Source organism: Paenibacillus sp. 01T442 (assembly GCF_056398345.1).
The window spans coordinates 115,343-230,685 of sequence record NZ_JBFTPF010000003.1 but is presented as its reverse complement, the minus strand read 5'-3'; the positions used below and the strand labels follow the sequence as shown (position 1 = coordinate 230,685).

102 protein-coding genes, 2 pseudogenes and 1 other annotated feature (2 of these 105 running past the window's edge) are annotated in these 115,343 nt (G+C 46.3%); of the genes and pseudogenes, 70 read left to right on the top strand and 34 right to left on the bottom strand.

The annotated features are described in order from the left end of the window. The 3 genes from purU to ppnP all read left to right on the top strand — a co-directional run. Window positions 1-847, top strand: the 3' portion of a protein-coding gene (gene purU, locus AC1DLM_RS05150; RefSeq protein WP_477569318.1) for a formyltetrahydrofolate deformylase. It extends 53 nt beyond the left edge of the window; 847 of the gene's 900 nt are visible here — the last part of the coding sequence; its start codon lies beyond the left edge, outside the window; it ends in the stop codon at window positions 845-847. Between the two features lie 296 nt (window positions 848-1,143). Further along, a complete protein-coding gene (gene tkt / locus AC1DLM_RS05145) occupies window positions 1,144-3,165 on the top strand; it encodes a transketolase (RefSeq protein ID WP_477569317.1) in 2,022 nt (673 codons plus the stop codon). A 78-nt stretch (window positions 3,166-3,243) separates the two neighbouring features. Next, window positions 3,244-3,561 carry a pyrimidine/purine nucleoside phosphorylase gene (gene ppnP, locus AC1DLM_RS05140; RefSeq protein WP_056609015.1) on the top strand — a complete coding sequence of 106 codons (318 nt, stop codon included), beginning with the start codon at window positions 3,244-3,246 and terminating at the stop codon, window positions 3,559-3,561. Window positions 3,562-3,642: 81 nt separating this feature from the next. Here the strand turns inward: ppnP and AC1DLM_RS05135 are convergent, their stop codons facing one another. The 3 genes from AC1DLM_RS05135 to AC1DLM_RS05125 form a co-directional block, all read right to left on the bottom strand. Further along, on the bottom strand, window positions 3,643-3,960 hold the full coding sequence (locus AC1DLM_RS05135; protein ID WP_477569316.1) for a hypothetical protein: 318 nt from the start codon (window positions 3,958-3,960) through the stop codon (window positions 3,643-3,645). Between the two features lie 31 nt (window positions 3,961-3,991). Continuing rightward, the gene (locus AC1DLM_RS05130; RefSeq protein WP_477569315.1) at window positions 3,992-4,534 is read right to left on the bottom strand and encodes an ImmA/IrrE family metallo-endopeptidase; all 543 of its coding nucleotides are present in this window, start codon (window positions 4,532-4,534) and stop codon (window positions 3,992-3,994) included. Between the two features lie 186 nt (window positions 4,535-4,720). Next, entirely contained in the window at window positions 4,721-5,125 is a 405-nt protein-coding gene (locus AC1DLM_RS05125) for a helix-turn-helix domain-containing protein (protein WP_477569314.1), read from the bottom strand. 165 nt (window positions 5,126-5,290) lie between these two features. Here AC1DLM_RS05125 and AC1DLM_RS05120 point away from each other — a divergent pair, with 165 nt between their 5' ends. From AC1DLM_RS05120 to AC1DLM_RS05080, 9 genes and pseudogenes are all read left to right on the top strand, one after another. Beyond that, window positions 5,291-5,710: an ArpU family phage packaging/lysis transcriptional regulator gene (locus tag AC1DLM_RS05120; protein ID WP_441988843.1), complete on the top strand. Its 420-nt coding sequence runs from the start codon at window positions 5,291-5,293 to the stop codon at window positions 5,708-5,710. Between the two features lie 200 nt (window positions 5,711-5,910). After that, window positions 5,911-6,309 carry a phage holin family protein gene (locus AC1DLM_RS05115; protein WP_477569313.1) on the top strand — a complete coding sequence of 133 codons (399 nt, stop codon included), beginning with the start codon at window positions 5,911-5,913 and terminating at the stop codon, window positions 6,307-6,309. Window positions 6,310-6,577: 268 nt separating this feature from the next. After that, window positions 6,578-7,690 (top strand): annotated as a pseudogene (locus tag AC1DLM_RS05110) (glycoside hydrolase family 28 protein); the annotation flags it as partial. A gap of 276 nt (window positions 7,691-7,966) precedes the next feature. Then, window positions 7,967-9,523: a glycoside hydrolase family 43 protein gene (locus AC1DLM_RS05105; protein WP_477569361.1), complete on the top strand. Its 1,557-nt coding sequence runs from the start codon at window positions 7,967-7,969 to the stop codon at window positions 9,521-9,523. A gap of 70 nt (window positions 9,524-9,593) precedes the next feature. Further along, window positions 9,594-11,912, top strand: coding sequence for a helix-turn-helix domain-containing protein (locus AC1DLM_RS05100; protein WP_477569312.1), 2,319 nt, complete (start codon window positions 9,594-9,596; stop codon window positions 11,910-11,912). Window positions 11,913-12,253: 341 nt separating this feature from the next. Next, complete coding sequence (locus tag AC1DLM_RS05095) at window positions 12,254-13,147, top strand: ABC transporter permease (RefSeq protein WP_236288661.1); 894 nt, start codon at window positions 12,254-12,256, stop codon at window positions 13,145-13,147. Window positions 13,148-13,177: 30 nt separating this feature from the next. Next, on the top strand, window positions 13,178-14,050 hold the full coding sequence (locus AC1DLM_RS05090; RefSeq protein WP_236288319.1) for a carbohydrate ABC transporter permease: 873 nt from the start codon (window positions 13,178-13,180) through the stop codon (window positions 14,048-14,050). A gap of 64 nt (window positions 14,051-14,114) precedes the next feature. Then, the gene (locus AC1DLM_RS05085; protein WP_477569311.1) at window positions 14,115-15,689 is read left to right on the top strand and encodes a glycoside hydrolase family 43 protein; all 1,575 of its coding nucleotides are present in this window, start codon (window positions 14,115-14,117) and stop codon (window positions 15,687-15,689) included. Between the two features lie 68 nt (window positions 15,690-15,757). After that, window positions 15,758-17,278, top strand: a complete 1,521-nt coding sequence (locus AC1DLM_RS05080) for a type 2 periplasmic-binding domain-containing protein (protein ID WP_441988847.1) — start codon at window positions 15,758-15,760, stop codon at window positions 17,276-17,278. Window positions 17,279-17,370: 92 nt separating this feature from the next. Here AC1DLM_RS05080 and AC1DLM_RS05075 read toward each other — a convergent pair whose 3' ends face one another. Then, on the bottom strand, window positions 17,371-18,657 hold the full coding sequence (locus tag AC1DLM_RS05075) for an NAD(P)-binding domain-containing protein (RefSeq protein ID WP_477569310.1): 1,287 nt from the start codon (window positions 18,655-18,657) through the stop codon (window positions 17,371-17,373). Window positions 18,658-18,781: 124 nt separating this feature from the next. Here AC1DLM_RS05075 and AC1DLM_RS05070 point away from each other — a divergent pair, with 124 nt between their 5' ends. The 4 genes from AC1DLM_RS05070 to AC1DLM_RS05055 all read left to right on the top strand — a co-directional run bounded on the left by AC1DLM_RS05070 (window position 18,782) and on the right by AC1DLM_RS05055 (window position 22,007). After that, window positions 18,782-20,137, top strand: coding sequence for a glucose-6-phosphate isomerase (locus AC1DLM_RS05070; RefSeq protein ID WP_056609606.1), 1,356 nt, complete (start codon window positions 18,782-18,784; stop codon window positions 20,135-20,137). A gap of 165 nt (window positions 20,138-20,302) precedes the next feature. Next, complete coding sequence (locus AC1DLM_RS05065) at window positions 20,303-20,944, top strand: YigZ family protein (protein ID WP_056609032.1); 642 nt, start codon at window positions 20,303-20,305, stop codon at window positions 20,942-20,944. A 58-nt stretch (window positions 20,945-21,002) separates the two neighbouring features. Continuing rightward, the gene (locus tag AC1DLM_RS05060) at window positions 21,003-21,659 is read left to right on the top strand and encodes a TetR/AcrR family transcriptional regulator (RefSeq protein WP_477569309.1); all 657 of its coding nucleotides are present in this window, start codon (window positions 21,003-21,005) and stop codon (window positions 21,657-21,659) included. Window positions 21,660-21,773: 114 nt separating this feature from the next. Continuing rightward, window positions 21,774-22,007, top strand: coding sequence for a DUF1128 domain-containing protein (locus tag AC1DLM_RS05055; RefSeq protein ID WP_376769501.1), 234 nt, complete (start codon window positions 21,774-21,776; stop codon window positions 22,005-22,007). Between the two features lie 1,169 nt (window positions 22,008-23,176). On the opposite strand, the gene AC1DLM_RS05050 is transcribed toward AC1DLM_RS05055, so the two are convergent. Further along, window positions 23,177-23,716 carry a GNAT family N-acetyltransferase gene (locus AC1DLM_RS05050; protein WP_477569308.1) on the bottom strand — a complete coding sequence of 180 codons (540 nt, stop codon included), beginning with the start codon at window positions 23,714-23,716 and terminating at the stop codon, window positions 23,177-23,179. Window positions 23,717-23,882: 166 nt separating this feature from the next. Between AC1DLM_RS05050 and AC1DLM_RS05045 the strand changes: the two genes are divergently transcribed. From AC1DLM_RS05045 to AC1DLM_RS05030, 4 genes are all read left to right on the top strand, one after another. Continuing rightward, window positions 23,883-25,433, top strand: a complete 1,551-nt coding sequence (locus AC1DLM_RS05045; protein WP_477569307.1) for an FAD-dependent oxidoreductase — start codon at window positions 23,883-23,885, stop codon at window positions 25,431-25,433. A gap of 103 nt (window positions 25,434-25,536) precedes the next feature. Then, window positions 25,537-25,866: a hypothetical protein gene (locus AC1DLM_RS05040; RefSeq protein ID WP_441988853.1), complete on the top strand. Its 330-nt coding sequence runs from the start codon at window positions 25,537-25,539 to the stop codon at window positions 25,864-25,866. Between the two features lie 179 nt (window positions 25,867-26,045). Beyond that, the gene (locus AC1DLM_RS05035; RefSeq protein ID WP_056609042.1) at window positions 26,046-26,288 is read left to right on the top strand and encodes a spore germination protein; all 243 of its coding nucleotides are present in this window, start codon (window positions 26,046-26,048) and stop codon (window positions 26,286-26,288) included. A gap of 21 nt (window positions 26,289-26,309) precedes the next feature. Next, window positions 26,310-26,570, top strand: coding sequence for a hypothetical protein (locus AC1DLM_RS05030; protein WP_441988854.1), 261 nt, complete (start codon window positions 26,310-26,312; stop codon window positions 26,568-26,570). 23 nt (window positions 26,571-26,593) lie between these two features. Here the strand turns inward: AC1DLM_RS05030 and AC1DLM_RS05025 are convergent, their stop codons facing one another. The 8 genes from AC1DLM_RS05025 to AC1DLM_RS04990 all read right to left on the bottom strand — a co-directional run bounded on the left by AC1DLM_RS05025 (window position 26,594) and on the right by AC1DLM_RS04990 (window position 30,414). Continuing rightward, window positions 26,594-26,944: a hypothetical protein gene (locus tag AC1DLM_RS05025; protein ID WP_477569306.1), complete on the bottom strand. Its 351-nt coding sequence runs from the start codon at window positions 26,942-26,944 to the stop codon at window positions 26,594-26,596. 17 nt (window positions 26,945-26,961) lie between these two features. After that, window positions 26,962-27,459, bottom strand: a complete 498-nt coding sequence (locus AC1DLM_RS05020; RefSeq protein ID WP_477569305.1) for a hypothetical protein — start codon at window positions 27,457-27,459, stop codon at window positions 26,962-26,964. A gap of 8 nt (window positions 27,460-27,467) precedes the next feature. After that, window positions 27,468-27,686, bottom strand: coding sequence for a hypothetical protein (locus AC1DLM_RS05015; protein ID WP_477569304.1), 219 nt, complete (start codon window positions 27,684-27,686; stop codon window positions 27,468-27,470). 150 nt (window positions 27,687-27,836) lie between these two features. Then, complete coding sequence (locus AC1DLM_RS05010) at window positions 27,837-28,280, bottom strand: Hsp20/alpha crystallin family protein (protein ID WP_477569303.1); 444 nt, start codon at window positions 28,278-28,280, stop codon at window positions 27,837-27,839. A gap of 109 nt (window positions 28,281-28,389) precedes the next feature. Next, window positions 28,390-28,683, bottom strand: a complete 294-nt coding sequence (locus AC1DLM_RS05005) for a small, acid-soluble spore protein, alpha/beta type (RefSeq protein ID WP_477569302.1) — start codon at window positions 28,681-28,683, stop codon at window positions 28,390-28,392. A gap of 35 nt (window positions 28,684-28,718) precedes the next feature. Then, the gene (locus AC1DLM_RS05000; RefSeq protein ID WP_477569301.1) at window positions 28,719-29,156 is read right to left on the bottom strand and encodes a GtrA family protein; all 438 of its coding nucleotides are present in this window, start codon (window positions 29,154-29,156) and stop codon (window positions 28,719-28,721) included. A 5-nt stretch (window positions 29,157-29,161) separates the two neighbouring features. Further along, window positions 29,162-30,172 carry a glycosyltransferase family 2 protein gene (locus tag AC1DLM_RS04995; RefSeq protein ID WP_441988861.1) on the bottom strand — a complete coding sequence of 337 codons (1,011 nt, stop codon included), beginning with the start codon at window positions 30,170-30,172 and terminating at the stop codon, window positions 29,162-29,164. A 131-nt stretch (window positions 30,173-30,303) separates the two neighbouring features. Next, complete coding sequence (locus tag AC1DLM_RS04990) at window positions 30,304-30,414, bottom strand: MYXO-CTERM sorting domain-containing protein (RefSeq protein WP_200962405.1); 111 nt, start codon at window positions 30,412-30,414, stop codon at window positions 30,304-30,306. A gap of 155 nt (window positions 30,415-30,569) precedes the next feature. Here AC1DLM_RS04990 and AC1DLM_RS04985 point away from each other — a divergent pair, with 155 nt between their 5' ends. Continuing rightward, the gene (locus AC1DLM_RS04985) at window positions 30,570-31,355 is read left to right on the top strand and encodes an AraC family transcriptional regulator (RefSeq protein ID WP_441988862.1); all 786 of its coding nucleotides are present in this window, start codon (window positions 30,570-30,572) and stop codon (window positions 31,353-31,355) included. 557 nt (window positions 31,356-31,912) lie between these two features. On the opposite strand, the gene AC1DLM_RS04980 is transcribed toward AC1DLM_RS04985, so the two are convergent. Continuing rightward, window positions 31,913-32,518 carry a DUF2087 domain-containing protein gene (locus tag AC1DLM_RS04980; RefSeq protein WP_441988863.1) on the bottom strand — a complete coding sequence of 202 codons (606 nt, stop codon included), beginning with the start codon at window positions 32,516-32,518 and terminating at the stop codon, window positions 31,913-31,915. Window positions 32,519-32,666: 148 nt separating this feature from the next. On the opposite strand from AC1DLM_RS04980, the gene AC1DLM_RS04975 reads away from it, so the two are divergent. From AC1DLM_RS04975 to AC1DLM_RS04940, 8 genes and pseudogenes are all read left to right on the top strand, one after another. Beyond that, window positions 32,667-33,308, top strand: coding sequence for a futalosine hydrolase (locus AC1DLM_RS04975; RefSeq protein ID WP_441988864.1), 642 nt, complete (start codon window positions 32,667-32,669; stop codon window positions 33,306-33,308). A 1-nt stretch (window position 33,309) separates the two neighbouring features. Beyond that, on the top strand, window positions 33,310-34,152 hold the full coding sequence (locus AC1DLM_RS04970) for a 1,4-dihydroxy-6-naphthoate synthase (RefSeq protein ID WP_477569300.1): 843 nt from the start codon (window positions 33,310-33,312) through the stop codon (window positions 34,150-34,152). A 219-nt stretch (window positions 34,153-34,371) separates the two neighbouring features. Beyond that, window positions 34,372-36,129: a sensor histidine kinase gene (locus AC1DLM_RS04965; RefSeq protein WP_477569299.1), complete on the top strand. Its 1,758-nt coding sequence runs from the start codon at window positions 34,372-34,374 to the stop codon at window positions 36,127-36,129. A 3-nt stretch (window positions 36,130-36,132) separates the two neighbouring features. Beyond that, window positions 36,133-36,873, top strand: a complete 741-nt coding sequence (locus tag AC1DLM_RS04960; RefSeq protein WP_477569298.1) for a response regulator transcription factor — start codon at window positions 36,133-36,135, stop codon at window positions 36,871-36,873. A gap of 160 nt (window positions 36,874-37,033) precedes the next feature. After that, window positions 37,034-38,353 carry an ABC transporter substrate-binding protein gene (locus AC1DLM_RS04955; protein ID WP_477569297.1) on the top strand — a complete coding sequence of 440 codons (1,320 nt, stop codon included), beginning with the start codon at window positions 37,034-37,036 and terminating at the stop codon, window positions 38,351-38,353. A 180-nt stretch (window positions 38,354-38,533) separates the two neighbouring features. Beyond that, the gene (locus AC1DLM_RS04950; RefSeq protein ID WP_477569296.1) at window positions 38,534-39,490 is read left to right on the top strand and encodes a carbohydrate ABC transporter permease; all 957 of its coding nucleotides are present in this window, start codon (window positions 38,534-38,536) and stop codon (window positions 39,488-39,490) included. After that, a pseudogene (locus tag AC1DLM_RS04945) lies at window positions 39,480-40,277 on the top strand (carbohydrate ABC transporter permease); the annotation flags it as partial. The gene AC1DLM_RS04950 and the pseudogene AC1DLM_RS04945, both read left to right, overlap by 11 nt. Window positions 40,278-40,361: 84 nt before the next feature. Further along, window positions 40,362-44,060 carry an Ig-like domain-containing protein gene (locus AC1DLM_RS04940; RefSeq protein ID WP_477569295.1) on the top strand — a complete coding sequence of 1,233 codons (3,699 nt, stop codon included), beginning with the start codon at window positions 40,362-40,364 and terminating at the stop codon, window positions 44,058-44,060. Window positions 44,061-44,194: 134 nt separating this feature from the next. Here the strand turns inward: AC1DLM_RS04940 and AC1DLM_RS04935 are convergent, their stop codons facing one another. The 3 genes from AC1DLM_RS04935 to AC1DLM_RS04925 all read right to left on the bottom strand — a co-directional run bounded on the left by AC1DLM_RS04935 (window position 44,195) and on the right by AC1DLM_RS04925 (window position 47,325). Continuing rightward, on the bottom strand, window positions 44,195-45,151 hold the full coding sequence (locus AC1DLM_RS04935; protein ID WP_441988871.1) for a D-2-hydroxyacid dehydrogenase: 957 nt from the start codon (window positions 45,149-45,151) through the stop codon (window positions 44,195-44,197). Window positions 45,152-45,199: 48 nt separating this feature from the next. Beyond that, window positions 45,200-46,210: an RluA family pseudouridine synthase gene (locus tag AC1DLM_RS04930; RefSeq protein ID WP_477569294.1), complete on the bottom strand. Its 1,011-nt coding sequence runs from the start codon at window positions 46,208-46,210 to the stop codon at window positions 45,200-45,202. An 89-nt stretch (window positions 46,211-46,299) separates the two neighbouring features. Then, window positions 46,300-47,325, bottom strand: a complete 1,026-nt coding sequence (locus tag AC1DLM_RS04925) for a LacI family DNA-binding transcriptional regulator (protein WP_477569293.1) — start codon at window positions 47,323-47,325, stop codon at window positions 46,300-46,302. A 156-nt stretch (window positions 47,326-47,481) separates the two neighbouring features. Here AC1DLM_RS04925 and AC1DLM_RS04920 point away from each other — a divergent pair, with 156 nt between their 5' ends. The 5 genes from AC1DLM_RS04920 (at window position 47,482) to AC1DLM_RS04900 (ending at window position 53,496) form a co-directional block, all read left to right on the top strand. Next, complete coding sequence (locus tag AC1DLM_RS04920; protein ID WP_477569292.1) at window positions 47,482-48,825, top strand: FAD-dependent oxidoreductase; 1,344 nt, start codon at window positions 47,482-47,484, stop codon at window positions 48,823-48,825. Window positions 48,826-49,143: 318 nt separating this feature from the next. Then, on the top strand, window positions 49,144-49,368 hold the full coding sequence (locus AC1DLM_RS04915; protein ID WP_477569291.1) for a hypothetical protein: 225 nt from the start codon (window positions 49,144-49,146) through the stop codon (window positions 49,366-49,368). A gap of 160 nt (window positions 49,369-49,528) precedes the next feature. Beyond that, on the top strand, window positions 49,529-51,292 hold the full coding sequence (locus AC1DLM_RS04910; RefSeq protein WP_441988876.1) for a B12-binding domain-containing radical SAM protein: 1,764 nt from the start codon (window positions 49,529-49,531) through the stop codon (window positions 51,290-51,292). A 122-nt stretch (window positions 51,293-51,414) separates the two neighbouring features. Then, window positions 51,415-51,840, top strand: a complete 426-nt coding sequence (locus tag AC1DLM_RS04905) for a pyridoxamine 5'-phosphate oxidase family protein (RefSeq protein WP_441988877.1) — start codon at window positions 51,415-51,417, stop codon at window positions 51,838-51,840. Between the two features lie 153 nt (window positions 51,841-51,993). Continuing rightward, complete coding sequence (locus tag AC1DLM_RS04900) at window positions 51,994-53,496, top strand: IMP dehydrogenase (RefSeq protein WP_477569290.1); 1,503 nt, start codon at window positions 51,994-51,996, stop codon at window positions 53,494-53,496. Window positions 53,497-53,579: 83 nt separating this feature from the next. Here the strand turns inward: AC1DLM_RS04900 and AC1DLM_RS04895 are convergent, their stop codons facing one another. From AC1DLM_RS04895 to mnmL, 3 genes are all read right to left on the bottom strand, one after another. Further along, on the bottom strand, window positions 53,580-54,545 hold the full coding sequence (locus tag AC1DLM_RS04895; RefSeq protein ID WP_441988879.1) for a type I phosphomannose isomerase catalytic subunit: 966 nt from the start codon (window positions 54,543-54,545) through the stop codon (window positions 53,580-53,582). Window positions 54,546-54,617: 72 nt separating this feature from the next. Then, a complete protein-coding gene (mnmM, locus tag AC1DLM_RS04890; RefSeq protein WP_441988880.1) occupies window positions 54,618-55,190 on the bottom strand; it encodes a tRNA 5-(aminomethyl)-2-thiouridylate-methyltransferase MnmM in 573 nt (190 codons plus the stop codon). 181 nt (window positions 55,191-55,371) lie between these two features. After that, the gene (gene mnmL, locus AC1DLM_RS04885; RefSeq protein ID WP_477569289.1) at window positions 55,372-56,352 is read right to left on the bottom strand and encodes a tRNA modification radical SAM protein MnmL/YtqA; all 981 of its coding nucleotides are present in this window, start codon (window positions 56,350-56,352) and stop codon (window positions 55,372-55,374) included. A 170-nt stretch (window positions 56,353-56,522) separates the two neighbouring features. Between mnmL and AC1DLM_RS04880 the strand changes: the two genes are divergently transcribed. Both AC1DLM_RS04880 and trmB read left to right on the top strand, forming a co-directional pair. Then, entirely contained in the window at window positions 56,523-57,170 is a 648-nt protein-coding gene (locus AC1DLM_RS04880; protein ID WP_477569288.1) for a WGxxGxxG family protein, read from the top strand. Between the two features lie 147 nt (window positions 57,171-57,317). Beyond that, window positions 57,318-58,082, top strand: coding sequence for a tRNA (guanosine(46)-N7)-methyltransferase TrmB (gene trmB / locus AC1DLM_RS04875; protein ID WP_171631203.1), 765 nt, complete (start codon window positions 57,318-57,320; stop codon window positions 58,080-58,082). Window positions 58,083-58,140: 58 nt separating this feature from the next. On the opposite strand, the gene AC1DLM_RS04870 is transcribed toward trmB, so the two are convergent. Beyond that, window positions 58,141-59,268 carry an MGDG synthase family glycosyltransferase gene (locus AC1DLM_RS04870; RefSeq protein ID WP_477569287.1) on the bottom strand — a complete coding sequence of 376 codons (1,128 nt, stop codon included), beginning with the start codon at window positions 59,266-59,268 and terminating at the stop codon, window positions 58,141-58,143. Window positions 59,269-59,271: 3 nt separating this feature from the next. After that, complete coding sequence (locus AC1DLM_RS04865) at window positions 59,272-59,802, bottom strand: phosphatase PAP2 family protein (protein WP_441988884.1); 531 nt, start codon at window positions 59,800-59,802, stop codon at window positions 59,272-59,274. Window positions 59,803-60,492: 690 nt separating this feature from the next. Here AC1DLM_RS04865 and AC1DLM_RS04860 point away from each other — a divergent pair. The 4 genes from AC1DLM_RS04860 (at window position 60,493) to rplT (ending at window position 63,106) form a co-directional block, all read left to right on the top strand. Next, complete coding sequence (locus tag AC1DLM_RS04860; RefSeq protein ID WP_477569286.1) at window positions 60,493-61,728, top strand: glycosyltransferase family 2 protein; 1,236 nt, start codon at window positions 60,493-60,495, stop codon at window positions 61,726-61,728. Window positions 61,729-61,757: 29 nt separating this feature from the next. Next, window positions 61,758-61,902, top strand: a sequence feature (ribosomal protein L20 leader region). A 52-nt stretch (window positions 61,903-61,954) separates the two neighbouring features. Continuing rightward, window positions 61,955-62,455: a translation initiation factor IF-3 gene (infC, locus tag AC1DLM_RS04855; protein ID WP_056609101.1), complete on the top strand. Its 501-nt coding sequence runs from the start codon at window positions 61,955-61,957 to the stop codon at window positions 62,453-62,455. Between the two features lie 31 nt (window positions 62,456-62,486). After that, window positions 62,487-62,690, top strand: a complete 204-nt coding sequence (gene rpmI, locus AC1DLM_RS04850) for a 50S ribosomal protein L35 (protein ID WP_028553997.1) — start codon at window positions 62,487-62,489, stop codon at window positions 62,688-62,690. Window positions 62,691-62,746: 56 nt separating this feature from the next. After that, the gene (gene rplT, locus AC1DLM_RS04845; RefSeq protein WP_028553998.1) at window positions 62,747-63,106 is read left to right on the top strand and encodes a 50S ribosomal protein L20; all 360 of its coding nucleotides are present in this window, start codon (window positions 62,747-62,749) and stop codon (window positions 63,104-63,106) included. A 63-nt stretch (window positions 63,107-63,169) separates the two neighbouring features. Here the strand turns inward: rplT and AC1DLM_RS04840 are convergent, their stop codons facing one another. Genes AC1DLM_RS04840 through AC1DLM_RS04830 form a run of 3 tightly spaced genes read right to left on the bottom strand, consistent with a single transcriptional unit; the run spans window position 63,170 to window position 67,091 of the window. After that, on the bottom strand, window positions 63,170-64,276 hold the full coding sequence (locus AC1DLM_RS04840) for a GerAB/ArcD/ProY family transporter (protein WP_441988886.1): 1,107 nt from the start codon (window positions 64,274-64,276) through the stop codon (window positions 63,170-63,172). A gap of 25 nt (window positions 64,277-64,301) precedes the next feature. Next, the gene (locus tag AC1DLM_RS04835) at window positions 64,302-65,522 is read right to left on the bottom strand and encodes a Ger(x)C family spore germination protein (RefSeq protein WP_441988887.1); all 1,221 of its coding nucleotides are present in this window, start codon (window positions 65,520-65,522) and stop codon (window positions 64,302-64,304) included. 42 nt (window positions 65,523-65,564) lie between these two features. Further along, window positions 65,565-67,091 carry a spore germination protein gene (locus AC1DLM_RS04830; protein ID WP_477569285.1) on the bottom strand — a complete coding sequence of 509 codons (1,527 nt, stop codon included), beginning with the start codon at window positions 67,089-67,091 and terminating at the stop codon, window positions 65,565-65,567. Window positions 67,092-67,611: 520 nt separating this feature from the next. Between AC1DLM_RS04830 and ilvB the strand changes: the two genes are divergently transcribed. The 14 genes from ilvB to AC1DLM_RS04760 all read left to right on the top strand — a co-directional run bounded on the left by ilvB (window position 67,612) and on the right by AC1DLM_RS04760 (window position 83,855). Beyond that, on the top strand, window positions 67,612-69,357 hold the full coding sequence (gene ilvB / locus AC1DLM_RS04825; RefSeq protein ID WP_477569284.1) for a biosynthetic-type acetolactate synthase large subunit: 1,746 nt from the start codon (window positions 67,612-67,614) through the stop codon (window positions 69,355-69,357). After that, window positions 69,354-69,842: an acetolactate synthase small subunit gene (ilvN, locus tag AC1DLM_RS04820; RefSeq protein WP_171631212.1), complete on the top strand. Its 489-nt coding sequence runs from the start codon at window positions 69,354-69,356 to the stop codon at window positions 69,840-69,842. The genes ilvB and ilvN overlap by 4 nt, the downstream gene beginning before the upstream one ends. A 145-nt stretch (window positions 69,843-69,987) precedes the next feature. Beyond that, window positions 69,988-70,980 carry a ketol-acid reductoisomerase gene (gene ilvC, locus AC1DLM_RS04815; protein WP_056609110.1) on the top strand — a complete coding sequence of 331 codons (993 nt, stop codon included), beginning with the start codon at window positions 69,988-69,990 and terminating at the stop codon, window positions 70,978-70,980. A gap of 161 nt (window positions 70,981-71,141) precedes the next feature. Next, window positions 71,142-72,689 carry a 2-isopropylmalate synthase gene (locus tag AC1DLM_RS04810; RefSeq protein ID WP_441988890.1) on the top strand — a complete coding sequence of 516 codons (1,548 nt, stop codon included), beginning with the start codon at window positions 71,142-71,144 and terminating at the stop codon, window positions 72,687-72,689. 95 nt (window positions 72,690-72,784) lie between these two features. Continuing rightward, entirely contained in the window at window positions 72,785-73,981 is a 1,197-nt protein-coding gene (locus tag AC1DLM_RS04805) for an aminotransferase-like domain-containing protein (RefSeq protein WP_441988891.1), read from the top strand. 455 nt (window positions 73,982-74,436) lie between these two features. Beyond that, window positions 74,437-75,264: a VanW family protein gene (locus AC1DLM_RS04800; RefSeq protein WP_477569283.1), complete on the top strand. Its 828-nt coding sequence runs from the start codon at window positions 74,437-74,439 to the stop codon at window positions 75,262-75,264. Window positions 75,265-75,508: 244 nt separating this feature from the next. Further along, a complete protein-coding gene (locus AC1DLM_RS04795) occupies window positions 75,509-76,996 on the top strand; it encodes a spore germination protein (RefSeq protein WP_477569360.1) in 1,488 nt (495 codons plus the stop codon). Next, the gene (locus AC1DLM_RS04790) at window positions 76,993-78,093 is read left to right on the top strand and encodes a GerAB/ArcD/ProY family transporter (protein ID WP_477569282.1); all 1,101 of its coding nucleotides are present in this window, start codon (window positions 76,993-76,995) and stop codon (window positions 78,091-78,093) included. Before AC1DLM_RS04795 ends, AC1DLM_RS04790 begins: the two co-directional genes overlap by 4 nt. Then, on the top strand, window positions 78,090-79,208 hold the full coding sequence (locus tag AC1DLM_RS04785) for a Ger(x)C family spore germination protein (RefSeq protein WP_477569281.1): 1,119 nt from the start codon (window positions 78,090-78,092) through the stop codon (window positions 79,206-79,208). The genes AC1DLM_RS04790 and AC1DLM_RS04785 overlap by 4 nt, the downstream gene beginning before the upstream one ends. Before the next feature lie 31 nt (window positions 79,209-79,239). Continuing rightward, window positions 79,240-80,340, top strand: a complete 1,101-nt coding sequence (locus tag AC1DLM_RS04780; RefSeq protein ID WP_441988895.1) for a GerAB/ArcD/ProY family transporter — start codon at window positions 79,240-79,242, stop codon at window positions 80,338-80,340. Beyond that, on the top strand, window positions 80,337-81,458 hold the full coding sequence (locus AC1DLM_RS04775; protein WP_441988896.1) for a Ger(x)C family spore germination protein: 1,122 nt from the start codon (window positions 80,337-80,339) through the stop codon (window positions 81,456-81,458). Before AC1DLM_RS04780 ends, AC1DLM_RS04775 begins: the two co-directional genes overlap by 4 nt. A gap of 149 nt (window positions 81,459-81,607) precedes the next feature. Beyond that, complete coding sequence (gene leuB / locus AC1DLM_RS04770; protein ID WP_028554011.1) at window positions 81,608-82,687, top strand: 3-isopropylmalate dehydrogenase; 1,080 nt, start codon at window positions 81,608-81,610, stop codon at window positions 82,685-82,687. A 231-nt stretch (window positions 82,688-82,918) separates the two neighbouring features. Next, a complete protein-coding gene (locus AC1DLM_RS04765; protein ID WP_028554012.1) occupies window positions 82,919-83,467 on the top strand; it encodes a peroxiredoxin in 549 nt (182 codons plus the stop codon). A gap of 79 nt (window positions 83,468-83,546) precedes the next feature. Then, a complete protein-coding gene (locus AC1DLM_RS04760; protein WP_441988898.1) occupies window positions 83,547-83,855 on the top strand; it encodes a glycine cleavage system protein H in 309 nt (102 codons plus the stop codon). Here AC1DLM_RS04760 and AC1DLM_RS04755 read toward each other — a convergent pair. The 5 genes from AC1DLM_RS04755 to AC1DLM_RS04735 form a co-directional block, all read right to left on the bottom strand. Beyond that, window positions 83,852-84,154, bottom strand: a complete 303-nt coding sequence (locus tag AC1DLM_RS04755) for a hypothetical protein (RefSeq protein ID WP_441988899.1) — start codon at window positions 84,152-84,154, stop codon at window positions 83,852-83,854. The genes AC1DLM_RS04760 and AC1DLM_RS04755 overlap by 4 nt on opposite strands. 299 nt (window positions 84,155-84,453) lie before the next feature. Beyond that, window positions 84,454-86,415, bottom strand: coding sequence for a glycoside hydrolase family 15 protein (locus AC1DLM_RS04750; RefSeq protein ID WP_441988900.1), 1,962 nt, complete (start codon window positions 86,413-86,415; stop codon window positions 84,454-84,456). Window positions 86,416-86,594: 179 nt separating this feature from the next. Continuing rightward, a complete protein-coding gene (locus AC1DLM_RS04745) occupies window positions 86,595-89,615 on the bottom strand; it encodes a 1,4-alpha-glucan branching protein domain-containing protein (RefSeq protein ID WP_477569280.1) in 3,021 nt (1,006 codons plus the stop codon). Beyond that, window positions 89,612-90,178 carry a DUF4912 domain-containing protein gene (locus tag AC1DLM_RS04740; RefSeq protein WP_477569279.1) on the bottom strand — a complete coding sequence of 189 codons (567 nt, stop codon included), beginning with the start codon at window positions 90,176-90,178 and terminating at the stop codon, window positions 89,612-89,614. Before AC1DLM_RS04740 ends, AC1DLM_RS04745 begins: the two co-directional genes overlap by 4 nt. A gap of 175 nt (window positions 90,179-90,353) precedes the next feature. Then, a complete protein-coding gene (locus AC1DLM_RS04735) occupies window positions 90,354-90,566 on the bottom strand; it encodes a hypothetical protein (protein ID WP_312886319.1) in 213 nt (70 codons plus the stop codon). 192 nt (window positions 90,567-90,758) lie between these two features. Between AC1DLM_RS04735 and AC1DLM_RS04730 the strand changes: the two genes are divergently transcribed. After that, window positions 90,759-91,181, top strand: a complete 423-nt coding sequence (locus AC1DLM_RS04730) for a hypothetical protein (protein WP_171633026.1) — start codon at window positions 90,759-90,761, stop codon at window positions 91,179-91,181. Window positions 91,182-91,268: 87 nt separating this feature from the next. On the opposite strand, the gene AC1DLM_RS04725 is transcribed toward AC1DLM_RS04730, so the two are convergent. After that, on the bottom strand, window positions 91,269-92,042 hold the full coding sequence (locus tag AC1DLM_RS04725; RefSeq protein WP_171633028.1) for a LytR/AlgR family response regulator transcription factor: 774 nt from the start codon (window positions 92,040-92,042) through the stop codon (window positions 91,269-91,271). Between the two features lie 190 nt (window positions 92,043-92,232). Between AC1DLM_RS04725 and AC1DLM_RS04720 the strand changes: the two genes are divergently transcribed. Next, complete coding sequence (locus AC1DLM_RS04720; RefSeq protein WP_477569278.1) at window positions 92,233-92,862, top strand: hypothetical protein; 630 nt, start codon at window positions 92,233-92,235, stop codon at window positions 92,860-92,862. Here the strand turns inward: AC1DLM_RS04720 and AC1DLM_RS04715 are convergent. After that, window positions 92,833-93,474: a helix-turn-helix domain-containing protein gene (locus tag AC1DLM_RS04715; RefSeq protein ID WP_171633031.1), complete on the bottom strand. Its 642-nt coding sequence runs from the start codon at window positions 93,472-93,474 to the stop codon at window positions 92,833-92,835. The genes AC1DLM_RS04720 and AC1DLM_RS04715 overlap by 30 nt on opposite strands. 252 nt (window positions 93,475-93,726) lie before the next feature. Between AC1DLM_RS04715 and sigI the strand changes: the two genes are divergently transcribed. The 5 genes from sigI (at window position 93,727) to AC1DLM_RS04690 (ending at window position 99,007) form a co-directional block, all read left to right on the top strand. Continuing rightward, window positions 93,727-94,515 (top strand): RNA polymerase sigma factor SigI, encoded by a 789-nt coding sequence (gene sigI, locus AC1DLM_RS04710; RefSeq protein WP_171633033.1) that lies wholly within the window; start codon window positions 93,727-93,729, stop codon window positions 94,513-94,515. A gap of 19 nt (window positions 94,516-94,534) precedes the next feature. Next, window positions 94,535-95,917 (top strand): anti-sigma-I factor RsgI family protein, encoded by a 1,383-nt coding sequence (locus AC1DLM_RS04705; RefSeq protein WP_477569277.1) that lies wholly within the window; start codon window positions 94,535-94,537, stop codon window positions 95,915-95,917. After that, the gene (locus AC1DLM_RS04700) at window positions 95,914-96,093 is read left to right on the top strand and encodes a hypothetical protein (protein ID WP_477569276.1); all 180 of its coding nucleotides are present in this window, start codon (window positions 95,914-95,916) and stop codon (window positions 96,091-96,093) included. The genes AC1DLM_RS04705 and AC1DLM_RS04700 overlap by 4 nt, the downstream gene beginning before the upstream one ends. A 13-nt stretch (window positions 96,094-96,106) precedes the next feature. Continuing rightward, entirely contained in the window at window positions 96,107-97,120 is a 1,014-nt protein-coding gene (locus tag AC1DLM_RS04695) for an aldo/keto reductase (RefSeq protein WP_477569275.1), read from the top strand. Between the two features lie 381 nt (window positions 97,121-97,501). Continuing rightward, the gene (locus AC1DLM_RS04690; protein ID WP_477569274.1) at window positions 97,502-99,007 is read left to right on the top strand and encodes a leucyl aminopeptidase; all 1,506 of its coding nucleotides are present in this window, start codon (window positions 97,502-97,504) and stop codon (window positions 99,005-99,007) included. Window positions 99,008-99,109: 102 nt separating this feature from the next. On the opposite strand, the gene AC1DLM_RS04685 is transcribed toward AC1DLM_RS04690, so the two are convergent. Further along, window positions 99,110-99,664, bottom strand: a complete 555-nt coding sequence (locus AC1DLM_RS04685; RefSeq protein ID WP_477569273.1) for a hypothetical protein — start codon at window positions 99,662-99,664, stop codon at window positions 99,110-99,112. A 129-nt stretch (window positions 99,665-99,793) separates the two neighbouring features. Between AC1DLM_RS04685 and AC1DLM_RS04680 the strand changes: the two genes are divergently transcribed. Both AC1DLM_RS04680 and AC1DLM_RS04675 read left to right on the top strand, forming a co-directional pair. Then, window positions 99,794-101,071, top strand: coding sequence for an MFS transporter (locus AC1DLM_RS04680; RefSeq protein WP_477569272.1), 1,278 nt, complete (start codon window positions 99,794-99,796; stop codon window positions 101,069-101,071). A gap of 1 nt (window position 101,072) precedes the next feature. Further along, entirely contained in the window at window positions 101,073-101,996 is a 924-nt protein-coding gene (locus tag AC1DLM_RS04675) for a Gfo/Idh/MocA family protein (RefSeq protein ID WP_477569271.1), read from the top strand. 127 nt (window positions 101,997-102,123) lie between these two features. Here AC1DLM_RS04675 and AC1DLM_RS04670 read toward each other — a convergent pair whose 3' ends face one another. Beyond that, window positions 102,124-102,987 carry a helix-turn-helix transcriptional regulator gene (locus AC1DLM_RS04670; protein ID WP_477569270.1) on the bottom strand — a complete coding sequence of 288 codons (864 nt, stop codon included), beginning with the start codon at window positions 102,985-102,987 and terminating at the stop codon, window positions 102,124-102,126. A gap of 218 nt (window positions 102,988-103,205) precedes the next feature. On the opposite strand from AC1DLM_RS04670, the gene AC1DLM_RS04665 reads away from it, so the two are divergent. From AC1DLM_RS04665 to AC1DLM_RS04635, 7 genes are all read left to right on the top strand, one after another. Beyond that, on the top strand, window positions 103,206-104,243 hold the full coding sequence (locus AC1DLM_RS04665; protein WP_477569269.1) for a glycoside hydrolase family 88/105 protein: 1,038 nt from the start codon (window positions 103,206-103,208) through the stop codon (window positions 104,241-104,243). A 33-nt stretch (window positions 104,244-104,276) separates the two neighbouring features. Next, window positions 104,277-105,221, top strand: coding sequence for an ABC transporter permease (locus AC1DLM_RS04660; protein ID WP_477569268.1), 945 nt, complete (start codon window positions 104,277-104,279; stop codon window positions 105,219-105,221). 12 nt (window positions 105,222-105,233) lie between these two features. After that, on the top strand, window positions 105,234-106,115 hold the full coding sequence (locus AC1DLM_RS04655) for a carbohydrate ABC transporter permease (protein WP_441988915.1): 882 nt from the start codon (window positions 105,234-105,236) through the stop codon (window positions 106,113-106,115). Between the two features lie 54 nt (window positions 106,116-106,169). Further along, a complete protein-coding gene (locus AC1DLM_RS04650; protein WP_477569267.1) occupies window positions 106,170-107,774 on the top strand; it encodes an extracellular solute-binding protein in 1,605 nt (534 codons plus the stop codon). Window positions 107,775-107,839: 65 nt separating this feature from the next. Further along, entirely contained in the window at window positions 107,840-109,612 is a 1,773-nt protein-coding gene (locus AC1DLM_RS04645) for a hypothetical protein (RefSeq protein WP_477569266.1), read from the top strand. 72 nt (window positions 109,613-109,684) lie between these two features. Further along, the gene (locus AC1DLM_RS04640; RefSeq protein ID WP_477569265.1) at window positions 109,685-113,254 is read left to right on the top strand and encodes a hypothetical protein; all 3,570 of its coding nucleotides are present in this window, start codon (window positions 109,685-109,687) and stop codon (window positions 113,252-113,254) included. A 12-nt stretch (window positions 113,255-113,266) separates the two neighbouring features. Next, window positions 113,267-115,343, top strand: the 5' portion of a protein-coding gene (locus AC1DLM_RS04635; protein WP_477569264.1) for an S-layer homology domain-containing protein. It continues 1,085 nt past the right edge of the window; only the first 2,077 of its 3,162 coding nucleotides appear in the window; the start codon lies at window positions 113,267-113,269; the stop codon falls past the right edge of the window.

Genomic DNA, 115,343 nt, shown 5'->3' with positions numbered 1-115,343 from the left:
TAGAGCAAGAATGCTAATTTCTTGCCCGGATCAGCCGGGTATTGTAGCAGCCGTATCGCAATTTCTATTTGAATATGGTGCGAATATTGTGCAATCGGATCAGTACACGATGGATCCAGAGGGCGGCATGTTTTTCATCCGAATTGAATTCGATTTAATGGAATTGGCGAGTCGCGTAGAGACATTAAGAGCGAATTTCTCCACGCTTGCTGAGAAGTTCTCGATGGACTGGAGCCTTTCCCTAGCAAGTCAGAAGAAGCGGATTGCGATCTTCGTTTCGAAGGAAGACCATGCCTTGCTCGAACTATTATGGCATTGGCGTGCGGGAGATCTCAAAGCAGATATTGCGATGGTAATCTCTAACCACAATGATATGCGTTCTCTGGTTGAGCCTTTCGGGATTCCATTTCATCACATTCCCGTTACCGCGGCAACCAAAGCAGAGGCGGAACAGCGCCAGCTTGAGGTTATTGGCGATAGCGTGGATGCAATTGTGCTTGCACGCTACATGCAGATCGTTTCACCATCGTTTATCCAAAATTACGCAAATCGCATCATCAATATTCACCACTCCTTCTTGCCTGCTTTTGTAGGCGGTAAGCCTTACGCGCAAGCGCATAACCGCGGAGTCAAGATTATTGGTGCGACAGCGCATTATGTGACGGACGAGCTAGACGCCGGACCCATTATTGAGCAGGACGTTCAGCGTGTGAGCCACCGCGATAATGTCGATGATTTGAAAAGAATTGGTCGTCACATCGAACGAATCGTTCTTGCACGCGCGGTAGCGTGGCATGTGGAGGATCGGATTATCGTTCACAATAATAAAACGGTTGTTTTTAACTAGTGTAAAGCAGGTTGTACCCAGTTATGGGTACAGCCTATTTATATACCACATAAGAATTTAATAAATTCCTGTTTACAGGGAATTAAAAATTCTTATTGGCGATAAAAACCACCACTAAACGCGGTCGCTCATCATCGAACTACTTCGATCGAAGTTTTTCTCATAGGTGAGATTTTAACGGGTTATTGTGGCAAAGCCTTAAAGCAAATGGTACAATAATGCAAGCGAGTAAAGTCACTTGTATGTACAAGTTAATTGGCTGATGAAAATACAGAAATGATGGAGGTAAATATCGAATGACAGCATCAAACAAAACAATTGAACAATTAGCCGTCGACACGATCCGTACTCTTGGTATCGACGCGGTTGAGAAAGCCAAATCAGGCCACCCAGGTATGGTAATGGGAGCTGCGCCAATGGCTTACGTGCTGTGGAAACAGCATATGAAACACAATCCTTCGAATCCTAAATGGGTAAACCGTGACCGTTTCGTTCTATCTGCAGGACACGGATCCATGCTTCTATACAGCTTGCTTCACCTATGTGGCTATGATCTGCCAATGGAAGAGATCAAGAACTTCCGCCAATGGGGAAGCAAAACCCCTGGTCACCCAGAGTACGGTCACACAGCAGGTGTTGATGCAACGACGGGTCCACTTGGACAAGGCGTTGGTATGGCTGTCGGTATGGCGATGGCTGAAGCTCACTTGAGAGAAACTTACAACAAAGAGAACTTCCCAGTTATCGATCACTACACGTATGCAATTTGCGGCGATGGCGATATGATGGAGGGGGTGTCCTCTGAAGCAGTTTCCCTTGCAGCTCATTTGAAATTGGGTAAATTGATCATGATGTACGATTCCAACGATATTTCGCTTGATGGCGAATTGAATATGGCATTCTCTGAAAACGTGCAAGCACGTTTCGAAGCTTACGGCTGGCAAGTTATTCGCGTTGAAGAGCAGAATGACCTTGCTGCGATCTCCAAGGCGATTGCTGAAGCGAAAGCTGATACAACTCGTCCTACGTTGATTGAAGTGAAAACGACAATCGGCTTCGGTTCCCCGAACAAAGGTGGTAAAGGTGGTCACGTTGGACCTCACGGTTCACCACTTGGCGGCGACGAAGTGAAATTGACGAAACAAGCGTATGGCTGGCCGGAAGAGCCGGACTTCTATGTTCCGGACGAAGTTCGCGCACACTACGCAGAAATTCAAAAAGAAGGTACGGCTGCTGAGCAAGCTTGGACAAACCTCTTGAACGATTACGTTAAAGCTTATCCAGAGCTTGGTAACCAATTCAACGCTGCTGTGAATGGCGAATTGCCAGTTGGCTGGGATGCTGAATTACCTGCTTACACAACAGAAGACAAGCCAATGGCTACACGTGTTGCTTCCGGTAATGCGATCAATGCTGTTGCAGGCAAATTGCCGCAATTGATTGGTGGTTCCGCGGATCTAGCGAGCTCCAACAACACGATGATCAAAGGCGAATCCAACTACAGCGCTAGCAACTATGCTGGTCGCAACGTTTGGTTCGGTGTTCGTGAGTTTGGTATGGGTACAGCAATGAACGGTATGGCACTTCACGGTGGGGTAAAAGTGTACGGAGCTACTTTCTTCGTATTCTCCGACTACTTGCGTGCTTCCATCCGTCTTGCAGCTTTGATGCAATTGCCAGTGATCTACGTACTTACGCATGATAGTATCGCTGTTGGTGAAGATGGACCGACGCATGAGCCAATCGAGCAATTGCCGGCACTTCGCGTAATTCCGGGTATCACCGTAATTCGTCCTGCTGATGGTAACGAGACATCCGAAGCTTGGCGTTATGCTATCGCTGAGTCCAAAGGTCCAGTTGCGCTTGTCTTGACGCGTCAAAACTTGCCGATCCTTCCAGGTACGGTTGAAGGAGCAAAAGCGAACCTGCGCAAAGGCGGATACGTAGTATCCGACGCAGCAAACGGTCAACCAGATGCACAAATCCTGGCAACAGGTTCTGAAGTACAACTCGCTGTCGCGGCGCAAAAATTGCTGCAAGCTGAAGGCATCAACGTTCGAGTAGTTAGCCTACCGAGCTTGGAATTGTTCGAAAAACAATCCAAAGAATACAAAGATTCCGTTATCTTGCCAGGCGTGAAGAAACGTCTTGCTGTTGAGATGGCGTACCCACTTGGCTGGGAGCGTTATACAGGCGACGAGGGTTCAATCCTTGGCATCTCCACATTCGGAGCATCCGCGCCAGGGGATACGGTTCTTAGAGAATACGGATTCTCGCCTGAGAACGTAGCAGCACGCGTGAAAGCATTGTTAGGTTAATATAATGGCAGGGGCTCAGCTCGTCTGAGCCTCGGCTTGTACGTATTCATAGCCATTTTAGAGGGGGAACTATTAACCATGTCTAGCTTTGAAAATGTAACCGTACTTACGAAAGCCAATGTTTATTTCGATGGAAAAGTAACAAGCCGCACTGTGCAATTCGCAGACGGCACGAAGAAAACACTAGGCATCCTGCTTCCAGGTGAATATGAATTCGGAACAGATGTGAAAGAAATCATGGAGATCCAAGCTGGTGAGCTGAACGTATTGCTTCCAGGCAGCACAGAGTGGATTACAATCAGTGGTCAAGGTGAGTTCACTGTGCCAGCTAACGCGAAATTCAAGCTCGAAGTGAAAACAGTGAGCGACTATATCTGTTCTTATATCGCTGAGTAATCACGCGGCGAGTCGAACGCTTGTAAAGCCAAAAACCATACATCCATTGAACATATAGTTCAATGGATGTATGGTTTTTTTTCATTTGGAAGACCAGCTATAAAAAGAGCGAACTTCCATCTGCAGCACCTCTTCGATGTCGGACATGCGAATCCATAATTGCTCGATCGAAGGGTGCACATCGAGTAGGAGCGTATGTCGTTGCTTTATTCGAGCGAGGCTAATCCCAAAAGACGCAGGACGTGCAGGATTGACGATGAGATCCTCAAGCAGCACGGTGATGCCGGCTTCTAAATCGAGGATTTCTTCGAAATGAAGCTGCTGAAATGGAGCGCTTATCGGAATATAAAGAGTGGTTTTACTAAAATCAAGTTCGTTAGGACGAAAACGCAACGCCATGAGGAAGGGCTGTATACGCTCTTCATGAAAGTCATAAAAGACGGCTAGTTTGACGATCAGCCATTCCTCCTTTGCGCTTTAACTGCTCGAGTTTGTTCATGATCTCGCGGGTTGCATCAGACCAGTTGTCTGGGCTGTATGTGCTCAATTGATTTTGTGTAAATTGCTGATATTCATGATCCAGTATCCCTTGCAGGACGCGCCGCTGGATTTGTTCAATCCGTTCATTGGCAAGTCGATAGGTCACCTGAAATTCATCAGAAAGAAAGGCGACCATTTCATTCTTTTGTTCAGGCAGCGATAGTTTCTTCAGCATGGACATAGGAATAGCCGCGTAGAGCTGAAACGCAGATGCATCCTGCTCTTGCCAATCGACGTAGCGATCAGGCATCACCATCTGGTTGCCGGAATGGCGAAGCACATGACAAAGCTCATGGAGGAAGTCTTCCCATTGTTCTTTGACGGATAATCGGCGGTCAACATTGATGCTGAATAGTCCATCTTTTTCGATGGCCATACTGTTCATATCCATCGTGTAAACCCAAATATGCAGCTTAGCAGCCAAGTTCGTCACGCTGAGCTGAGCTGGTGATACGATGCCAAGTTGACTATATAAAGCCTCTACCCACTGTTCAAGGGAGGTCGTTTGGTAATGAGTGAACAGGTGAAAACACCTCGCTTTAAGAATGTATGTTCGGTTATTTGTGGTAAAGAAAAGCCCGTTAGGGCTTAGCTTTACATTATTAGAAGAATACCTAGATTACTGCTGGCTGTCAGGTGTTCGGTTCTGCTGCTGCTCCTTGATGAAGTTCCAGAAACGGAGCATCTCATCGCGGCGCTCTTTGGGAGCGTTTTTAAAGTCTTTAAAAAATAAGCTGACATCAGGGTCATCGACTTCATCAGGAGCAGCCGCAGAAAGTCCGTCGAGTGACTCTTCTTCCGTCGGAGCAAAGCCTGCGAGCAGAAGCAGCTCGTCCTTTTCAGCTATACGAAGCGCATCAGCTAAGGAGATAACCGTTTCCCGCGAGGGATTGAAGCGGTTATTTTCTATGGAGTTAATGAACGAATAACTAACACCGGACMGTTCGCCAAGTTCTCTTAGGGAAAAATTGTTCATCTTCCGCAGATCTCGAATTCGGATGCCGAATTGCACCATATCTTTCATCGTTTGATCACCTGGTTCTATTGTAAATGGTGAGCGGTGCAAAAAACAAGGGGAGATCACCAAAAAGTTTTGAATATCAAAACTTTTTGTGTTGAAATTTTAAACAAGACAACGTATGATGTGTTTAGAATTTCAAAACAACAAATTTTAGGAGATGATTGAGGGATGGTAAAACATATTTTGAATATAGAGAAAGAACAGATGGATCGCCGAGCAACACGCAAAAGGGTGGAAAGTGTACTTGAAGCCGTACGTATGTATCGAGCAATGGGCTGCTTGCGGAGAGAAAATGGAGCTGTTTCGAACAGGAATGAGTTGTTCAAAGTGGCGGAGCAGGGGGCTATCTACCCTATGAGTTCAGAGGAAAACTTGCTAGGTGAGTGCGGTGAAGTTGAGCAAGCGATCTCTCGACTGGACGAGCAGGAGCAGGAAATTATTCGGGAGCGGTATCTAAAAAAGGACAAGACGTTTGACTTTCTGCTGTTTCATGAGCTTAATTTGAGCGAGCGTACCTATCATCGGATAAAGGCCAGAGCCATTGAAAAATTGGCGTACATGTTGCGACTGGAAGTGAAGGTGCAATAAGGTCTACCAGAATTGGCAATTTTTTGGCAATTCGCTCCGATTATGGCATGGTAAGATCGTTGTGTAGCCAAGCAAGGGAGGCGATGGTGCTAAGCAGATGTATAAGAAACCGTTCCGGCGGAGGCGTAAGGAGTGAAGATTTGTTTTGAAAAGGAAAAAATGTTTTGAATTTCAAAACACCAAAAAGAAAGGAGCAACATATGAACCAAATCGCATTTGATCTGATTTCAGACATACTCCGTGCCATTGGGAGGTACACTTTCGGCGGGTGGTGCGAGCTTACAGGCCTCTTCCTAATGGTGATACTAGTCGAGTACATCACAGGTATTGCTGTCTCAATGAAAGAGCAAAAGGGCCATATCAGTCAAGTTGGCTTTTGGAGACTTGCGCGCAAAGGGCTGATGCTGCTTGTCATTATGCTAGCGCATCGCCTGGATATCCTCATGGACATTGACCTGATGATGACAGGGGCGATTTATTTTTACTTGGCTAATGAGTTGATATCTATCACTGAAAATTACGGACGTTTGGGTCTACCACTTCCGCTCATTGTAAAGCAATTGATTCAAATTTTGCGAAGCAAGGGGGAAGGGCTATGAGAGTCCAGATGATGTTAAAGGGGATAGTACTATGAGAAGGGGAGTCTTTTTTTATTTCAGGATAATGTCGAAACCGCCATATGCAGCATATAACCAATGTGCAGGAAACAACTTCTTTCTACATCTGCGCTGCACTGGAAACTCGGGAGCCCATATACAGCAAGCGATTAAAGTTCATTTGGCAAATTGGTTGTCTGGAGTGCATAGCTGATCAGACACTTTTCCTTAATAATAAGATAAACAATATTAGGTAAGGAGAGCGTACAACATGAAAGAGAAAGTTCAATCCGTGATAGTACCTGAATTTTCGAATAGACACTATGTGATTACTGCGTTTGGAGCCGTGGGGGATGGAGTCCACTCCAACACAGCAGCGATCAACAAGGCGATTGAGGCTTGTGCAGCATCGGGAGGAGGAACAGTTGTCATCCCGCGCGGGATTTGGTTAACAGGTCCCATTCAACTGCAAAGCCGAGTTCGGCTGCATACGGATGAAGGGGCGCTAGTTACGTTCAGCCGAAAATGGGAGGAGTATCCCCTCATTCTGAGTAACTACGAAGGCTTGAAAGCGGTGCGGGCTATGCCGGCCCTGTATGGGGAGCAGCTGCAGCAAGTGGCGATTACAKGGACAGGCATTTTCGACGGTTCAGGTGATGCGTGGCGGCCAGTTAGGAAGCATGAAATGACCCAGCAGGTATGGAACGATATCGTGCAAACTGGCGGTGTAGTCGACGACAAGGACACGTGGTGGCCAACCGAAGAAGCGATGATCGGGAGAAAGTACACGGAAGCGCTTCAGACTGAAGGGAATTACGAAATTGATCAGTATGAGCCCTATAAGGTTTACTTGCGCCCTGTCCTGCTAGGGTTAACGGCCTGCACAGAGGTCCTAGTGGAGGGACCCACCTTTCAAAATTCAGGCAGCTGGTGTTTGCACCCACGTCTATGCGAGCATGTGACGATTCGCAACGTCAAGGTGCGGAATCCATGGTATTCCGTCAATGGAGACGGGCTGGACCTTGAATCATGCCGATTCGCGAACATTCATGATTGTATGTTTGATGTAGGAGATGATGCGATTTGCCTGAAATCCGGTAAAAACTTACAAGGACGCGAGGTGGCTGCGCCTACGGAGTATGTCTCCATCCGAAACTGTACCGTGTATCACGGACATGGTGGATTTACGGTGGGGAGTGAAATGTCAGGTGATATCCGTCATGTTAATGTCTCAGATTGTACGTTCATAGGCACAGACAACGGACTTCGTTTCAAGAGCACGAGAGGTCGCGGCGGCATCGTCGAACATATCCAGATTGCAAATATTCAAATGAAGGATATCATTCACAGTGCGATTGTTTTTGATATGTATTATGAAATCAAGCAGGATGAGGTGGATAGGGTCGAGGTCACAGATGAAACACCTTGTTTCCGTCATATTTCGATTAAGGATACGGTAAGTGAGGGCTCGTCCAAGGGCGTTTTCATCCGAGGGCTACCGGAAATGCCGATTCACGATCTGCATTTTGAGCGGGTAACCGTTGCCGCAGAGACAGGTATCGTCTGTATCGATGCGCAAAATGTTCTATTTCAGGACGTTCATATCACACCGAAATCAGGTGACGTGCTGACGCAAAAGAATTGCAGTCATATCCGACTTATGGATCGTCATCCGAGGCCAGTCTGGTTTGCTGATTTAGGGGATGGTCAATTCCGCAACCCCATCCTTTACGCCGATTATTCGGATCCAGATGTCGTGCGTGTCGGGGAAGATTTCTATATGACAGCTTCAAGCTTTAACAGCTCCCCTGGCTTGCCCATTCTTCATTCGAAGGATTTGGTGAACTGGACCGTAATCGCCTATGCGATTGACCGTCTTCCCGATAGTTATGAAGCGGTGCGCCATGGGGAAGGTGTGTGGGCTCCGAGCATTCGGTATCACGACGGCAAGTTTTGGATATTTTTCAGCGCACCGGATGAGGGGATTTATATGACAACCGCCGAGAATGCGGTAGGTCCTTGGTCGCCTCTGCATATGGTTAAAGAGGTGAAAGGCTGGATAGATCCATGTCCATTATGGGACGAAGATGGCAAGGCCTACCTGGTTCATGCTTTTGCAAAGAGTCGTACGGGCATTAAGAGTATGCTGAAAATTTGCCCCATGCGTCCTGATGGAACAGCACTTCTAGGCGATGGTGAGATTATATTTGACGGTACGGAGCATCACCCAACGATTGAAGGCCCTAAGTTATATAAGCGTAATGGCTATTACTATATCTTTGCCCCTGCAGGCGGTGTGCCGATTGGTTGGCAGACGATTCTACGTTCCAAACAGATTATGGGCCCTTATGAGGATAAGATAGTTCTGCATCAAGGGGATTCTCCGATCAACGGGCCTCATCAAGGCGGATTTGTTGAACTGGATTCAGGTGAGGCTTGGTTTCTTCATTTTCAGGATCGCGAAGCATACGGAAGAATTGTGCATCTACAGCCAATGTGCTGGGAGAAGGATTGGCCAGTTATGGGCATAGATACGAACGACGATGGCATTGGCGAGCCTGTTCTTATCCACGCTAAGCCTAACGTAGGCAGAGACTATCCACTTGCAGTGCCGGAAACCAGCGACGAATTCGATGATCCATCCTTAGGTCTGCAATGGCAATGGCAAGCAAACTATCGAAGTGAATGGTGTTCACTCACAGTGAATCCAGGGAGCCTACGCCTCTACGCCCAACGGCTCCCTGAGCACGCAGCAACGCTATATGAGGCTCCGAATGTGCTCTGTCAGAAGTTTCCTGCGCCTGTATTTGCAGCTACAGCCAAGGTTTCCTTCCAGTACATCGATGAACAAAATCTGGCGGGATTAACTGTTTTTGGGCATTCGTACCGTTACACAGCGTTGCAAAAAACGGATACAGGGTTTAAGCTAGTTTTTGGTGAAGGCAGCGGGAATAAGGAATCCTCTAGTGAAGAGATGACAGAAAGTGTAGCTGTACCGCATGGCGTTCACGAGATCTGTTTGCGTGTGGACGTAGAATTAGAGGCATCCTGCACGTTTAGCTATAGTTGGGATGGGGCGAATTACTTGCCAATTGGCAGGGGTTTCGAAGCTGTCCCCGGCGGTTGGGTAGGTGCCAAGCTTGGATTATTTTGTCTTACCAAAGGTGAAGCTGCAAGCCAAGGGTATGTGGATATCGACTGGTTTCATGTGGTGTAACTAAGACTGGTGGAGGCGTCGAGGATTCCGCATGCTGGTCTTCAATACTTAGGAAGGGAATCGTGCTGGCATGCAAAAATACTTACTTCGATTACTCGGTTTCACTCTTATCCTCGGTGCGCTTCCAACAGTCATCATTGGTATTGCTTCTTACTATATTGCCACACAAGATATCGAAGAAAAGGTTAATGAGGGTAACCTGCAGCTATTGCAGCAAACGCAAATGCGTGTAGAACAAACCTTAAGATCGATGGAATTATCCGCCCTACAGTTCGTCAATTCCTCACTCGTTAAAGGGAGTATGAATGAATCATTGACTGGTGAAGACTTCATACAAGTTCGAGAACTAATGACAGGATTATATAATATGCAGTCCAAAGCCGTCGTTAAGCAAGCCTATCTCATGAATATTGAGAAAGATTGGGCGGTTTCTTTGAATGGGCTGAAGCTAGCAGACAGTATGGACAATAAGAAGGAATTTCTAGCCTATGCGAAGCAACCAGAAAGTATTTTTTGGAATACAAGGGATATAGGGAGTGTTAATACGGCACTTGAGAGTGATACGACATCGGAACTTACTTCTGCCCCTAGCGAAACTATCAGTCTCGTGTACAAAATCCCGCTTGCTCCAAAGACAAATACACCTAAGGGACTGCTCGTCGTACAAATATCGACCTCTGAAATCCATGGCGGGTTGACAGCCAAAAACACACTAGGAAAAAATTATGTCCTAGATAAAACKGGGATGGCTTTCCTATCAACAGCTAGTGACAAAGAAGCTAACAGTGAAATTAATCATATCATTCAGGATCGTGTGAGCAATCAACTGCAAAAGCAAGGCTTTTTCAAAGCGAAAATCGGTGATAAGAACATGGGAGTATCGTATCTTTCCTCTGGGAACAATAGCTGGACCTTTGTAAATGTTGTTTCGATCGAGGAAATTACGAAGGGAAGCAAGAAAATTGCCATATTCACTGCCGGTGTGTGTGGGTTCATCTTACTACTTGTGCTTATCTTTGCTTTCTATGGAAGCCGACGCATGTATACACCGATCCGCAGCCTGCTTGAATTTATGAAGAAGATGGATACCGATGCCAATCCAGAACGTTTGGGTACAGATGAATGGAGTTATATCAAGGAAAGCTTGCAATCTTTATTCGTATCAAGAGGCCGGCTCGAGAAACAAATGCAGGGGCAGTCGGCTCATTTGAAGGAATTTTTTGTGCTGAAGCTATTTACGGGTCAAATCTCCGATAGTGATTTCATGTACCGTTCTAGAATGTATGGGTTTCCGACAGAATGGGATCATCTGGGTGTTCTTACGGTACAAATCGATAATCTTCAGGATACACGTTATCAGGAGCAGGATCGAGAGCTGCTGCTATTCGCTATTAATAACATTGTTGGGGAGCTTCTTCCACAGCAATCTAGGTTTAGTCCCATTCTATTGAATGAATCCCAAGTTACGTTGCTGGCAGTGTCTACGGATCAAACACAGGATCTGAAAACGTATTTCTACCAAACCGCTGAGCTGATTAAATCGACTGTGGAACAGTACCTTCAACTGCAAGTGAGCATTGGTATTAGCGCGTCGTTCGATAAGCTTTCCTATACGGTTAAGGCCTATGGCGAAAGTTTAACGGCGTTGAAATCTCGGATTAGTCTGGGGCCTGATATCATTGTTCATTATGAGGACATGGAGCAGAACGGGAATACGGAAACCGCCGTATATGCGCATMTGAAGGTCGTTGAAGATCAGTTAATTCAGGCGTTGAAGGATGTTCAGTTACCCAAGGCGGTAGACATCTTTAACCAATACTTATCTTCAATTCTGCATAAAGATGGGTTTCTACATGAGCATCATATTTTATTAATGCAGGTGATGGCTCGTATCTTATTAATTGTGCAGGACCGAGGCGTATCTGTGAAAAAGGTATTGGACGGCGATGGGGATATTGAGCGCTTCCTCAAGCTGCAGACGCGCGAGGAAATTTCCTTATGGTTTCAATCGCGGTTATTCGCGCCGGTCGTCCGTATTCTCACCGAAAAGGCGGATACTCAGTTCCTAAATATTGCTGATCGTCTAATGCGAATGATTCATGAACAGTACGATCAGGAAATGACGTTGGAATCGTGTGCATCTGCCCTAAATTTCCATCCTGTTTATTTAAGTCGTGTTTTCAAGAAAGAAATTGGCGTGTCGTTCAGCGATTATTTGTCGGAATACCGCATGAACATGGCGAAAGTGATGCTAGAGACAACGAACCTGAAGATTTCAGAAATCGGGGAGAAATTGCAGTATAAAAATATTAGTGCCTTCATCCGAACCTTCCGCAAAACCTTCGGTATGACACCAGGCAGCTATAGGGAGCTGCTCGATCAGAAGTAGATACCACCTAAGATCATAAAGGCTATCTCATAACGGTTAGATACCGGTCAATGAGGTAGTCTTTTTCCTTTTCCCCGTGTTACATGGAGGTTTCTTACGGCATACGCCAAGTTGTGTGAAAGCTATGTTATACCGTAATTGGCCATAGATAGATGGTTCTCTTCCTAACTTTCAATCAAGTTATCTGCAAGGTATTTCTTTACATAGGGGGATCACACATACTCGAGTCATATCCCATATCGGATGGATAGCAGAAGGAGAGAATTGACATGAAGCTAGATACAGGATTGAAAGCGGCTCCAATCAAAAAAGCGAAAATCAAACAGCGCAAGGCGATATGGATGCAAGATTTTATTCGTGACAAATGGCTTTACTATATGTTGTTGCCTGGCGTCGCGTATTTCATTATTTTCAAATATATTCCGATGTATGGCATCCTAATGGCTTTTCAGGATTACAAGCCTCATTTGGGATATATGGGGAGCCCGTGGGTAGGTTTAAAGCATTTTCATCGTTTCTTTAATGAACCGCAGTTTTGGGGATTATTCCGAAATACGGTATTACTTGCCTTATACAATATTGCTTTCTTTTTCCCCTTACCGATCGTACTTTCCCTAATGATGAATGAGATACGCAGGGAGAAGTTCAAACGGTTTGTGCAAACGTTGGTCTATATCCCCCATTTTGTTTCTTGGGTCGTGGTCGTTGGTATCTTTTACATTCTGCTTACGACAGAGAACGGTATACTCAACGAATTATTGTTTAAGTTGACCGGTGAAAAGATTGCCTTCCTCATGGAGCCAGAATGGTTCCGAACGATGATCGTCACGCAATCGATTTGGAAGGAAGTTGGCTGGGGGACCATCATCTTCTTGGCAGCGCTTGCTGGCGTTGATATGCAATTATATGAAGCTGCAAGAATGGATGGTGCTTCTCGGTGGCGGCAAGTGTGGCACATTACACTGCCAGCGATCAGCTCTACGATTGTGATTCTCTTCATCCTTCGTCTAGGTAACTTTCTCGATGCGGGCTTCGAGCATATCTTCTTGATGCTTGCACCGACAAACCGCGAGGTTGGCGAAGTGTTTGATACGTACGTGTATATGAAAGGCTTGGAGCAAGGGCAGTTCGGATACAGCGCGGCTGTCGGTTTATTCAAGTCTACAGTTGGATTATTTCTTGTTCTAGGCTCTAATTGGCTCGCCAAACGATTTGGGCAAGAGGGCGTCTACTGATCATAGCTCATAAATGGAGGAATGACTGCAATGTCTTATGATAAAACGCTTGGAAACCGCATCTTTGACGCAATTAACTATACGGTGCTGCTCATTGTCGCACTTGTCTGTGTCTTGCCCTTTGTATATGTATTAGCCATTTCGTTTACAAGCCCATCCGAGGTGGCCAAGGGCGGCATCCTCTTATTTCCCAAGGAATGGTCGCTCTCTGCTTATACCTATATTTTATCCACGAATACCTTGATTCGCAGCATGATGGTTTCCATTTATATTACGGTCGTCGGGACGTTTATCAACTTATTATTCACAGCCCTCATGGCCTATCCATTAGCGAAAAAGAAGCTAAGAGGACGACAAACGATTTTACTTGGCGTTCTGATCACCATGTTGTTTAGCGGTGGTATGATTCCCACGTATTTTGTAGTCAAGGACTTGCATCTGACGAATACGTTATGGTCGCTGATGATTCCAAGTGCTATTAGTGCCTTTAATCTTATCGTTTTGAAAAATTTCTTCCAAGAGATTCCGGACGGGTTAGAAGATTCAGCTAAAATTGATGGCTGTACAGACCTCGGTGTCTTGTTCCGAATCGTGCTGCCGCTCTCCATGCCAGCCATGGCTACCTTTGGTTTATTTTATGCGGTGGCGCACTGGAATCAATTCTTCAATGCGATTATTTATATCAATGATAATGCGAAGTGGCCGATTCAAGTGCTCCTAAGAGAGATTATTATGCTGGCTCAAAGCCGGATTGGCGACACGGGATTCGATGAGACGGAAATTCAACCTTTGACGATCCGCATGGCGGTCATTGTATTTGCAACATTGCCAATCTTGATTGTGTATCCGTTCTTGCAAAAGCATTTCACAAAAGGCGTTATGTTAGGCTCGGTTAAAGGTTAGAGCTAGATGCTAGGTGCGATAATACACGATAATTAGCCCTTTTATGAAGAGGAGGAGCGTACACATGTCTACATTTCGTAATCCGATATTGCCTGGTTTTTATCCTGATCCTTCAATTTGTAGGGTTGGGGATGACTATTACATGGTGACGTCTACGTTTGAGTATTACCCAGGGGTTCCAATTTTCCACAGTAAGGACCTTGTTCATTGGCAGCAGTTAGGGCATGTGTTGGATCGTCCCACTCAGCTGAACTTAGACGGAACGCCATGCTCTAGAGGGATTTATGCGCCAACGATTCGCTATGCGAATGGTGTCTTCTATATGATCACGACATTCGTGGTGAGTGCGACAGGCGAGCGCAGGAATTTCTTCGTTACGGCCGACAATCCAGCAGGTCCTTGGTCGGACCCCTTCTGGCTTCAAGGTGCGCCAGGAATAGATCCATCGTTGCTTTTCGATGAAGACGGCAAGGCGTATTACACCGGTAACCGTATGCCGCCTGCTGGGCAGCAGTATCCGAAGCATATGGAAATATGGCTGCAGGAGCTTGATCTGGAGACGAAACAACTCGTCGGTCCAACCTTCAGCTTATGGGATGGCGCATTGAAGGGCATTCATGCGCAGGAAGGGCCGCATTTGTACCGCATCAACGGTTATTACTACTTAATCATCGCAGAGGGTGGAACTGGTCATACACATTCCGTGACAATTGCTCGATCTGAGACATTGACGGGACCTTACGAGGTCGGCAAAACCAATCCCATACTGACGCATCGCCATTTAGGGCAAGCCTACGGGATTGTAAATGTCGGGCATGCGGATATTGTAGAAACGCAAAACGGGGAGTGGTGGATGGTTTGTCTAGCCTCCCGGCCTTATGGAGGGCATTACCGGAATATGGGGCGTGAAACGTTCCTAATTCCATTTATATGGGAAGAAGGATGGCCGGTTGTCAATCCAGGCAAAGGCATCGTGGAATTGGAAATGCGTCGGCCAGATTTACCACAACATCGTTGGTCTTCGAAGCCAGCGTGCGATCACTTCGACACACCTGAGTTGGATCAACGGTGGAGCTTCCTGCGGACACCGCGAGGTGATTTCTGGAGCCTCACGGAGCGGCCCGGGCATCTCAGGTTGCGGCTAAAGCCAGATTCCATCACGAAGTTTGAGAATCCAAGCTTCGTAGGGCGGCGCCAGCAGCATTTCTCATTTGCCGTGCGAACTTCGGTGGCGTTCACGCCGGGAAGCCCTCATGAAGCCGCAGGTTTAGTGCTGCTGCAGAACAATGACTTCCAATTCAGGCTGGAAATCAGCATGAATGAAAGTTCCCAAACGATCCTGCGACTCGTTAGAAGGGAGAATGGCATCGAGACTGTGCTTGCTTCTTGTAAGCTCCATGCCGATCGCGTCTATCTGAAGGTGGAGGCGCTCGAACAGAGCTTGCGCTTTGACTACGCTGAAACAGCGGAAGCTTGGATGCTGTTATGTGATCATGTCGACGCTACCATTTTGAGCGCGGATAAAGCTGGTGGATTTGTTGGCGCATACATAGGCCTGTTTGCGGAGAGTAATGGCGGACAGAGCAAGAACCATGCGGATTTTGATTATTTTGAGTACGTTGAGCTCGATACGAATTGATCTTCAGCCAACAAGTAACGGCTTAAGCTTCATTTAGCGTATAATCATTCATTGGAGGGGTAACTAGAATGAACAGAAGAAAACAGATTGCGACGCTTATGGGAACAGCTTTGTTGACAACGACCGTATTAACAGCTTGTTCGAGTAAGGGAGATACAGGATCGGCAAGCACGATGAAGGTTCCGGACAATACGCCTTTTCCACTTTCACTTGTGGTGAACCAGGTTGGTGAAGTGCCTTCGAAAGACAGTGAAATGGAGAAGTCGATTAGAGCCTATACGAACACTGATCTGCAAATACAATGGATACCTCAGGCTGCCTATGATGAAAAGGTTAATGTCATGATTGCTTCGAATGAGCTGCCTAAGTTGATCAAACTAAACTACAATAACCCGAGTATCATTAGCTCCGTCAAATCAGATTTGTTCTGGGAAATCGGGCCCTATCTCAAAGATTACAAAAACCTGGCTGCTCAAAATCAGCAGTTCTATGACAATATTGCGGTTAACGGTAAGGTGTATGGTGTTCCTTTGTTTCGCGATTTAGGACGGTCTGTTGTTCATTTCCGCAAAGATTGGATGGATGCACTAGGTCTTAAAGCACCGAAAACGTTGGATGACTGGTATAACGTTGCCAAAGGGATGACCACAGGTGACCCTGATAAAAATGGCAAGAACGATACGTACGGACTCATTTTATCCAAAAGATATAATCAAGACGCGGATTCCTTGTTAACTCGAATTACCGTTTCCCAAGGCGGGCCGAACAAATGGCAAGTCGTGGACGGCAGCTTTACACCAGAATTTGTCTCGGAGCCATTCTTCGAAACGATGAAGTTGTTTAAGCGGCTGTACGAAGAGAAGTTGATTAACCAAGACTTTGCAGTAGTCGACGTGACAGAAGTTGATAAACAATATCAATCAGGACGCGGAGGTATCACGATTAGCGGAGGCAATGCGCAGTCTTGGTATGATAAACTCATTAAAGTTGTGCCGACAGCGGTTATTGATGCAGGACCTCTTGAGGGCCCGAACGGCATTAAATTGCCGAGTGAGAGTGGGAACAACGGTTTCTTGGCGATTCCAAAGTCATCCGTTAAGACCGAAGCTGAGATGAAGAAGGTATTAACCTTTGTGGATAAGCTCATGGATCCGACGATGGCAATGCTATTGGTAAAAGGGATTGAAGGAAAGCATTGGGCGGATAAGGGCGAATTTACTGAGCCGCTTGATCGTGATGCGGATGCCAAAGAAGTGAAGCCTTATCGTGATAACTTGCCTCAACGTAGTGAGGCTTACAATATAGCGAAGCCTATGAAACAGCCAGATCTGTTTAATAAGAACAAAAAGATTGGCCTAGAAAATGAGAAGTATATCGTGGTAAACCCAGCGCTTACGCTAGATTCGGCTACGATCTCAGAGAAGGGCAAAGAGCTGGATCAAATGATTACAGATGCCGAAACGAAATTCATTATGGGTAAAATTGATGAAGCGGGCTGGAAGGCTGAGATTCAGAAGTGGCGAACAGCTGGCGGAGACAAAGTGATCCAAGAATTCAAAGAGTCTTATGCAAAAGCGAAAAAGAAATAATGGATTGTAAAAAAGAGCTGTCTCTAGGGTCCCCTAGGGACAGCTCTTTTCCTAATAGCGCTATTTAGTAAAGTGTATAATGCTTAAATGTTCTACACCGCACTCGCAATATGATCCTCAATATACTGCTCAAGCTTAATCCGCACATAAGGCGGCAAGCCGGAAAGCATACAACCATAGCGGAAGCTGCGTCCTTCGGTCACGATGCGAATGACACGACCCGTAATCGGTGGTAATCCAGCTTCTTGAGGGAAGTGGATGACGACGAACATATCCGGCGCAAGCAGCACATTGGTCGTGATCTGCAGTCCGCTTTCGGATAAATCGAAGAGAGTTCCGTCAATATTTTGCCCGGAAAAAGAGCCTTCTTGCTCCCATTGGTAAATGGACAGTTTCAAGTTAATATCCAGCTGAACCCGTGTATTCTTGCGACGTTCGCGACCCGAGAGCGGGGAAGCGGCTTTCACCGGTTCCGTAACAACAGGTGCACTAGGATTAACAACATCTTGTCCCATCCATTCCTCGTAGCACTTAATGACAGCGCTAAGATCTTCTTCACCTAAGCCTTTACTTAGGCCGATCTGGAACAGATTGGTAGCAGACTGCAGCATTKGCGTCGGTAATTGAAACTTACTCGTTATTTCTTGCGCGAGCAGTAAATCTTTCAGCATCAGCTTCAAGGAGAATTGATTGCTGAAATCGCGATCGAGAATTTTATCGCCTTTGAGCTCAACTTGCTTGCTATTGGCTCCGCCTGAGCGGACGATTTCTAAGAATTGACTAGGGTGAATCCCAGCTTTCGTGGCAATTGACAGGCCTTCGGCAAGTCCCGCAAGATTAATCCCGACCATCGTATTGTGAGCGAGCTTGGCATAGGAGCCAGAACCGCTCGGTCCTAGGTAAAGGGCTTTGCTGCCAAGTACGTGGAACAATTCTTGCTGCTCTTCGAATACTTCCTGGCTGCCGCCAACCATGAACGTAAGCGTACCTGCTTCAGCAGCGGGCTTCGTACCTGTAACAGGCGCGTCGAGGAAGTCGACGAAATGTGCTGCGAGCTCTTCCGCGAGCTTTTGACTTGTTTGGGGAGATACGGTGCTGGTGTCAATAATCGTGAGTGCCGGGTGAATACCGCTCAGAATACCTTGCTCACTGTAAAATGTTTCGAGAAGCGCAGCATCATTGCTGAGCATTGTAAATAGGACATCTGAGTTGCGAGCGACTTCCGCAGGCGTGAGGCCAACCTCAGCCCCCATTTGCTCAAGCTCGTCCGCTTTGCCAGCAGTACGATTATACACAGTTACCATAAAACCTTTTTGAATAAGGTTAGCAGCCATGGGCCTACCCATTGTGCCAAGTCCAATAAAGCCGATACGTTTCATGTCCTCACCTCTGACTTCATTTTAGCATGGGAATTAATACCTGTGAATTCCTTTCTCGCTTGCTTTTAGACAAGCAAATAAGTATGCTAGGAAAAGGTGAAAAATAGAGATGGAGGCGAACCTATTGAGTAAAAAATTACAATTTGATTACAGCAAGGCATTATCCTTTCTATCCCAGCATGAGGTCGATTATTTGTCGGCACAAGTGGAGCTAGCCCATGATCAGCTTCATAACAAAACAGGTGCAGGCTCTGATTATTTAGGATGGGTAGATCTTCCTGAGAACTATAATCGTGAAGAGTTTGCCCGCATTCAAGCGTCCGCGAAGCAAATTCAATCGGATTCCGACGTGCTTGTCGTGATCGGTATTGGTGGTTCCTATCTAGGTGCACGTGCTGCGCTAGAAATGTTGTCTCATTCTTTTTATAACATTTTGCCAAAAGATAAACGTAAAACACCTGAGATTTATTTCGTAGGAAATAACATCTCTTCTACATATGTCACGCACTTGCTTCAATTGCTTGAAGGCAAAGATTTCTCCGTGAATGTGATCTCCAAATCCGGTACAACAACTGAGCCAGCGATTGCTTTCCGTATTTTCCGCGAATTATTGGAGAAGAAATACGGTAAGGAAGCCGCTCGCAAGCGTATCTACGCAACAACGGATCAGGAGAAGGGCGCTCTCAAAACTTTGGCAACAGCAGAAGGCTACGAAACTTTCGTTATTCCGGATGATGTTGGTGGACGTTACTCCGTGCTAACAGCGGTTGGTTTATTGCCAATTGCGACTGCTGGCATTGATGTTGAAGCGATCATGAAAGGTGCGGCAGATGCGCAGCAAGAATTCTCGAATCCGAAGCTGAGCGAAAACCAAGCTTACCAATATGCAGCTGTTCGTAACTCCTTGTATCGTAAAGGAAAAACGATTGAAATCCTTGTGAACTATGAGCCATCCTTGCACTTCGTATCGGAGTGGTGGAAGCAATTGTTCGGTGAGAGCGAAGGGAAGGACTACAAAGGGATTTATCCTGCTTCCGTAGACTTCTCAACGGATCTTCACTCCATGGGACAGTTCGTTCAAGATGGTAATCGCATTTTGTTCGAAACGGTTATCCAAGTTGACCAAGTGGCTGATCATATCACAATCGGTACAGATAGCGATGATCTGGATGGTCTGAATTTCCTTAGCGGCAAAACGATGGATTTCGTGAACAAGAAGGCATTCCAAGGCACGATGCTTGCGCACACGGACGGTCAAGTACCGAACCTGATCGTAACATTGCCCGATATGACGCCTTACTCTTTCGGATACATGGTCTATTTCTTTGAAAAAGCATGCGGCATCAGCGGCTATTTGATGGGTGTGAATCCGTTCGATCAACCAGGTGTTGAAGCTTACAAAAAGAACATGTTTGCCCTCTTAGGCAAGCCTGGCTATGAGAAAGAAAAAGCGGAACTTGAAGCTCGTTTGCAGCAGTAATTAGCAACTCACAATAAAAACGATCAATCCTATCGGATAGGTCGTTTTTTTGCACCTTTTTTTCCATTATTTATGTGGTAAATTTTCTTTCTATATTGTCGAAGTCTAATGTTGTGTGTAGAATATAGTGAAACAGTTGTTTCCTTCTACCGAGAAAGGTTGGCTATGCTAGCACATTATCGCACAATCCATTCGTATGGTTCGTCTGAGATTATCATCAAGAAGTCACGTTTCATCGGTCATGCTAAACCCGTAGAGTCAGAAGAAGAAGCAATCCAGTTTATTGAAGCGATCAAGAAAGAACACAGAGCGGCTACGCATAATTGCAGTGCGTATATCATTGGGGAGCGGGATCAAATCCAGAAGCAATCCGATGATGGAGAACCCAGCGGTACCGCAGGGAAGCCGATTCTGGAAGTGATGAAGCATCAAGGGCTCAAGAATACCGTTGTCGTAGTTACTCGTTATTTTGGTGGCATCATGTTAGGTGCTGGCGGACTTATTCGCGCTTATACGGATGGGGCTGTGGCAGGCATAGAAGCAGGAAAGCCGATTTATAAAGTAAATCATCAGCTCGTGCTGATTGAAGTCGATTATACATGGTATGGCAAACTGGAAAACGAACTGAGAAATCAAGGGATGCTGCTAGGGGATATTGGGTTCACGGACAAAGTAACCGTTCCTTGTTATCCTTTAGCGGCTGAAGCGGAAGCATTCATGAATTGGGCAACTGATGTTACACAAGGTCAAAGCTTGATCGTCGCGGGTGAGAACGAATATATCGTTCACGAGAGCTTGCCTGAATAGGCAGGCTCCCAGAAGACCCAACAAATTTCATATGAGCTGAGGATGCGGAGGGATAGGAATGGCTAGGAAAGCAGTCGCGCAAGAGCTTAGCAGAGAACGAATTCTTACAGAGGCGCGGGAATTATTCGCTACTTTCGGCTATCGCGCTTTAACGATGCGAAGCATTGCTAAAGCAATGGGGTACAGTCATGGTGCGTTATATTACCATTTTAATGAAAAAGCTGAGTTATTTTATGCACTAATTAAAGACGATTTTGCCTTACTGCTGCAGCGTCAGCGGGAAATGATTGTTCGTGAGCATGGGTTTAGCGTGAATTTGCTTCAAAAGTTAATGATGGAATTCGTCTGGTTTGGTTTAAGTAATCCGAATCACTACGAAATGATGTTTATGATTAACGAGCCAGAACTACAGCAGTACTCGCGTACCGAACAGGCGCAGTGCTTGGACATGTTTGCCATTGTGATTCGTGAAGTGATGGTAGATCAGCCAGGAGCTGAGAGTCGGAAGTTTACACTTCCGTGGAATTTGTTTATGTCTTTACATGGCTTTATTTCCTATTGTATTCAGTTTAAGCTATCATACGAGGATGCACGTAGATTGGCTGACGAGCATATTCGCCTTATCTGTGTTAGTCTGGATGTCGATTCTGCTGAATTGCAACGTCCGCTAGTCAAAATGGTTGGGCCGAATGCACTTAAATCAATCGTGATATAGAAGAAATAAGGAAGCGAGACGTTCTGTCTTTGCTTCTTTTTTGCATATGAGACAAACTGTATTTTACATTACCTTGTATGTGCTTTAAAATGATGAAAAGACAGCAATGGAAGGATGATTACATTGGATTTGAATACATGGTCGGAAGCGAACGTTGAATTTATGTTTGAAGGTATTACGAGAAAGCTGCGCATGGCAACAGGAGGATCCATTAAAGCCTCCAACGTGAAAGAAGAAATGTACGAGGATTTGAAAGATCTTTATGATATGGTCACGAGCAAGGATCGTTTCAGCATTAGCGAGATTGATGCGATTACAACCGAGCTTGGGAAAATTCGCAAAGCCTAGTAGACTCATACTTATCCTAAAAGCATACCGCCTCACCCCATAAGCCTGCCGCTGTTTCTGACCTTGTGTTGGAGGAGCGGTTTTTTGTTGTGATTTCGCCCCGAACCCCGAACTTGGAACTACGGGGCAGCGTGGGGGTTTGGTGAATTACTCTCGCTCATCGCTCCCCTTCTCAAAAATGCAAAAATACAACCTTTTTCGCTAAATCATGGATGAAATTGGTGAATTCGTGCAAAAAGGCAACCTTTTTAACGTATTTAAGGATAATCTCCTGAAATCACTCCAAATTGATGCCTATTTGCATCAATTTCCGATAAGGGTGGGGAAACCCACTCTAAAAGTGCTCTTTTGCATTTTTGACCACAATAGAAAGTATAAGTTTTCGGATCCCGAAAACATCTTTCTATTTGGCGATAAAACCATATATAGGGACCTTTGGTCGGAGACCAAAGTCTCTCAGCTTTAACGCGATCGCACATCTTTGAATAGCCTCGATAGAGGTTTTCTCACAGGGTTAGAGGACTTGAAGACTTAAGAGTACTCAGAAAATCAACAACCTTAATCCATCGGGCACTACATTCATAGCTTCCACTCACTCCCTTGCTACTCATTACTTCACATTCTCCTACTACTCCACATTACTTCACATTCTCCTATTACCTCACATTACCTCACATTTTCCTACTACCTCACACTACTTCACATTCTCCTATTACCTCACACTACTTCATATTCTCCTACTACCTCACATAACTCCACATTTTCCCACATTCGTCTATTTATCCTCACTACTCTCCAATTACCCTTCAACTACTCTCCTTACCCTCCTGTCCCGATCCCCCTTGGCGGCCGCAAGACATCCTGATCGTGTGAATAACTGGATTTTCTGCATCTAATTCAAGCTAAATTTTCGATTTTTGGGAAATAAATGGATTTTCTCCTATTAATTTCAGCAGATTTCATCAAAACTGATCATTCTGAGCACAATTAGCTGTAGGAAATCCAGTTAAACGCCAACAATGCTAGATTTCTCCGGATTTAGCTGTAGAAAATCCATTTAATCAATCAGCGCAATCCCAGCAATCCCAGCATGAGCCCCACACTAGCAGCTACTTACCTGATTTCTACGTTTCGCGATGCTAGTGACCGCCAAATGCTAGATACTGCAGTTAAATCCCATCAATCGGCACTCGGAATTCATCAATCGCCAATCGCCAATCGTTACATTGCATGAAATGTCCAGGCGGATACTCGAATTCACACTCGCTCATCAGCGTAAAGTTAAGCTTGCGACACACAGCATTCGATGCTGGATTGTGAATCGAGGGGAAAGCATGCATCCACTGAAATTTGGCCTCTGATCTCGCATGGGAAATAGCTGCCTGTAAGGCGCTACTGGCTAGCCCGCGACCTTGAAAGCCGGGTAGCACACTCCAACCGACTTCGTAAACATGTTCTCCTTGCCAATGGCTGTCCCAGTAGCCAATACTACCCACGGCTTCACGATCAGGCAGTAGTACGATGCTAAACATGTGCCCCTTGCCTTTGCCGCTAATTTCCAGATACCGTTTATGACGAATTGCCAGCTGCTCCTCTGTTTCCGGACCACCCAGGTGCTCCATCATCTCAGGAGCATTAATCAGCCGCAGAAGTTCAAGATCCGATTCGGACCAAGGAACGATACTAACCTTTGACACTTTCTCAGACATTTTCTCACTCCTCATATAATTAGTAATCTCGCAATGAGCTATAGCTGTTTCTATCATCTTATTGGAACATACGTTCTATGACAAGACATCATCCATTTTCCCATACATAAAATCCCTCTACTAAGGACAAAATAGGTAGAAATTGGAACATAAGGAGAACGTGACATTGACGCAACATGGAGAGGCTTCCGCCGCAACTTTACCGCAATTCCCCAAGTCATTCTGGCTTGATTCTGTTGACAAGCTCCCTCAGTTTCCCCCACTAACAACCGATCTGAAGACCGATGTCGTCGTCATTGGCGCAGGTATTACTGGAATCACAACCGCGTATGTGCTCGCCAAGCGAGGCGTTAAGGTTGTTGTTCTGAATGCCGGTCCAATCCTAGAAGGAACGACGGGACACACGACCGCCAAAATTACAACGCAGCATGGACTGATATATCATGAGTTTCTTTCCCATTTTGGAGAGGAGAAGACTCGTCTTTATTATGAGGCCAATCAAGAAGCGCTGACGCTCATCAAACAAACGATTGCTGATCTAAACATCGACTGTCAGCTTACAGATGAAGATGCTTATCTCTATACGAGTGATGATGATTATTTAAACCAACTACAGGACGAATACATGGCATATGGGCAGCTGCAAATCGGTGGCGATTATCTGGAATCCACGCCTCTGCCTTTCGCGACGAAAGCAGCCATCCGACTACAGGGGCAAGCTAGGTTCAATCCTGTGCCTTACCTGATCAGACTCCTTCAGGAGATTACGAAGCTGGGTGGTCAAATTTATGAGGGAACAACCGTCGTAGGTGCGACCCAAGAGCAGCCATCCCTTGTCAAAACAAAGCAAGGGCATCAAGTTACATGCAATTATGTTGTCACAGCCTCCCACTATCCGTTCAACGACATCAAGGGCGCGTATTTCACTCGTCTGCATGCGGAGAAGTCGTATGTCATTGCAGCACGCACGGAGAAAGCTTACCCTGGGGGGATGTACATCAACGTAGAGCAGCCAACTCGTTCTCTTCGTGCTGTCACCATCAATGGGGAACCTGCGGTTCTTATCGGCGGTGAGGGTCATAAGACAGGGCAAGGTCTATGTACGCATCAGTATTATGAAAATCTTCAGAAGTTCGGCGAGGAGATGTTCGGTCTTCAGGAGATTTTGTATCGTTGGTCGGCTCAAGATGTGTTCACACTGGATAAAATGCCCTATATCGGACAGCAGTTTTCCGATGCTCCTAACCTCCTCATGGCGACTGGCTTTCGCAAATGGGGAATGACGACCAGCATGGTAGCGGCGTTGCTGAATACGAAGATTATTCTAGGGGAGAAGAGCCCCTACGAAGAAGTGTTTACACCGCATCGTTTCCATGCCGATCCCAGCATCAAAACATTTGTCATGCAGAATGCCAACGTGGCCAAAGAGTTTGTTGCTGGCAAGTTTGATTTGCTGCATAAGCACCCTGAAGAACTGTCGCCTGATGAAGGGGCTGTCGTTAGTGTGAAGGGGAAGAGAGCTGGTGCTTACAGAGAGCCGAATGGCGAACTGCACATTGTTGATACGACTTGTACCCATTTGGGGTGTGAAGTCGATTGGAATGACGCGGAGCGTACATGGGACTGTCCGTGTCACGGTTCCAGATATTCGTTCCAAGGTGATGTCATTGAAGGACCAGCCAAAAAGGCATTGACCAAGCTTACTGTAGAGACATGAGCGTATTTTTGCTAAAAATGGACAGCTATCCATGCGATATTACCCCATAAGCCATACACTGTAGAGCAATGTATCTCTGCTCACGTGAAGGAGGTGGACGTTCGTGGCATCCAGAATTCGTAAAGACGAAGTGCGTAAATTGATCGGGAAAGAAATTGTGGCTCTTAAGAAAGATGGTACACAAGTAACGGGTAAATTGGTGCGGATCAGCGGTAACACGTTGATGGTTTCTCCACAAAACGGAAAAAAAGTGCAAGTAAAAGCGATTATTCCGTTGGTTTTATTTGACCTGTTAGCGATTGGCACTACACCTTTTGGCTTTGGTGGGTTTGGCGGTGGCTTTGGTGGAGGCTTTGGCCCTGGCTTTGGTGGGTTTGGCGGTGGCTTTGGCCCTGGCTTTGGCGGCTTCGGTGGTCCAGGACTCTGGTTCTGATCATCGCGCTCGAAAAAGACTCTTTCCTTCTGGGAAGAGTCTTTTCTCATTGGGAGAAGCATCTACGAAAGGCCGCACCATTTCCCTGCTCACTGAATAGGCTAAGATACAGGTTTACGGCGGGGTCCCGTGCATGAGGGAGCAGCCCTAGAACCAATCGCGGATAGGGAGTGAGCAGCATGCCGAGTTCCATCGTGTTTAACATGATCAATATTAATAATCAGAATACGAATGCAACGATCGGGATTGGTGAAAATGCACAATCCAGCTGGGATTCCCATAGCAAAAACAATTACGGCACCGGTGAATTCATCGGTAATTCGATCGCCTGTAACTTCGTCAATACCATCTTTGATAATGACTTTATTGATGCGCCAATTAATGATCAGGACTTTAAACCAGCCATAACGAATCAAGTTTAAATGAAGGGTGGGTTGTAAGCGATGCTGAATCTACCCGGACCGTTAGACCCGCCATTGATTCAATTTGATTCGATTCATGTCAATTCGATCGCCGATGCTTCTGGCATATTCATTGGTACGAACGCACAAGTAAATTGGTCAACGAGCGGTAAAATCAATAGTGGCCTTGGTGAAGTGAGTGGTGAACATAACGTGGTGTGGAACAATATAAACACCGTGTACGATAACGATATCATTGATGCACCCTATACCAAGGGTGATTTGATCATTGGCCGTGTTTGAAAAATAAAGCTCCGCGGGCAGCCTTACTCGGCCGTTTGCGGAGCTTTCGTCGTTGCGTCTGTTGGAGGTGGAGAGGCAGCTGCTGTGGTGAAGCCCGATGCTTGTGCTTGCACAGTTATCATCTCTTGCAGCCATTCGGGCGTATCGTTATCGCCGACATTGAGCATGTCAAGGAAGTCGGAATCGTTCAGCATCGAACGGGTACCGAMCAACTGATTATGGTCGCCTTCGACGGCGCCAAAGCCTTGAACTGTTTTTTGATTACTTTGAAAATCAGTGGGCCAATTATTTCCCATATTGATGCAGGATGCACTTTCCACGGAGCCAATCCGGATCGAACCGATGATAAAGGTTGGAGACATGAATGATGACACGGTCAATCACCTCATCTTTATACTTTTGACGACTGGGGAGGGGTATAGCGGTAGCCGGTTGAGGTTCGCTCAGGGCCTGGACCCTCTTGTTCGGGCGACGATTTCGAGAGATCGTCTGACGCGCGCTCCTGTCGCGGTTCTTTGGTGACTTGAGAACGCTGGAATGCCTTATCCACGGCCTCATCCTGCGCTTTCCCATTCGGTTTAGCACCGAAATTGTTGCCCAAATTCAACGAACCGCTAAGCTCCTTAATGTCGAGATGATCGAGTCGAAATGTTAAGTTTTCGAGAACAGGCTGATGGAGGTGCAGATTATCGATATGAATGCGCGGGTGTTTAGCAGAGAGGTCGGCTAACTGTTCTTCCAATTTTCGAAGCCGCTGTTCCAATAAGTGAACGGTTTGTGTGTGTACGGAAGACGGCAAAGCTTCTGTTCGCATAACTGATGGCGGTTTGGGTGTGGCGTTAGAAGGTCCGGTTGGAGGCGGCGACTTTTTCTTTTTTTGAAACCACATAGGTTAGGTCAGCTCTTTCGTGTATTCGGTTTAACATCAAACGTATCATTATCCAGGACCGTATGCTTCCCGCCCAACACAACATTACGTTTACCATTTATGGCCCCAAGCCCTTGATTCGTCTTGACAGAATGTCTTCTGCCGCTGATCCGATTACTGCCCTTATTAACGCTAGAGTTCTCCGTTATGTCATCAATATGAATGGATTGAAATTGGATCCGAACCATGGTCATTCCCTCCAAATCCTCTAATTTTAGCTTCTCCCTCCCATGTATATGGGGACAAACGCAGAATCATTTCTTTTTTTGCAAAACAAAAAGATCACCGTAGCTCCTCCTTCATAAAAGGGAGTCGGCAATCTTTCTTCAACCGTTGTCTCAAGTAAACTGTATGGGAATAACCTTCTCGCCACCMTCCGGAGCAAGCGGAATACGAATGATAAGCAAACCGTTATGATACTGTGCTCGCATCTGATCGGTCAAAGCTCTGCCAGGCAAGCGAATCGCTCGCTCAAATGTGCCAAAATAGCGCTCAGACAGTCGCATTTGCTCATCACTGACCTGATAAGGACGAACGAGCATTCCTCTGATTAAGAGGGACTGGTCGCGGAAGGATAGCTGGATGTTCTCAGGGGATGACAATCCTGGAACCTCAGCGACCACAACGAGTTCCTGCGGCGTTTCATACATATCAACTCGGGGTCCGGTTAGCGGAATAATACTGGCAATATCCTGCCAGAACTCGGGGCCTAACACATCGCCGGCTTGCGCCGATAGTCCCTTCCAATCGGGTTTTGACGAACGATTGCCTGGAGGATTCATCTGCCATCATCACCTGACTTCACCATTAAAAGTAGAGCTGCAAGCAGCTTGCTACTAGTTTATGTGGGGATGCGTCGGATTATGGCTGGCATCTACATGCGGGACATGCTTATTGCCCAGGAGGCCGCTGATTCGCCATCTGCTGCTGTGCCATGCGTACGAGTTCTCGTACCATCGCGCCGCCGATTGGGCCGCCGACTCGGCCTGCGTCTTCTGAGCTGAGTTGCCCATTATAGCCTTGCTGCAAGGGGACACCAAGTGTGCGGGCAACCTCGTATTTGACAAGATCGGGTCGTTCTGGATTAACGGCATAGCCTTGATTTTGCATAACGTGGGCCTTGAGAAGCCCTAAGCCATGTTCGGATCCGGGCACCATAGCCCGGTTTCTTCTTCTTCGTGACATCGTCTATCACCTCTTAGGTGTTAGGATGCCCTGCCTCATTTCGAATCATGAGTACGAAAGCTGAAATATTTATGCCCGACATAATTGCCAATCGTGTACAAGCCATTCCCTACCAGGATGGCACCGTTATGGAGCCAGTTCGTGCTGGCATTTGGGAGATAAGAACTGAGCGCTTCGGCAAGCAGCCAGCTGATCCCATAAGAAAATCCGTAACAGACGAGTATGATCAGTCCGAACTTCCACCAACTGCTGCCGATGCTGGCTTTGGAGCGAAAGGTAAACGTACGGTTCAGCAGATAACTCACTACCGCACCAATCGTATTGCCGCCAAAGGTCGATAGCCAGTAATTCAGATCTAGTAGGTTATAAAGTGCAAAACTGGCGGATAGACCCACCAGCGTATTCAACACACCAACGAGTAAGAAACGCGCAAAGCTGCCTGTTAGCAAGGATTTGAGTGAAGTGGAGGTCATTCCAATTACCGCCTTGCAGAGGCAGGTTGACTCGCCTGCGAAGTGAGGGTTGCCTGCTCTTGAGCTTGCTCGGTTAAATCCTTTTCGATAACGAAAAGCGGGCGCTGCTTCACTTCTTTATATATTTTACCTATGTATTCGCCGATCAAACCAATCGCAAGTAGCTGTACACCACCGATGAACCAGACAGAGAGAATAAGAGAAGTCCAACCCGTAACGTTCTCCCCAAGTAATTTGCCTACAATCGCATAAATAGCCGCAACTACACTAAGTGCGAAGAGCAGAAAGCCCATCACCGTAACCAAACGAATGGGAGTTACACTGAAAGATGTGATGCCATCGAAGGCAAAAGCGAGCATTTTGCGCAGCGGATATTTGGATTCACCAGCAAATCGTTCCTTCCGGTCATAATAGACCTGTGTAGAGGGAAATCCTAGCAGAGGGACTAATCCTCGGAGGAATAAATTAACCTCTTGAAACTTCTCCAAATTATCGAGCGTACGCTTGCTCATTAAGCGGAAGTCCGCATGATTGTATTGAATTTTTACACCTAACGAAGTCATGAGTTTATAAAAKCCTTGCGCTGTAGCTCGCTTGAAAAAAGTATCAGATGAACGATCCTGACGGATACCGTAGACAATATCGTAGCCTTCATGGAATTTAACAAGAAATTCACGAATGACAGATGTATCGTCCTGCAGATCCGCATCGATGGAAACGACACAGTCGGAATACGCTTTCGCTTTCAGAAGTCCAGCGAGTAAGGCGCTTTGATGACCGGCATTTTTGGCCAGCTTAAGCCCAGTAATGAATGGATTGGAAAGGTGGAATCGCTCGATTAGCGACCATGTTGCATCTTTACTGCCATCATCAACAAATAATACCGTACTGCCCTGGGCAACCAATTGATCTGTAATGAGAGAATCTAATACTTCACTGAGTTGAAAAACAGTTTCGGGGAGGACTTCTTCTTCATTATAACAAGGGACCACAATGGTCAAAATCGGTTTAGACACAGTACCTCGTCTCCGTCCTAAGTAGGGAATAGATGAAATTCAGGCTTAAGCTTTTATTATAGCTAAAAGGACTAAAAAAAGTAAGCGGCCGGAACGGAATCACCGTCCCAGCCGCTGTCATGCAATTTATATTACCAACCAAACCCGAATGTACTAAGAACGATAACCAAGAGGACATATAGTACGAGGACTACAGCAGTGCTTGAATAACCTACGCCGCCAGTTCCGCAACCACAACTCATGTCAATCCCTCCCTTCACAAAATTACTATATGTCATCTGACTAGAAGGTGTATGGATGAATGACCCGATTGCGGAATAAATAATTGGGCAACGTGTCCATTTTGTGGGACTGGTAGGGGATGAGCACCTAAAGTAGGGAGGAGGCAATCAGACGCATGCGTTACGAGGAGCGTCAACCGGATGAGACATTGCAGCGTTATATTAAGTGTTATTGGTATTTGGAGCGGGATTACAGCGCGGCAGAGGAGGAGGAGACGCTGTGGCCAGATGGCTGCCAAGAGTTGATCTTTCATTATGGAGCTAATTTTTCTATAGGTGAGCAAGTGTTGCCAAGAGCATTTTTTGTCGGAGCCCTTTCACGTTATCATCCACTTACCGCAGAAGGTCCCGTTCGTATATTCGGCGTGCGATTGCTGCCATGGGGTTTGCGGGCTTTCAAAGAGATGGATCATCGTACGTTGATCGATAAGTTTCTGCCTCTCGCTGATTTGTTTCCCGAACATGAACTTCCTGAGTTGGTTCCGCAGTTGGCAGAGGCAGATTTGGACGAAGGCATCGCTTTGCTGACAGCTTATCTTTATCGTCATTTCCAACCAGAAACCAAGCATGCCGCGATGATTAATATATTGTCCAAACTATATCGAACACCGATGGAGCAGGATGTTCCCATCAGCGTCATCGAGAGTGGATACTCTCAGCGGCATTTTGAACGGATTTGTTCAGAGCTCGTTGGCATGTCACCCAAGCGATTAAATGCCGTATCCCGTTTTAACTTGGCTAGGCTCCAAATTTTCTTCAACCCAACGATTGATATCGCGAGCTGTATGGGCCAGTTCGGCTATCATGATTACGCGCACTTTTCCAAGGAATTTAAGAGGTGTCTCGGCGTTACACCGACGGCGTATAAGAAGTGGTTGTTGGGGCTTGGGGTGGTGCGTTAGTGGTTATTGAGTGACAGCTGATACATATCGACACAGCGGACACAAGCGACGCAATCGATACTGTAGACACACCAGACACAGACACAGAGGACACAGCGGACACAAGCGACGCAATCGATACAGTAGACACACCAGACACAGAGGACACAGCGGATATAAGCGACGCAATCGATACAGTAGATCAAGCGACACGGCTTCGGAACGGCAACCCGACAGAATCGAGCAACCCGACACCTCCGCCCCCCTCGATCCATCTGACTTTGCAGAAACTCTTGCCTTCAGGTGGTTGCTTAGGTAAATAACTGGAATTTCTCCATCTAATTGAGGAGTATTTGGGCGAATTTGTGAAGTAGCTGTATTTTCTCCAGTTAATATTGGCCATTTCCTTCGACAGGAGAGAAATAGGTGGAATTAACTGGATTTTTTCCATTTAAATACCAAAAACTTTGAATAGTGTCGAAAATAGCTGGAGTTTTTACAGTTAAAGTTGCAGGGAGGGGGGGGAGAGGTGGGATTGCTAAAGAGTGACAAGACTGACAAGAGTGAAGTACCACGAATTATGATAAGGTTTCCCACTTCGCCCACATTTCCCTAGGGTTCAACTCGTAAACTTCACTTTCCCGAAACATAAACTGGTGCATAATCAATTCGCGGCGCAAGGTAGCGAAATCTGGATGATAGTTTTTGAGGAAGAGGTTAAGCTCTTTTTCGGCGTAGGAGCGGCCTTTTTCTAGTTCAGTGACAAGATGCTCCAAGACAATCAGTTTTTTCTTGAGCTGTGCTGGTATATGTTTGAGCTTGCCATCGAGCGTAAAAAAGTTCCGTAAAACAGACTTCTGAAGATTTAAATTTTTGTCTTCCGTTTCCATGGATGCGGGAGCCTCCTTTTTATTTTTGAAAATCAAATCAGCAGTTGCTTGACCGTTGCTACGAATGAAGGCGTCGTTCAAGGTGAAATAAATCGTGTTTTTGTCACGGCGTTCATGAATCAAGTTGGCTTCGCGAAGTTTTGAGGCATGATGGGTAATGGTCGCGGGAGTAACGCTCAGCTTCTCAGCGAGAGTTTGCCCATTCGTTTCGCCGTCCGCCAACAAAATAAGCATACGAATACGCGTAGCATCCGACATGGCTTTGTGATAAGTGATGATTTTATCTAATTGCATAGACGAGAAACAACTCCTAGTAATCTAATTAGATATTAATCTAATTAGATAATAATTAAATTAGTTTGGCATGTCAAGCGTAAAAGTTTCCTTCTAGACAGGGGTCATGTAAAATACAAGTATGGAAGTCAAAGCTTAAAGGGGAAGAATGATGCGAATTCTCGTCATGACAGCAGTCGTCCCTGAACGAGATGCCATACAGCGGGGTCTTGGTCAGGATAGCAGATTTGAATATGCTTTAGCCGGCGTGGGGCTAGCCGCAGCGGCGGTGAATGGTGCCCTTGAGCTTGCTAAAGCCGATTATGACTTATTGATTATCGCTGGTATTGCAGGTGGTTTCGTCGGCCAAGCGGACATTGGCTCGCTTGTTATTGCGAGCGAAATCATCGCCGCCGATCTTGGCGTGGAGCTGCTGGATGGCTTCAGCAGCTTGGACGAGCTGGGCTTCGGCACAACGCGCATCAGCGCGAATGCCGAACTTGCCCAGCGTGTGACGGCGGCGCTGCAAGCCGCCGGTTTGCAGGCGCAAGCGGCGCCGGTACTGACGGTGGCCACGGCCACCGGAACAGCGGCAACCGCCGCTGCGCTGGCTGCGCGCGTGCCTGGCGCTGCCGCCGAAGCCATGGAAGGCTTCGGCATAGCGACAGCTGCGCAGCAGCGCGGGGTGCCTGTGTTGGAGATCCGCGCGATCTCCAACGCGGTCGGACCGCGAGACCGAGACGCCTGGCGGATCGGTGATGCCTTGAAAGCTTTAGAAGCAGCAGGTTCAGTCTTAGCGGAGGTGCTTTAAAATGAAAATAGCGTTCTCACCTTGTCCAAACGATACCTTTGTTTTTCATGCCTGGGCGCATGATTTAATCCCAGGCGCACCAGAACTCGATGTCCTCTACGCGGACATCGATATAACGAACCGTCTGGCTGCCGAAGGCACAGGCCCCGACGTGCTCAAAATCTCCTACGCAGCACTCCCATGGGTGCTGCAGGATTACGCCCTGCTGCCCTGCGGCGGCGCCTTGGGCAGAGGCTGCGGCCCGCTTGTGCTGACGCAGCCAAACGGCAATGCCACCCCGGACCCGGCTGCCCTTAGCGGCCGCCGAGTAGCCGTGCCAAGCGAACGCTCGACGGCGTACTTACTGTTCCGCCTATGGGCAGAACAGAACGTGCCTGGCGGCGTTGGCGAAATCGTGGTCATGCCGTTTCACGAGATCATGCCCGCCGTGCGGGACGGCCTCATCGATGCCGGCCTCGTTATTCATGAAGCGCGGTTTACTTACCCGTCGTACGGGTTAGCGCTTCTAACAGATTTGGGCAGCTGGTGGGAGCAAGACACCGGGCTGCCAATCCCACTGGGCGCCATCATCGCTCGGCGTACCATGGATTTGAAGGCGCTCGCGGGCTGGGCTCGCGCCTCCGTTGAGTACGCGTGGGCGCATCCGGAAGCTTCGCGCGACTATGTCATGCAGCACGCGCAAGAGATGGATCCGCAGGTCGCGCAGCAGCACATCGACCTGTACGTCAATGAGTTCACTGCTGATCTCGGCGATAGCGGCTATGGCGCTGTCTTAACCTTGCTCCAGCGGGCAGCGGAGACAGGTCTTGTGCCGCAGATGGATTATGCGGCTTTATTGAAATAGCACGGGTATGGAACTAGGCTGTCTTCCTCGTAGTTGAATCTACTTGGATAGACAGCCTTTTTGTGTTCTTTTTATACTCACGTAGCTCCGCGCAATACTCCTCATTTACATTTTTTTACACCCTCAAATATAAAGTAAAGTTAAAGTAGATTTGTAGTCATCGAGCAATCATAATTGGCGTATGCAAGAACACTTAGGTTATGAKGTGAATGATTTAGAATGCGAACGAAGCTATTTTTATCCTTACGGGGCAAGTTCATTATTTTATTTGCTCTGCTCATTACGGTTCCCTTCTTTATTAGCGGGTGGATTACCTACTATCAATATATCTCGAATGTTGAAGAGGATTCCCGCCGATATACGCGCCAAATTATTGAGCAGGTCCACATTAATCTTGATCGATATATGAAGGACATGGATCGCATTACGATGGCGCCTTATTATAACCAAAACGTAATGAATATTCTGAGAAAACACCCAAGGCAAAGTAACTCCGTATTTGTGACTTCCGATGAATACAGCAAGATGAATTTGATGATTTCTTCACTCACCTTTGATCGAAGTGAGATAAGGAGCATCTTAATTTTTGCCCTTGACGGGAACTTGTTTAGCAACCTGGAGACTACCGTTGATCGATACTGGGAAGCTTCAAGCAACCCGTGGATGGCAGATGTTCAGAAGGGGGACGGTTCAATTGTTATATTGCCGCCTCACGACGCAGGCTACTATTTGGATGGCACAGAAAGGGTCATTTCCATTGCACGTGTTGTTAGAGAAATTTCCACCAATGAATATTTGGGGATCGTGAAGGTTGATCTGACTGAGATGGGCTTCAAAAGCTTGTTAGATTCCACGAATTATAACGGCAAGAGTCAAATTTATATTTCGGATCGTAATGGTGTTGTGATCTTCCCGATTGATGGGGTGGATATGGATAGTTCATTGAGCTGGAAGGAAATTAACAACAGCAAAGAACAAATTTCGGCAAAGGTAAGTTCTGAATTTACGGGTATGCAAGTGACGGGCTTTATTCCGAAGAGTGAGGTAACCGCGGGAGCTCGCAAGCTAGTGAGGTCTACGATTATCGTTTCGGTTATTTCGATGCTAGTTGCTTACCTCCTAGCAGTTGTAGCTTCAAGCCGATTAGTGAAGCCTATTAGACATCTTCAGAAGAAAATGAAGAAGGTGCAGATGGGTGATTTCGGGGAACGAGCTGAAGTCGCCTCCCATGATGAAATTGGCCATCTTACAGGCGGCTTTAACATGATGGTGACAGAAATCGAGCGCCTGATTAAAGAGGTGTATGAAAGCAAGCTTCGTGAAAAGGATGCCCAGCTATCGACGCTCGAGAGTCAAATTAATCCCCATTTCATCTACAATACGCTGGAATCGATCAACCTGATGGCTCTGGAGTCGAATCATCCTAAGCTATCAAGTGTTGTCGTCAGTTTAGGCAGGCTGCTGCGATTTACGGTAGATAAGGATGAGCGCCTTGTCTATCTGAAGGACGAGCTGCTATTCGTGGAATCCTATATTCAGATTCAGTCGTATCGATTAGGTGGACAGCTTCAGATGGAGTTTGATGTCGACATGGGGCATGAGGAGTATCTCGTTCCCAAATTAATGCTTCAGCCTTTGATCGAAAATGTCATTGAGCATGCCATGGAAGAGGACCCTGTCATCGTCCGAATCGCCACATATGTAGAAGAGGATCACTTTGTCATCACTGTTTCAGACGATGGTAAGGGGATTAGCGAGGAAAGAATGAGGCAGGTAGAAGCTCATATCTACAAGGAAAGCAACGAACACGGCGCTAGGGATGGCTTCGGATTCAAGAAGAAAGGCTTCGCACTGCGAAATGTTCACTGGCGAATCCGACTATTGTTCGGACCGAACTATGGGTTATTTCTAGATAAGAGCAATAAGCAAGGCACTCATTTTATTGTGAAAATTCCATTGCAGTGGGAAGGGGAATGACAAGTGCTTCGAATTTTATTAGTTGAGGATGAGATTAATCTTCGGAATGGTTTCCGTCATTTACTTGAGCATATCATAGGCGGGGTTCAGGTGGTTGGGGGAATGTCCAATGGCCTGGAAGCGATTGAATGGCTGAAGACAAATACGACAGATGCCGTCATTACGGATATCCGTATGAAGGAAATGAACGGGATTGAGATGATGCGGAGGCTTAGTGACCAATACCCTGAACTGCCAGTTGTCATCGTTAGCGGGTACAGTGATTTTGAATATGCAAGGGACGCACTAAGGTATCATGCTGCTGATTATTTATTGAAGCCTGTAGACAAGGCCGAACTAGCCATTGTTATAGATCGATTAAAGAAGGAGCTTCTCAAAAATAATCCCCTGCAAGCCGAAATTGCCTCTTCTGCAAAGGAAGGGCAAGAGGAGCGGCAAATCATAAGAAAGGTTAAGGAGCTTATCGATAGTCATCTAGATCAGAACATCTCACTGCAATACTTGGCTGATCAGGTTTTCTTGAACCATAGATATTTGTCCGCATTGTTTAAGTCGGAAACGGGACAGAACCTATCGGAATACTTGACGCAGCGCCGAATAGAGAAGGCCAAGCAGCTATTAAAGACGACACATATGAAGGTTCAAGACATCGGAAGAATGTCGGGATATCCCAATGGTAAGTATTTCATGTCTTTATTTAAGCAGGTCGTTGGGTTGACGCCATCAGAATTTCGAGACCAATAGGAGTACGAATATTCATGCAGATTTTAAAACCAATATCGATACAATTCGAACCTATTCTGAATTTTAGGCCATAAAAGAGCGGGTTCATTTTCTTTATAATAAAGTTTGTAAACGTTTCACTGAAGCGGTTACATAATACAAATTAAAGGGGAACCCGAATATGAATAAAAAGTTTAGCTTACTTATGGGMACGCTGCTAGTCACAACGTCAGTAGTAACTGCCTGCGGTACCAAAACAGATACGCCGGCAGCAACCGGAGCTACAACAGTGCCAAGTTCGTCAACAGAGGTGAAGGCGCAGAAGCCTGTTACACTGAAATTCAGCATATGGGGAAACGACACGCACAAGAAAATGTATGAGGATATGATTGCCAAATACAAGGAGAAAAACCCGAACATCAGCGTGGAGATTACGATCATTCYTTTTGCTGACTACCAGCAGAAGCTATCGATCATGCAAGCATCAAATTCAGCTCCAGATGTCGCATGGCTCGCAGAACGTATGATTCCGCAATTCATTCAGGGCGGTCAGCTTCTTGAAGTAACGTCCTTGAAAGCGGATACGGCGTATAAATTTGATGAGGTATATCCGACAACGCTTGAATTGTTAACCAAAGACAGTAAAATCTATGGCATTCCATTTTCTACACCTACATCGATGATCTACTACAACAAAACGATGTTCAAAGCAAAAGGACTGGCAACGCCAACTGAACTGTATAAGCAAGGGAAATGGAACTATGAGGAGTTCCTCAAAGCGGCAAAGACATTAGCTGACCCTGGAAAGGGTGTATATGGAACGAATTTTGTGCGCAATGGCTGGACCAACTGGCCGGATGCCCTGCAAACCGTATTTAATTCATACGGCGCCGAACTGTTAAGTAAAGATGGTTCGAAGTTTACTTTGAACTCCAAAGAGGGCGAGCAGGCGCTTCAGTTGTATTCGGATATGATCTTCAAGGATAAAGTGCATCCGAAGCCAGGGGATCAAACGACGTTCGACACGGGGAAAATTGCCATGCAAAAGGAATTGTTCAGCTATATGGGTAAAGCTAAGGCGATCAAAGACTTCGAGTGGGATATTGCTCCATTGCCTCAAGGGCCTAAAGGTGCGGGCACTACAATGGGATATGCTGGCGTTGTTGTTATGAAGGATAGTAAATTCCCGAAAGAAGCAACAGACTTCTTAAAATATATTACGAATAATGAGAATATGAACATTACAAGCCAATATTTCGTGCCAAGCCGCAAATCGATTTTGGAATCGGAGTCATTCCTGAAGCAAGGGCCATCACCTGAGAGTGTGAAGCTTGCCGTCATCGATCAAATGGTAGGGGCTACTACGCTGCCAGCTCACAAAAATTGGCAGCAAATTGATACCAAGATGCAAACGATTCTTGATTTGCTCTATGCGCAGTCGGGCTCGGTGAAGGATGTATTGACCAAAGCCGAAAGTGAAGTAAGCCCGTTGCTTAAATAAAGAAGCGTCACGGTAGTTGAGAAGCTTAGAGTAGAAGGAGGGTCTGACCGCGAGTTATAGCCTAATACTGGCTAGATGACTGAGCATGAGTCAGATCCCTTTTACTCGAAGCTTCTTGCGCTGCTGTGGATTTCGTGTGCTTTTTGATCGAATAACTTACAGAGAACGGAGAGAAACAACATGGATTCCGCAGGTGCGAAATTGACCCCATCCCTGCAGACAGGGCAACCCGTTTCCATCAGGAAACGTGCCAAGAGCCGCCTTGCTTCAAGTGGGGCATGGTATGCATACTTATTTATTTCTCCGATGGTACTCGGATATATCATCTTCTTATTGGTTCCAATTGTGGCTGCATTTGGCATGAGCTTCACCAATTACTCTCTCCTTCACGATACGGAGTATGTAGGGTTGGATAACTACGAGAAAGCATTTCTGAACGACCCTTTATTTTGGAAGACGGTATGGAACACATTGTACTTTTCGGCTGGGCTCATTCCCTTGAATTTGATGCTCGCGCTTGGTTTAGCACTTCTGTTAAATAGAAAAATACCAGGAATCAGCCTGTTTCGAACCGCTATATTTACGCCGGTAGTGACTTCGATTGTCGTATGGGCGATTGTGTGGAAATACATTTTTGCAACGGATGCTGGCTTGATCAATCAAATACTGCTGTTATTTAACATACAGGGACCCGCATGGCTTTACAATTTTGGCTTGGCGATGCCAGTAGTTATCGTAGTCAGCGTATTGAAGAATGTAGGTCTGAATATGGTGATTTTTCTTGCTGCTTTGCAGGAGGTTCCCAAAATGTACTACGAAGCTGCCAAGATTGACGGAGCCTCGCGCATGAGAACCTTCTGGAATATCACCTTCCCGATGATCTCACCAGCGTTTTTCCTAGCGCTTATCCTAACCTTAATCGGTTCGCTGAAGGTATTCTCCCAAATCCAAGTCATGACGGACGGTGGTCCGGGGACTAGTACCTATGTGCTTGTGTACTATATTTATCAGCAGGCGTTTAAGCAATTTGAATTCGGTTACGCATCTTCAATCGCTTTCATTTTGTTTTTCCTAGTGCTGATCTTGACCATCGTGCAATGGAATATGAGAAAAAGGTGGGTGCATCATGAACAATAACCAACAGGGTATACTTCGAAACCTGCCTATTTATACAGTGCTTTCTCTTATATCACTCGTTATCTTGTTTCCATTCCTATGGATGATCACGACTTCACTTAAGGATCCGACAAAAATATTTCTGTTTCCACCGCAATGGATTCCTGATCCCATTTCCTGGTCCAATTTTAAGCAAGTATTCGTCAAACAGCCCGAGTTTCCTCTTTACTTCTTCAATAGCGCTTATATAGCCATAGTGGTTACCATAGCTACTTGCTTGTTTGCGGCACTGGCTGGGTATGCGTTTGGCAAGATGAATTTTCGTTTCAAAAATATCATCTTCCTCATCCTGCTGACCGGTATGATGATTCCGACGGAGGTGACGGCGATTCCGATGTTCGTGTGGATGTCTAAGCTGCATCTGACCGACACACACTTCCCGTTAATTGTTCCTTCTGTATTAGGTGCAGGCGGAATATTCGGCGTATTTTTACTTCGCCAATTTTTCATCATGGTACCAGATGAGCTGGAGGAAGCGGCGAAAATTGATGGCTGCACACCATGGACAACGTTCTGGCGTATCATGCTGCCGCTTTCTACGCCGGCGTTATCTACGCTCGCTATTTTTACATTTCTTCACAGCTGGGATAACTATTTCGATCCGCTGATCTACATTAGCGATAATAAATTATTTACTTTACCTGTTGGACTCAAGTTATTCACGGATACGGCAGGGACGGATTGGCACTTATTGATGGCAGCCTCCGTTATGGCGACTGTCCCCCTATTGCTTGTTTTCTTTATCGCCCAGAAGCGATTTATCGAAGGTGTAGCTTTGACTGGTTTGAAATAAGTAGAGAAGACAATCTACAATTAAAAAGGAGCAAGACTGATGCTAAAAAAAGTGATAGCCAGTTTTATATGTTTTATCATGGTGCTGAGCATTGTAGTCGTTGTTAACCCTAAACCTGCGTCCGCTTTAGCGGGTTTTCCAATTTTCAAATACCAGGGGCAAGTCTTGGATCCGCTGAAATTAAAGTATAATCCTACAGACGAGATTATATTTCCGCAGGTTATTAACGCGAGGGATCACATCGCGAATCCGTTAGGCAATYATTATTTGTACTATGCTCCTCACGATGCGCCAGGAGGGATTAATCTGGCTTACTCCGATTCCTTGAACGGGCCATGGACGGAATACGAGGCTAATCCGTTAATTTCCAATGTTTGGTCTCCTCATTACAGTGTGTCGCATGTGTCTTCACCATATATGATATGGAATGATGAAGCTCAGAAATATTACATGTATTACCATGGGGAAAATACGACGACAAGGATTGCCTCGACATTAGACGGCATCAACTTTACGTATGAGAGAAAAGCGCTTGGCACTAGTGATTTTGTCGGCTTGATGGAAACCTCATATGCCAAGGTGTTCAAGTACACGATTCCCTCCAAAAATAATACTTACATCATGCTGCTGATGGGTAATACCACAGCGAATAAAAGAAACATTTATCTGGCATGGTCGAATGATGGTCTCAACTGGACAACACAAAAGAATCCATTGATTACTTCCAATGCATCTGAAGGAACCAACTTGTCCGGTCCCACTTATTTTCCATGGAATGGCAAGCATTATGTAGTTTACCATGCGTCTTCGGGCAATGTGCATATTACCGAGGTTGGTGCTAATTTTGACCTAGAGAATCATCTGGGCGTATTGCATGACTCTGATGACGTGATTGACCGGGGACGAACAGCCTCGGCTAACTTTGTATATGACGGCGAAGACTTATACATGTTCTATGAGCAGGGCGACCGATTAGGCGGCGTGCTTGCCTATGCCAAGATGGACCCGAATGCAGTTGAGCCTATAGACGAGATACCTCCACTGCCGCCAGGCCCATTCAAATATTTTAATGACGATATGAATAAGTATTCACGAGGCTGGTCCAAATTGGTCAATGGCCCTGGTTCCGTAACGCAGGACAGCGGGAATGTGAAAATTATAGACGCGAGCACCGGTTTTTCAACGTATTTACTGAAATCCGATTTCACACCTATGGTGGGAGCCTTCACTGTAGAGTATAGAGCCAAGGTAAATGCGGCAAACACCTTAAACGAATTTACAATCAGAAGTGGAAATTATCAGATTGGACTTTATTTAAAGTATGGCGCACAAGGTACGGCACAAAATAAAGCAAGCAGCCCAACAAAGACAACGACTTTGGATACAACCGTGTATCATGATTACAGAGTAGTTGTCCACGCTAATTATACCTATGACTTATACATTGACGGTCAATTAGCCTGGGCTGGAGCAGCCAGTTTAGGTACCGGCGGCAATGTGATGAAAATTGGCGGAGACACGTCTCCGATCGCTGATATTACATTGGACCATGTCAAAATGGGCAGTGGAGAAATCATTCCAGGAACAGCGGTTATTAATGCGGTATCACCCGTGGACGTGAATACGTATGTCAACGTTGCTCCAACATTGCCTTCAACCGTTTCTGTTACGTATAGTGACGAGTCGGTCGAAACGCTGCCAGTTACGTGGGACAGCCTAACACCTGTTCAATATGCGGCGGAAGGTACCTTTACTTTACAAGGAACTGTAGCGGGGACAGCCATACGAGCGGAGGCGCATATCACAGTAGGAGCTAGTCCGGCTGCTATTGTCAGCTTCGAGCCTAAGTTGGTTACGACCGCTGTAGGAGCAGCGCCAGTATTGCCTACTCATGTGACTGCCGTGTATGATAATCAGTCTCAAAAATCACACCCTGTCATCTGGGATACTGTGGCACCATCGCAATATGCGCAGGCAGGAAGCTTTGTTGTGTATGGTTCAGTAGAGGGGACAGATGTGAGAGCGGTGGCTCAAGTCACTGTTAATCCTAACCCAGTGATTGTTAGTATCAATCCGATTGGAGTGTTAACAACGAAAGGCATAGCTCCAGAGCTTCCTACAGTAGTAACAGCCGTGTATGATGATCAATCTACTTCATCGCAGTCCGTTACATGGGATCTCGTGGAGGATTCCCAGTATGCTGGGGCAGGCTCGTTTGTCGTAAATGGGGATGTCGCAGGCACAAGCATTCGTGCAGTAGCGAATATTACGGTAACGGAAATTCCGGCTGTTATTTTAGCAATTGAGCCTGTTGCCGTAAGCACGACAACTGGGATAGCGCCGATATTACCGACGGTTGTAACGGCTGTATATGATAATCAGCTAACCTCACAGCTTCAGGTTGTTTGGGACAACATCGCTCCAACGCTTTATGCACAAGTAGGTGCCTTTGTAGTTCATGGATCAGTATCCGAAACTGCGCTGCAAGCGACTGCGAATATAACGGTGACAGCCAGTAAAGACAATGGGGAAAACACGGATGATGGCACGGACGATACGTCTAATGGATCGGGTAGCGGCGGCGGTATCATAACTGTACCTGTCAAAGAAGAGCCCAAGGATCCGAATACATCTACAGTTACCATCCAAGATCTAGACATGGTTAACGCCATTGGGGGAGCTACGAACGGAACGATAAGCTTAAGTGTTTCAGCAGAGTCGACAACGAAGAAGCTTGTCATACAAGTTCCTGTTGCGTTGCTGAACAAAGCGGATGCCAGCCAAGTGAAACAGATCGCATTCCATGCAGGGACCTCTAAGGTCATCCTACCTATTCAAGCATTAAAGCAACAGGCAGGGACAGATGCGAAGAATATTCAGGTTGTCGTAACGAATGTTGAACAGGGAGTGCTTTCAGAACAGGTAAGGCAGTCCATTGGGAGCGGCAGTGTATTCCAATTTGACTTGCAAGTGGATGGAAAGTCGATTAAGGATTTGAGTGCCGAGGTTGCCCGCATAGCTCTTAATTACAAGCTGAAACCGGGAGAATCTCCAGAGAAAGTAATCGTAAGCTATGTGAACGCATCAGGGAAGTTAGAGGTACTTGTGAATGGGGCATACAATGCAGCTACAGGACAAGTGGAGTTCTCAACTGCAGCGTTTGGCAACTATGCTGTATTCTACAAGGATGTTACTTTCCAAGACATCAGTGAAGTATCTTGGGCGCAAGCAAGTATTGACGCATTGGCAGCGAGAGAAATAATCCGTGGTGTGAGTGAAACGAGCTTTGTACCGAATAGCCCGGTTACAAGAGCAGAATTTGTGACACTGCTAATGAGAGCCTTCAGCTTCGATCATGAACAAGCTACGTCAAACACCTTCTCAGACATTGATCAGGAAGATTGGTACTACAGCTCTACTGCGACAGCTAGGCAGCTTGGTATCATAAGTGGCAGAGAAGACGGAAGCTTTGGTGCAGGGGATGAGATATCCAGACAAGATATGGCGGTTATGGCTTATCGCACCTTACTGGCGCTAAACGCAAGTATCCAGACGAATGCTGGCTCCAAGGTCTTTGACGATTGGGCTGAAATCTCGGATTATGCGGTAGAAGCAGTCAGCACCATGCAAAAAGCAGGTATCCTTGAAGGAAGTGATGGCAGCTTTATGCCGAACGACAACACGACAAGAGCGCAAGCGGCTGTGATCATTTACCGTTTATTGAATAAGTTAAAATAATAGAACGATCGACAACTAAAAAGGACTGCCGCTAAAGCTTCGAATTCACGAGCCTTGGCGGCAGTCCTATATGGATTTGAATCCATGTTGTGTATTCCGATTTAAAAACTTGGGAAAGGATGCTAATTCCAACCCTACCCGATCACATTCACCAGCCGACCCTCTGCAAAACTCTGCGCATTACTGCTCGCAACAGCCATCAACCTCGCTCTAGCTTCCTTCGTTGCCCATGCGATATGCGGCGTAATGATCACATTTTGCGCATGCAGCAAGGGATTATCTGGCTTTGGCGGTTCAACCGTTAGTACATCGAGTCCAGCGCCTGCTAGGCGGCCTTCATTCAGCGCCCGAGCCACATCCGCCTCGTTAAGCAATCCACCTCTGGCCGTATTAATCAGAATGGCCGACGGTTTCATCATAGCAATCCGTTCCGCATTGATCAGCTCATTCGTTGCAGGTGTCAATGGACAATGCAGACTAATCACATCAGCACGCTGCAGCAGCTCCTCAAGCGATACCCATTCAATGCCTTCCACGGGTTGTGGCACAGTGCGGCCACTGCCTGTTGCAATGACCTTCATGCCCATCGCCGATGCCATAAGCGCTGTTTGCTTGCCGATCTGACCGAGACCAATCAGTCCCATCGTTTGACCGCTTAACTCTACGAGAGGAGAGACACTATAGCTGAAATCAACCGACCCAGCCCAATCTCCTTGAAGCACACTGTCACTATGGCGCTGCACCCGATGGCAGAATTCCAAGACGAGTGCAAAAACCAACTGAGCAACCGAATGCGTGCTATACGCAGGAACATTGGTCACTACAACACCGCGCTCTTTCGCGGCTTGGACATCCACAATATTGTAGCCAGTCGCCAAAACACCCACATATTTCAGTGTAGGCAGCTGCTCCAGCGTTTGTGCGGAGAGAGGTGTTTTGTTCGTTAGCACCATGTCAGCATGTGCGGCGCGTTCTACAATTTCGGACTCAGCGGTACGTTCATAGACCGTCAACTCGCCAAGCGCTTGTAAACCACTCCAGTCCAAATCGCCTGGATTTAACGTATAACCGTCAAGTACAACAATGTTCATGACTCTACTCCTTTAGTCGGTTTGCTTAGAGTACTCCCAAACTATTTTCTACTTCTTCACACCAGGCTCTTTAAAAGGGTTCAAAAACACCTTCGGTATATGCGTCTCGAAACGCATTAACTTGCCTGTCGTCGGGTGCAAAAAGGCTAGCACTCGCGCATGCAAACCAAGTCGATTGATCTCCTTCGATTTGGAGCCATACTTTTTATCCCCAGCAACGGGGTGCCCGATATCCTGCATATGAACGCGAATCTGGTTTTTGCGCCCCGTCTCCAAATTCACCTCAAGCAGAGAGAAGCTCTTGTTCGCTTGCAGCGTTTTGTAATGCGTGACCGCATGCTGTCCGTCGTTGGGGTACGGTGTGGAGAACATTTTGAGCGATTTCGCGTGTTCTTTGAGCCAGGAAGAAATCGTTCCCTCTGGCTTGCGCACCATGCCTTCCACTAGCGCAACGTACGTMCGCTCCTTGACGCTCTCTTGCCACGTGTTTTGCAGGTGCTGCTGCGCCTGTTCATTTTTGGCAAACATCATCACACCAGATGTGTCCCGATCTAGCCGATGAACGACAAAAATCCGCGCCTTCGGGTCATGATTCCGCACATGCGCCGTAAGTTGGCGATACGCCGTAATTTGATTTTCCTGCGTATCCGTTGCAATGGATAGAAGTCCTGCATCCTTTTGAATGACAATGACATCGTTATCTTCATGCAAAATCGTCATGCCAGCGAGCGGAATATCCTCGACGACTTTATCCTTGTTGATCGTGACCGTCATCTCTGGCTGCAAGGGGTAATTATAAGCCGTTACCGCTTTGCCATTCACGGCGACTTGTCCACGAGCGAGGATAGCTTTGACCGCATTTCGGCCCAGACTCGATAGCTTTTCCAACAAAAAAGGTAGAAGCTCTATAGGTTCTTTCACCGTATACTGGCGAGTGCTCGACTCCTGACCACCCTTAACTGCGCCTGCTTGCAACGAGTGGGTTTGCGCTTTCTGAGTACCGAACTTGGGTTTATGGCTGGGGCTTCCTTTTGGACGTGAACCTTGTTTCTTTTGCATCTTAAAATACCTCCTAGTACGATGGCTTACCTTCCGGTCAGATCATTCGACCTCCAATATACCACGTTCGTAAAAGCAAATGAAATGATCTACAGCTTCTGAATCGTACTCCCTGTGAAAAAATCCCCCTGCAGCCGCACATGCTCAAAAGGTAAATGCGGATTGGCAATCCGCCATAGCATGCGATCTGCTGCGCGATAGCCAGCCTCTCGAATCGGCAGCTGAGGGCGAGAACAGAGCGGCAGCGTGTCGCTTTGCTCATTCAAGAGGGCAACCAGCGAGCATTGCTGCGGCACATTAACCCCTAATCGGCGAAGCGTGTGATACACAGGCGCAGCTTCTTCATCAATGCCACAAATGACTGCCGTTGGCTGACGCAGCTGATACTTGCTCTCAAAATCCTGCAGCCACTTCTCCGAACCATCCCGCTCTACCGCGTGCTCACTCGGATCCACCGTCAAGCCCGCCTCTTTCATCGCTTCGGCAAAAGCCTGCCACCGAATAACGAATCCGCGTTGATCCTTCGTATCACCTACATAAAGGATGTTCCTGTGGCCCATTCGCACCAACCTTCGCACCGCCTGATAAACAGCCTCGTACACATCCCAAATGACACTGTCGACCCTAGACTCCGGCGGCGGAAAGTTCAACAAAATCCGCGGCAGCTGCAGCTCTAACAGTTTTTGCTCCAAGAGATCCCAATTCATCCTTGGTGCGATAAACACCCCCTCCGCATATAACAAACCTTCTTCTTCAGCCCATTCATCAAATTGCGAGGGTTTCAATTTAGGTGGCATAAGCAGCGGTTGAACCGTGTGGCCAAACTCCATGAAGCGTTCATGTAATCCTTGCAGCAACAAGCGATTGAAGTTCAAAGATTGCTTGTTCTGGACGAGCACGAACCTGCGTTGTACAACGGGATAAGGTGAGATGAGATCTTGCTGAAGTGTTTGTTTCTGATCTTTGGTCATGTAGCCCAGCTCGCGTGCGAGTTTGAAAACTTCACTTCGTGTCTGCTCTGACATGCCAGGCAGTCCGCGCAGCGCTTTGGATACCGTTTGTATCGTTAAACCGAGCTGTGCGGCCAAATCGTGGAGTGTAATACGTTTACGCATATGTCTGAGATGCTCCTTTTCTGCTACCTTCTGTACCTCTAATTTTAAACTAAATTTAAACTAAAAAGAAGGTTAATTTTAAACTACACTAAGAGAGAAGTAAGGCATGGAAGATACATCAGAGTACCAAATAATTAACTTAAGGGAGCGAGTCAGATGATCAAACAGATAGAAGCAGATGTGGTTGTAGTAGGTGGAGGACCAGCGGGTGTCAATGCGGCGATTGCAGCAGGGAGAAGCGGAGCCAAAACCGTTTTAATAGAGAAATACGGCTTTATTGGCGGCATGTCGACGGCAGCGCTTGTGTATCCTTGGATGACGTTTCATACAACGGATGGCAAACAAGTCATTGCAGGGCTCGCGCAAGAAATTATTGACCGCCTCATGGCGATGAACGCATCTCCGGGACATCTTCGGGATACCGTTGGTTTCGTGAATACGATCACACCTTATCACCCTGAAATATATAAAGTTCTTGCTGTCGATATGCTCAAAGAAGCGGGAGTTAAGCTGCTTTTCCATAGCTTTGTCGATCATGTGGAAACCGTGGACAATCGCATTCAATCCGTACAGTTGACGTCCAAATCTGGCCGAATTGATGTAAGTGGCAAAGTGTTTATCGATACAACAGGTGACGCTGATCTTGCGTATCTGTCTGGTGCCCCGTGCCTCAAAGGGCGTGACGGCGATAAAGCAACACAGCCAATGACGATGAAATTCAGAATGCGCGGAGTAAATCTGCCTGCCGTGAAACAATACATGATTGACCACCCAGATGAGTTTTATAAAAAGACGCCTTTCTCCGAGCTCGCTGATCTCCCTCTTTCTGGTGTACTCGGCTATTTCAAACACTGGAAGGAAGCGAATCTTCCGATTAATCGCGATCAAGTGCTGTTCTTCACAGGTCCTGAGGACGACGAAGTACTGGTCAATACTACGCGTGTGCAGGGGCTGGATGGCACCAATGTGGAGGATTTGACAGAGGCCGAGGAGCTTGGTCGCAAACAGGTGTTGATGGTTGCTGAATTTATGCGCAATAACTTGCCAGGCTTCGAAAAAGCCTCCATCTCCAACGTTGGCGCACAAATTGGTATTCGTGAAACGCGCCGGATCGATGGTCAATATGCGCTGCAAGTGGATGATGTTGTGCAGGGCCGTCATTTTGATGACGTGATCGCACGCAGCGGCTATCCGATCGACATCCACGATCCATCCGGTAAAGGTGTAACTGCAGCTTGGGTCAAAGGGGACGGTGCCTACGACATCCCGTACCGCTGCCTGCTGCCGCAAAAAATCGAAAACCTGCTCACCGCAGGTCGCTGCATCTCCACCACGCATGAAGCGCTGGCGACTACACGCCTTACGCCAAGTTGCATGGCCACGGGCCAAGCCGCAGGCTCCGCAGCTGGGCTCGCTGTGAAGCACGGCGTTCTTCCAGCGGAGATTAACGTCGCTGAGCTGCAAGCCGTCCTTGAGCAGGATGGAGCTTTGCTGAAGTAGTATTGGGTGTCGAGGTGTCACGGATAAATTTAACGTGAAAAAGTACAGTTAATTTCCTGCATATTTAGCTTGAATCTACTTTAAATGGAAAACCTCCAGCTATTTTTCGGGTTCCTAGCACATTTGCGGGAAATCCCCGAAATTAACGGGAGGTTTTCCATTTATTTTACATTTTCAAGATGAAATCGCGGAATTAGCTGTAGATTTTCCAGTTAATCCTGTGTCAGGAAGGTATGGAGGTTAGGCACCCGAATACGCCCCCTCAAATCAGGGAACACTAGCACGTACATATCCTACGTGTTAGAGAGGCGATAACCTATGCTTTTATACCAGTTAACGCAATGGTTCGAAGAACGCACCAGCCTACAACAAGCACTGCAACGTGAACCGGCAGAATCGGCCGGCGAAATCAGTCAGAAAATCCAAGAGGTCGAGCAGCAGCTTTACTCACATGCTGAACGCTGGAAAAACGCTATCGAAGAAGCCTCCTACCTGCAATTCCCTTATGAAGTCCCACATTTAGACGACGACATGATTCTTTAATTGTCCTAGGTTTGCCCTAAATGGCTTCTTTAATGATTTGTTATATTTGCATAATCGCCACTAAAGTCGTCCCGCATGGGAGGGCTTACCTTTGTATTTCCGCGGTTTTCGTGTAGAATTAGAGGGCACGATAACCCAGAATAGAACGAGGTTTTTCCATATGAACGTACTTTTATCCACATTGAACGCCAAATTCATTCATACCTCCTTGGCTTTACGCTATCTCAAAGCGTTCTGCGAGAAGGATTTTGATGTTGAAATAACCGAATATACGATTAAAGATCCCGTTATGAATGTGGTCTCTGACATCTATCAGAAGGCGCCAGATGTGCTGGGCTTTTCCTGCTACATATGGAATATCGAAGAGACGATCAACATTATCAAAATGATCAAAAAAATCCGTCCCGAACTCATCATCGTCCTTGGTGGACCTGAGGTTTCTTATGACACGGATTACTGGATGGAGCGCATCCCTGAGGTGGATTTCATCGTGATGGGCGAAGGGGAAGAGACCTTCCACCAGCTGCTGACAGAGATCTCGACAACACGCAAATACCACTTCGTCTACGGCGTTGCCTACCGCAAGGAGCAAGAAGTGATCCTGATGCCGGGCAGACCGAAGTTGAAGCTGGATGATATCCCGTCACCACATCGCTTCAAGGAAGATCTCCCGAGCTTAGCGAATCGTGTTGTCTACTTCGAGACGAGCCGTGGTTGTCCGTTTTCCTGCCAATTCTGCCTATCGAGTATCGAGGTGGGTGTGCGGTATTTTGACATGGAGCGGACCAAGGCGGATCTGCTGTACTTGATTGATTCGGGCGCAAAGCTGATCAAATTCGTGGATCGAACGTTTAATATTAAACGGGATTATGCGATGGAAATCTTTGAATTCCTTATTCAAAATCACCGTGGCACGGTGTTCCAATTCGAGATTACGGCAGACATTATGCGTCCTGAAGTGCTTGATTATTTGGCTGAAAATGCTCCTCCGGGTACGTTCCGTTTCGAGATCGGCGTGCAATCGACGAATGACACGACGAATGACCTCGTGCAGCGGAGACAGAATTTCTTCAAGCTGAGCCGTACCGTGTCTAAGGTGAAAAACAGTCTCAAAATTGATCAGCATCTCGATCTGATTGCCGGACTGCCGGAAGAAGATTATAACTCGTTCCGTAAAACGTTTAACGACGTTTTCGAGCTAGGACCAGAAGAGTTGCAACTTGGCTTCCTCAAGATGCTGCGTGGCACAGGCATGCGTAAAGATGCCCATAAATATGGCTATAAGTATATGGATCACGCACCTTACGAGATTCTCGGCAACGACATCCTGCCATTCACCGACTTGATTCGCATCAAGCGCGTGGAGGATGTGCTCGAGAAGTATTGGAACGCTCACCGGATGGATCATACGGTGAAACATCTCATCGCGAATGAGTTCCCATCCGCATTCGATTTCTTCCAAGAATTCGGCGACTTCTGGGAAGGCCGCGGCTGGCAGAAGATCGGGCATCAGCTCGAGGATCTGTTCACTCGCTTACGCGAGTTCCTGCTGCATCGCGGCACTACGAACATGCACATCATCGAAGGCTTGATGAAGCTTGACTACTTCCTCGGCCATAAATATAAGCCGCGCAAAATCTGGTGGGACTTCACCTTGGAGAAGTCCGAACAGAATGCGTACCTCAAGCTGCTTGCGGAGCAGCCTGAGCTCGTCAGCGGAGACTTCCACAGCCTCCGCATCAATGAGAAAGACCTCCACAAGCATGCCATGCTTGAGGTCTTGCCGTTCGCTTTGCAGACGTATCTGCAAAGCGGCCACATCGACGAAAGCAGCAAGGAGCTGCTTGTCGTTCACTTCCCGCCGGATGCGCAGAAGCCGGCGTCCTACTACACGATGCCGTTGCAACAGCTGGCAACGATCTAACCATCCATGCCCCTTCACGCCTAGCGTGAGGGGGATTTTTTTCGTGGGAAACGATTGAACACCCGCCCATATGGGTAATCTAGGGTAGTTAAAGCAGTTTGAGACTGAGAGGAGAGCTAACTATGATCGAAACGAAAAAAACACAACTCGAAGAGCAAATCATTCAAGTGCTGAACGCCAATCAGGTGTGCTCCTTTGCGACGATTGACGGTAACAAGCCGAAGGTGCGTTATATGGCTTTGTTTCACGATGGGTTGGAGATTTATCTAACGACGAGTAAGAAAACAGATAAAGTTGAAGAACTCCAAGAGAATCCCCATGTGCATATTCTTGTGGGATATGACGGGAAGTCTACGCCGAACATTTTGCAAATCCAAGCTACGGCTAAGATCTCTTCGGACAATGCGCTTCGCGAGAAGCTGTGGAACGATGATATGAAGGAATGGTTTGAGGGGCCGCACGATCCTAACTATGTCGTGATGGACATTTCTCCGTCCTATATTGAGTATTCGAGCAAGGGTTCTGAGCCCCAAGTTTGGACGAAATAACGCCTTCTCGTAGCCTACTGAACATTTCCCTAAAAAATCCATTGACCACAGGCAAGGTTCAGTGATAAGATTATAAAAATTTACCTATGGATCAATCAAAGGAGAGACTTTGAGCTGCGCTCAAAAATCCCTATATTTAGGAGGAAATGTAAAGTGGCTACGTATTATATGGAACCATCGCGTACGTTTAGTGAGTTTCTGTTGATTCCTAATCTAACGACGAAGGATTGTACACCGGCAAATGTTAAGCTGAAGACTCCGTTAGTCAAGTTTAATAAGGGTGAGGAGCCAGCCATCTCCCTGAATATCCCGTTTTCTTCTGCTGTCATGCAAGCCGTATCCGATGATGGAATGGCTATTGCATTGGCGCGTAGTGGCGGGATTTCGTTCATTTTTGGCTCTCAGTCAATTGAAGAGCAAGCACTGATGGTGCGCAAGGTAAAAGGGTACAAGGCTGGTTTCGTCGTGAGTCGCTCCAACCTGAAACCTGGGCAGTCACTTAGTGATGTGCTAGCTTTGAAAGAAGAGACAGGGCACTCAACCGTTGCGATCACCGATGATGGCACAGCGAATGGAAAATTGCTGGGGATCGTAACCGGCCGTGACTACCGCAAGAGCCGCGATCCGCTAGATCGTAAAATTTCGGAATTCATGACACCTTTCGAGAAATTAATTTACGGTACATCCGGTATTTCGCTTTCGGAAGCGAACAACCTAATCTGGGATCATAAGCTGAACTGCTTACCGATTGTGGATGACAATGGGAATCTGGATACGCTCGTTTTCCGCAAAGATTATGATGAGCACAAAGAGAACCCAATGGAACTGCTTGATAAGAATAAGAGTTACATTGTCGGCGCTGGGATCAATACGAAGGATTATACGGAGAGAGTTCCTGCGCTTGTTGAAGCGGGTGTAGATATTCTCGTGATCGATTCCTCAGACGGTTACAGCGAATGGCAGCATGAGACTGTGCAGTATGTGAAACAGAATTTTGATGTGAAAATTGGTGCCGGTAACGTTGTTGATCGTGAAGGATTCCGGTATCTTGTAGAGTCAGGTGCTGACTTTATTAAAGTGGGTATCGGCGGCGGTTCCATCTGTATTACCCGGGAACAAAAGGGTATTGGCCGCGGTCAAGCTTCCTCTGTGATGGAGGTTGTTGAAGCGAGAGATGAATACTTCAGAGAAACAGGTACGTATATCCCGATCTGTTCCGATGGTGGTATCGTACATGACTACCACGTGACCCTTGCTTTGGCGATGGGTGCTGACTTCGTTATGCTGGGCAGATATTTTGCTCGTTTCGATGAGAGCCCGACAAGAAAACTTAAAGTGGGTAACAACTTCGTGAAAGAATACTGGGGCGAAGGCTCCAATCGTGCCCGTAACTGGCAGCGTTATGATACAGGCGGCAAAAGCAAGCTTTTGTTCGAAGAAGGCGTGGATTCCTACGTTCCTTATGCGGGAAGTCTGCAAGAGAACTTGGACAAGACGCTCKGTAAAATCAAATCTACCATGTGCAACTGTGGTTCCTTAACGCTGGACGAGCTGAAAGCTAATGCGAGAATTGCTCTCGTATCCGCAACCAGCCTAGTTGAAGGCGGAGCACATGACGTCATCCTCAAAGAAAGCAGCCTTTCGGAAGAAGGTTAGCAGCGATAAATAAAAAGCTCTCTGACAGTGCCCGTCAACCACGGCTGCTATCAGAGAGCTTTTTTCATTTTAGCTTACGAAATTTATGGTAAGTAGCTGCGAATCACTGTCATGTTGCCCTCAAGTGAGTAGTTGCCCAGATCAGCTGGAAGCAAGAAACAATCACCAGGCTTTGTCGCAATTTGACCATCTGACCATTGCAGTGTCCCGTTGCCATCCGCGATGACAAGAATAACGAAGCTGTCTGGCGTAGTTGTGAGCTCCCATTGCGGTCCTACAAGACCTTTTTCCACGGTGAAAAAAGGAGAGGACGCGAGCGTCAGCCAAGTTCCGGCTTCCGCCAAATCCGTCTTCATACGCGTGGAGCCTGATCCTTCATACGCGATGACATTGAGGGAATCCTCGATGTGCAGCTCACGCATTTTGCCATCTAAGCCTGGACGGTTGTAATCATACAAACGGTACGTTGTGTCCGAGTTTTGTTGAATTTCTGCTACGAGCACACCCGCACCTAACGCGTGAACGGTACCAGCAGGTATGTAGAAGGAGTCTCCGGCTTCGACAGGAACTTCTTGTAAGCAATCCATAATGCGGTTCTCCGCAATCGCTTCTGCAAGACTTTCCCGTGTTACGCCTTCTTTCATGCCATATATAATTTTGGCGCCTGGCTTAGCATCGAGAATATACCACATTTCTGTTTTGCCAAGTTCACCAGCCGCGAGGTTCTCGTAATGATCATTGGGATGAACTTGTACGGATAGATCGTCTTCACAATCCAGCAGTTTAATCAATAGTGGAAAACGGCCATTTTTCTCGGAAAATCCTTTTGAGCCGAACAGCGTTTTGCCGTATTTCTCACGAATTTCGTCCAGACCTAAGCCAGCTAATTCGCCGTTGATAACTTTCGTCGTTCCGTTTGGGTGATCGCCGATCATCCAGCCTTCACCGATCGCGCCTTCTGGCAGCACAAAGCCGAATCGTTCGAGGGTTCTGCCTCCCCAAACACGTTCTTTCATTTCAGGTTGAAATTGCAGCGGGTATGATTTCAAAACAATCCCTACTTTCTCCTAGTCTATTCTAGCAATCTGTCATTTATTCCACTCTAGCATTATATCATGCGACTACCGTTTTTCTAGAGCCAAGAGATACGGCGCGGAGGCGCTGCGATTGGCAAATTGATACCGCAGCACTTGAAACGCTGCGAGCGGCAAGCTCTCCGCCCAGCGTTCGACTGCTGCGGCTTCTTCAGACCCGCCATCGTGCCCGCTGTACAGTACGATGGTCACAATTCCGCCTTTGCGCAGCAGGCGGAGGGCAGCTTCAAGAGCAGGAATCGTCGATGCCTGCTCTGTGATAATGGCTGTATCGGCTCCCGGCAGGTAGCCGAGGTTGAAGGTGACCGCGGCTACCTTGCCGTGGCGGTCTTGCGGCACCGCCGCTTCCATGAGCGCATGGCTGCATAAGCTCATGGTTACTCGGGCGTCTGGCAGCTCTCTCGCCAGACGCTGCTGCGTTTGATCCAGCGCAGCCTGCTGGATATCGAAGCCGTAGACGCTGCCGCGAGCGCCTACGAGCTTCGCCATGAACAAGGCGTCTACGCCAGTGCCAAGCGTGGCATCAATAACGGTATCACCAGGCCCGACACGTTGTCCGATTAGTTGGTGTACATAACTCAGAACTGAAACAAATCCCATGTGTAGAGTGCCTCCAATGTTTGCTTACTAACGCATTTCTCGACAATTTCCCAGGAAATAAGGAACGAGAGTACGCTATTTGTACAGAAATTGGCTTAGTTTCCGTTCCACCAACTCACGGGTTTGACAGCCACCGCGCGTTGGGAGCTGGGCTGTTTTTCCCGCAGTATTTCATCCATAACTAGTGTGCAGTAACGCCTTCAACACTTTCTTTCCCAGCCCAATACTTCCCTTGCCATGTATTTCGCTCCGTCAGCAATTTATCAAAAGCGTTCAACACTTCCCACTTCTTAAGACTCCACATTGGTCCGATCAGCAGATCCCGCGGGGCATCTCCAGTGAGTCGATGAACAATCATCTCTGGCGGCAATATTTCCAAAGTATCAACGATCAGCTTCACATACTCATCTTTCTCCAAGAACTGCAATAAACCAGCTTCATATTGTTTCACCATGGGTGTTTTGCGCATGAGATGCAAAAGATGGATCTTGATACCTTGTACATCCATCTGAGCGACAGCTTTCCCTGTATCCAGCATCATCTCATGGGTTTCTCCAGGTAAGCCATAAATAATGTGTGCACACACGCGAATATTATGTTTGCGCAATTTGGCTACAGCATCTAGATAACATTGGGTATCATGGGCGCGATTGATGAGCACGGAAGTGGACTCATGGACGGTTTGTAGACCCATTTCCACCCATAAATAGGTGCGCTGATTCAATTCAGCTAGATAGTCAATGACATCATCTGGCAAGCAATCTGGCCGCGTGGCGATAGACAAGCCGACGACACCAGGCTGCTTCAAAATCTCTTCATAATATTCCCGCAGCTCTTCAACGGGCGCATAGGTATTCGTGTAAGCTTGGAAATAGCCAATATAGTTGGCTTCGGGCCATTTTTGATGCTGAAGATCACGGATTTTGTTGAATTGTGTGACAAGATCGTCGCGGCGACTTCCTGCGAAATCTCCTGATCCACGTGCACTGCAGAAGGTGCATCCGCCTGTTGCAATTTTGCCATCGCGATTCGGACATGTGAAACCAGCATCGAGCATGACTTTGAATACTTTACCGCCTAGATTCTCGCGCATTTCATAATTCCATGTATGGAAACGTTTATCTCCCCAAAGCAGAGGTGATTCCTGAATCATTGTAGACATAGGACATGTATCCTTTCTTTCGTTGCTTCGCTTTCTTCAACCTATATTGTAGCGAAATTTACACATGAAAGCGACCCCTGCCTTTCCAACAAGTTCCCCGATAAAACCACTCAACTACGAGCATGATAACTTTGCACCACAATTTCGAGCTGAGAGGGGAAATGAACTACATGAAAAAGTTTCGCACGATAACTTTGGCGGTAGCATTGACAACAGCTTTAAGTATGGGAGCAGCAGGTGTTCAGGCAACTCAAATGGACACTGGAAATGCGGTCGGAACGGGATCACCAATTGGGACATTGGGGACAGGGACAACGGGGACAACGACATCAACGGGGACTACGACATCAACGGGGTATACAGGAAGCAACTATGATGCTACTTCCCCAGGAATGGGGCTTGGAACAGGCGTCAACAACTTTAGCGGGAATGGAACGAACGGCGTCTATAATGGGACTCTAACGACCCCGAACACGTATTCTGGCTATGGAACAACCGGGAGAGGCACTGGCGTTATGGACCATATGAATGGATATGGAACGAATCCAGTTGAGAGAGGGGCAAACGCGGTTGAGAGAGGTGTCGAACGCGGAGCCAATGCGCTTGAGCGGGGTGTCGATCGCAGCGCAAACATGGTTGATAGAATGAGTACGAAAAGCGTATCAACTGCATCACCAAGCACTAAGGGTAATTCTTATCGCGCTTATGCAACAACGACTAATAAAGGCAGTAATTGGGGTTGGTTAGGTCTAGTAGGTTTATTGGGCTTAGCGGGACTCCGAAGCAATAACAGTAGAAGAGACGAAAGCTACAAATAAATATCTTCTAAGAGCGAAGCACCTTCCATTTGGAGGGTGTTTTCTTTCATTCTTCCATTCATCTACTAGAGGAAAGTTTTGATTTTTTTTATAGAATCGTCTATGATTTGTATTCGAAAGCATGTACGTGTGGGAGGCAAATGAAGAATGCGTTTACGGGGCAGAAAAGGTATCAGAGAAGATATAGAGCGTCAAAAAGAACTCGTTGTATTAAATGCCAAAGATTATAAGGGCAAATGGTCCGAGTTGTTCGGAAACAATAACCCGATTCATGCCGAGCTAGGTATGGGCAAAGGGCGCTTTATTAGTGAAATGAGCAAGAAATATCCGAATATCAATTTCATTGGTGTGGATATGTATGATGAATTGATTCGCAAGGCAAGTGAGAAAGCTAAGGTTGCACATGAAATTACCGTGGAAAATGAAGAAGATGCGGTGCTTAGCATTCCAAACTTAAGGCTGATGTTGTTCAATATCGAGCATATTGAAGAAGCATTTGCTGAAGGTGAGCTAGAGCGCGTGTATTTGAATTTTAGTGATCCATGGCCGAAGAAGAAGCATGCGCGCAGACGTCTAACGCATCCAGGTTTTGTTGCCAAATATCAACAAATTCTGAACGCCAAGGGCGAAATTCATTTGAAAACCGATTCGCAATCCTTATTCGAATTTTCATTGAATTCTTTTGCGGATATGGGACTAAGAATGCGCAATATTTCGCTGAATCTTCACGTGGATGGCATTCATCCGGATCATGTGATGACGGAGTACGAAACGAAATTCGCAGGACAAGGCATGAATATTCACCGCCTTGAAGTTGTGATCGGACAAGAGGCATTGTCATCACATCAAGAGCAGTTGAAGGAAGCCGCTGCATCCGCCTTAGCAGCTGAATCGAAAGAATCAGCCGAATAAGTTTCTAACAAAAACAGACTATCCATGTTGCCAATGAGCAGCAAGGATAGTCTGTTTTTCATCCTAACAGTTGGAGAATGACTTCTGAACCATCACCCACGGGCAGGTGACTCTTCTTATGTTGATTGGAAACGCGCTTGGCCTGCACATCCGCATAGCGGCTAGCCAGCATGGACAACCAATGCGAGATCGTATCAGCTGACTGGATCGATTCTCCGAAGCCATGTCTAGTAAAATAATGTACGTTTTCTTCCTCTTGGCCTGGAAGGGGATCATAGAATAACATGGGAATCGATTTGGCCAGTCCTTCTGAACACGTCATTCCCCCAGGCTTCGTAACGAGCAGGTCGGAGACTTCCATCAACTTGCCAATCTCTTGTGTAAATCCGAGCAGGTGAATATGGGGATGCTGATATCGCGGATCTGCCGCGAGTTTCGCAATGGCCTTGTGGTTATTTCCTAAGCAGAAAATAAACTGAATTTGGTCTCTCCATGTCAGTAAATGCTCGCTCAATGAATCGCCGCCGATAAGTCCCCAACCTCCACCCATAACCAATACAGTTGGCCTCGCTGAGAGATTGAATTGCTGTCGAATTAAAGTTCGATCATGGACTTCTCTGAAACTGGGATGCACCGGGATTCCCGTAATTTCGACATGCGCGGCCGCGATGCCATGAATGATGAGCTTATGTTTAACATCTTCGGAAGACACCATGTATTTATTCACCTCACGGCTGACCCATGTCCCATGAACATCGTAGTCGGTGATAACGGTGCATAAGGGGATATGCAAGCCTGCTCTTTTCAATCGTGAAACAACGACGCTGGGGAAAGGATGCGTACATACGATGGCTTGCGGCGCCCAATGCCTGATCATAGCTGCCGTTTGTGCATAAAAAATGCGATGGAGGGCGAGCTGCGTCAACGGATTAAGCGATTTTTGATATTGAGCACGGTACAACCGACCGTACAATTTAGGCTGTACAGCAATGGTTTTCTTATAAGCGCCGAGAATCCAAGGTGCCAGCGTGGGATGTAGGAAGGAGCCGAGCTCCACAACACGCGTTTCGATCGTAGAGCAGCGCTGTTCTAAGCTGCTGGCTAGTGCGAATGCAGCTTGCGTATGGCCGGCACCGAAGCCTTCTGATAGGATGAGCACTCTTCTTTTTCGCGATACATGTTCCATGTTTTACCCCCAGAATGCGACTGTCACTACCGATACCGTCGTTCCAATCAAGCAACCTACGATACAATCCGATGGATAATGGAGTCCTAAGTACATCCGCGACATACCGACAACTAAGGCAAGAGGGATTAGTAAGAGTCCTAGCATGGGGAAAGCATTCACGCAAGGGATGATTACCGAGAAAATAGCCGTGGTATGCCCAGAGGGAAACGAGTGATCCGTCAGAGGGTTTTTATGTGTAATGGTTTGAGGAAGGACAAGATAAGGGCGAAGTCTAGGATATCTCTTTTTCATAATAGCAACAGGAATATGGCTGATGGTTAAAGCCAACAGGGCTTGAAGTCCAGCTATACGCAGCGAACCTTGCCCAAAAAAGGCCAAGCATAAAGAGATCATAATGGATGCTGTGGCACCGCCCAAATGGGTGATCTTCGTAAAGAATTGATCCAGAAAATGATGTTGGATCCGTTGATTGACGAAGTGGAATAGACGTGTTTCATGATCTTGAAGCCAATGGACAACTTTGCTGCTCATGAGTAACCGCCTCCTTCTAAACTTGGAAATGCTGCTCGCTACCTTTATCATACGATGTGTTTATTAGAGGAGGATTAACTGGATGATAAATATTCATAAATTCAAATTAATGTTGCACTAATCTGGCGTTAACATTTGTATGGTAGGATGGCAATTATCTTCAACCTGCCCCAGCTAAGTTCGTAATATGTATGGCTAGTGTTTCCGAAATTTGGAGCGGATATGCCGCCACAACTAAGGCTTGATATGTCCTAATTGTGAACGACGGACTCTTACAGACTTTGTTATGCGAATGTTTTTAAGGTCTGTAAAGCTATCCATTAACAGGGTATTTAAGCAAAAGTTGTCAGCGAATAGCTGAGTAATTTATAATAAGGACGTCACCAGATAGAAAAGACAGTGTTCGTCTAAATGGTGAACTTTTGGTACACAATATATGAAAAACGATGAAAACAAGACATTTTCGACCTGATTTCAAGCGCATGCTCTATTCGGTGTGTGCGAACCTCCCAAAAATCAAAGAACTGACGCTTTTTCGAAGTTTGCAGACTTTGACAAACAGGGGGAAAGAGAGGAAAATCAGAAACGATTGTTTCACCGTTAGTTTGTTAACATGAATGACCTGTACATAAACGCACTAGGCATACAAAAAGATAGCTGACGTGCACAAAAAAAGGGGGACTTTGCTTCATGCTAGACAAGATTATGCTTTCCGTTCAAGTCTTTTTGGCTTTGATCGGTGCGTATCAGTTGTTTTTAACGTTTTTTGGTTGGTATCGTCCCAAAAACAAAAAGATGTTTGCTCCACAGAAATCGTTTGCAGTATTGGTTGCGGCTCATAATGAGGAACAAGTCGTCGGAGCTTTAATTGAGAACCTGAAGACCTTAGATTATCCGCGAGAGCTTTATGACATCTTCGTGATTTGTGACAACTGCACGGATAACACGGCTGACATTGCCCGTCACCACGGGGTGTATGCGATGGAGCGCCATAACCCGAACCTTAGAGGAAAAGGGTATGCGATTGAATGGATGCTCAAAGAGTTATGGAAGCGTGAGCGTCAGTACGATGGCATCGTGATGTTTGATGCGGATAACCTAGTTAGTCCAGATTATTTGATTCACATGAATAATGATCTGTGTTCAGGCTCCCGCGTGATTCAAGCTTACCTAGATACCAAGAATCCGAATGATTCATGGATTACGGGGTCTTTCGCTATTTCGTACTTCTACGCGAACCGTTTTGTTCAAACCCCTAGATCCAACCTGGGACTAGCCAATTTCCTTGGCGGTACGGGCATGTGCTTCGACTCCAATTTGTTAAAGGAAATTGGCTGGCGCGCAACGAGCTTGGTTGAGGATCTTGAATTTTCAATGCGATGTGTTCAAATGGGAATCAAACCTACATTCAACTATGATACGCGTGTTTACGATGAGAAACCGCTATCCTTCAACGCTTCTGCTAAACAGCGTTTACGTTGGATGCAAGGACACTTTGAAGTAGCCAAACGCTTCTTCTTCCCATTGCTATGGCAAGGGATTAAGACAGGAAGCTGGATGAAAATTGACGCGGCGATCTATTCGGCGAATGTATACAATTTCTTCTTTGGTGCCATATTAACCGTTATGCTTTGGATTCAGTCCATGACATCGCACGGGACGGCTGACTCAGCTCTGGTGCATGTCAATCCGGTTGTCATCAATTCACTTAGCTTGGCGATCTACGTGTTGCTTCCGATGTCTATGTTGATAGAGAAGGCTCATAAGAAGACGTACAAATATTTGTTGCTTTACCCAATTTTCATGCTGTCTTGGTGGCCAATTACGTTCTATGCGTTCTTCACGCAAAACAACAAACAATGGAGTCACACCGAGCATACGCGTGTCATCCGGTTGGATGAAATGAAAAGTAAACAAGTGAGTTGACTTTTCTAGAATGAGATGATAATATGTTTCAAGTAAAGCAGAAGCGCCCGCTTCTCACCTGACTAACGTAACGTTGGCTGGTTTGAATGAATCATCATGTATATTCAATAGGTTTGTCTTAAACCTGTTATTGATGAAGATGTGGGCCCACTGTGCCCGCATCTTTTTTATATTTGGAAGAGAGTTACATACTTTATGGAGGTGGAACACGATTAGCAAAGACCATATGATTAATGACGAGATTCGTGTGAAGGAAGTACGCCTTATTGGGGCGGACGGAGAACAACTTGGTATAACACCAATTCGCGAAGCTCTTCAAATTGCACTTGACGCGAACCTTGATTTAGTAAACGTTGCACCGACGGCGAAGCCGCCTGTCTGCCGCATTATGGATTACGGCAAGTTCCGTTATGAAACGCAGAAGAAAGAAAAAGAAGCACGTAAGAATCAGAAGATTGTGGATATCAAAGAAATTCGCCTGAGTGCGACGATCGATGAACATGACTTCCAAACGAAGCTTCGCAACGCAGTTAAGTTTCTTGGTGAAGGCGATAAAGTTAAAGCTAGCGTTCGTTTCCGTGGTCGTGAAATTGCACACTCGGAGATTGGTCGCAAAGTGCTTGAGCGCCTTGCTACAGAAACTGCTGAAATCTCCTCGCAGGAGCGTGCTCCTAAGCTTGAGGGAAGAAGCATGATCATGATCTTAACGCCAAAAGCGACAACTTAGGCGAGTATACTAAATTAGGAGGAACAACAACATGCCGAAAATGAAAACACACAGCAGCCTGAAAGGCCGTTTCAAAATCACTGGCACAGGCAAAGTGATGAGATACAAACAAGGTAAGAACCACTTGCTTTCTGGTAAATCATCCAAGCAAAAACGCGTATTGTCCACGAACCCAACAATGGCTCCTGGCGATGTACGTCGTTTGCAACAACAACTGTCCCTTATCAAAGGTTAATTGTAACGCAGCATAAAATTCGAACATCATTTATATATCCCAGGAGGTAGTTCACAATGGCAAGAGTCAAGGGCGGATTTATTCGCGCTCACCGTCGTAAGAAAATTTTGAAATTAGCAAAAGGTTATTTCGGTTCCAAACACCGTTTATTTAAAACAGCTAAAGAGCAAGTAATGAAGTCATTGGTATATGCATACCGTGACCGTCGTCAAACAAAACGTAACTTCCGTAGACTTTGGATTACTCGTATCAATGCAGGCGCTCGTCAAAACGGCTTGAGCTACAGCAAATTGATGCACGGCCTTAAATTGGCTGGTATCGAAGTTAACCGTAAAATCTTGGCTGACCTAGCTGTGAATGATTCCAAAGCGTTCAACGATTTGGCAACAGCTGCAAAAGCGAAAGTAAACGCGTAAGCGATGTGCTTAAGAGCTTGTCCCCATCAGGGGGCAGGCTCTTTTATTTTCCTATATGAGAAATTACACGTCTGAAGCAGGGGGCTGCCTAACAGAAATCCTACGTACCAACATCACAATAAACATAACAATCGGGATCAAGACTTGAAACAAAGGGTAAATTTTCACGCTAAACTTTAGTCCAAGCCATACGTGGGTGGTATAGTTCGATTCAAGAAAAGATGAGATAAAGATAAGCAGGCCCACTAGCATAAGCCAGTAACGCTTATGAATAGCTGGAAACAAATGTGTGAGTGCATATACTGCTCCCCAGTAGAATGTCGTCATTTTCACAAATAAGCCTAGAAACAGCAGTAAAGTGACCATCACGTCTAAGCGTTCTAAGATGTCTCCCACCTCGATGAGTTGCACAGTCTGTAAAAAAGGCAACGTAGCGTTGGCGACGAGCGTCGTACCTAAAATGGTTATATTGAGCACGTTCATGGCAATTAAAAATAGGGCTACCGTGCTATAGGCGATGAGACTGAGCTTCTTTAATTTTTGTTGATCGGGAAACAAATGCCAAATCATAAAAAAGATAACGGTCTGTCCAAAAGGAAAGGACACAATATCCGGAAATGCGGCCTTCAGGACTGGGGCTAAGCCATTCTCCAGAACAGGAAGCACATTGTCGAGATGGATGAGCCCTGCAATGCTAATGAGACAAATAAGGAAGCCATAGCTAATGACGACAACTGGCAGAAGTGCTTCTGTCATTCGGAATAGGGTATCCACACCCATGATGATGGTATAGAAAGCTAATAGCAGAATGATGAACATTGTCACGTATTTAGGTGTTGTGCTAAGTAAGGTGAGATTCGAGATTTCACCGAAATCACGTACATTTCTCATAGACTCATAAGCAAAATAAATGGCAAAAGTGACCCCTATACAGGTGCCAATCCATGTACCGAAACTGATTTTCAGCAGTCCCATTAAATCTTGGTCAGGTGCCCTTCTTTGGATCGCAAGAAATAGGAGCAAGAGCAAGAAGCCGGCCACCGCAGCAGCCAGCATGGCAAGCCAGGAGTCCTGCTTCGCCGAACTGCCTAATGCAAATAGCGGTGTACTTCCGATTTCGAAGAGAATAATCATCACAAAAAGCTGATATTTCGTTATCTGAACAGGCATTGGCGAAGCCTCCTTTCGCTAGTAATCACTCACTGCTTTCATTGGTTATCTCCAAGAAGGATTTGCCGCTCATACCAATTCGTGAGATTTTCACATTCACATTCGCTTCCAATTGCAGATTAGCAAACTGTTCATCCCAAATGGGTTTAACCTGTTTCCAGATCTTCGGATGATGCTTATGAATCGTATCTGCAAATAGGAAGACATCTGCATTTTTCTGAATAGCGGAATGGACAGCATCCGTGATCAACTTCGTGATTTCGGTGCTTGCAGCTTGCTCCAGTGTTTGTAAATCTGCTGGCTGCGTCGGATCATTCGGACAGCCGTTTTCTTCGAGGGTGCCAGAAGCCTGGACATCAACACGCATAATTAAATGTCCGTCATTGGATAGAAGGGGCTTCGTCTTACTCTTGCTATGCGTAATGCGCAGTGCGGCCTTGTAATCCTTTTTGTCCTCCTTACACCCAAAATATAAGGTAGTTCGACTAATCGAATTTCGAATCCAACTAATCCCATATTCTTCATCAGGTGTAAACCAGCCAATGAGCTTATCTTTTTTGAAGATGGACATTCTCCCCAACCGCAACTTGTTGGTGAAGGAGGTATTCTTAAGCTCAGCAATCGAGGTGTTCTCTCCTTTCCCGGAGATTATGATTTCGGGAATTAGGGTGAAAGGGGAGTCGCTGCTCATGCTCATCATCATTTGATACAGCATAAGTTGGTTGTAATTTGAACTGTTGTTCTCCTCGTTGCGGATCATATTTTTGATAGCGGCTCCTGGAACTTTTTCCAGGGGGATGATTTGTTCAAGGATTTTTCTGCCTTCGCCGCCAGTGACCAAGACGCTTACCGTTTCACGTGAATCTGAGTTGCGCAAGTAGACATCCAATAATTGTGAAATGCCTTGTTTTGCGGCTTGTTCACCGATGACAATGACGCGATTGTGTGCGAAAAAAAGCGAACGCGGCATTTCTCGACTGGATTTCTGTACAGCACCCCGAATCGTCCCCCCGCTCGTCGAGAAAACCATAACGGGTGCCTGCTGGCCAGGACTGCCGCCGGTGTTAGGGTTTGCAATAGATTGTGGAATAACAACCTGATAGGAAACCGTCCATTCCTTTCCGTCCCAGTCAAGGGCGGTTGCGGAGGTAATGGCCAACTGATTTAGTTCTCTCCGATCCCAGCAACCCGTCAGCAGCAAACAGAGGGAGATAACAATCACATATCGCATAATACGTTTACGCATGTCGATCGATAACCTCCCTCAGGATATCTTTCTTTCTAGTTACTACTGATCTTCCTTAGGCGGAGAAGGCTTGTCATAACGGGTTTGTCTCGTTCTATTCCCTTTGCTAAGCGGGCGCTGGAACGTTAACCATCTAGGAATACGTATGAAGGTATCATTTAGTCTGCTGAGAACCATAGGCGCCACTGGTGTTAAATAGGGGACACCAAAGGAGCGAAGAGAGACCAAATGAATAAGAATGGCCATACAGCCTGTCAAAATACCGAATAAGCCGAACGTACCCGCCAGAAGCATTAATCCAAATCGTATCAATCGTGCGGCTACTGCCATATTCAGCGCAGGCGTCACGAAGTTGGAGATCGCAGTAAACGAAACGATAATGACCATAGCTGCAGATACTAAGCCCGCCTGTACAGAGGCCTGTCCTAGCACGAGAGCTCCAACAATAGAGATGGCCGAACCGATGACACGAGGCATGCGGACACCAGCTTCACGAAGCACCTCGAACGTAATTTCCATCAGAAAAGCCTCGACAATCGCCGGAAAAGGAACGCCTTCACGCTGCGCAGCTAAGCTGATGAGCAGAGTAGTCGGAAGCATTTCCTGGTGAAATGTTGTAATCGCAATATATAGAGACGGTAGCAACATGGAGACGAAGAAGGACATATACCGAATGAAACGGATGAACGTCGCAATATCGAAACGTTGATAGTAATCCTCACTAGACTGTAAAAACCGAAAAAACGTAACCGGTGCCTGCAAGACAAAAGGTGTCCCGTCCACGAGTATGGCAATTTGTCCCTCCAAGAGAYCTGCTGCTACCGCATCTGGTCTTTCTGAGTTCATAATGGTTGGAAAAGGGGAGTAGGTGACATCCTCGATATATTCTTCGATATAGCCGCTTTCGAGAATGCTATCGGTATCGATTTTTTCTAATCGCCTCAAAGCTTCTTTAACGACAACCGGGTTAGCGATGCCCTCCAAATACGTAAGTACGACTTCGGTTTGGGTAAATCGGCCGATACGCATGGAAATGAACCGTAAATCAGGTGATCTAATTTTTCTTCGTAATAAAGAAGTATTCGTTCGAATGTCCTCTGTGAAGCCTTCTTTAGGCCCCCTGACAACGGTTTGTGTTTGCGGTTCCTCAATGGATCTTCTTTCCCCACCTGCTGTTCCTGCAATAATGGCTTCGTTATAGCCGTCTACGATGAGTACGGTGTTGCCTCCGAGTAGTGCAGCGATAGCATCATTGCCTTCTGAACTAAAGCATAGATCGCTGAGTGTAATTGCTTGGCACAACAAATCATGGACGCATACATCCTGCTGCCAGAAGGATTCATTCTCATGAGTCGCTTGAAGCGGCTTAGAGATATGTTCATTTAAGATGTCGTAATTGGCAAGTCCTTCTATGTAAAATAAAGCGATGCTGTTCGTATCGGGATAGATGCCAACTTGGAGCGGACGATAGTGGACATCCGAGCTTTGTCCTAATTTTTGCAGCACCCAGTTAACATTGTCTTGTAAGCTTGTGGTCATGGGGAAAGGGACTTGCAGAGACGTTTTCATTGTAGGCCTCCTCAGAACTTTCCATAGAATTGGTATTATCTTCTCTCACTTTCCATTGTTTTATTCGATCTACCTATTGACTATTGGCTTTCAGATGCATATAATAATCTTTAATCATATTTGATATGGTGAAGCATATGAATGAATCGCTATGAAGAGGAAGAAGTAATAAGGGCACTTATGCGCAGAGAGCGTTGGACTTGCTGAAACCATCGCCTTAATCCCTTACGTACGAAGTCACCTCGGAGCTGTTTTCCTGAAACATGTGGATTGTTCGCACGTAGTAGGGAGAACCGGAAGAGCACACGTTATCGTGCTGAGGGTAATGTTCGTTCATGAACATTCCTGCTAAGGTTATGTGCTGTGAGGCATATAGCAAATTTGGGTGGTACCACGGAAGCTTAAACCCCTTTCGTCCCGTTGAACACGTTTTGTGCGTGTCCGGGATGATAGGGGTTTTTCTTATTTTCATGGCATGGTAGACGATAACACGAATTGACTTTTCGAGAGGAGGATCACAATGAATGTTCAAACTGAACCAAAACGCTCTAAAGAAGAACTAATTGAGAAGCTGACGCAGCCAGACCTGATTACAGGCTCCGAGATTTTGCTAAGAAGCTTATTGCTGGAGGGTGTGGACTGCGTCTTTGGATATCCAGGCGGCGCTGTATTGTACATCTATGATGCGATGCATGGTTTTGATGATTTCAATCACTTGTTGACTAGACATGAGCAAGGCGCAATTCACGCAGCTGACGGCTACGCTCGTTCAACTGGCAAAGTTGGCGTATGTATCGCAACTTCCGGACCGGGGGCTACGAATCTAGTCACAGGTATCGCTACAGCATATATGGATTCTGTTCCTCTAGTAGTTATTACAGGTAACGTTGCAACGAACTTCATCGGTACGGATGCTTTCCAAGAGGCTGACATTACAGGTATTACAATGCCGATTACGAAGCACAGCTACTTGGTAAGAGACGTTAATGACTTGCCGCGTATCATTCACGAAGCATTCCATATTGCGAACTCAGGACGTAAGGGCCCGGTTCTCATTGACATACCAAAGGATGTCTCCGCTCATAAAACGATATTTAAGGCTGCAAAGGATGTAAGCATTCGTGGTTACAACCCTACGGTACAACCGAATAAGCTGCAAGTTGATAAGCTGATCAAAGCCATCGAAGAGGCTGAACGTCCAGTAATCATTGCAGGGGGCGGCGTTGTTTATGCGGATGCTTCCAATGAATTGATCGAATTTGTTAATAAAACACGGATCCCAGTAGCCACGACTTTGCTCGGCTTAAGCGGCTTCCCAAGTGCACACGAGCTATGGCTCGGTATGCCAGGGATGCATGGAACGTTTACAGCGAATACAGCGATCCAGAATGCAGATCTATTGATTTCTATCGGTTCCCGATTCGATGATCGGGTGACGATGAATTTGAATGGTTTTGCTCCAAAGGTAAAAGTAATCGCTCATATCGACGTAGATCCAGCTGAAATCGGCAAGAACGTGAAGACGGATATCCCATGCGTTGGTGATGTGAAAGCCGTTCTGGAGTATGCGAATACGAAAGCGAAGCCTGCGAATAACGCTGCATGGATCGCTGAGCTGCAAGAAAGCAAAGAGAAGTTCCCGTTGAAATACGGCGAAACCGAAACTGAGCTTAAACCGCAATACGTTATTGAAATGATTAGCGAAACAACCAAAGGTGAAGCGATCATTACAACGGACGTTGGTCAGCATCAAATGTGGGCTGCGCAGTTCTATAAATTCAAAAACCCTCGTTCCCTCGTAACATCAGGTGGACTTGGAACGATGGGCTTCGGATTCCCTTCGGCGATCGGCGCTCAAATGGGGAACCCTGATAAACTAGTTGTTTCCATCAATGGAGACGGCGGCGTTCAGATGTGTGCGCAAGAACTTGCGATCTGTGCGATCAACAACATTCCGGTTAAAGTTGTTATTATCAACAACCAAGTGCTTGGGATGGTTCGCCAATGGCAAGAAATCATTTATGAGAATCGCTATAGTCACATCGACTTGGCAGGAAGCCCTGATTTCGTGAAGCTTGCAGAAGCTTACGGCGTAAAAGGCTTGCGCGCAACGACGAAAGAAGAAGCGAGAAGAGTATGGCAGGAAGCCCTCGATACACCGGGGCCTGTCGTTATTGATTTCGTCGTACCAAAGGGCGAGAACGTGTTCCCAATGGTTAAAGCKGGCGATACAATTAGTGACATGTTAATGGGGGATTCGGAATGACAACTAAACATACAGTTTCCGTACTCGTAAACAATCAGCCTGGTGTCCTGCAACGTGTTTCTGGTTTGTTTGGACGCCGTGGCTTTAACATTGAGAGCATCACTGTAGGAGAGTCCGAGGAAAACGGACTTTCCCGGATGGTTATCGTAACCACGGGTGATGATAACACATTGGAGCAAATCTCCAAGCAATTGTACAAGTTGATCGACGTTATCAAGGTTGTGGACTTGAGCTCCAACCCAATGGTAGCTAGAGAACTCGCACTAATTAAAGTAAATGCTGAACCGCTTATGCGTCCTGAAATTCTAGGAATTGTTGAAACGTTCCGCGCGGCAGTTGTTGATATTGGTCCAGCTTCATTGATCGTGCAAGTTGTTGGAGATTCAGATAAAATAGATGCTATGGTCGAATTACTTCGTCCTTATGGCATTCGTGAGCTTTCCCGTACGGGCGTTACTGCGATGATTCGCGGTTCGGTTAAATAATTTTTACCAAGAAAAACCAAGTGTTCTACCAGCAATTACATCTCCTTGAGTGGGGGTTTCAGCGAAGTACCACGGTAAATCGTTGAAACACCCACTCAAGGGGTAGACAAAACGGATTCATTATATCAAAGGAGGATTTATTCGAATGGCAGTTACTACTTACTATGAAAAAGATGCAGACTTAGCGGTACTTAAAGGTAAAACGATTGCGGTTGTTGGTTATGGTTCCCAAGGGCACGCACAAGCACAAAACTTGCGTGACAGCGGGTTGAACGTTATTATCGGACTTCGTGAAGGCCGTTCATGGAACGCAGCTAAAAACGATGGTTTCGAAGTTGTATCTGTAGAAGAAGCAGCACGTCGCGCTGATGTTATCCAAATTCTAATGCCGGATGAAACACAAGCTCGCGTTTACCGTGAGTCCATTCAACCGAACATGAAAAAAGGCGCAGCTATCATGTTCTCCCACGGATTTAACATCCATTTCGGACAAATCGTTGCTCCTGAAGGTACAGATGTATTCTTGGTAGCTCCTAAATCCCCTGGTCACATGGTACGTCGTACGTACGTTGAAGGCTTTGGTGTACCTGGCTTGATCGCAATCGAGAAAGATGCGACTGGCAATGCAAAAGCAATCGGTCTTGCATATGCAAAAGGTATTGGCTGTACACGTGCAGGCGTTATCGAAACTTCTTTCCGTGAAGAAACAGAAACTGATTTGTTCGGTGAGCAAGCAGTTCTTTGTGGCGGTGCTTCTGAGCTAGTTAAAGCTGGTTTCGAAACATTGGTTGAAGCGGGTTATGCACCAGAAATGGCTTACTTCGAGTGCTTGCACGAATTGAAATTGATCGTTGATATGATGTACGAAGGTGGACTTGCTTCCATGCGTAGTTCCATCTCCAACACAGCTGAGTACGGTGACTATGTAACAGGTCCTCGTATCATCACTGCTGAAACGAAAAAAGCGATGAAAGAAGTTCTTTCCGACATCCAACAAGGTAAATTCGCTCGCGATTTCATCTTGGAAAACCAATCCAACTTCGCTTTCATGAACGCAACGCGTCGTAACGAAGCTCAACACCCAATCGAGGTTGTTGGCGGACAATTGCGTGAAATGATGCACTGGATCAAAAAATAATCTTAGGCATTATTGAATTTTATAGGCTATACATTCCACAGGGAGTGATTGAGGAGAATTTCCCAATTGCTCCCTGTGAATACTATAACGACTTAGAAAAAATATCTTAGCAAATGCTTGCGAAGCAAGTTTTCTATCGAAAACTTTTAGGAGGTGACACGGTGCGTAAAATTTACATTTTTGATACAACCCTTCGTGATGGTGAGCAGTCACCAGGTGTGAACCTGAACACTCAGGAGAAGGTTGAGATCGCCTTGCAGCTAGAGAAGCTTGGTGTGGATCGTATGGAGGCTGGTTTTCCTGCGGCATCCCCTGGGGACTTGGCTGGTGTGAATGCGGTCGCTAGAGCGATTAAGAACGCTTCTGTTATCGGCTTGTCCCGTGCAAGAGAGAATGATATCGAGGCTGTGCGTGAAGCCCTTCAAGGTGCACAAGATCCATGCATTCATCTTTTCCTTGCTACGTCTCCGATTCACCGTCAGCATAAGCTGCGTATGGAGAAGCACCAAGTGCTGGAAACGGCTGAAGCTGCGATTAAATATGCGAAGAAGTATTTCAGCAAAATTGAGTTCTCACTCGAAGATGCAGGACGTACGGAGCTGGACTTTATCGCGGAAGTAACAAGCATGGCGATTCGCGCTGGCGCTTCTGTCGTGAATATTCCAGATACAGTCGGTTATATGACACCGTATGACTATGGTAATATTTTCAAAATGCTGAAAGAAACAGTCCCAGGCATTGAGAAAATTCAATTGAGCGCGCACTGCCATGACGACTTAGGCATGGCGACTGCGAACGCGCTCGCTGCTGTTCTGAATGGTGCCGATCAAATCGAAGGCACAATCAATGGAATTGGTGAGCGCGCAGGGAACACCTCGATCGAGGAAGTTGTCATGGCGCTGGAAACACGCCAAGACTTCTACCAAGCGAAGACTTCGCTTGTGTTGAACGAGATCTACCGCACCAGCCGTCTAGTCAGCAAGCTGACTGGCATGGTGGTTCCAGGCAACAAGGCGATTGTTGGCGCTAACGCCTTCGCGCATGAGTCCGGCATCCATCAGGATGGCATGCTCAAAGAGAAAACAACGTACGAGATTATGTCTCCGGAAACAATCGGCGTGAAGGAAAGTAAGCTCGTTATGGGCAAACACTCCGGTCGCCACGCATTCCGTGAGAAGTTGATTGATCTCGGCTACGAGCTCGGCGACGAGCAAGTAAACGTGGCTTTTGCCAAGTTTAAGGATTTGGCGGATCGCAAGAAGCAAGTAGAAGACGAAGATATTCGTGCTTTGATCGAAGAAAAATTGATCGAGACACCGGAAATTTTCGCGCTTGGTACGCTTCAAGTTGCCTACGGCAACCAAATGACACCAACCGCGACAGTTCACGTTCGCTTCCAAGATGGCAGCGAAGTAACTGAGAGCGCGGTAGGTAACGGTTCCGTTGACGCGATTTACAACGCGATTGATAAAGCGACGAAGGAAAACGTGGAGCTTGACGACTATTCCATCAAATCCGTTTCCCACGGGAAAGATGCGCTTGGTGAAGTTCATGTTGTTCTGAAACAGGACACGATTTCCGTTCAAGGGCGCGGTATTTCAACTGATATTCTGGAAGCTAGCGCGAAGGCTTACCTAGACGCTGTAAACAGACTCATTGAGAAACGCAAAAACCCAACAAGCAACAGGAGCAACGTTACGTTAATATAATAATCTCTTAGCTTTCATGGCAACCCGGATAAGCACCTCACCTCCACGATTCGAGGAGGGGTGCTTTCTACAAATGCGAAAGGATGCGTCCCTGTATGAAATATCGATTTTCTAAATCGTTGGAAGGCTTCTCATCGTCAGCTGTAAGAGAAATTCTTAAGCTAACTCAAGGGAGCTCGATTATTTCCTTTGCTGGCGGATTGCCTGCTGAAGAGTTTTTTCCATTAGACGCGGTTAGCGATGCGTTCACGAGAGTTGTTGGCGGCGGGAAGTCTGCGCTGCAATACGGGTTAACAGAGGGCTACAAGCCTTTGCGTGAATCCTTATGCAAGCGAATGGCAGCGAAGAACATGCTGGTTACACCAGACGAGATGCTGTTGACGACAGGTTCGCAGCAAGCAATTGACCTTTTGACACGCGTGTATATTGATGAAGGTGATGTCATTCTCGTTGAAAGTCCGACGTATTTGGCCGCGATCCAAGTGTTCCAAGCCAAAGGCGCGAAGATTTATTCCGTTGACAGCGATAGCGACGGGATGATCATGGAGGATTTAGCGGCTAAAATTGCGAAGCATAATCCGAAAATGGTCTACGTCATTCCAACCTTCTCGAACCCTGCGGGTCGTGCATGGAGCTTGGAACGTCGTCAAGGGTTGCTGGATATTTGCCGCGGCGCGGATGTCCTCATTCTGGAAGATGACCCATACGGGGAAATCCAGTTTGACGAGAGCGAAAGTTATCCGACTGTCTACTCATTAGGTGGAAAAGCTGAGGGTGGAAACGTTGTTTACACGAGCACCTTCTCCAAAACCGTAGCTCCTGCTTTCCGTACAGGTTGGGTGATGGGCGACGAGTCGTTGATTCGTCAAGTTGCACGCTTCAAGCAATCCGCGGATCTGCACTCCAGTACAATTGATCAGCAAACGCTGTATCACTTGCTTGAGCATTTTGATCTCGATGCACATATTTCCTTGATCCGTGAACAGTATCTGGATCGGATGAAGTTCATGTCAGGACTCCTCAAAGAGCTGAACTGGCCTGGTCTGAAATGGGAAGAGCCGAAGGGCGGCATGTTCATTTGGGTGGAGCTTCCTGAGCAAATTAACGCAGCGGATTTGTTGAAAATCGCGGTCAAAGAAGGCGTTGCCTTTGTTCCCGGCGCTACGTTCTACGCGGAAAATCCACAGTACAACACGATGCGCTTGAACTACACGCATACAGATAAAGAAACGACCGTTCTGGGCATGAAAAAGCTCGCAAAAGCGATGGAATCGTATTTGCAAAACGCATAAAAAAGAGATGCAGCACCCAAGGCCGTTGGCTTTGGGTGTTTTTTGTGGCGCAGCGCGGCGGCCGCGGGAGTGGTCAGTAAAGGGGAAATAACGCTATGCGATAGCGTTATTCTGGTTTCTAGAACACTTTCAAGTGAAATAGAATGATGGCATAACGCTATTTACGTTTAAATAGAATATGAGGGACTGGAAGAGTGCTCCTGAATGAATGCCTCATAAGAAGTATCAAATACTGACAAATCCAATCTCCCCCCTTTTCAAGAAAATAAAGGAGCCGGTCCCTAGGATCAGCAAAGGCTGAACTAGAAAAGCGGCGTGTGCTTCACTACCATTTTTTAACACTTTACCGTAGGTATAATGGAGTGATTAAGCTAGAAGACGGTTTTGGTCCGTTGACTTGGGATTATTTAGAAATTAAGATGGGAAGAGGATATGAGAAAGGGGACTTTCATCGGATGAGTAAACCCTTAAAACCGATCCACCGTAGCCGTGCTAGAATTTATCTCGGGATCAAAGCGTATCGTTTGAAACGATATTTGGCCTGGATATTCGATGACAAAAAGTACGCTACTCATAAACAGAGCGACATGCTCCCTCAAAGAGCTTTCACGCACCGTACACCGCTTCTAAGACAGTTGAAAGATGTAGATATGTGGCTTCAGCATAATAAGGTTATCAATTTGAAAATTGCTTCGAAGCAGTTGAATGGCGTGATTATCCAGCCTGGTGAGACTTTTTCCTATTGGCGCTTGATTGGCAGTACACCCCGTAGGAAGKGGTATGTTGATGGCATGGTGCTCTTTCACGGAAAGGTGAAGACAGGTGTTGGCGGGGGTTTATGCCAGCTTTCGAATTTGATCTATTGGATGACGCTGCATACGCCGCTTACCATAACGGAAAGGTATCGTCACAGTTATGATGTATTTCCAGATGCAGGGAGATCTCAACCTTTTGGGAGCGGGGCAACGTGTTATTATAATTACTTGGATTTGCAAATTCGGAACGAGACACAAGAACCGTATCAGCTGATGATCCATGTTTCGGATACCCATTTAGTTGGTGAATGGCGTGCACGTAGTCCCCATCTTCATAGCTATGAAATATATGAGAAGAGCCACAGAATCACACGAGAGTACTGGGGTGGATATGTTCGTCATAATGAAATTCACCGAAGGGTGAAGAATCGAGAAGGGCAGCTCTTAAGGGATGAATGGGTGACGGATAACCATGCGATTATGATGTATGACCCTTTGTTGACAGCCGGAGATGGCAATAGAAATTGATGAATTCTTAATTAAATTTATGGTGAAAATATACACAAATGGTGATCTCTTCATTTTCATAATTGTAAAACCGAGCTACGGACATGCCCTTTCTTGCCACAAGGTAAGAAGGGTATTTTTGTTTGTGTTGACGAATAAATTTTCCTGAATGTGGCAAAATATGGTGTACATGTCATATCGGATTGGAGGTGCAAGCAGGTTGTTGATTCGGAGATGGTTAAAAGGAATAAAATCAGATCCAATCATGAAATCATCCGTACCTCTAAATCAATCGATTTCAGGAGTACTTGACGATGATATTACCACGATTCAAGATTTCTTTACTTTTGCACCAGATCTTTGTATACGTCAGTTTCAATTAAAAACCGGAGATAATGCCGTTTTGGTTTATTTGGATGGGCTCATTGATAAATCTGCCATCAATAATAACATCTTATATCCGCTGATGTATGAGGTCGAGTCGATAAGCGATATTTGGTCCTCTTCCATTTCAATTGCAAAAACAGATGTTGCCACCTTATGGTCGGATATTGAAAACGCGATTTTTCAGGGAAAAAGCATCCTTCTAATTCATGGACAGACGCGGTCAGTTATTTTACACACACAAGGCTGGCCTCAAAGAGCGATTAAAGAGCCGCAAATCGAGTCGACGCTAAAGGGGTCACATCAAGGGTTTGTCGAGACTTCAGGGCAAAATATTGCCTTAATCAGACGTTATCTTCCAAATCGCGAACTGAAAATAAAAGAATACAACATCGGATCTCGGGGAAATACGAGAGTGTCTATGATGTATCTGGAAGATGTTGTACAGCCTGATTTCGTAAAAGAAATGGAGGGCCGACTACTTCAAATTAATGTGGATGCCATATTAAATACGGGTGAATTAGCGGAGTTTATTGAAGATCATCCGATTAGCCTATTTCCTCAGTTAATCATGACGGAACGTCCGGATTCTGCAGCAGCCCATATTTTGCAAGGAAGAATAGTCGTTGTTGTCGACCACTCCCCCAGTGTAATCGTGGCACCTGTAACCTTCTCGGCGTTCTTTCAAAGTGTTGATGATTACAGCAATCGCTGGCTAATCGCCTCGTTTCTGCGTTTATTGCGCTATGTAGCATTAATTACTACGATCTCTCTATCGGCCGTATATATAGCCATTGTTTCGTTTCATTATGAGGTACTGCCTTTGGCTTTGTTAATATCGATTGGGGAATCCCGAGCAAAGGTACCTTTTCCTCCTATTGTGGAGGCGCTTCTAATGGAGCTCGCATTAGAGATGCTGAGGGAAGCGGGTTTACGTCTACCAGGACCAATCGGCCAAACGATAGGTGTCGTCGGGGGGATTGTCATCGGTCAGGCTGCCGTGCAAGCGGGAATTGTAAGTAATATTATGGTTATTATCGTTGCCATAACGGCCATTTCCTCTTTTATTRTTCCTGATTATGATATGTCCTCCTCGTTGCGGTTGCTGCGTTTTCCAATGATGCTTTTGGCTGCAGTGTTCGGTATGGTAGGCATTGTGATTGGGCTGATGATTATAGGTGCTCACCTGATTTCAATGGAATCGTTTGGCATATCATATGGAAGTCCAATTGCGCCCATCCGATTGTCTGATTGGAAAGACGTATGGATTCGACTCCCGATGTGGAAGATGAAAAAGCGTCCAGTCTCTGCCCATCCAACGCAACTTATAAGACAGGGGGCAAACAGAGAAGGTGAAGATCAATCATGAAAAAGTATACGTTTAATCAACTTTCTTTGATCCAATACATTTTAATTATTTTCGAAACGCAAGTCGGCATCGGTGTCTTATCCCTTCCCCGTGATTTAGCTATTGCTGCTGGTACGGATGGCTGGATATCCATTGTATTAGGTTCGATTTTGTCGACACTAGTAAGTTTGGTTGTCATTCGAATTATGAATAAAAACCCMGAATCTACGTTATTTGAGCTTTTATCACAATACTTTGGGACGATGGTGGGTAAAAGTATTTATGTTCTTTGGATTTTGTACACGGCCTATGCGGCAAGTGTGGTATTGTTCTCAACCGTCAATATCGTAAAGCTATGGATTGTACCTGATATAAAGGAATCTATCTTGATGATCCTGTTTATTATCCCCATCTATATCATCACCAAGCATGGAATAAGGGTAATCGGACACTTTGCTGAACTCGTCTTTATTATCTCGTTGTGGATGCCATTCTTGTTGTTGTATGCCTTAAAAGATACACATTGGCTATTTCTTCTTCCCATCGGTAAAGAAGGCTTGAGTCCCATTTTGTCTACCGTAAAACCAACCGTTCTGTCGTTCCTTGGATTTGAACTTGCTTTCATTTTATTTCCGTTTCTAAAGGACAAGAAATCCGCGTCCAAAGGTATTATCATTGGAAACTCGTTATCCATGATTGTTTTTGTAATCGTGACCGTAATTTGCTTTGTTAGATTCTCTCCTGATGAGATCAAAGATTACGCCTATCCCACACTCAACCTACTGAAGCTCATCCAATTACCATTTCTAGAAAGGTTGGAAATCATATTTCTTTCCGTTTATTTATTTACACTGTTCATGACGATCATTCCCTACTTGTATACAGCTGTACTAGGTGTAAGTGAATTATTTGGCAAACAGGATCATCGGAATATGTTACGAATCGTCATGTGCCTCTGGTTATGCTCATCCTTCTTTTTTGTCCCTTCTTCTTCTCAAATAAATCAAATGGGTAAATCGTGGGGGACGGCAGGTGCTTATTTCGCTTATATGTTTCCTATTTTCCTTTGGATCTACGGATGGATCTTCCATCCMACTAGAAAGGCGCAAAAGCAATGAAAAATTTGAGAAGTATCGTATTGATTTGGGTAGCTGTATTATGTTTAATGGGGTGCGGTAAGGAAGTATATATTGAGAATCAACGGTTTATGATTGCAGAAGGTATAGACCTTGATGATGATGATAAGTTTGTCATTTACACAGCAAGTCCCGTCTTCAGTAGGGAAGCTACAGATAAATATAAAATCACAACTGCAACTGCGGATACGTTGCGTATAGGTAAGAAAAAACTCGAGTCGAAAATAAGCGGTAGTTTCGGGCCAGGAAAATTGCAAAGTATTCTTATAGGAAAAAAAATGTTGCAGCAAATCAATGTATTACCCTATCTTGATGTCTTCTTTCGCGATCCAAAAAATGAAATTAATGCAAATATGATCGTGGTTGATGGGTCTGTGAAAGATGTTATGTATGCCAAAACGAGTGATAAAGGGCAACTGGGTAGCGTACTCAAACTAATGCTAGAAAGCACATATAAAGCCAGAATTTCAGTTCTAACTACACTACAGAAATTCCATCAGCAAATGATGGATAATGCAATAACACCAAGCATAACTGAAATGAGAGTAGACCAGGGGGAACTTGTCGTTACAGGAACCACTCTTTTACATAAAGATGGTACCTATGCGACTTCATTAAATAATCAAGAAAGTTCTTTGCTGCTATTGTTGCAGAACAATACGAAGAATCCCATACCGTTAACATTTCACCTTCCTTCTGAGATGTTTCATACGGATGAAGAAATGTCTTATGTGAGTTTCAATATTAACAAGGTAAAGGTTAAGATGAAGCCCAAGTTTGAAGGAAGTCATCTTACAGTCGATGTCTTGATGAAAGTTCAGATCGATTTAATGGAACGTATGTTTGATTTAGACATGGAGCGACAGAGCAGACAGTTAGAACGAGCGATTGCGGAAGAACTAAAAAAAGAATGCCAAGATCTAATCAAGAAAGCAKGGAAGTACCAAGTTTATCCATTTGGTTTAGGGATTTATGTAAGATCACACGACTATAAAAATTGGAAAAAGATCGAGGATAACTGGGGGCAAGTAATATCTGATGCCATAATAAATATGTCAACTCAAGTTAACATCAAAAGTATCGGTGTTTCCAAATAAAGCTAAGCGGAAGAAAAAAGGGGGGGGATTAATGAATAAATATTCGTTCAATCAAATCTCCTTGATCCAATATATCCTTATCATTTTTGAAACCCAAGTTGGGATAGGTATCCTATCTTTGCCTCGCGATTTAGCGAATACGTCTGGAACTGATGGATGGGTATCGATTGTATTGGGGTGGATGATGTCTATGCTATTAAGCTTAGTTATCATTCGTATTATGGAAAAAAATCCCGATCACACGTTATTCGAACTCTTATCTAAGTACTTTGGTAAGTGGGTGGGAAAAGGTCTAGCAGTAGTATGGATTCTACTAGCGGTATATGCGGCAAGTATCGTTATGCTTTCAACCATTCATATCATCAAAATATGGATTGTACAGGAAGTACGGAACTATATCTTAATGATCCTGTTTGTTATTCCCATCTATATGATTACAAAACAAGGGATAAGGATGATAGGGCTCTTCGCTGAGCTTGTTTGTTTTGTTACTTTGTGGATACCTTTTTTATTGTTATTTGCATTAAGGGATATCGAATGGATGTATCTTTTTCCAATAGGAAAAGAAGGGGTGTTTCCCATTCTGGCTGGCGTGAAATCAACCATATTTTCTTTTATTGGATTTGAACTAACTTTCATTCTTTATCCGTTTCTTAAGGACAAGAAATCAGCATCCAAGGGAATTGTGATTGCAAATTCATTAACGATGGTAGTCTATGTTGCCGTTACAATAGAATGTTTTATTCGATTCTCTCCAACGGAAGTCACGGATTATGTATATCCCGTACTTAATTTATTGAAAGTAATCCAATTACCTTTTATTGAACGGTTGGAGATTATATGTCTCAGCTTTTATTTGTTTATCATATTTATGACGGTGATTCCTTATCTCTACGCGGCTGCACTAGGAATAAGTCAGTTATTAGGCAAGCAGGATCATCGGAATGCTTTACGAATCATTTTATTTGTATGGGTTTTATCGCCATTCTTTTTTATTCCTACTTCTTCCCAAATCACTCAGATGGCCAATTCGTGGGGACTAGCAGGTATATGCAGCGCTTTCATATTACCACTTGTTCTATGGGTGTACGGATGGATTTTTCATTTCGTTAGAAAGGAATCCAAACAATGAAGAATTTTAAGCCTATTTCGTTAATATTGGTCGTTTTAATGATTGTATCAGGTTGCGGTAAAGCCGTATATATTGAGAATCAACAGTTTGTTCTTACAGAAGCTATTGATTTTAACGAGAATAATAAGTTAGTCGTTTACACGTCAACGCCTGTTTTCAATAAAGAAGCCAAAGATAGATTTAAAATCACTTTCTCAAGGGCTGACACGATGCGTAAATCCAAAGGGGAAATTGATAGTAAGACGAGCGGCAGACTTGCTTATGGAAAATCCCAAAATGTTCTCATAGGAAAAAAACTGCTGCAGCAAAGAAACGCACTTCCCTATTTAGATGTTCTCTTCCGGGATTCTCGAAATGAGATCAATGCGAATGTGATTGTGATTGATGGAACCGTTAAAGATGTCATGTATACGAACATGAGCGATAAAGGCCGAATCGCCAGCGTGATCAAAGATCTTGTAGAGAGTACTAATAAGAGCAGGGTTATCGTGCAAACTTCACTGCAGAAGTTTCATTTACAAGTAAAGGATAAAGGAATGACGCCTGTATTGACTGAAATGAAACCTGAGAAAAATGAACTCGTTATTACAGGTACCACTCTTTTACACAAAGATGGGACCTACGCGGTTTCTTTGAATCATCAAGAGAGTTCGCTGCTCATCTTATTGCAAGGCGACTCGAAAAAAAGCATACCATTAACGTTTCACATTCCTCCTGACTTGTTCCATACGAGCAAAGAATCGTCCTTTGTGAGCTTTAACATCAAAAAAGGAAATCCAAAGATCAAGGCGAAGTTCGAAGAAGATGACCATTTGACAATCGATATTCCGATGAAGGTTCAGATTGATTTGACAGAGCGGTTGTTTCCTCTAGATGTGGATGAGAAGAAAAAAGAACTGGAACAAGCCATTGAAAAAGAATTGAAAGAAGAATGCGCGGCTCTAATCAAGAAAGCTCAAAAATACCAAATAGATCCCTTTCAATTTGGCGTTCATGTACGTGCATTCCACTATAAAGACTGGAAGAAGATAGAGGATAATTGGGGAAAAGCGTTAGCTGAAGCAACAGTGAATATTTCACCTAAAGTGATCATCAAAAGTATTGGGGTTCTAGAATAGTCAATGAGATATGTTAATAGGTGATACCTATAAACGCGATAGATTTTATATCTAAAGAAGAGAGTCTCCTTATGGTACAATGAGTTCAGGATATAACGATAGGAATATGAACGAACTAGGTTTGCTAAAATAAGGAGTGAATGATTGTCATGGCTGATGTTAAAAAAATTGCGGTAATCGCTGGGGACGGTATTGGTCCAGAAGTCGTTGCAGAAGCAGAAAAAGTATTGAAACGTACCGAAGAATTATTCGGATATCAATTTGAAACAGAACACGCGCTTTTCGGTGGTATTGCAATCGATGAGAAAGGTACACCACTTCCGGAAGAAACGTTGAAAGTTTGTCAATCCGCAGATGCTGTACTTCTTGGAGCCGTTGGTGGTCCGAAATGGGACAACAATTCCAAAGAGCTTCGTCCTGAAACAGGTCTTCTAGGTATTCGTAAAGCGCTTGGCTTGTTCTCTAACATACGTCCTGCGTTCATCTTCGACTGCTTGAAAGAAGCTTCCACATTGAAACCAGAAGTTCTTGAAGGCACGGATTTGATCGTTGTTCGTGAGTTGACTGGTGGTATTTACTTCGGTGAGAAATTCCGTCGTGAAACAGCTAACGGCCAAGAAGCGGTTGATACTTGTGCATATAACGTAACTGAAATCGAGCGTATCGCGCGTCAAGCGTTTGAAATTGCGCAAACACGTCGTAAGAAGCTTGCTTCCGTTGACAAAGCAAACGTTCTTGAAACATCCCGCCTATGGCGTGAAACGGTTAACCGTATCGCGGCTGATTACCCAGATGTTGAGCTAGAGCACGTATTGGTTGATAACTGTGCGATGCAATTGCTTCGCCGTCCGTCCAGCTTCGATGTTATCGTAACAGAGAACATGTTCGGCGACATCTTGAGCGACGAAGCAGCGATGCTGACAGGATCAATCGGGATGCTAGCATCCGCTTCCCTTGGCGAAGGCGCATTCGGCTTGTACGAGCCGGTACACGGTTCTGCACCTGATATCGCAGGTCAAGGTATCTCCAACCCAATCGCAACCATCCTTTCCGTTGCCTTGATGTTCCGTTTGACTTTCGGTTACCACGAAGCTGCGGATTCCATCGAGCGCGCTGTGAAAGAAGTCTTAGACGCTGGTCACCGCACAGGCGACATCGCAGTGGATAAGAGCACAGCGATCGGTACGCTGGCAATGGGTCAATTGATTGTTGACGCAATGCGCAAATAAGTATACAAATAAGCTCGCACTTTCGAAGCAGATCTGCTTCGGGAATGCGGGCTTTTTTTCACACAAAAACGTATGCTGAGGAATGAATGCGTTCACAAGGAAATTGCCTCCATGGATTAAAATAATTATTATCTAGTATACGATCTAATTATTGACTTTCAAGTAGGGGGATGATACCATTTTATACGGATAATATAGAATTTAGATAGATTTTGAGGAGGAATTATACCCATGGCAGAACGTTTAGTTGGTAAACAAGCTCCTGATTTTACAATGGAGACAGCTACAGGTGACGGTACAGCATTTGGTAAAGCATCTTTGTCCGATTACAAAGGAAAATGGTTAGTTCTTTTCTTCTACCCATTGGACTTCACATTCGTATGTCCAACTGAAATCACAGCACTTAGCTATGCTGCTGATCAATTCAAAGCTTTGGACACTGAAATTCTTGGTGTTTCCATCGACAGCATCCACACTCACAAAGCGTGGATCAATACACCGGTTAACGATAATGGTCTTGGCAAATTGGCATTCCCACTTGCTGCTGACATTACGAAATCCGTTGCTCGTGACTACGGCGTTCTAATCGAAGAAGAAGGTATCGCACTTCGCGGTCTATTCATCATCGATCCAGAAGGCGAATTGAAATACGAAGTTGTTAACCACAACGACGTAGGCCGCAGCGTAGAAGAAACACTTCGTGTGCTTCAGGCGCTTCAATCCGGCGGATTGTGCCCAATGAACTGGAAACCAGGCGACAAAAACTTGGTTGTTAAATAAGTTTTAATTACATAGGAAGGCCCCTCGGTAAGCATGCGAATGCGGGCGGAGGGGTCTTTCTTCTTAAGGAGATTAGCGTATGGATAGTATAACGACGGAAGAGCTCTATTGGATACGTAAAGAAGATAATGAGGCGGTTGTGGGGCTCACTGACCATGCTTTAGAGAAATGGGGAATGATCCTATTCATTGAGCTGCCAGAAAAAGGTGTGCAATTAACGAAAGGTGCGTTTATGAGTTCACTCGAAACCGCAGTAGATGAGTATGATTTATTTTCACCTGTCACAGGAAAAGTGCTTGCAGTGAACATTCTGGTAGAACGAGCCACTATGCTGCTGTATGAGTCGCCTTATGATAAGGGCTGGCTGTTTCGAGTAGCCTTGGCTTAGTCTCCACCACCACCGCCATCGCCACCGCCAGAATCCCCTCCTCCACTATCCCCTCCACTATCATTGGAGTGCCCGTGATCACTGTGACTGCCATGACCAACATGACCACCATGATGATGACCACTATGATGACGATGATTCTCGTACAGCGAGGAATCGCTAGCAAAACCGCTATAGCTGGTGTCATGGTTGTCATGTCGACGTCTTCGCTTTCGCCTGCGCTGAGACTCTTGGGAGAAAGCAGAAAAAAGAAATAGAATGGCAATTACGAAAATGAAAATGGTGATGAAAGTACCCATATACAGGCCTCCTCGATAAAATAACTGGATTTTCTCCCGCTAATTCTGATTATTCTAAGCAAGTTTAACGAATAACTGGATTTTCTACATCTAATCCACGATATTTACCTCACAACCGACAGATTCATTAAATTTAACTGTAGAAAACCCATCTAATCAACTAATACGGATAAATTCACAAAAAATAAATGTATATTTTCCATTTATGATGAGAGATGGCATGGTGGTCACTACTATTGGGACTTGCCTGTGCTTGAAAAAAGCCGTCCCCCATAGAGAACGGCCGACATCACTCATTGCTATTTGGAAAGCTGTTTGTATTTGTTCAGATATTTGACCACAGTCAGTACATAAGTCGCATGGGACCAAGTAAGTGGAGCAACAGACACCGGTTCGCCGGAGAAAGGATCCAATTGCTCGGACAATACGCCACTTTCCATGGCGTGTTTGACGACCCACTCCAACGTTTTGCGTGGAGCCTCTAGGTCGCCAACAGACTTGGCATACTCGATTTCCCATTCTGCGATCCAGAGGGTACAAATGATCCAAGGATTGCCGGGCACTTTCTCAATATCGGTGGAACGTTGGAAGTAATAATCATGATGATAACGGGCGGAGCCACCGACTTCGGTTTTGATCATGAGACCTTCTTTGTTAGCTAACATCGTGCTTACCACACGTGGATCGTCAGCAGGCAGTACGCCAAATTCAAAAATACCGTACACAGAGCTTTCCAATGTCAAATCTTTCACCCATTGGCCGTCTTCCATATACAAGCCGCGAACGAATCGTTGTTCACCTTCGTCCCACAGATGTTTGAGGATACCTGATTTGATTTTCTCCGCGGTATGCTTGTAGCGATTGCTTCGCTCTTCATCTCCAAATAAGTTACTGAAGTTCGAAGCAGCGATCAATCCGCCATATACAGCCGAGGCTGTGAAGGTATAAATTCCGTAGCGTTCTTCCCACAGATCGTAGCTCGGCTTCGGTAAATTCAGTTCTTGATCAATGTAAGTGGACATGAATCTCGCCGCTCTACGAATGAGGTTCCGATATAGAGATTGCGCAAATTCAAGACTTCCATTTTTCTGGAAATCCTGCCACAGAGCAAATAACACAAGAGCTGTCTCATCTTCCTGAATTGGAAGCTGTACACGACCAGAATGAATATAAGGATGCCAGCTGGAACCTACGGTACCGTCCGGATTGTATTTGTGATGCAAGTAACCTTCTGGTGAAAGCACATTCGCACAGAAGTTAAAGAACGGAATAATCATGCCTTGGTAGCCAGCCATGGACATGGAATAAGCGATTAACGCACCATCGCGCGGCCACATGTAGCTGTAATGATCTCGGTTGCTCTGCATGATGTCAGAATCGTTCGCGGCAATAATAGCCCCGTTCACATCGGTCTGCGTGCGGACGAGCAACAAGCTTTGTTTGAAGAGGCGTTGCACTTCAGGTGTGAGATCGAAGTAGTCGCGATCGATTTTGTTCGCCCAGCGCTGCCAGTACACTGTCACACGGTCTAGCAGCTTGCCTGGGTGGCTGTCTTTGACATAGGAGTCAAGCTTCTTAACTTCCTCCAAATTCTTGCCTGCGCCCATCCAGTAGTAGAGCGTTTGATTGCCGTTAGGAGGGACGAACAGTCGAAAAGAGATCGTACTATCGACAGACCCCTGTGCAATCGCATTGCCCATTAGATGGCCGTCTTCAGCATCGCGCCATGTGCCTTCGGCGTTATAGAACCTTTTGACACCGGTAGAATATTGAAATATCCCTTCCGTGCCAGTACTTCCGTTAAACATAAAGTAACGATCTTTTTTATAATGAAAAACAGTATTCGTAGAAGGGTAGTAAGCGGCTGTATCACCAACCTCTGTCTCATTAATGAGCAAGTCTTGGTTGAAGAACATACGCACTTCACGAACCGTATTCGTGTGATTGGTAATATGAATTCGTTTCAAATAAATATCCTCACGCTGGTGAACACCGTCATTCATAAGCAGAGTAACGCCGAGGCCGGGATGTGTAGCTGTCACTTCAGTGACGAGGGAATCCTCCACATATGCGAGCTTGAATTGCCACTCAGGGGCATTCAGCCATGCGAAGTCGCCATCTACCCAAACACCAACACGGCACTGATAACCGCCAATATGGTTAAGCTGGCCTACGAAAGGATAGTACAGATCCCGCATGTAGGAATGCTGATCGAGGTTAATAAGGAATTTTCCATTTCCKATGACCAGATGTCTTGGCAATACAATCACTTCCCCACTCATTTGTTTGATCGCGCATTCAGATCAGGCCAAGAGGACTGAACGATGGAGCACAAGTCTTGCAATTAGGTTACCTAATTCTGACAAAGGAATCAATGATTCTTTGAAAAAAAACTGAAAATTCTTACTGGTCACGCTTTCATTTGGTATGGATATCCAAATTACTTGATTATTTCCTTTTGATGCGGGGAATGATTGGTTGAAGCAGCCAGATTCGAAATCACAGCCTCGTAAACGTGAGTTGTCAAATATCCAATTTTCTTCCAGTTATATTCACTGTGAACGGTTCGTAACGCGGTAGCAGCAAGCTTAGAGGCGTACTGCGGTTGTTCCAATAGCTGAATGATTTGTGCGGCTAACGCATCCTTGTCGCCTGGCGGACATGTACATCCGTTAACCCCGTGGCTGACAATCTCCGCAAGGCCTCCCGTATCTGAAACGATGAGCGGCGTTCCGCTGGCCATCGCTTCCAATGCGACTATTCCGAAAGGTTCGTAGAGACTTGGGAAAATGCAAATTTCTGCCCTTTGTAAAAGCAAGCTTTTGTCAGCCTCATCGAGAAATCCTGTGAAGCTTACCCGATCTCCGAAGCTAAAGGCGAGTTCCTCTAACGCATCGCGCTCAGGACCCATTCCAGCGATGACGAGTTTGGCATCTGGGTATTGAATGAGTACTTGCGGCATCGCGGCCAAAAGGGTGTGAACGCCTTTTTCATACACAAGACGGCCTAGAAAAGCAAGAACACGCTGCGGCATTTCCGTAGGGGAAATGGCGTTAGCAAGCAGGGGATTCATCGTAAATAACGCTGGATCTGGCTTAGGCAAGGGAGAAATACTGTTTGGAATTACGGTTATTTGGTGAATAGGAATATGAAAGAGCGCCTTCATTTCCTGCCCCATGGATAGACTGCAAACGATGAGATGATCGGCCGCTTCTGTTAATTTACCTTCTATGGTATGAATCCGCTTTTGAAGCGGTGACTCGAGTTTGCCAAGATTACGTCCTGTTTCCGTAGCGTGAATCGTTGCTAGAAGCGGGAGGCCAACTTGATGCTTGGCGACATGTGCCGTGTAGTAAACAAGCCAGTCATGCGCATGCACCAGATCGAATACGATGCCCTGTCGTAAAATGCCCAACATGAGATCCGTGAACGCCATATTCATTTGGAATACACGATCTAGGAAGTGCAAGGAATCTGTTGTTGGAATGACTTCCGCTCGATGAATATGGACCCCCTCGGAAACTTCATAAGGAAGAGACCCTGGGGACTGACAGGTGATGACATGAACGGAATGTCCGTCGGCAGCAAGCCCTCTGGATAAATCACAAACCGCTCTTGCCAGTCCGCCAATGACATGTGGCGGGTACTCCCAAGCGAGCATGAGAATACGCAGCTTGGACGGATGGCTTTGTTGGGGCGCCTCTATGTTCGAGGCAACGGCAACTTCGCTTAAAAGTATGACGCTATCTACACTGGATGAGGCGCGTAGAAGGGCATGTTCAGAGGAAGATGGCTGAAAAAGTCGATAATGAAGCTCGGGTAAGAAAGGCGTCTTTCGTTCCAAAGCGTGCACCAGTGTGGCTAGCTCTTTGTCAGATCCGCCATTGTCTACTGTATTCATAAGGTTATGGAATTGGGATAAATGCGTTTCGATGCGCTTCGTCGCGTAAGAGGTGACCGTATCCGCATCCAGAATAAACGTCCAGTCGCTGCTCTGCGCGAGCATCAGCTCCCGCGCCGCTTGATTCAGCGCCCGCAGCTGCACGCTGCTAAGCGCTGCCGGGTCCTGGTGCTGCTGCGCAGCCAGCACCATGCGATCCTCCGCCGCGTGCAGCCGCGGCGTAACCCACTGGCTGCGCGGCTGCAGCCAGACCTCGGCATAGCCGCCGCGGCCCCAGCTCGACACCGGAAGCGTTGCGATGGTGGTCGGCGCATGGGCGGCGGCGTAGCCGCCGAGCGTAGTCGTCTGCACGACTACGCTTTCATCACTGCGCGCGGCAAGGCCGCGCAGCACGGCTTCAAGCCACTGGTGGCCTTCGTACCACCAGTGCCCAAGCAGTTCGGCATCGTAGGGGCATACGATGACATAAGGCTCTTCAGGCGCAGACGCAGCCTCTGCGCCTAACCCCAGGCGCCGCTCCGCGAGGCGGCGCACCTGCGCCACCCGGCTAGCGATGAAATGCTCAGCATGGAGCTGAGCTTTCTGAGCGGCCCGCGCCGGGTTGTAGGGCACTTTGGCGTCACCATTGCCGGTGACGCTGTAGTACTTGAAGCCCGTGTTGATGCGTGCGCCGTCCGGCAGCATGTAGGGCTTCAAGTAGGCCCACTCGGCCCCGCCTTCGCGGCCGAGGTCATGCCCGATATCGCGATAATATTCGCGATAATCGGGGTCGCCGGGGTACCCGACCTCGGCGCTCCAGACATGGGCGCCGGCCTCGGGATCCCGGGCGAACGCACAGGCGCCGCCTGGCGTGCGCAGCGGCAGACCTGCGATGTCCTTGTCAGGGTCGCCGTCGCGGCGGGCTAAGGTGTGCGCATGCGTATCTACGATGAAGTAACGTAGATCCAACGCTTGCAGGTGTGGCTCAAGCGCAGGCGAATAGCCGCACTCTGGCAGCCAAATGCCTGCAGGCGCGACCCCGAAGTGCCGGCGGAATTCCTGTACCGCCGACTCGAGCTGCGCACGCAGCGTACTATCGTTCTTTACCAAGGGGAGAAATGCATGTGTCGCGGCGCAAGTAATTAATTCTAAGCAGCCTGTGGAGCTAAGGCTGCGGAACTTGGCAATGAGATCGCCGTGGAGCCGATCGTACAGGAGGCTGAGGCGGTGATAGCGATCCGCGTACAGCTTAGCTAACGGGCCGAAGGCTTCATCGCCCCATAGGCGAATGACTTCACGCTGCCCCAACTCGCAAAGCGAGGAGAGGTGCTTGCGAAGCCGCAGATGCATGCGGGAATCTTCGAGCATGGCAAGCAGTGGTGGAGACAATGACAAGGTAAGTCGGAAGGGCACTTCATCTTCTATAAGTTTTTCCATCATGTCGATGAGAGGCAAGTACGTATCGACAACCGCTTCGAAAAACCAGCGTTCTTCTAACGTAATGTCAGATGCATGATGGCGAACATAAGGGATATGGGCATGCAAGAGCAAAGCAACATAGCCTTGTACGTTAGTGCTCAATCAGTATCGCCTCCAGATTCCATATCTACAAGGTAAGTGTTCTTCGGGACATACAACGAATAGGCCGAGAAATACGCATGTTCATCAGGCGTTACTTGCGGTAAGAGAAGAGACGTTAGCTGGTAAATGAAAGGATGATCAGTTTCCACTGAAAGATGATCGCTAGGCAGGCTTATCGCTGGGATTTGAATGATATTGGAATGCAGAAGCGGAAGGAAATACCCTTGCTCATTCCGGATACCTAGTTGTGCATAATACGATTGACCGAAGGCTAACCCGCTGAGAAAGCAGGAATCTCCAGGGGGAAGCATAAGCTCTGAGACCCGATCTGCGGGTTGCTGCTGCTTGCTGAAAGACATGCTGGGAGATGGATCGACTACTTCGTGAAACCGTAGTGTAGGAGATAAAGAGCGCCAGTCCTTCTGGAAATGTTCTTGCAGGAGCATCATCTTACTGGAAGAAATCTGCCAATAAATAAACTGGACAGAAGKGGATTGTGCCAGTAAATAAAGGGTATCGCGATCAAGGGCAAAGGGGCGTGCTTGAATAGAGATCAGACTCACCTTTTCTGCTTGCTTATGTTGGAAGAATGAACAATTGCACTAATCCTATGTTTTATTGTATCATATGCGCCATATAAACCAAAAATCTCCACCCCATAAGAAAGGGGGGAGATTGCTTGTGTACCACTTGCGGTTGCTCATCATGATTGGCCGAGGGTATGGGTGATCTTGTGACTTACTTGGTAGAAATGTTTTCTTCCATGTACCTACTCTCCGTAAGTCTCATTAGAGAATCATACCGATTTGCCGATGTAAAAACCAAGAGATACTCATCTTGTTTTACATTGGTGTAGGAGGCTCTGAATCCGGTATGATACTGAACTGTCATGCTGGAGGATTGATCGTCATACTGCACAAAGGCTATCTGTCTGGAAACACTCGGAATCATGTTCACGCCGCTCTCCCCTTCATCTTAAGAATTCGGAAAACACGTAATGGATCGATCATTACTATAATTATGCTTATTCAAACACATTTAGAATGATTTGGCATACGCTAGCTCTCTTATGAAAAAGGAATTTCACACATTTGTAACGAATATATTAAATTAATCCGGGTTCGACGATTAGGAGGGAATTCCATGAGTTTTTGCTGTGGAGCCAGTATGATTGGAACAAAAGGTACTTTGAAGCACATACGTACACAAATTCACAATGTGCCCATCCTCTTCTGCCCGGTATGTCACCATATTGAGGTTCACTATCTGGTGGAGAACGAATATGAAATCCTTGCTGAGTATGCCCATGGGGATGGTGCTGTTGAAGTCGATTTTATTGAATACGTTGATGGCAAAGATCATCTGTTGCACGACAACTGTGTAAATCATGAAGGCGAAGAGCCGCTCGATATCGTTCGCTGCCAAATTGACATGGCGTTAGATCTGTTAGGATTCGCCAAAACGATTGAGGATCAGGAATGGGAAGAGCAACTTAAGAAGCGATTAAAAATGCTTAGCGCACGCCGCGACAAGCTGAAAAATAAAAAGACCTCTAAGAATTCTTAGAGGTCCGATTAAATGGAAAACCTCCTGCTAATTTTCTGGATTTTGCTGTTTTCGAAGCAATGGCCAGAGAATAGTTGGAGGTTTTTCTTATTTGACTTCCAGCAGCAGTTTTGCGAATTCTTTCTGCAAATCACGGCTGAGGGGGATCTTGACGGAAGTATGCCTCAAATGAATGACAAATCTCCGAGAAGTGGGGAACCCGCTTTCTTTCACAAAAGAAACGACATGCCGCAGATTCACTAGATAGCCCTTGAAGGGGCTGAACATATGAGGCGTGCTTTGAGCCAAAATATCCGATAAATTCGAACTGGATTCCATTTGTGCCCCGTTTACCAGATGAATTCTGGAGAGTCGCTTGTCTTCCTTTTCCACAAAGAGAATGGCATCTTCGGAGATAGGAAGTTGTGATTTTTGATTTTTAACGGTAATCCACGTTGCTGAACCAGGCTGTGGTTCTTCCGAAATACGGCTTCGATCTAATTGGATTTCTGCAATCGTTTTGCGGATGGCCGCTTGAAATTTGGGCAGCATAACAGGTTTGGAGAGAAAATAGACAGAATCAAGCTCATGAAAGGCGGTCAAGATATGCTCGGTATTCGTTGTTCCGCTAACCATAATGACCTTCATTTGATACCCCGAGAGTCGTAAGGCTTGCACAACGCTGATGCCATCCAATTTACCTTCAAGCCCAATATCCATGAGGAGTATATCAGGTTGCAGCTTATCGTAATCCCTCAGAAATTGTTCTCCGTCCGATACAATCGAAATGACCTGTAATCCACATTGCTGACAATAGTTTTCAAGTAATTGACCTACCCAGTAATTATCTTCTACGATGGCGACTGTAAAGCCATGCTTCATTTACTGATCTCACTCCAATCCTTTCTAAGACAATAACAGGAACTTTTGTCATCTTATACGCTATAACAGCCAACTTAGTCCACTTTGAAGGCAAAAGTATGAATATCTTGTATACTTTTAAATGTAATTAAAGAAATTGTCAGGTTGCTTATCGCATGATTTCGTCGCTTAGAAATGAGGGAAAGCGCAATTGTTCACATGGGTAAAATTGATACTAGCTATTATTCATTTTGTTCCCATGCTCTTATTCTCCTTGTTGCTATTTCGGATTCGAATAAAGCCATATTGGAAACAAATATCGCTAGCCGTGCTGGTAGGCTCACTGCTCTCATTAATTAATAATTCGCCTTTAATATTGGTTTGCATCATATGTATTTTATTGATGTGTGTATGGAAATATCGGTTTGTACCTGCTTTACTTATAGCAGTTTCGGGCTACATTATGCCAGTTCTTATATCTACGACTGTCATTGTGTGCGTCGATTTCACACAAGATGAAGCCTATAATGTGATCAAGAATGATCAAACCATTACTTTTGTGACGCGCTTCTTTATTCAGCTGGGCACATTCATATTCCTCATGACGCTATATAAGCGGAGATTAGGATTTACCTTTCTTTCGCATTATACGAGAATTCCGTTCAATCGAGAAAATGTCGGGGTATATTTATACATGATCGTAGTTATTATTGGCATGATCTACCGTCATGCTTTAAGTGATAATGTATTCAGTGTAGTGATGCCTATTCAGCTATTGAGTATGGCAACGATTCTCTTCATCTTTGTCATGCTAAGTAAAGAACTTGGCTTTCAACGATGAGGGACATTGAGTACCCAATGATTCCAAAGCGTGACCATTATTAAATGCGACATAATCAAGAATAGTTTGATGATACTTCTTTTGTGGTATTGCTGCTGCAATAATGAAGGGTGCATTTTCATAGGTATCAAAATAAAGTTTGCCTTCTGCGGAGGCATACTTTTTTATTTTGTTCAGATTTACGAAAAGATGCATATCCATTTTCACAAAATGATGCTCTGTTAATGTTTCAATAAAGTGTGTAAAGGCCACCAGAGATTCGACCTGTTCTTCTCGCATGCCGTCTTCTGAATAGTAGATAATCGATTGGATGCCGAATTCGACATACCAGATCGTATCCAGATTTGCTTGCGCAGGCTTCGACCAGGTGGAAGTTTCTTCTAGATATCCTGCCTTTTTAAGTAAATCCGTATACGGGTATTGATAAGCTTGTGCCAACTTTCTCAAGGTCTCGGGAGAAGGTTTAATGACATCATTGGTCGTTCGATTACGACCCAGTTCCAAATCTCTAATATATGCATGAGATAGGCCGCTCTTATTAGCTGCTTTACGCAATGAAGCTTTGCCTCGTAACGTTTCAAGAAACTTACCGAAGTTATTGCTTGCTTCCATATGAAACACCTCCCTGTCGTACCACCTCTATTCAACATTGCTCATTTGAGAGGGCATCGTGATAGAGGTTTTCTTAATATTATAAAGGATTGATAAAGCAATTGAAACCGTAAACAAGGGTTTATTTGCCAGTAGGTGCTCATTTAGAGATCTGTGTTATAATGAATCAGCAAATTATTTATAAATTTCATCATACGTACCCCCCGAATTGTTATATATAAGGACGAAACTACTATACTGTGAGGTGGAAAGGTGCTACTGGTACTATTCAAAAAGTTTCTGGGAAAGAAAGAGTCCCATGGAAAAAATGAACCGCAAGCCTCTTCACTTGAGGTAACTATACATGAGATTCAAAAGGGAGACCTGCGACTAAGGAATCAATTTATTGCCGATTATCAGCCCTATGTAGCTAAAGTAACAAGCAGGTTTTGCAAGAGATTTATTGATCCCGCAAGAGATGATGAATTTAGCATTGCCCTAGCGGCTTTTAATGAAGCTATTAATCAATACTCTTCGGTTATGGGCAGATCTTTTCTAGGTTTCGCAGAGACGGTTATCAGGCGAAGACTCATTGATTTTATTCGTAAGGAGCAACGCTTCAAAGGGCAAATCCCTTACAGCTCGTTTGATCAAGAAGATGATGAAGATAACTTAATGAATCCAATTGAGGTTCATCAAGCCATCGAAGCCTATGAGAAGCAGAAGGGTTTAGAAGAAAGGCGAAGTGAAATTATTGATTTTAATCGCTGCTTAAGTGATTTTGACATTAATTTCTCGGAATTAACGGATGCCTCCCCCAAGCATGACGACTCAAGGCAGATGCTTTTCGGTATCGGCCGCACACTTGCACAGGATTCAGAGCTTATGCGCACTCTGTTGACGAAACGACAGCTGCCAATTAAAGAGCTGCTCGAGCAAGTTCAAGTATCTAGAAAAACCTTGGAACGAAATCGTAAGTACATCATTGCCATTGCACTAATTTTTAACGGTCCATATCCATATTTACGGGATTACTTACATATTCGCGATGAAGAAAGTTGAATGAAAGGAAGAACAGCGCATGAACAAGGGGATCGTAATGGAATTAAGCGAAAGCTCCATTATTGTAATGAATTCAAAGGGGCGTTTTGATAAGTTGCCAAGGGGGACGCGCAGCTGTGAGTTAGGTGAAGAGATTCTCTACTCACCCGTGATGCGTCGGTTACATGTACCGCAAATGGCGGTCGTTTCAGCATTAGCAGCTGCTATTGTTATGTGCTTTGTTCTCGTCTCGACCTTGTCTGGTGGCGTGCCTGGCAATAGCGTTGTTGCGTACGTAACGATTGATATTAATCCAAGTATTGAGATTGGCATCGATAATAATGAGATTGTTCGTGACCTGCATGGACTGAATACAGACGGTGAGAATTTGATTCAAGCGTTAGTGTTTGAAGGTAAATCCTTAGAGGATGTAACGTCTGATATTCTCGATAAAGCCGAACAAGGGGCATTGGCGAAGGGCGAAGGAGATATTATTATTTCCTCAACGGTTGTAGGAGCCAAAACAACAGTCAGTGACGAAGCTATTGCGACGAAGCTGAAGGCTCAGGTCAATAAACACATCGCAGACAGTCATCCGGACCAAGTGAAGAACTATGAAGTGCAAGCTTTCGCTGCGCCACAAGAAGTAAGGCAGGAAGCGAAAGCAAGTGGTGTATCTGCAGGGAAATATGCGATCTATCTAAATGCCATTGATAATGGTGCCAAAGTATCGCTGGATGACATCAAAACGACTTCTATTCATCAACTTGCCAAGGACAACGGTGGTATTCAAACGTTCGTAAAACCGGATAAACCGATTGATAAGTCTTCTTTGCAAAGGTTACTTGCTGACGAGAAGTCCGGTAAGCTCAGTGAACGAGCTGAGCAGACCTCCACTGTTGCCAAATCCGGTTCGGGTAATTCATCGAATAAAGATGACGATAAAAACAGTAAAAATAACAATGCAGGGAGTAATACCCCAGGCAAAGCGACGCATAAACCAACGCCGACACCATCATCGAAAAATGATCGTGACAAGAATGACAATAACGGTAGAAATAATAGCAATAATAATAACAGTAACAATGGTAAGAACAACGGAAATGATAAGAATGATAACGATAATAAGGATGATCGCAAACCGACCCCAAAGCCGGATCGTAAGGATGATGGCGACGACGGGAAGAAACCTACGGTTACGAACAAACCAACTTCTACACCTAAGGCAACTCCAACACCAAAGGCAACATCAACACCTAGGGCAACTGCGAAGCCTACAGTGAAACCAACAAGTTCAAGTAAACCTACGGTGAACCCATTTCAGCAATCGAAGGATGACAACGGGAAATTCCCAGGTGTCAATTGGGACTGGGGAAGCAACGATCGGAACGACAATGGTAATCAAAATGAGGGAAGAAGATGAAGGAAGAGCACCTGAGGCATTTGTCTCAGGTGTTTTTGCATGTAAGTGACCTCGTGCATAGCATGGAAAGTAGAACGGACTTGTATTACAATATTGAAGTGAAGAAGGAAGCTCTTGCGGGAGAGCATGAGGAAGAAGAAGAAGAAGTAAATCTGGTGGTGAACCAGCAAACCTGAGGGGGAATAGGGCTTGAAATATTCAACATTTGGGAAGTCAGGCTATAAAGTGTCGTCATTAGGGTTTGGCGCCATGAATTTGCCTAGCGTACCCTTGGAACAAGCGAGAGAAGCGCTTAATTATGCTTTGGATCATGGCATTAATTACATAGATACTGCGGCAGCTTATAGGAATAGTGAAGAAATTATCGGGGAGTGTATCTCGCATCGAAGACAGGACTATTTCTTGGCAACGAAAACGGGAGCACGTGATTATGCGACAGCGAAAGCGGAAATTGAGCGAAGCCTGGTTCGGATGAAGACCGATCATGTTGATTTACTGCAAATTCACTATGTGAACAATGTAACGGAATACAAGAAAGCGATGGAAGTCGGTGGCGCCTACGAAGCTGCATTAGAAGCTCAGCGTGAGGGGAAAGTGCGATTTATCGGCATTTCCGGACATCGTCCAGATCTACTTGTCAAATGGATCGCGAAAGAGCAATTCTCACAAATATTATTTCATTTGAATTTGGCACAGCCGTTTGCCTTGGATGAGCTAATTCCCAAAGCAGCTGAGATGAATTTGATGCGTGTAGCGATGAAGCCTTTATCAGGTGGATTCATCCAACCAGTAGATCGGGCGATCCGCTATCCGTATAGCCAAGATGTGCATGTAACCATTTCAGGAATGGTTAGCGTCAAGGAAGTGCAAGAGAATTTGGATGCGCAACGGAAAGAAGTTGGCCCAGAGGAGCGCCGTGAACTAGAACAGCTTGCACTTGAGTTAGGTGAGCACGATTGCAGACGGTGTAATTATTGCTCCTGTCCGCTGGAAATCCCGATCCCTGACGTGATGATCGCGAGCAAGTTCAGGGAGAAATTCGGCTTGCTGCCGAAGGGGGATGGATTTTTCCAGCGTCATCAGGAAAAAATAACTAGCTGTGCAGACCATGATCCTTGTAAAGTGGTCCCGCTGTGTGAAGCGAAGTGTCCGTACCAACTACCAATGTCATCGGTTGTGCAGAAGGCTGCTTCGTTTTATTAGGGAGAAGCTGCTATCTGGAACTCGGCAATGCTGCTGGATGATTACATGCGTGTCAGTTCAGGCGAATAACTGGAAAAAGTCCAGCTAATATTGACTAAAAACATCGATTTAGAGGAATAGATGGATTTTATGTAGTTAATTTAGCAGAATTGGCTTGGAATCGGCAGATATGCGGAAAATAACTGGAGTTTTTCCAGTTAAATGGAATTTTCGGTGTGAAAGGAAGAAATTAACTGGAGTTTTTCCAGTTAGTTGGTGGCGCAATCGATAGGGAAGCAAGACAGGGAAGCAATACAGGAAATAGGTATCGCCTTGAGAGGCGAATAGTGGGAAGACTACAAGCAAGAATCGAAATATGGATGAGGGTAGGGATCATTTCCTATGTTTACTAAAATAACAGACATCACAACGCGTGTGTACACCTCGTTGTTGGATAATAACGAAGGGGCAGACGCGATTCTTGTCTGCCTCACAGAAGCGGAGCTGCGCCAGGACGGCGTCCTCGGCCTGCCGCAGCTCGACCAGGCCCTTGAGCGCATGCGCGCAAAGGGCCTATTCACGGGCGCCTCAGGCGAGCTGGAGGCGCTGCCGACCCACGGGCTGCTGCCGTACGCGTACGTGCTGGTTGCGGGGCTCGGCCCCGCAACCACGCGCGATACGCTGCGCGCAGCCGCGGTCTTTGCAGCGCGCAAGATGCTCGCGCTGCAGTTCGAACGCTTGGCGCTGAAGCTGCCAAGCGGCTTCGACAGCCGGTCAGCCGCCTCGGCGCTGACCGAAGGGCTGCTCCTCGGTACGTACCGCATCGCGGCGTACCGAAAGAACGAGCCTGCGCGCGCGGAGCTGCGCCAGGCGGTGTTGCTCACAGAAGCGCCTGCGGATGCAGCGCTTCTGAAACAGATCGCAGCCGCCGAAGCGGTTGCGGAAGGCACGAACTATGCCCGGGATCTCACGAACCTCCCGGGCAACAAGCTTGTGCCGGCTTCCCTCGCAGAGGAAGCCATCAAGCTCGCCCAGCACTATGGCTTCGCCATAGAAGTGCTGGATGAGCACGAAATCGCCGCCCGCGGGATGGGCGGCCTCACAGCGGTGGGCGCKGGCAGCGTCCACCCGCCCCGTATGATCACCCTGCGTTACACGGGTGATCCGGGCAATGCCGACGTGCTAGGCCTCGTAGGCAAGGGCGTGACCTTCGATACCGGGGGTATCTCGATGAAAAAGCCCGACGGCATGGAAGAAATGATCAGTGATATGGGCGGAGCCGCCACACTGCTCGGTGCTCTGCACGTCGTCGGTCAATTGAAACCGAAGGTGAATCTGGTTGTGGTCATTCCCGCAGCAGAGAATATGACGTCAGGTACGGCATACCGTCCAGGGGATATCGTCACGATGCTCAGCGGGCATTCCGTGGAGGTGCTGAATACCGATGCGGAGGGTCGTATTATTTTGGCAGAGGGGATCACCTACGCGAAAGCGCAAGGGGCGAACCGCTTGATCGATGTGGCGACATTAACGGGTGCGATTTTGATCTCCTTTGCAGATATCGCAACAGGGGCCGTTACGAATGACGATGAGTTCATAAAGCCATTTCTGCAAGCAGCAGGAGCTGCTGGCGAGAAAGTATGGCAGCTTCCGAACTATCCCGAATATCGTGCGATGCTGAAAAGTGACGTAGCAGATATCAAAAACGCGACATCCTCCGACCGCTGGGCAGGCGCGATTACAGCGGGGCTGTTCATCGGATACTTTGCCGAGGAAACGCCGTGGATCCATTTGGATACTGGTGGCACAGCTTGGCTGTGGTCGGCCAAAGGCATCGAGCCCAAAGGGGCAACCGGTGTTATGGTTCGTACGTTAGCTGCGTACTTGTGCGGCGAGCAGCTTACTTAATCTTTTTCAAATGAAAAATCACCCACGATTGAGACTTCCTTACCTACTTGTTGCATGTAGGCTGAGATCTCAAGCGTTGGGTGATTTTATGTTTTGTGGCTATTAAGCGCCAACCTGTTGCCCCACAGAGGCAGGCTGTTTAAAGTTGGTTTGCAATAATTCTTGAATATCCGAAGTACGAATAAGTAGACGGTTTACTTCATTGGTTGTATAAGAGAGATGTTCGGTGCGCTGCTCGAGTTGGGCTAAGGAAATGCCAATCCAATTCTTCTTACGGCGATGCTTGAACAGGTCGTATTTGAGTACGGTAAGCGTTGCCGCAAATGGATCTGGCTTTACATACACATCTTTCATATTATCTGCTAAATTGAAGAAGAGCTTGCCGCCATTCCATTTGATATAACCTGGTTCAAAAAGGATCACGAGAAAATCAGTATCTCCGCCGTCCTTATTTTCCATGGAAATGAGGCGTACAGCGCCGTCCCCTTTGGGCTTAATATATTGATTCGAACGGATATCTGGTAAAAATGGCACGACAAGAATCGGGCAAACACTAGCGATATACAAATAAGTAGTTGACTCCAATTTCATAGAGAGTACAATGAAAATCAAAAAGAGCAACGAAGTTGCCAGCAAACCCCAATATTTAGGTTTCATAAGTTTACGATGATCCCGCCTGACATGATAGATTAGGTAGTCACTCCTATATTAACATAAGCGACCCATAGGTTGTAAACTATTAGATCCTGCTAACTTGCTAGATCGACAAAAGGAGGTTTATGACCTGTGAAATTATTCGATCCGAACGCGCGTAAGTCGAAGAAAAAAATGTCCACATACCGTAAAAGCTTGCTAGTCGCGACATTTGAGGGCTTTCCAGCTGTTATTATTTTTCAACTGCTTGGCGGACCGTTCTTAACTGGTTACTTGATTTACTTGGGGGCAAGCTCGACCGAGATTGGCCTTATTCTAGCGATCACGACAGTCGTGAATATCGTGCAAATTGCGATGGCAGTCGTCATGCAGAAATTCCGAAATCGGAAGCGGATGCTGATTATTTTTGGATCCACGCATCGAATATTATGGGCTTGTGTAGGGTTAATCCCTTTTCTATTACCTCAAGAGTACTGGGTGATTACGTATATGATTCTGTACACGGCTGCGCATCTGGGGAATGCGGCTGGGGGAATTGTGTGGACTTCACTGATCAGTGATGCGGTACCTGGACCGATACGTGGGCGTTATTTTGGACTGCGTAATACCATTCTGGGCGGCGTGAGCTCGTTGGCGCTCTTCGTAGGCGGTCAGATTCTCGATAAATACCCGGGTGAGCAAGGCTTCAATTACATATTCATGATCGTAAGTGTTTGTGTAGTTCTTAATGTAATTGCTTACTTTTTGTACCCAAATCCACCTTTTGAGCCTTCAACGGCAACCAACCCAGTTGGAATGCTCCAGAAGCCATTAATGGACCGTGCGTTTCTTAAAGCGATTATTTTCCTAGCCGCCTTCCTCTTCGTGCAAGGATTGACCGTGCCTCTTTTCTCCTATGTCATGCTGAAGTTGATGAACATTTCCTACKGAACTGTTTCCTATATTACAGTGGTACATACCTTAGTCATGATGGCTAGCTATTATGTATGGGGAAATTTGAATGCGCGATTCTCAGCGCAAACCTTGCTATTATGGTCGTTACCGATCATTGCGTTAGCGTGTTTATTATGGGGAGCTATTGCTTTCATTCCTGCTGTTGTTGTGCTTTTCATGGTTCATATTGTGCTCGGGATTGGCTTGGGAGGCTTCAATCAAATGGTTTTCGCTTTTACAATTGGGGATACGCCAAAGAGTGAGCGTCCGATGTATATTGCGACATACTCGGCGATCACAGGCTTCGCGGCTTTCTTGGGACCTGTTGCAGGCGGGAAGATTTATGCCCTCATTGTGGATCAACCTGAGTGGGTGCAGGTGTATGGCGTATCCACGATAGTTGGCGCTATCTTGCTCATACTTGGCTTGTGGGTAGGACGTTATGTATTACGAACAGAGATAAGGAGTGGCGTTTAGGATGTCTAAAAAAAGAATCGGCCTCATCGGCCTAGGCGATATTGCACAAAAAGTATACTTACCGCTGCTTTCCGTCCATGAAAGGGTGGACCTTGTAGGGATTATGAGCTCTACCTCAGCGACTGTGGAGCGCATGAAGGCGAAATATAGGGTGCCTTTCGGGACGACGYAATTGGATGAATTGTTGGCGCTTGGGTTGGATGCTGTTTTCGTCCATAGTCCGACGTCGACGCATTACGATATTGCGATGACATGTATGGCGCATGGTGTTGCGGTCTATGTAGATAAGCCGCTTTCGTATGCGTGGGCAGAGTCCGTGGAAATGGCTTCCTATGCGGAGCGCAAAGGTGTACTGCTTGCAGCGGGCTTCAATCGTCGCTACGCTCCCCTCTACATCGAGGCGAAGAATTGGTTGCAGGAAGCGGGCGGATTCGATATGGCCTCAGCCGTCAAACATCGTACCAAGCTGCAGGGACATAGCGCCAAAGAAACGCTGTATGATGATCTCATCCACATGCTGGATACGTTGCTTTGGTTAGGAGAAAGCTCTTACGAAGTGAGGGCCTCCCATCAACAGGTGGATGACAACGGTAAATTGTTGCATGCATCAGGAACGCTGGGCTTCGGTTCTGCAATAGGCTCCTATAGCATGGTCAGACTAGCTGGTGTTGATTTGGAGAAGGTAGAGCTGCACGGCAGCGGCAGATCCGTCGAGGTAACGAATTTGGAGTCAGCAGTCTTTTATGATAAAAATGCCGCTCCGCGCCTGCGCACCTTCGGCAGCTGGGATACGGTGCTGGAGCGCCGAGGCTTCGCTGGTGTCGTCCAGCATTTCTTGGACTCGCTGGATAATCCGAATGCTTGCGGCATTCGGGGGGATCTGGTGCTGGCTTCGCACGAGCTGGTGGAGAAACTGTCGGTGTAAGAGCAACTAGTGAAGCAGGAGAGTATGTTGGATTTTCGGAATAGAAATGCTGTATGCGTTACGTAGTTAGAAGCCCTCATCCTGTAGTTAGGGTGGGGGCTTTGATGTTAATAGAAGATTATGCCGATTACTTGTTACGGTAATTACGAGGGGTCGTACCAGCAATTTTTTTGAAGGCGCGCCCAAAATACGAAAAACTATTGAAGCCGACAGCTTCCGAAATTTCGGTGATCGGCATTTTGGTGTTGGCAAGCAACCGCTTTGCGTGATGAATTCTTGTTTGGTTCAGAAAATCGGTTATCGTTAGGCCGATTGTTTTTTTGAACAAATGGCACAAGTAATACGGATTAATATACAAATCCTGGGCAAGCTTCTCGAGTGAAATATCCGAGGTGAAATTTTTGGATAAATACTTAACCGCTTCTTCAATTTTGGGATTAATCGTATTTCGTGCAATGGACTCCACTTCATGGTCTTCCCCGTTAAAAACAAGCCGGTGTATTTCCAAGAGCATTTCGTTGAGGTAAATCCGCATAGCCAGCAAGTCACCGGTATTCAGCCGCGCATATTCTTCGTGCAGCCGTTGGAGCAGATAGTCAAAATGGCGCAGTCGCTCGCCGCTCATCCGAATATGCCGATGCGAGTTGCTGCGATCAAATACACTGAGAAATCGTTCCCGGATTTCGGGTTCTAACAGTTCGGGCAAAAAGTGGATGGCAGAACGGGTACTAGGCGTTTGCAGCTTGGGTGAGCTCTTGTGAGACTCTAAGGAACTGATCAAGATCATGTCGTTTCCTTCAAGCGGATAAATATTTTCTTCAATTAGAAAGTAGCCGCTGCCTTCATGAAATAGATAAATTTCAAATCCAGCATGGGAATGAAAGTTCATATAGAAGTTTGTCTCGGTTTCCTTATATTTCATGTGAATGGGTAATTCTAGTAATTTATTGTTTACGAAAAAGTCGGTCGATTGATAGGTAGTATTCTCCATGTCCCAATCCCCTTGTGGTAGAATGCGCTCTCATTTATATTAATGGGTAAAAAACAATAAAGCAATATTGGTATGGTTTTACGCAATTGATCGAGAGATTTGCATCCGTTTTCATACTATACTTGGATTCAGAACCGCTAATAAGCGCCAATCGGAGGTGGCGACAGAGAGAAAGGCGGTATACAATCGAGGGAGCTGGACAGAGGATGGCTGTTGTAATGAAAGAACACATAAAAAATGCTGCAGATCGTGTGTATCGTTATATGACGGAAAGCAGATCGACCGACTGGGGTATGAACATGAATGAATGGGATTGGGTTCCAGGTGTAGGTACGATCGCACTGTTGCATTATTATGAGAAAACGGGCAATCAAGATGTGCTGGACTATTTAACCGGGTGGGTCAAACGAAATCAAGAAAAAGCAGGTCGTACAAAAGTTATCAATTCGATGGCACCATTTGCTATCTTTCCAAGACTGTATGAACTAACCAAAGAAACGTATTATCTGGATCAAGCCAAACAAATATCCCAGTGGATGGTGCAAGAGGCTCCACGTACACGCGAGGGAGCATTTGAGCATACTGTCACCGAGAAAGACAGCTTCCCTGAGCAAGTATGGGCAGATACAATATTTATGGCTGTTCTGCTGTTAGCTCGCACGGCGAAATTAACCAAGGATGCAGATCTTGCAGAACAGGTACTGGAGCAGGTCAGCTTGCATCTGCGTTTACTGCAAGATGAGGAGACAGGCGTTTTGTTCCACGGATGGAACTGTGTACAAGAGAACCATTTATCCGCAGCCAGATGGACGCGAGCGAATGCCTGGGTTTGTGTGGCGGTGCCTGAGATTCTGAGAGAAATTTCTGAACTCATCACCATACCAGCAGAGATCGGGGCAAGCTACAAGCGTATGATTGACGGTTTGATTGGTTATCAAAGCGGCAATGGTTTGTGGCACACCGTTATGGATCGTGCAGACTTTTACCAAGAGACGTCAGGTAGTGCGGGCATTGCTTGCGGTATTATACTGGCTATTCGCACTGGACTCCTGGATGAGACCTATCACACACACGTAACAAGCGCATTACACGGTGTATTGGGGAATATTAATACGGCCGGGGAAGTAAACAGCGTTTCCGGAGGCACACCGATTATGCCGACGATCGAGGCGTATCAAGGCATTGAGCGAATACCGACCTTGTATGGTCAAGGACTCGTTCTGATGCTGCTGGCAGAGTGCTTCGGTCTTGAGTAAATTTAAGTTATTTCTAGTTCTGGAGGGTTAGGCATGAATGTACAAACTTCCGCGTCATCTACGACCGGCCCCCGAAAACGCTCACTTCTGCGAAGCATGTACCGCTATCGCAGGTTATATGTGCTCGCGCTTCCCGGCATTATTTATTTTCTCTTATTTCACTACGTGCCTATGTGGGGCGTGTTGATCGCGTTTCAAGACTACAGTCCTTTCCAAGGATTTCTCAAAAGCGATTGGGTCGGGTTCAAACATTTTGTGGACTTTTTCCAAGGGGACAATTTTCTAAGGCTCTTGGGAAATACGTTAACGATCAATTTAATGAAGCTTGTCTTTTTCTTCCCGGCACCGATTGTGTTGGCGCTTTTGCTCAATGAGTTGCGGAATGCACTGTACAAAAGGTTTGTGCAAACGATTGTCTATCTGCCTCACTTCTTGTCGTGGGTCATCGTCATCCGGATTTACTCGCTGATGTTCTCCTCAACCGGTTTTGTCAATGAACTTGTGGTTATGTTCGGAGGAACGGCTAAGAAATGGATGATGATGCCGGAGCTATTTCAGATCACCATCGTGCTTCAAAACATCTGGAAGGAAACGGGCTGGGGTACAATCATTTTCCTTGCTGCGCTGAGCAGTGTATCGCCTGAGATGTATGAGGCTGCAGTGATGGATGGCGCGAGCCGTTGGCGCCAGCTGTGGAATATCACGCTTCCATCGATCCGTCCGACGATCATCATGCTGCTATTGCTGCAGTTGGGCCATATTCTTAACGTGGGCTTCGAGCAAATATTCTTGATGCTGAACCCGCTCGTACTGGATGTAGGGGACGTATTCGCCACTTATGTGTACCGGGAAGGTATTCTCCAAGGGGACTTCAGCTTTGCCTCGGCGGCTGGGTTGTTCAACTCTTTGGTAGGACTCATCCTGATTCTAAGTGCCAATAAACTAACCAAAAAACTAGGCGAAGAAGGGCTTTTCTAGAGAGGTGAAACCATGAGATTCAAACGAACATTTGGCGAGGTCCTATTTGACCGCTTCAACTATGTACTGCTTGCACTTGTATCGGCTGCCATGCTGCTGCCATTCGTCAATGTATTAGCTTCATCGCTCTCGAGCGGGGTCGAACTGAGCAGAGGCGGTTTAGTGCTCTGGCCACGCGGTTGGACACTGGAAGCCTATCACTATATTTTCAAGCAAGGGGATTTAATTCAAGCATTAAGTATCACCGTGTTTATCACCGTTGTTGGAACAGCGTTAAACCTGGTCATCACGTTTACGCTTGCATACGCATTATCCAAATCGCAGCTGCCATTTCGCAATCCGATTCTGATGCTCGTGTTTTTTACGACACTATTCAGTGGCGGGATGATTCCAACCTTTATTCTCATCAAAAGCTTAGGTTTACTTGACAGCTTATGGTCGCTGATCATTCCTGGAGCGGCAAGCGCATTCAATGTCATCATCGTGAAATCGTTCATGCAGAACATTCCAGATAGTCTTGAGGAGTCGGCAACGATTGACGGCTGTACGGAGTATGGTACCTTTTTCCGCATCGTGCTGCCGGTGTCTATGCCGATCATCGCGACGATGATCCTGTTCTACGCAGTTGGCCATTGGAACGAATTTTTCCATGCCATTCTATATATCAATAACCCGGATAAATGGCCAATGCAAGTATTCCTGCGCCAAGTGCTCTTGGTCCTGAGTTCGTCGGAGCTCAATGCTTCCATGATCGATCAGAATGATATGATGCAGTTGGCAGAGCCAATCAAAATGGCTATGGTCATTGTCGCTACACTGCCGATCGTGCTGGTGTACCCGTTCTTGCAGAAGTATTTTGTAAAGGGTGTCATGATCGGTTCCATCAAAGGTTAAGCATCACAAAGATAATAATCAAATTCGCAATCTATGCTAAGGGGGATTTTGAAAATGAAACAGCTATCTCAGAAAACGATTTATACTTGCTTTACCGTAATCATCGGGGGGGCCCTTATTCTTTCCGGGTGCGGCAAATCAGATACAGCTTCATCGAGCTCAGCTCCCACCAAGAATGCAACCACTACGCCAGCGAAGCCAGTGCCGATTACGTTCTCGATGAATGTGAATACCGTGCCTGATGTTGATAACAATGATGGTATTAAATGGTTGAATGAAAAGTTTAACATGGACCTTAAATTTACACCGATTCCTAACTCGAACTTCCAGGAAAAGTTTAATGCGATGGTGGCATCGGGTGAGATGCCTGATGTGTTTACCTATAACTATGATGCAACCGCAGTCAGGTTGATAAAGCAGGGAGCAGTAGCTCCGCTGGATGAGTATATTTCCAAATATCCGAACTTGAAGTATACGAAGCTGCACTATGACAATATCAGCTATAACGGCAAGGTGTACGGTATCCCGATTGCCCGTTCACTCCTGTCTGCACCAAATGCACCGCTGATTCGCCAGGATTGGCTGGATAAGCTGAAAATGCCAGTGCCGAAGACATTGGATGAGCTCTATGCCACGATGCAGGCCATGACGAACAACGACCCTGATGGCAACGGCAAAAAGGATACGTACGGGCTTCAACTTGGTGAAATTACTGGCCGTATCGGTGATTTCAACGGTCGGGAATTCTGGGGAGCGAGCGATTTGCTTTACAGCTTTGGTCTCGATGGCTCTGGTTGGGTGCTTAAGGACGGTCAACTTGCCATGAACGAAACACTCCCTGAGTACAAAACCTACCTGGACTGGCTGAAAAAAGCTGTTAGTGAAGGCCTTGTCGATCCAGATTTCGCCTTGAATAAAGCGAATCAGGCGCAGGATAAATTCTTCAAAAATGGTAAAGGCGGGATTACATTTGACTTCGTTTCGGTCATTCGTAACTTTACGACTACCGTTCCTAAGACTACACCTGGCGCTAAGCTAACGGCCTTTGAACCACCTGTTGGTCCTACTGGGAAAAGTGGCGTTGTATCCGGACCAGGTAACGTCGGCGCCATCTTTATCAGCTCTGCAGCTGCCAAAGATGCGAATAAATTGAAAACCATTCTGCAATGGCTTGACTACGGTCCTTCCAAAGATAACGGCTATGTCGTAGCGGGAACACAGAAATTCAACAAGCTGCAAAATTTTGGTTTGGATGGCGTTACTTTCAAGACGAACCCCGACGGAAACGTCGAAGTGACGGACAAGGATAAGTTGGCTAAGCTTGGCGGCGGATACATTCTACCGACACAAGCGCTGCCAAGTCCGGAAAACACGAACTACACGAAAGATTCGGATGATCCAGAAACGTTGAAACTGGAAATTGCAGCGAATGATATTTTGATCAAACATCTAAAAGCTAGTCCAATTGCCGGACTTCAATCCACTACGGAACAAAGCACACCAGACTTGTATATGGAACTTGTAAAGGCGAAAGTTAAATATGTCATGGGTCAACTTAGCTCCGCTGAATGGGATCAAGTGTTGAAATCATTTATGGACAAAAATGGAACCAAAGTAGTGCAAGAATATAACGAAGCGCTTAAAAATGCTAAAAAATAAGACATCTCCCCCGGTGAAACGGGGGATTTTTTCCAGCTAACTTTTGTAAAGGAAGGGCAAGACACATGATGAACTCATCGATCAGACAGTTGTGTAACGATATTGTGCAAAAGCAGTGGAACAATTTTGATATTCAGAAGCTCGCACTCAAAACGAGAAGAGGCCCGGCGTACAATYACCATACGAACATACGCAACGCCGAGGTTCATATGATTCGCGAATCGTTTTACTTTGCTTTATCGCTGCTGGACCGTCAGGCTGAAGGTGATACCGAGCTTGCAGCTGGAATCATTGGACGTTTGCTTGATTTCCAAGAACTAGATCGCAAACAGTCCAATTATGGGATTTGGCCCTATTATATGGAAGAACCCATCGCGGATATGGCCTCGCCAGATCGCAACTGGGCTGACTTTTGCGGAAAAGCGTTAATTCAAGCTTACGTAGATCATGCGGATAAATTGCCACAAGAACTGCTTACCCGAATAAGGACTTCACTGGAAGCGGCAGCAGTGTTAATTATGCAACGCAATGTGATGCCTTCTTATACGAATATTTGCATCATGGGTACCTATGTGTCGTTGCTTGCTGGCGAATTACTCGGGAATATGGAACTGTTCACTTATGGACGGAGCAAATTGGAGCTATTGCATGAATATTGTACGTTTCACGGCGCATTCACGGAATATAACAGCCCGACATATACCGTTGTCGCCATTGAGGATTTATCGCTCATGCTCAGACATATCCGTGATGCTGCGAGTCTGAACATGATTGAAGAACTGCATGACATGGCTTGGGCTTCCATTGCCGAGCATTATCATAGTGCTACCCGCCAGTGGGCTGGACCGCACAGTCGATCCTACGAAACGCTGCAAGGGAAAGGGCTGCTCTCATTTCTACAACTTGCAGGGCAAGGTCGACTTCAATTCCTAGAGGAGAATGAATTGGAGATTAGCGCGTTATGGGCACGTGTGGGGCTGAATATGCCCGAAGCGTTTGTAGCGTACTTCAAGACAGGACGTGCAGCTTCATTCACGGAGAAAGTGATTGTAAAGGGAGCAGCACCTGTTATTGCATCGTCATACCTAACACCTGCTTTTGCGCTGGGCTCCTTCAATCATTGCGATCTATGGAACCAACGCAGACCGTTGACGGCGTATTGGGGAGAAGCGGAACAGGCTACGAGTTTGCGCTTCCGCTGTCTTCACGACCAATACGATTTCAGCTCCGGCTTGTTGCACACGATCCAACACCGAGGCCATCTGTTAGGCATTGCTCGGTTCTGCTCGGATCATGGTGACAAGCACTTTGTACTGGATCCGATTCAAGGAACCATACATGCGTCATCCCTGCTGTTCCGTTTCGAGTTTGGCGGAGACCGCAGTGGGCTGATGCTGCCRGATCAAGTGGATGCAGGGAAACCGTTGCTGATTCGTACGCCTCATGTGAAGATCGGACTCATGCTTCATGAGTGCCGCTTCGGAACGTACACCCCGCAGGTTCGGCTAACAGAAGATGACGCAACGACCTCATTGGAGATTGTTATGTATGAGGGTGAGGGCAAGGATTTGGCGCTTACCGAGCTAATTGAAGCCCATGTGTTGTTCGGTTTAGTTATCGAAAGCGCAGATTGTCCAGACGATGAATGGCTAGCCAAGCTCGCTGGCATGAAAGCGGTGAACCGTGATGGACGGTTACAGCTTACTTATGAAGATGCAGGTAAGAAACTGAATTTGGAGGCACCGACTGGTGTATGGCCATTCCGCCAATCCATGCTAGAGGCAGTGGGAAGCAAGGAATTGAAGATCGAAGCAGGTGCTCCGATCTGGTCAGTGTAAAAGGAGGAGCGGGTTGCCGCTCCCTCCAGAAACAAAATGTAAGCGCAACCAAAACAATATGGGAGGTCAATTATGCAGAAAAGTTCCTTGCGAAACAAAAGCGTACGGTGGTATTCGCTCGCTCTGGCGGGGCTGCTGTCAGCCGCATCCTTCTGTCCGGTGGTGACAGCTGCCGATAGTGCGGCGATGACACCAGATACCCCGATTTACTACGACAGGGTTGATAACGTCTACCCAGACTTAGCTAAAAGCGAAACGATGTTGAGCTTTTTCCAGCAAAATCTGATTGCCAATCAGCAGCCTGATGGCCGATTTGATAATTACCCGCAAAAGGTATATGTCTCGGGCAGCAATCTGGCTGCGGGGAATATTACAGATAATTATGGATTTGAAAAGGGTGCTTCCAGTGTGCCGCAAGGCTGGAGCCTGACGGATGGCGCTAGTGGAACACCCAATCAGGTGAATGTGACTTGGGAGCAGGATACATCTGTCGCATTGGAAGGCAGCGGTTATACCAAAATGGACGCGCAATCTTCGGGCAGCGCTGCTCTTGTTCAGCAAATAAGCAATCCGGTTCATGTGATGGTTGACTATACGGCACCTGCCGATGTGACAGTTACACCAGGCAGTTTGATGATTTTAAGCGCATTCTATAAGGCTGAACAGCTGGTAACATCGGCACTGGGACAGGGCATTTACGCGAAAGTGACGTTCTTGGACAATAACGGTCAAGCGATTGGTACGCCTTCTGTGTTCACTGGTGCAAGCGGGGCGGCAGGCTGGCAAGAAATTCGAGGACTTGTGACCGTTCCCTCGCAGCAGCCAGCTCGTATCGTCGTGCAAGCCGGGATGGATGATAGCAAGGGAACTGTGCTTTGGGATGGAATCCGTTTAATGCGCGTTGATACTTCGGCTGGCAGCGACCAGATTCCTTATGCGACCAAAGGCACGGCAGCTGTTCCTAATGCCGGGTTCGAGACTACAGCATCTTGGACGGCTGTTAAGGAAAGCGGTGCTTCGACCATTACGGTATCAGGGACGGGTGGATACAGTGGAAAAGGTGGGCAGATCGTAACGTCATCAACCTCAGCGGTCGCTCTACTAAGCAACACGCTGTCCGCGTCAGGCAATGGTACACGGCAATTCGGCGGTGATTATCGTATTTTTAATGTGAAATATAAGACGGAACAGGGATTTGCCGCATCCGATGAGCAGGGTGTGGAAGCACGTCTCGTTTATCTCGATCAAAATAAACAGCAGATCGGGAGCACGAGCTTTTACGGCGCTCCGACAGCAGGGCAGTGGGGCGAGATCAATGGTATTTTCGATACACCATATCCCGTATATTATGTGCGGATCGAATTGCGCAGCAATCATGCCCAAGGCACTGTGACATTCGACAATGTCTCATATATCGGTGTTGACCAACAAGCTAGCAGTACAGAAGCTGGACTCGGAACGCTCGGATTGCTTGCTTTTAATTGGGGGCACACCGGAAAGACCGATGACTTGCTCGCGAAGCGGACACGTGATGGACTTGATTTTTATCTGAAAAATAGAATCATGACCATCGATAACATCGCGAACGCATCTAAATTGATGCCTGGCCAGAACAACAGCGGAGCGGCTTACCTGCCCTATAGCGTAAGTGGCGCAACTACAGGCGCGGACTACCCGACGACTGCCTTTGGCCTGCATAATTTGGCAACGGCCATTCAATATGGAGAGGGCTTGTTTACGGAACAGCAAATGGCGGATGCCAAAGCGAAGGCGTTATCGATGTGGACATGGCTCACACGGGTGTCTCAATTCAATACCCAGCAATCGATGAATCAATCGCTCGTTGCCTTGCTCTGCGGCATTCAAATAGCCAACTTGCTTCATGATGACAATTTGAAAAAGGAAATTCGTGATTACTACGCCATTGGCATCGACGGTACTAACCTTCCGTTAACATCAGGCGGAGTGCGTAAGGCGGCACGCCAAAATATAGATGGTTATAACATTTTTTATGAAGTAAACGGCTTTGATGTGAGTTATGCCGGTGTTTCGTTAAGTGATCTTGCAGGGATCCTGCAGGTGCTTCCCGATGGAGATACAGCATATAGCGATGTGAAGACGCTGCTGCATCAAGATGGTCTGGAAATGGCAAGTTATTTTAATGTCAGAATGGCAGCTGACGGTTGGATATTTGCGGGTTCGCGCCATAACGAAGGCGGCAGCTCTGCCTATAATATGGGGAACTTTTCAGGACTCTCGTACTGGGGGCATGAACTGCAGGCGGATCTTGGGCGCTTTCTGATCAAATCGTTCTCTTCACCGATAATGACTTACGGCGATACGGCGAACTTAGGACATATCGCGGTTCACGGACCGCTGCAAATGTATGAAACGATGGAGCACTATCCATGGGATCGCACGCAACAGCAGAAGCTTGAAACGAACAGCCTGCGGAAAGGAAACGTGTCGGCTTATTTTAAGACAGATGGCAGACAGCCGCTCAATATTTCCGTTTCGGGTACAGATTTCATGGAGAGTCTGTACGATACCGGCAGAAGCGATCCTGATAAACCGGGCTTCCCGAAAATCGATCGCGTGAATGGTTGGTACGTGAAGGCGGCAGATGGAAGCAGACAGTATGATGACGTGAAGCAGCTTACGACCAATCAAGTGCTCCCCAATTATTTTGTTCGGCAAGACGATGGAGCAAGCACTAATGGGATTAACACGACGAAGCAGTACTATATCACGGACGGGAAATCGTTATATAACGTACTGGCTGTTCGATTTGGCTCCACACAAAGCTATTTATCGCTTGGTGAATTGATAGGGCTCCCCTACATGTCCGTGCCGAATCGATTGTATGCGCCAGGGACCACTGAGCTTGATCGAATTCGTATTAACGGCCTCTATGGCACGGATGGTGCGCCGCTTCTTGACTTGGCCAAAGATGCTGGCACCATAACAAGCCCAGCTTTCGTTGCCGGATCAGCTAGAGTTACTGGCTTCCCAATGTTGAAAGCGGAGAACGCGCCTGCTGGCGGCGCAGCCAAGCCGACATGGCTGTCCATTGCCGATGAAGGCGCATTAAGCGCAGGGTTTGTCACAACACCAGGTAAAATTATGGACGATTTGTATTCTAAAGCGCTGTGGGACCCGACAAATGTCCGTTCATCTGCGAATAATGGCAGTATTGTGCAGTTTGCAAACAGTGACAAGATTACGGTTCAAGTGACGGATAGCACGCTCGCCACAACTTATCAAGAAGGAGATTGGGTATACTTCGTCAGCAAAATAGAACCAAATGCAGGTGCAACTGGGTTTTCTGTGAAATCCGTTGCGAAATACGATGGACGAACAGATGTTCTTGGCTCGCTGACAGTTGAAGACGAAGGCATGAAACTCGTGTTGCACGATGGGCATTCCTTATTTATTGATAAAGCCGGAAAAACTGCTCTGATCGACGGCCATGCCGTACAAGGATCCGACTTATCACGATTACGCCAGCAGTTAGGCGCTACACAGGGAGGCGATCCGTTGCATTTTCCTTATGCCTTGGACTTGAATAACGATGGACAAATCAATACCGCCGATTTGGGGCAGCTTGGTTATTACATGCGGCCAACGAAGAATCAGCCTTAAGGAGGGTGAACAATGATAAAATGGAAAAAATCACATATTGCTGTAGCTCTGCTTGTCACTTTGACCGCAGCCTCCTTCGGGATAGTGCCGAGTCCCGCAGCAGCCGCTACAGTTGTGGGGATGGATGAAAATTTCAACTCGCTGCAGTCAGGGAACTTCTCGGCCACTAATTGGACACCGACCCTTACACTGGATGGATCCATTCAGGTTGTCTCTAACGGCGGAGATCTGTCGAATCAGAGTGTGCGACTTGAAAAAACAACTACAACAGCTGCAGCTAATCTTACATTGGATCGAAAGAATTTGTCCGTAACGGGGAAAGCCGTCGTTAGTTACCGACTTAAGTCAGACGAAACGAGTGGAACGAAGTCGGCGCCATATATCTATGGCTCTACCACAAGTAACAATATGATCAGTCTATCTATTTCGGGTACGAATATTAACGCCTATAATGGAGCAACGAGCAGCTCTATTTTGTCAGGGTTTCAAGCAAATCGGTGGTATCATGTCCAGTTTATTCTAGATACCGCTACGAAAAAGTATGACGCATATGTAGACGGCGTAAAGAAGGCGGCTGGATTTGCCTTCCGGGATACAACCGCAAGCACGGATACACTGAAACTCGTCCGCTTTTCCCTGGACAAAGCACAGAAAGGAACGATCCAATTTGATGATTTATTCGTGGATCAACTCCCAGATTCGATCGTGATGGAGCCCGACTATCATTTGACGGTGAATGCCGCTCATAGCTCGCAAGTTACAGCGAATTACAGCGATTATACGTTAAATGTGACGGATAAGGCCTTTTACCGTTCATCCAATCCAGCGGTGGCGGCCGTTGATGATCAAGGCAACGTCACAGGAATTAGTCTGGGGACGGCTATCATTACCTCCTCTATTGGAGATGTGACCGCTTCGACGACGGTTACGGTTTCTACCGCTCCTGTGCTGAACGAAGTTCAGCTTGATCAAACCAATTATGTTTTGGAGGAAGGCGAACAGCAAATTTCCGTACTCACAGCCGTTTATTCAGATGGAGCGAGAATAGCGAACGGACTGCCAGGCGTTTCGTTTGTATCGAGCAACCCGATGGTTGCTTCTGTCGATGCCAGCAGTGGCAAACTGAGTGCGCTTCATTATGGCACATCGGTGTTGACAGCCACGTACGGGAATAAAAGCGCTACAGCAACGGTGACGGTTCTACCAATCCTTCAAGAGCTTGTCTCATTGTCTCCTGGAGTTGGTGGGATGGATCTGATTGTAGGCGGTACGGCCAGAAGTATTACACAAGCTGTTTATTCGGACGGCTATATAACCGATATTGGCAACTCTGCGAGATACACTTCGGATCATCCGACCGTGGTGGTGGTGGATGCTTCTGGTAACGTGCTTGCTATTTCAACTGGGCAATCCGTCGTAACCGTGACGTACGGCACCAAAAGCATCGGATTTCCAGTTCGAGTCTCTTCCATCCAGCTGGACAGTAGGGCATATACATTAAAGAATGGGGCGACGCACGCGACCACGGTCAGCTTAGTCAGGCCGGATKGGAGTCCTGTCGACGTAACCGGACAGTCGTCCTTCCAAGCGGCAGACCCTTCGATAGTTAAGGTTGATGCCGATGGGAAAGTAACCGCGCTGCGCAGCGGTACGACGACAGTGACAGCCAATTATGCAGGAGCGGAGGTGTCTGCTATTGTCACTGTACAGGGCGATGTCGCTGCTTCCGAATTCACGCTTCAGACAGCCGCTTCGAAGGATACATTAACCGTGAAAATTATGGCTGGAAGTGATGCGATTCATGGAGCCTTAGGTCCCATTTATTCGGCGCAAGCGGAATTCGGTTATGATCCTGCCGAATTGCAGTTGCTTAGTATGGAGTCGGAAATATTCACAGGGACTGGCAATTCGCTGTCTGTGACGGACAGTGTGTATGAGATCGCTGGGCAGCCCTCTGGCTTTCAAAGCATAATAACGCCAGAAAGCGGACGTATTTTGTATGCCGCAACAAGAATAGGCGACGTGGATGATGCCAATTCGGTTTCGGCAGCTGCTGTAAGTGAAGTTGTGACACTTGTCTTTCATCTGA

Excerpts from the sequence above, each read along its gene's own strand:
- AC1DLM_RS05035 (WP_056609042.1), top strand. The coding sequence starts at position 26,046 with ATGCCGAGTTCCATCGTGTTTAACATGATCAATATTAATAATCAGAAT.
- AC1DLM_RS05105 (WP_477569361.1), top strand. The coding sequence starts at position 7,967 with ATGGATCGTCATCCGAGGCCAGTCTGGTTTGCTGATTTAGGGGATGGT.
- AC1DLM_RS05120 (WP_441988843.1), top strand. The coding sequence starts at position 5,291 with ATGGTAAAACATATTTTGAATATAGAGAAAGAACAGATGGATCGCCGA.
- mnmL (WP_477569289.1), bottom strand. The coding sequence starts at position 56,352 with ATGTCTACAATGATTCAGGAATCACCTCTGCTTTGGGGAGATAAACGT.
- AC1DLM_RS04760 (WP_441988898.1), top strand. The coding sequence starts at position 83,547 with ATGGATAGTATAACGACGGAAGAGCTCTATTGGATACGTAAAGAAGAT.
- AC1DLM_RS04990 (WP_200962405.1), bottom strand. The coding sequence starts at position 30,414 with ATGAGTTGTGGTTGCGGAACTGGCGGCGTAGGTTATTCAAGCACTGCT.
- AC1DLM_RS05080 (WP_441988847.1), top strand. The coding sequence starts at position 15,758 with ATGAACAGAAGAAAACAGATTGCGACGCTTATGGGAACAGCTTTGTTG.
- AC1DLM_RS04965 (WP_477569299.1), top strand. The coding sequence starts at position 34,372 with ATGCGAACGAAGCTATTTTTATCCTTACGGGGCAAGTTCATTATTTTA.
- ilvC (WP_056609110.1), top strand. The coding sequence starts at position 69,988 with ATGGCAGTTACTACTTACTATGAAAAAGATGCAGACTTAGCGGTACTT.
- ppnP (WP_056609015.1), top strand. The coding sequence starts at position 3,244 with ATGTCTAGCTTTGAAAATGTAACCGTACTTACGAAAGCCAATGTTTAT.
- AC1DLM_RS04860 (WP_477569286.1), top strand. The coding sequence starts at position 60,493 with ATGCTAGACAAGATTATGCTTTCCGTTCAAGTCTTTTTGGCTTTGATC.
- AC1DLM_RS04780 (WP_441988895.1), top strand. The coding sequence starts at position 79,240 with ATGAATAAATATTCGTTCAATCAAATCTCCTTGATCCAATATATCCTT.
- AC1DLM_RS04775 (WP_441988896.1), top strand. The coding sequence starts at position 80,337 with ATGAAGAATTTTAAGCCTATTTCGTTAATATTGGTCGTTTTAATGATT.
- AC1DLM_RS05115 (WP_477569313.1), top strand. The coding sequence starts at position 5,911 with ATGAACCAAATCGCATTTGATCTGATTTCAGACATACTCCGTGCCATT.
- AC1DLM_RS05065 (WP_056609032.1), top strand. The coding sequence starts at position 20,303 with ATGCTAGCACATTATCGCACAATCCATTCGTATGGTTCGTCTGAGATT.
- AC1DLM_RS04835 (WP_441988887.1), bottom strand. The coding sequence starts at position 65,522 with ATGCGTAAACGTATTATGCGATATGTGATTGTTATCTCCCTCTGTTTG.
- AC1DLM_RS05055 (WP_376769501.1), top strand. The coding sequence starts at position 21,774 with ATGATTACATTGGATTTGAATACATGGTCGGAAGCGAACGTTGAATTT.
- AC1DLM_RS04920 (WP_477569292.1), top strand. The coding sequence starts at position 47,482 with ATGATCAAACAGATAGAAGCAGATGTGGTTGTAGTAGGTGGAGGACCA.
- AC1DLM_RS04650 (WP_477569267.1), top strand. The coding sequence starts at position 106,170 with ATGAAACAGCTATCTCAGAAAACGATTTATACTTGCTTTACCGTAATC.
- AC1DLM_RS04655 (WP_441988915.1), top strand. The coding sequence starts at position 105,234 with ATGAGATTCAAACGAACATTTGGCGAGGTCCTATTTGACCGCTTCAAC.
- AC1DLM_RS04905 (WP_441988877.1), top strand. The coding sequence starts at position 51,415 with ATGATCGAAACGAAAAAAACACAACTCGAAGAGCAAATCATTCAAGTG.
- AC1DLM_RS04880 (WP_477569288.1), top strand. The coding sequence starts at position 56,523 with ATGAAAAAGTTTCGCACGATAACTTTGGCGGTAGCATTGACAACAGCT.
- AC1DLM_RS04935 (WP_441988871.1), bottom strand. The coding sequence starts at position 45,151 with ATGAACATTGTTGTACTTGACGGTTATACGTTAAATCCAGGCGATTTG.
- rpmI (WP_028553997.1), top strand. The coding sequence starts at position 62,487 with ATGCCGAAAATGAAAACACACAGCAGCCTGAAAGGCCGTTTCAAAATC.
- AC1DLM_RS04705 (WP_477569277.1), top strand. The coding sequence starts at position 94,535 with ATGAACAAGGGGATCGTAATGGAATTAAGCGAAAGCTCCATTATTGTA.
- AC1DLM_RS05090 (WP_236288319.1), top strand. The coding sequence starts at position 13,178 with ATGTCTTATGATAAAACGCTTGGAAACCGCATCTTTGACGCAATTAAC.
- AC1DLM_RS04915 (WP_477569291.1), top strand. The coding sequence starts at position 49,144 with ATGCTTTTATACCAGTTAACGCAATGGTTCGAAGAACGCACCAGCCTA.
- AC1DLM_RS04735 (WP_312886319.1), bottom strand. The coding sequence starts at position 90,566 with ATGATTCCGAGTGTTTCCAGACAGATAGCCTTTGTGCAGTATGACGAT.
- AC1DLM_RS05005 (WP_477569302.1), bottom strand. The coding sequence starts at position 28,683 with ATGTCACGAAGAAGAAGAAACCGGGCTATGGTGCCCGGATCCGAACAT.
- AC1DLM_RS04975 (WP_441988864.1), top strand. The coding sequence starts at position 32,667 with ATGATGCGAATTCTCGTCATGACAGCAGTCGTCCCTGAACGAGATGCC.
- rplT (WP_028553998.1), top strand. The coding sequence starts at position 62,747 with ATGGCAAGAGTCAAGGGCGGATTTATTCGCGCTCACCGTCGTAAGAAA.
- AC1DLM_RS05060 (WP_477569309.1), top strand. The coding sequence starts at position 21,003 with ATGGCTAGGAAAGCAGTCGCGCAAGAGCTTAGCAGAGAACGAATTCTT.
- infC (WP_056609101.1), top strand. The coding sequence starts at position 61,955 with ATGATTAATGACGAGATTCGTGTGAAGGAAGTACGCCTTATTGGGGCG.
- AC1DLM_RS04685 (WP_477569273.1), bottom strand. The coding sequence starts at position 99,664 with ATGAAACCTAAATATTGGGGTTTGCTGGCAACTTCGTTGCTCTTTTTG.
- AC1DLM_RS04730 (WP_171633026.1), top strand. The coding sequence starts at position 90,759 with ATGAGTTTTTGCTGTGGAGCCAGTATGATTGGAACAAAAGGTACTTTG.
- AC1DLM_RS04715 (WP_171633031.1), bottom strand. The coding sequence starts at position 93,474 with ATGGAAGCAAGCAATAACTTCGGTAAGTTTCTTGAAACGTTACGAGGC.
- mnmM (WP_441988880.1), bottom strand. The coding sequence starts at position 55,190 with ATGGGATTTGTTTCAGTTCTGAGTTATGTACACCAACTAATCGGACAA.
- AC1DLM_RS05030 (WP_441988854.1), top strand. The coding sequence starts at position 26,310 with ATGCTGAATCTACCCGGACCGTTAGACCCGCCATTGATTCAATTTGAT.
- AC1DLM_RS04925 (WP_477569293.1), bottom strand. The coding sequence starts at position 47,325 with ATGCGTAAACGTATTACACTCCACGATTTGGCCGCACAGCTCGGTTTA.
- AC1DLM_RS05095 (WP_236288661.1), top strand. The coding sequence starts at position 12,254 with ATGCAAGATTTTATTCGTGACAAATGGCTTTACTATATGTTGTTGCCT.
- AC1DLM_RS04970 (WP_477569300.1), top strand. The coding sequence starts at position 33,310 with ATGAAAATAGCGTTCTCACCTTGTCCAAACGATACCTTTGTTTTTCAT.
- AC1DLM_RS04665 (WP_477569269.1), top strand. The coding sequence starts at position 103,206 with ATGAAAGAACACATAAAAAATGCTGCAGATCGTGTGTATCGTTATATG.
- AC1DLM_RS04865 (WP_441988884.1), bottom strand. The coding sequence starts at position 59,802 with ATGAGCAGCAAAGTTGTCCATTGGCTTCAAGATCATGAAACACGTCTA.
- AC1DLM_RS05020 (WP_477569305.1), bottom strand. The coding sequence starts at position 27,459 with ATGTGGTTTCAAAAAAAGAAAAAGTCGCCGCCTCCAACCGGACCTTCT.
- AC1DLM_RS04640 (WP_477569265.1), top strand. The coding sequence starts at position 109,685 with ATGCAGAAAAGTTCCTTGCGAAACAAAAGCGTACGGTGGTATTCGCTC.
- AC1DLM_RS05135 (WP_477569316.1), bottom strand. The coding sequence starts at position 3,960 with ATGGCGTTGCGTTTTCGTCCTAACGAACTTGATTTTAGTAAAACCACT.
- AC1DLM_RS04755 (WP_441988899.1), bottom strand. The coding sequence starts at position 84,154 with ATGGGTACTTTCATCACCATTTTCATTTTCGTAATTGCCATTCTATTT.
- AC1DLM_RS05085 (WP_477569311.1), top strand. The coding sequence starts at position 14,115 with ATGTCTACATTTCGTAATCCGATATTGCCTGGTTTTTATCCTGATCCT.
- AC1DLM_RS04840 (WP_441988886.1), bottom strand. The coding sequence starts at position 64,276 with ATGCCTGTTCAGATAACGAAATATCAGCTTTTTGTGATGATTATTCTC.
- AC1DLM_RS05000 (WP_477569301.1), bottom strand. The coding sequence starts at position 29,156 with ATGACCTCCACTTCACTCAAATCCTTGCTAACAGGCAGCTTTGCGCGT.
- AC1DLM_RS04660 (WP_477569268.1), top strand. The coding sequence starts at position 104,277 with ATGAATGTACAAACTTCCGCGTCATCTACGACCGGCCCCCGAAAACGC.
- ilvN (WP_171631212.1), top strand. The coding sequence starts at position 69,354 with ATGACAACTAAACATACAGTTTCCGTACTCGTAAACAATCAGCCTGGT.
- AC1DLM_RS04950 (WP_477569296.1), top strand. The coding sequence starts at position 38,534 with ATGGATTCCGCAGGTGCGAAATTGACCCCATCCCTGCAGACAGGGCAA.
- AC1DLM_RS04980 (WP_441988863.1), bottom strand. The coding sequence starts at position 32,518 with ATGCAATTAGATAAAATCATCACTTATCACAAAGCCATGTCGGATGCT.
- AC1DLM_RS04725 (WP_171633028.1), bottom strand. The coding sequence starts at position 92,042 with ATGAAGCATGGCTTTACAGTCGCCATCGTAGAAGATAATTACTGGGTA.
- leuB (WP_028554011.1), top strand. The coding sequence starts at position 81,608 with ATGGCTGATGTTAAAAAAATTGCGGTAATCGCTGGGGACGGTATTGGT.
- AC1DLM_RS04910 (WP_441988876.1), top strand. The coding sequence starts at position 49,529 with ATGAACGTACTTTTATCCACATTGAACGCCAAATTCATTCATACCTCC.
- AC1DLM_RS04805 (WP_441988891.1), top strand. The coding sequence starts at position 72,785 with ATGAAATATCGATTTTCTAAATCGTTGGAAGGCTTCTCATCGTCAGCT.
- AC1DLM_RS04670 (WP_477569270.1), bottom strand. The coding sequence starts at position 102,987 with ATGGAGAATACTACCTATCAATCGACCGACTTTTTCGTAAACAATAAA.
- AC1DLM_RS05015 (WP_477569304.1), bottom strand. The coding sequence starts at position 27,686 with ATGGTTCGGATCCAATTTCAATCCATTCATATTGATGACATAACGGAG.
- AC1DLM_RS04870 (WP_477569287.1), bottom strand. The coding sequence starts at position 59,268 with ATGGAACATGTATCGCGAAAAAGAAGAGTGCTCATCCTATCAGAAGGC.
- AC1DLM_RS05050 (WP_477569308.1), bottom strand. The coding sequence starts at position 23,716 with ATGTCTGAGAAAGTGTCAAAGGTTAGTATCGTTCCTTGGTCCGAATCG.
- AC1DLM_RS04985 (WP_441988862.1), top strand. The coding sequence starts at position 30,570 with ATGCGTTACGAGGAGCGTCAACCGGATGAGACATTGCAGCGTTATATT.
- tkt (WP_477569317.1), top strand. The coding sequence starts at position 1,144 with ATGACAGCATCAAACAAAACAATTGAACAATTAGCCGTCGACACGATC.
- AC1DLM_RS04700 (WP_477569276.1), top strand. The coding sequence starts at position 95,914 with ATGAAGGAAGAGCACCTGAGGCATTTGTCTCAGGTGTTTTTGCATGTA.
- AC1DLM_RS04765 (WP_028554012.1), top strand. The coding sequence starts at position 82,919 with ATGGCAGAACGTTTAGTTGGTAAACAAGCTCCTGATTTTACAATGGAG.
- trmB (WP_171631203.1), top strand. The coding sequence starts at position 57,318 with ATGCGTTTACGGGGCAGAAAAGGTATCAGAGAAGATATAGAGCGTCAA.